Origin of the sequence: Lentzea pudingi, assembly GCF_014646255.1 — a bacterium.
Lineage (GTDB): Bacteria > Actinomycetota > Actinomycetes > Mycobacteriales > Pseudonocardiaceae > Lentzea > Lentzea pudingi.
Genome location: NZ_BMNC01000018.1, coordinates 1 through 113317 on the forward strand (window position 1 = coordinate 1; position 113317 = coordinate 113317).

Below are 113317 nucleotides of genomic sequence, written 5' to 3' on the forward strand. Positions count from 1 at the left end.
TCATATATTACTGGCTGTGTTTCGGCACGCTGTTGAGTTCTCAAAGAACACGCGCACACCGCAGCTAATCTCACGGAGAGATGTCGCTTCCGGGGCTGTGTCGTACTTAAGCTTTGTGATTGAAACTTCCGACGCCCTGGCCTCTGAGCTCAGACGAGCTACCGGCTGGGTCTTCGTCGTTTCTAGATCACCCACTCTACCACACTCAGTGGAAGCTTGGTTCGTGATCTGTGTCGCGCTCCGTTCCGGTGTTCCCGGCCCGTTCCTCGCTGACATGGAGAAAGTTACACGCACGCCAACGCAGGGTCAAATCGGGGGCACCGCACTCACCCACGGTTGAGAAACCGCAGGTCAGCGACCTCGTACAGGACCCTCCGACCACGCTATCCCACCCCAAACCCGTGCACACTGTGACCGCGATCACACCAAGAAAGACCGAAGGCCGCCGGTCCCAGGTGGGACCGGCGGCCTCCGACAACCAGAACGTGCAGGTCAGAGCTCTACCTGGACGCTCGCGTTGTTCCGCTTTCCGCGACGGAGCACCAGCCACTTGCCGTGGAGCAGGTCCGACGCCGCCGGCTTCCACTCCTCGTCGGTCACCTTCGCGTTGTTCACGTAGGCACCGCCCTCGTTGACCGTCCGCCGCGCGGCGCCCCGGCTCTCGGCCAGGCCCGACGCGATCAGCAGGTCGACGATCGTGGGCTCGTCCGCCAGCCGCACCTGCCCCTTGGGTGCCTCGGCGAGCGCCGCTTCCAGCACCGGCGCGTCGAGGTCGCGCAGCTCGCCCCGGCCGAACAGGGCCGACGACGCGAGGATGACCTGCTGCGTCGCGCGCTCCCCGTGCACCAGGTCAGTGAACTCCTGCGCGAGACGCTTCTGCGCGGCCCTCTGGTGCGGGGCCTCCGCGGTCTGCTTCTCCAGCTCGTCGAGCTCCTCACGGGTGAGGAACGTGAACAGCCGCAGGTAGTTGAGCACCGTGACGTCGTCGACGTTCACGAAGTACTGGTACCAGGCGTACGGCGAGGTCATCTCCGGGTCGAGCCACACGCTGCCGCCACCGGTGGACTTGCCGAACTTGCGGCCCTCGGCGTCGGTGACCAGCGGCGCGGTCAGGGCGTGCACGTGCTTGCCCTCGACCCGGCGGATCAGGTCGACGCCGCCGACGATGTTGCCCCACTGGTCCGAGCCGCCGACCTGCAGCGCGGTGCCGTACTTGCGGTGGAGCTCGAGGTAGTCGTTCGACTGCAGCAGCAGGTAGCTGAACTCGGTGTACGACATGCCGTCGCCCTCGAGGCGGCGCTTCACCGTCTCCCGGGACAGCATGACGTTGATCGAGAAGTGCTTGCCGACGTCGCGCAGGAACTCGAGCGCGCTGACCTGGCCGGTCCAGTCGAGGTTGTTCTCGACGACCGCACCCGTGGGCGAGTCGTCGAAGTCGACGAACCGCTCCAGCTGGCCGCGGATCCGGTCGGCCCACTCGGCGACGGTGTCCAGCGAGTTCATCGTGCGCTCACCGGTGTCGCGCGGGTCGCCGATCATGCCCGTCGCCCCGCCCGCCAGCACGATGGGCCGGTGACCGGCCTTCTGGAAGCGCCTGAGCATGAGCAACGGGACCATGTTGCCCGCGTGCAGCGACTTCGCCGTCGGGTCGAAACCGCAATAGAGGGTGAGCGGGCCGGCGTCCAGGTCCTTCCGGAGTGCGTCGAGGTCGGTGGACGTCGCGATCAGGCCGCGCCAGGCAAGTTCGTCAAGGATGTGCTCGCTCACGGCACTCATCATCCCCTACCTGGTCCAACGGGTTTCGACCCGGTATGCGGACGGGTACGTCCGAGGGCATGACGGATCCTCGCGATGCGGAGTTACGGCGGCCCACTGAACGCATGCCGCGCGTGACCGAGACACACATGCCGCGTGTGAACGAGCCGGTGGTCGAGGAGGTGGTCGAGCGCGACGCCGACTACCGCAGGTTGCGGACGGTGCGGACCGTCTGCGCGATCATCGACATCGTGTGCTGGACGTTCGCCATCGTCCTGCTGGTGCACATCTTCCTGGTGATCGCCGGCGCGAACGCCACCAACGGGTTCTTCCAGTTCGTCGCGGGCTGGGCGGACGGGATCACCCTCGGCCTCGACGGCCTCTTCACCCCGGACAACGCCTCCGTGGCGACGCTCCTCAACGAGGGCTTGGCAGCTCTCTTGTGGTTGGTCATCGGAGCGTTGCTCACCAACCTGATCACCCGTGTGGCTCTGCCTTCTGGCCACCGACGGGCCTGGTACCGCAGGACCGTCAGGCCGTAAGAATGGCGGGGTGGCCGAGTACGAGTTCGACGTCGCCCTGTCCTATGCCGGGGAGGACCAGGATCTGGTCCTCCCCGTCGTCGCGCTGCTGAAGGACCTCGGGGTCGAGCTCTTCCACAGCTTGGACCGCGAGGCCGAGATGTGGGGCCTGCCCCTGGTGGAGTACTTCTCCGACGCCTTCACCAAGCGCGCGCGGTACGTGCTGCTGTTCAGTTCGCGGCACTACGTCGACAAGTGGTCGAGGTTGCAGCACCGGGCCGCGCTCGGGCGTGCGCTGGAGCAGCACTCGGAGTACGTGCTGCCGATCCGGATCGACGACACCGAGGTGCCCGGTCTCTCCCCGCACGTCGGGTACCTCGACCTGCGCGTCCACGACGCGGCGACGATCGCGGACGCCGTCGTGCAGAAGCTCGCCCAGCACCGCGCCGAGTTCAGCCCGACGACCCCGATCACGCCGCGGTCGGTGGCCGCGCTGGCACGGGAGAAGCCACGCGGCTGGGAGTACCTGCTCTACGCGACCGTTGTCGCACAAGGACTTTCCGACCTGCAGCAGAAGTACCGCGAACACTTCCTGCGCTACTCGCCGCGCAACGGCACCGTCGAGCACGGCAACGGCATCGGCCTGATCCGCGACCGCAACGTGCTGCTGGGCGAGATCATCAAGGTCGCCGTCGACTCGGTCTTCACCTCGGCCACCCAGGAGGCCGCGTTCGGCAGGCCCGGCGAGGCGGGCGACGCGGACCGGATCGTGCACCTCGGCGAGCTGTTCGTGCGGACGTTCGACGAGATCCTCGACTGGGCGCGCACCATCCACGGGACCAGCTACGCCGACGAACACGCCCGCGCCGCCGCTCGGGTGCAGGCGCGCTTCGCCGATCGGCAGCTGGAGGCGATGCACGACGTCGCCCAGGACCTGAGCCACGTGGCGGGCACGCTGGTCGAGCGGCTGGCGGCCGGGGAGCACATCGACATGACGGTGCCGCTGGTGTTCGAGGTGGAGCCGGCGCTGGAGCTGGAGTTCACGACCGCGCTGGAGAAGCTCTCACGGTGACGCGGGCGGAAGGCAGAATGGCGCGGTGCCGGAGTACGAGTTCGACATCGCGCCGTCATTCGCTGGAGAAGACAGGGCCAAGGTGCTGCCTGTCGTGCGGCGGCTGGAGGAGCTCGGCGTCAGCGTGTTCTACGACGAGGACCGCGTCGCCGAGTTGTGGGGCGTCAACCTGGTCGACCACCTGCCTGAGGTGTACGGCAAGCGAGTCCGGTTCGTGCTGCTCTTCGCGTCGAAGCACTACGTCGAGAAGAAGTGGACCAGGATCGAGCGCCAAGCCGCGCAAGCACGCGCGCTCGACGAGGCGGAGGCCTACCTGCTCCCGATCCGGGTCGATGACACCGAAGTGCCCGGTCTGCCGCCGACCATCGCATACCTCGACCTGCGCAAGCACAGCGTGGACGACGTGGCCGCCGCGGTGCTGCGGAAACTGGGCCGGTCGCTCCCGGCGCGGGCGGCGTTCATCACCAAGGCTCCGCGCACTCCGAGCGACGTCGACGCGCTGCTGGTGGAACGACCTCCGGCATGGCCATACCTGCTGTTCGCGGGCGTTCTCTTCCAGGGTGTCGACGCGCTGGAAGCGAAGTTCCGGGATCACCTCGCTGGATACGCGCCCCGCAACGGCTCCGTCGTCGACGTGCTCGACCTGTCGGCGTTCCGGCACAGGCACGCCATGCTGGCAGCGATCACCGATTCGGTGGAGAGGATCCTCTCGCCTGAAAGGCGACTCGTGACGTTCGGTCTGCCCGGTGACACCCAGAACCTGAACCCGGACGAAGTCGTCCACACCGCCCGACGGCTGGTGCAGTTGTACGAGGAACTGCTCGACTGGGCACGAGAGGTCCGGGGCACCACGTACGTCTACGAGCAGGTGAGCAAGGTCGCCGGTCTGCAGGCACGCGTCGCGGACGGCCCGATCACCGCGACGCGCAAGCTCGCCGCCGATTTCCTGATGCTCGCCGACACACTGGTGGAGCGCCTCACCGCAGGCGAGGACGTGGACTACGAGTTCAGCCTGACGTTCACGATCGATCCGCAGCTCAGCAAGGCGTTGGACGACGCGATCGAGCAGGTCATGCGCTCTTGGTAGGGCGCCGTTTCCCGCCGCGTTTGTAGGTCGACACCGCCGGCGAGTCGATCCAGAACCGCCACGGCACGTCCATCGCCACCGCGACACCAACGCGTGGCCCCGCGTGCACCTTCGTGACCGGTTCACCCGCGTAGAGACGCACGGGCGAGGAAGCAGAGGTCAGGTCAAGACCGTTCGACGAGCGATCGAGCCCGAGGACCTTGCACAGCCGTGCGGGCCCCTTGCCCAGTTCGGCGGCAGAACGTGATGCAGGGCGGCGAGAGAAGGCGACGTCCTCACCGGAGACGACTTCGCCCGCGCGCAACAGCACCGCACCGGGCACGCCGTCGGTCAGCGTCACGACGTTGGCGCAGAAGTGCATGCCGTAGACGAAGTAGACGTACAGGAACCCGGCCGGGCCGAACATGACCTCGTTGCGCGGGGTCATGCCTCGGTAGCAGTGCGACGCCGGGTCGTCGCCGCCCCGGTACGCCTCAACCTCGACGATGCGCACGCGCACACCGCCTGCCTCCAGGTAGGACCCGAGGAGGAGCCGGGACGCGTCGACCGGGTCGACGGCCAGCTCCTCCTGGGTCAGCAGCCTAGAACTCACGCGCGGAAGCAGCCTTCGCGACGAGTGCGTCCAGCTGTTCGCGGACACGGACCGGGGCGGTGCCGCCGTGGGCGTCGCGCGAGGCGATCGAGCCCTCCACGGTCAGCACCGAACGGACCTCGGCGGTCAGGGAGGGCGAGATCGCGAGGAACTCCTCGTCGGTCAGGTCCTCCAGGCCGACGCCGCGGGACTCGGCCGCGCGGACGCACGCTCCGGCGGCCTCGTGCGCCACGCGGAACGGGACGCCTTGGCGCACAAGCCATTCCGCGATGTCCGTGGCGAGGGTGAAGCCGGCCGGAGCCAGTGACGCCATGCGGTCGACGTCGAAGCGAAGCGTCGCCACCATGCCCGCGAACGCCGGGAGCAGGAGCTCCAGCTGCTCGACGCCGTCGAACAGAGGTTCCTTGTCCTCCTGCAGGTCGCGGTTGTACGCCAGCGGCTGCGCCTTCAGCGTCGCGAGCAGACCCGCGAGGTTGCCGATGAGGCGGCCCGACTTGCCGCGCGCCAGTTCGGCGACGTCCGGGTTCTTCTTCTGCGGCATGATCGAGCTGCCGGTGGACCACGCGTCGTCGAGCACCGCGAAGCGGAACTCGGCCGTCGTCCAGATGATGATCTCCTCGGCCACGCGGGAGAGGTTCACGCTGATCATGGCCAGCACGAACGCGATCTCGGCGGCGAAGTCGCGCGAGGCGGTGCCGTCGATCGAGTTCTCGACCGGGGCGTAGAAGCCCAGGTCCGCGGCCACCTTCGCCGGGTCCAGGCCGAGCGACGAACCGGCGAGCGCGCCCGAGCCGTACGGGGAGAAGCCCGCGCGCTTGTCCCAGTCGTGCAGGCGGTCGACGTCGCGCAGCAACGCGTGGGCGTGCGCGAGCAGGTGGTGCGAGAGCAGCACGGGCTGTGCGGACTGCAGGTGCGTGCGGCCCGGCATGACGGCGCCGAAGTGCGTCTCGGACTGCGCGGCCAGGGCGTCGACGACGTCCAACACACCGGCGGCCACGCGACGGGCCGCGTCGCGCAGCCACATCCGGAACAGCGTCGCGACCTGGTCGTTGCGGGAACGGCCGGCGCGCAGCTTGCCGCCCAGCTCGGTGCCGGCGCGGTCGATCAGGCCCCGCTCCAGCGCCGTGTGGACGTCCTCGTCCTCCAGCACCGGGGTGAACGCGCCGGACTCGACGTCGGCGAGCAGCTCGTCGAGCGCCTTCTGCATGCCGGCGAGCTCCTCGTCCGACAACAGCCCCGCGGCGTGCAGCACACGGGCGTGCGCGCGCGAGCCCGCGATGTCGTACGGCGCGAGCCGCCAATCGAAGTGCGTCGACAACGACAGCCGCGCCATCGCCTCGGCCGGTCCCGACTCGAACCGGCCACCCCACAAAGAACTCATTGCACGCAACTCTCAGCTAGCGAAGTCGTAGAGCGATTCTTCCGAACGGGCGACCAGCCCGACGACGCGCCCCTCGTACAGCGCGACGTCGACCTCGCCGGAACCCGACGGCAATGCCATCCGCGCGACGCGCAGCGCGACCGTGCCCAGGCTGGACCTGACCACGCCGGCGCGGAAGTTGAGCTCGCGGACAGCCTCGGCGACGGAGACGGTCTCGCCGTCCACCGCCACGGCCACGCCCGCGTCGAACGTCAGAACGGCGTGCACGGGCTCATTCATCGACGTCGCCCGAGGCGAGCGCGGTGATCCGGTCGGCGAGCTCGGCACCGGTCATCGGTTCGCGGGCCACGACGAGGATCGTGTCGTCCCCCGCGATCGTGCCGACCACCTCGTGCAACGCGGCGCGGTCCAACGCCGAGGCCAGGAACTGCGCGGCGCCGGGCGGAGTCCGCAGCACCGCGAGGTTTCCGGAGAAGTCCGTCGACACCAGCAGTTCGCCCAGCACGCGGACCAGGCGCGTGGTGCCGCCCTGGACGCCGCGCACGGGGCTGCCGTCTTCCGGGATCACGTAGATCGGCGCACCGCCGTCGGGGCCGCGCAGCTTGACCGCGCCCAGCTCGTCGAGGTCGCGCGACAACGTGGCCTGCGTGACGTCGATGCCTTCAGCCGCAAGCAGTTTCGCGAGCTCGGACTGGCTGCGCACGGCCTGATGCGACACCATCTCGACTATGCGGCCCTGACGGGCGGTGCGGGTCATGACGACTGCTCCAGCAACCAGACGAGCAACGCCTTCTGCGCGTGCAACCGGTTCTCCGCTTCCTGCCACACGAGCGACTGCGGGCCGTCGAGCACCTCGTCGGTGATCTCCCAGCCGCGGTGCGCGGGCAGGCAGTGCAGCACCGTCGAGTCGGGCTTTCCGGTCGCGGCCAGCAAAGCGGCGTTCACCTGGTACGGGCGGAACGGGCCGACGCGGTCCTTGCCGTCGTTCTCCTGCCCCATCGACGTCCAGGTGTCGGTGACCAGCACGTCCGAGCCGTCGACCGACGCCTGCGGGTCGCTGGTCAACGTCACCGAACCACCGGTCTCGGCGGCGCGCTTCTTCGCGTCCTCCAGGAGCTGGGTGTTCGGCACGAAACCGGCGGGCGCGCCGATGCGGACGTGCATACCGGCCGTGGCACCACCGAGCATCAGCGAGTGCGACATGTTGTTGGCGCCGTCGCCCAGGTACGTCAGCGTCAGACCCGCCAGCTTGCCGTAACGGCGGCGGATCGTCTGCAGGTCCGCGAGCACCTGGCACGGGTGGAACTCGTCGGTCAGCGCGTTGACGACCGGAATGCGCGACACGGAGGCCATCGCCTCCATGCGGGCCTGCGCGAACGTCCGCCACACCACGGCGTCGACGTAGCCGGACAGGATCCGCGAGGTGTCCTCGATCGTCTCCTCGCGGCCCAGCTGCATCGACCGGCCGTCGATGATCACCGGGTTGCCGCCGAGCTGCGCGATGCCGACCTCGAACGAGAGCCGGGTGCGCGTGGAGTTCTTCTCGAAGATCACGGCGACGGACTTGGGGCCCGCCAGCGGCTTCGCGGTGAACCGGTCCGCCTTGTACGCGTCCGCGAGGTCGAGGACGGCCGCCTGCTCCTCGGTGGACAGGTCGTCGTCGCGCAGGAAGTGCCTCGGGCTCACGGCGTCTCCTCGAAGAAGGTGGGGAGCGCGGCGACGAAGGCCTGCGCGTCGGACTCCTCCAGCACCAGCGGCGGGGCGAGCCGCAGCACGTCGGGCTGGATCGGGTTGATCAGGTAACCGGCCTTCTGCGCGGCCGCCGCGGCCTTCGCGGAGACGTTCTCGCGCAGCGTGATGCCGAGCAGCAGGCCGGCTCCCCTGACACCGGAGATCATGGGGTGGTGCAACGCCTCCACACCCGTGGCGATCTCCTTGCCCACGGACGAGACGTGCTCCAGCAGGCCTTCCGAGGCGATCGTGTCGAGCACGGCGAGACCGGCGGCGCAGCACACCGGGTTGCCGCCGTACGTCGTGCCGTGGTGGCCGGGCTTGAACAGCTCAGCCGCCGCGCCGAAACCGATGGTGGCGCCCAGCGGCAGACCGCCGCCGATGCCCTTGGCGAGCGTCATCACATCCGGCACGATCCCGGCCTGCTGGAACGCGAACCACGTGCCGAGACGGCCGATGCCGGTCTGCACCTCGTCGAGGATGAACAGCGCGCCGTGCTCGGAGGTGATCCGGCGGACCTCCTGCAGGTAGCCCGCGGGCGGCACCATGATGCCCTGCTCGCCCTGGATCGGCTCGACGATGAACGCCGCCGTGTCGTCGTCGATCGCGGCCTCGAGCGCCGCCACGTCACCGAACGGGACGTGCGAGACGCCGGGGACCAAGGGCTCGAACGGCGCGCGCTTCGGTTCCTGGCCGGTGAGCGTCAGCGCGCCCATCGTGCGGCCGTGGAACCCGCCGAGCGTGGAGATGATCTTGGTGCGGCCGGTGAGGCGCGCCATCTTGAGCGCCGCCTCGTTGGCCTCGGCGCCGGAGTTGCAGAAGAAGACCTTGCCGGGCTCCCCCGCGATGTCCAGCAGGCGTTCGGCGAGCTTCAGCGCGGGCTCGTTGACGTACAGGTTGCCGGTGTGGCCGAGCTTCGCGATCTGCGTCGACACCGCCTCGACGATCGCCGGGTGGGCGTGGCCGAGCGCGTTGACGGCGAGGCCGGTCAGCAGGTCGACGTAACGGTTCCCGTCCGCGTCCCACACATGCGCGCCCTCACCTCGTTCCAGCTGCAACGAAGGTGAGCCGTAGTTGTCCATCATGGACTGTTGCCACCGCGTGGTCACTTGTCCCCCAAGACCATCGTTCCGACGCCTTCAGTGGTGAAGACTTCGAGCAGAACACTGTGGGCCAGCCGGCCGTCAATCACGTGCGCCTGCGGGACCCCGCCGCGCACCGCGCGCAGGCAGGCCTCCATCTTCGGCACCATGCCGCTTTCCAGGTCCGGCAGGATCTTCTCCAGCTCGGAGGCGCGGATCTGGTTCAGCAGCGACGAGCGGTCCGGCCAGTTCGCGTAGAGACCCTCGACGTCCGTGAGCACGACGAGCTTCTCCGCGCCGAGAGCGACCGCGAGAGCGCCGGCCGCCGTGTCCGCGTTCACGTTGTGCGGCACGCCGTGGATGTCCGGCGCGACCGACGACACGACCGGGATGCGGCCCGCGCGCACGATGTCGAGCACCGCGTCCGGGTTCACCTCGGTGATGTCGCCGACGAGACCGATGTCGACCTCCTCGCCGTCGACCAGGGCACCGCGGCGCGTCGCCGTGAACAGGTGCGCGTCCTCGCCGGAGATGCCGACGGCGTAGGGACCGTGCTGGTTGATCAGGCCGACGAGCTCACGCCCGACCTGCCCGACCAGGACCATCCGCACGACGTCCATGGCCTCGGGCGTCGTGACGCGCAGGCCGCCGCGGAACTCGCTGTGGATGCCGAGCTTGTCGAGCATCGACTTGATCTGCGGGCCGCCGCCGTGCACGACGACCGGGCGCAGGCCGCACAGCCGCAGGAACACCATGTCCTCGGCGAACGCCTTCTTCAGCTCGTCGTCGACCATGGCGTTGCCGCCGTACTTGACGACCACGAGCGCGCCGCGGAAACGCTCCAGCCACGGCAGCGCTTCGACGAGGACCGCTGCTTTCTCTTGTGCGTTCATGAGGAGTACGCGCTGTTCTCTTCGACGTAGCCGTGGGACAGGTCCGTGGTGAGCACGGTGGCTTCGGCCTCGCCGACGTTGAGGTCGATGACGATCTCGATGTCACGGCCGGAGAGGTCGGCCTCGCTCCGGTCGCGGTCACGAGTTCCGTTGCGGTACAACGAGACGCCGTTGATGATGATCTGCAGGACGTCCGGGTCGATCTCGGCGTCCGCGCGGCCCAGCGCCATCGCGACGCGGCCCCAGTTCGGGTCGCTGCCGAAGAGCGCCGTCTTCACCAGGTTGTCCTCGGCGACGGTCCGTCCGATGTGGACGGCCTCGGCCTCGGTGGCGGCCTGCCTGACGGTGATGCTGACTTCCTTCGTCACGCCCTCGGCGTCACCCTGGAGCTGCTTGACCAGGTCTCCCGCGACCTCGGTGAGCAACGCGGCGAAGTCGTCGAACGAGGGCTCGACGCCCGAGGCGCCGGACGCCAGCACGAGCACGGTGTCGTTGGTGGACGTGCCGCCGTCGACGTCGAGGCGGTCGAACGTGCGCGACACCGCCTGCCGCAGCGCGGAGTCGAGCCGGTCGCCGGAGATCTTGGCGTCGGTCGTGATGACCGACAGCATCGTGGCCATGTTCGGGGCGAGCATGCCCGCGCCCTTCACGAACCCGCCGACCGAGAAGCCCTGGTCGGAGGCCTTCCACGACTGCTTGGGACGGCTGTCCGTGGTCATCACGCCGGTGGCGGCGTTCAGGCCCGCCTCCACCGTGGAGTCCAGCTCCTTCGCGGCGTTCTCGACGCCCGCCAGCACCCTGTCCATCGGGAGGCGCTCGCCGATCAGGCCGGTGGAGCAGACCGCGACGTCGACCGCGCCGGTGCCGAGCACCTCGGCGACCTTCTCCGCCGTGGCGTGGGTGTCCTGGAAGCCCTCGGGGCCGGTGCACGCGTTGGCGCCGCCGGAGTTGAGCACGACCGCGGTGAGGCGCCGGGACTGGATCACCTGCTGCGACCACAACACCGGCGCGGCCTTCACCTTGTTCGTGGTGAAGACGCCCGCCGCGGCGTCGGACGGGCCGTCGTTCACGACGAGCGTGAAGTCCAGCGCGCCGGATTCCTTGATCCCGGCGGCGATCCCGGCGGCCCGGAAGCCCTGGGGTCCGGTGACGCCCTTGTTGCGGTTCACGGAGCGACTCCAACGGTCGAGAGGCCGGTCGTTTCCGGCAGTCCGAGAGCGAGGTTCATGCACTGGACAGCGGCACCGGCGGTGCCCTTGGCCAGGTTGTCGACGGCGGCCACGACCACGAGCCTGCCCAGGTCGGAGTCGACGGTCACTTGCAGCTGGACGGCGTTCGACCCCAGCACGGCGTTCGTCGTCGGCCAGAGGCCTTCGGGCAGCAGGTGCACGAACGGCTCGTCCGCGTACGCCTTCTCGTAGGCCTCGCGAACGTGTGCGGCAGTGTCCTTCAACGCCGCCGTGCAGGTCGCGAGGATGCCCCGGGACATCGGCGCGAGCACCGGCGTGAAGCTGACCTTGATCGGACGACCGGCCGCCGCGGTGAGGTTCTGGGTGATCTCGGGCGTGTGCCGGTGCGCGCCGCCGACGCCGTACGCGCTGGCGGAGCCCATGACCTCGGAGCCGAGCAGGTTCGTCTTGAGCGACTTGCCGGCGCCGGACGTGCCCGACACGGCGACGATGACGACCTCGTCCTCGATCAGGTCCACGGCCGGTGCGAGTGCCAGCGAGGACACCGTCGGGTAGCAGCCGGGCACGGCGACGCGGCGGGCGCCGACGAGCGCGTCCCGCCCGTTGGGAAGCTCGGGGAGTCCGTACGGCCAGGTGCCGGCGTGCTCGCCGCCGTACCACCGCTTCCAGTCGTCGGCGCTGGTCAGCCGGTGGTCGGCGCCGCAGTCGATCACGACGGTGTCGTCGCCGAGTTGCTCGGCGAGCGCGGCTGAGTGACCGTGGGGAAGTGCGAGGAACACCACGTCGTGGCCCTTGAGGGTCTCGACTGTGGTGTCTTGTAGGTCTCGGTCCGCGAGCGGCAGGAGGTGCGGCTGGTGCTTGAGCAACTTGTCGCCGGCGCTGCTGTTGGCCGTCAGCGCGCCGATCTCGATGTCCGGATGGCCCAGTAGCAGGCGGAGCAGCTCGCCACCCGCGTACCCGCTGGCGCCCGCGACCGCGATCCTCACTGTCATGCGCATGATTATGCACGGTCATGCAAACTCACTCAACCGAGTATGGCCACCTGGCCACCCGATCGGGCCACCTGGCGCTGGGGCGCCGGGGCGGGATCGACCATGATGATCAGCGTGAACGTGAAGGTGCGCGACGGGCTCTGGGCGGCGTGCGTCCTCCTGCTCGCGCTGGTGACGCTGGCGGCGCCGCTGGGCAGGCCCGCGCAACCGTGGCTGATCGTGCTCTCGGCCCTGTGGGCGGCGGCGCTCGTGCCGATCAGCGCGCGCTGGCCGAAGTGGGCGATCGTGCTCACCGCTCCCCTCAACGGGGTCAGCAACCTGCTCGCGCTCGCCCCGACGTCACTCGTGGTCTTCCGCTCGGCCCGGTCGATCCGGTCGCAGGGCCGGCTGTGGGCACTGGTGGGAATCACGACGGTGCTGCAGGCGGTGTTCGGCGGGCTGCACTCGTGGCGGGCCGGGGACAGCCCGCTCGAGTACGTCCTCGGTACCGCGTTCTCGGTCGTGTTCCTGCTGGTCTTCCCCGCCGTGTCCGGGGCGCTGATCGGGCGGCGCAAGCCGTTGACGCAGGTGCTGATGGAGCGCAACGACTACCTGGAGCACGCGCGTGCGTTGACCGCGAGCACTGCCCGGTCGGCTACGCGCGCACACATCGCCAGCGAGATGCACGACATGCTCAGCCATCGGCTCCGGCAGCTGACCGCGCATGCGGGCGCGCTGGAGCGGTCGGCGGCCGAACAAGCCCCTGAGCTGCGCGAACAGGTCGAGCTGATCCGCAAGACGTCCGCAGTCGCGATGGAGGAGTTGCGCGAGATCCTCGGCGTGCTCGGTGCTTCCTCCGAACACGAGGAGGACGCCGGTACGCGCGCAGATGTCGAACGGCTCGTGGCGGCGTCGTCTGCTGCGGGCCTTTCCGTGTACCTCGACTGGTCCGGCGCCGATCTGGCCGATGCCGACGCACGCCTTCGCAGGGCGGTGCACCGGGTCGTGCGCGAAGCACTCACGAACGTGCACAAGCATGCGCCGTCGGCTCGCACGCGCGTGTCCGTGGCCGTCGCCGATCGGGTTCGGGTCGAGGTGGTCAACGGTCCCAGCGCCGCTCCCCGGGGTGCCGGTACCCGTCGCGGGCTCATCGGCCTGGAGGAACGCGTCGAGCTGATCGGCGGGTCGTTCCTCGCCGAGGTGCCGACCGGCGAGGGGTTCCGGGTGACGGCCAGCCTGCCGTTGCACCCGGTCGTGCAGGAGGAGACCGGTGCGGCCGGTGCCGTGATGGAGGCACCACCGCCGATCACCGCCGAGGTCCTGACCGTGCCGCGCGTGGTCGGCGGCGGCTGCCTGGCCACGCTCTCGCTCGTCCCCGCGCTCGGCACGGCGTTCGTCCTGCTCGTCGTCGCGGTGTTCGGCCGCCAGGAGGTGAGCCGGGAGGAGTTCGACGGGTTCCAGCCGTCGGTCGCGCACGAGGAGGAGGTCACCGAGATGTTCGGGTTCGGCGTGCCGTCCGACAACGCCGGATGCTATCGCTACCACGTGCGCGACTCGAACGACCGCGACTTCGAGTTCTGCTTCGACCGGGACTCCGGCCTGATGACCACGAAGAAGGAGCTCGCCCGATGAGGTTCGTCTGGCCCGCTCTCGCGTTCCTCGTGGGCCTCGTGCCGCTGATCGCCCCGCTGGCACCCACGCCGCACCCGTTGCTGATCACCGCCAGCGCGCTGTGGATCGCCGCGCTGGTGTGGTTCGCCCCGCGCAAGCCGGAGTGGGTGCTGCTGCTGACGGCACCGCTCTTCGCGGTCAACAACCTCTGGGCGATGGCCACCACGATGTTCGTGGTGTTCGCGGCGTCCCGGAGCATTCCCCGGCTCGGGCGGCTGTGGGCGCTGCTGGGCGTGACCACGCTCCTGCAGACCGCGTTCGGCCTCTTCCAGGTCCACGACGCGATGCCGCTGTGGCAGAGCCTGCTCGGCGGGATCCTCGGATCGGTCTTCTTCGTGGTGTTCCCCGCCGTCTCCGGCATGCTGCTCGGCCGCCGCAGGCCGATGGTCCGGTTGCTGCAGGAGCGCAACGAGTACCTCGAACGCGCCCGTGCCCTGACCGCCGCGTCGGCGCGGTCCGACGAACGCGCGCACATCGCCGGCGAGATGCACGACATGCTCGGGCACCGGCTCAGCCTGATCTCCATCCACGCCGGGGCGCTGGAGCTGACCACCGCGAAGAAGGCCCCGCAACTGCACGAGCAGGCCGAGCTGATCCGCACCACATCGTCGCTCGCGATGGCGGAACTGCGCGAGATCCTCGGCGTGCTGCGGACGAGTCCCGAACCCGAGTCGCTCGACGAGGACACCGGCACCCGGTCCGACATCACCGCCCTGGTCGAGGGTTCCGGGCTCGCCGCGACGCTCGACTGGTCCGGTGACGACCTGCACGGTGCCGACCCGCGCACCCGCCGCGCCGTGCACCGGGTGGTCCGCGAGGCCCTGACCAACGTCGGCAAGCATGCTCCGTCCGCACGCACTCGGGTGCAGGTGGCGGTCCAGGGCGGCCGGGCGCGCATCCAGGTGCTGAACGGGCCGACGTCCGCGGTCGAGGGCAAGGGCGCCCGGCGCGGCCTGATCGGCCTGGAGGAACGCGTCGGGCTGCTCGGCGGGTCGTTCAGCGCCGGCCGGCCGGTCGAGGGCGGGTTCCGGGTGGCGGCGGACGTGCCGCTGCACCCTCCCACCCAGGCCGACCAGGCCGCGGCCGAGGTCGGCGAGGTGCCTCCCCCGCTCGCCGCGGAGATCCTGACCGTCCCGCGGGTGCTCGGCGGCGGCTGCCTCGGCCTGCTGGCGTTGCTGCCGATCACCGGTGGCCTGGTCGTGCTGCTGCTGTTCACGCTGTTGAACCCGACGCAGATGAACGCGCCGTACTTCGACTCGCTGCAGGTGGGCGTCACGGCCGAGGACGAGGTCTTCGAGCAGTTCGGCGTCGGGCAGCTCGGCATCGACGGCTGCTCGCGGTTCCAGACCTCGCACAGCCCCGACCTCGTCTACAAGCTCTGCTTCCGCGAGGGCAAGCTGGACTCGAAGGAGCAGGAGAGGCCGTAGGGTGCGGGGGGTGATCCGAGTGCTCATCGCCGATGACGAAACGCTCATGCGCGCCGGCATCCGGCTGATCCTCGAGAACGACCCGGACATCACTGTCGTGGCCGAGGCCAGCGATGGCAGACAGGCCGTGGAGCTGACGCTCAAGCACTCCGTCGACGTCGCGTTGCTCGACATCCGGATGCCGGGCGGCGACGGGCTCAAGGCCGCCGAGCAGATCGCGTCGAGGGCCCACGTCGTCATGCTCACGACGTTCGGCGAGGACTCCTACGTGGCGCAGGCGATGAAGGCCGGCGCGACCGGGTTCCTGCTGAAGGACACCCCGCCGCAGGAGCTGATCAACGCGGTCCGCAAGGCCGCGCGGGGCGAGCCGATCCTCGCGCCGCAGATCACCAAGCGCCTCATCGAGAAGCACCTCGCCGCACCGGACGACGGCTCGGCGGCGCGTCGCAAGATCGACGCGCTCACCGAGACCGAACGGAACGTGCTCGAGCTCGTGGGCGAGGGTCTGTCCAACACCGAGATCGGCGAGCAGCTCTTCATGGCGACCGGCACGGTGAAGGCGCACATCAGCCGCATCCTGCCCAAGCTGGAGGTCGCCAACCGCGTGCAGGCCGCCATCGTGGCCCACGACGCCGGCCTCACCCGGTCGTGATCACCGGGTCGTGAAGCGGTCCAGCGCCCGGATCTTGTTCGTGGCGTCGAGCGCCGCGATCTTGTAGGCCTCGGACAGCGTCGGGTAGTTGAAGACCGTGTCGACCAGGTAGTCGACCGTGCCGCCGCAGCCCATCACGGCCTGCCCGATGTGCACGAGGTCCGTGGCGCCGGTGCCGAAGACGTGCACACCGAGGATCTTGCGATCCACAGTGGACACCAGTAGCTTCAGCATGCCGTACGCGTCGCCGATGATCTGGCCGCGCGCGAGTTCGCGGTACCGGGAGATGCCCACCTCGTACGGCACCGCGGACGACGTCAGCTCGGTCTCCGTCGCGCCGCAGTACGAGATCTCCGGGATCGTGTAGATGCCGATGGGCTGCAACGCCGTCAGGTCGTGCACCGGCTCGCCGAACGCGTGGTACGCCGCCAGGCGGCCCTGGTCCATCGACGTCGCGGCCAGCGCCGGGAAGCCGATCACGTCACCCACGGCGTAGATGTGCTCGACGGGCGTGCGGTAGTGCTCGTCGACGCTCAGCCTGCCGCGGTTGTCCGACTCGAGACCGGCGGCGGCGAGGTCCAGCTTCTCCGTGGTGCCCTGCCGGCCGGCCGAGTACATGACGGCGGCGGCCGGGATGCGCTTGCCGGACGCCAGCGTCGTGATGGTGCCGCCCTGGGAGACCTCGACGTTCACGACCTTCTCGCCGAAGCGGAACGTGACGGCCTGGTCGCGCAGGTGGAACTTGAGCGACTCGACGATCTCCGGGTCGCAGAAGTCCAGCATCCGTTCGCGCTGCTCCACGACCGTGACGCGGGTGCCGAGGGCGGCGAACATCGACGCGTACTCGATGCCGATCACGCCGGCGCCGACCACGACCAGCGAGGACGGGATCTCGGTGAGCGCGAAGACCTCGTCGGAGTCGAGGATGCGCTCCTCGTCGAAGTCCACGACGGACGGACGCGCCGGAGTCGTACCCGTCGCGATCACGATGAACTCGCCGGTGATCGTGGTGTGGTCGCCTCGGTGGGCCCCGTCGACCGTCACGGTGTGCTCATCGACGAACCGGCCGAAGCCGTTGAGCAGATCGATGCCGTTGCGGTGCAATTGCGCGCGCACGACCTGCACCTCGCGGCCGATCACGTGCTGCGTGCGGGCCATCAGGTCGTTGATCGTGATGTCCTGCTTGACGCGGTAGCTGGCGCCGTACAGCTCGCGCTGGCTCATGCCCGTCAGGAACATGACGGCCTCGCGCAGCGTCTTCGACGGGATGGTCCCCGTGTTCGCGCAGACACCGCCGACCATCTCCTGCTTGTCGATGATCGCCACGCGCTTGCCCAGTTTCGCACCCGCGATCGCCGCTTTCTGGCCGCCAGGACCAGAGCCGATGACGATCAGGTCGTAGTCGTACGGCGTCATGGTCGACAGCCTACGGCGCGGAACGCGATTCCACGCTCGAACGAAAATGAACTCAGCGAACCCCGGCCCTGGCTTCGCCGCCGCGGAACGGCAGCAGGTCGAGCAGACGGCCCGTGGCCCGGTAGTCGGCGACCCGGTCGGCGAACGGCCGCTGCACGATCCGGTGCACGGTCTCCTTGCTCAGCCGCTCGTAGGCCGGAACCGTGTCGTTGCCCAGGAAGTCCCAGCGCGCCACCCGGTCCGCGTAGTTGAACGCGGGCAGCGGGCCGCCGAACAACGGCCGGTACTGCGCGGGCGTCTTCCCACCCGGCACGGGCATCGGCCCGGCGACGGTGATCGCGTACGTGACGATCTCACCGGGCGGCAGCAACCGGGACCGCATCCGGTCGAACTGGCCCGCGATCACCAGGTTCTGCTCGCGGGACGAGAACTCGAGGACGGCCTGCGCCGGATCCGCCCACGCCGCCGTGGTGTCCGGGTCGATGATCCCCGCGTCGCGCAGCTCCTGGACGGCCGCGATCCCGCCGTGCAGGTAGGCGGCGTGCATCGCGCCGAGGTCCATGAAGATGTGCTTCTGCATCGACATCAGCATCGACGAGAACCAGCGCAGTTCCGGGATCGTGCCGAGGTCGAGCATGCCGGCGGCGAACGCGGGCGCGCCGATGTTCGCGAAACCCATCCACCGCAACGTGTCCGGATGCGTGAGGTAGAGCTTCGCGTAGAAGTCGTAGACGGCGAAGATCACGGCCCGGTTCGACTCGGCGGAGCGCTGCGGGTCCCACTCGGACAGGTTGACGCCCGCGTCCTCGGCGGCGCGGACGATCCAGTACTGCCACAGCAACGCCTTGAACCTCGCCGGCGCGAGGCCCCTGGCCCGGTAGCCGGTGAGCGCGGCCTCGATCGTGGCACGGTCGGACGGCAGGTCGGGGTGCACTCCACCCCGCTGTTCGCCGTTTCCGTTCACCAGCGGCAGATCCAGGTAATCCACCGTGTCCGCTTTGGTAGCACCCATGCTGCCGAGCACGAGCGCCGCCACGACCATGAGCACGCGCATGAACGCGAACTGTATCCGGATCAAGCACCCTTTCCGTTCACAGGAGCACCCGGTCAAGTGATGTTTTGCGGGTTTGTTAGCACTTTCGGCACCAAAGGGGCCATCAATCTCAACAGGGCTACTCCTAATGCCTATACCGTTTGGGCGTGAGTCTTGAGGTTGACTTGATCGACGCGGTCCGAACGGGACTCGAGGAGCTCGCGGATCCGGTGAAGGCACTGGAGATGCAGGCGTACATGAAGTCCGACATGCCGTTCCTGGGTGTGCAGAAACCGGGACGCGTGACGTTGCTGAAGTCGCTCCCGCAGTTGCACGACCGGGACGAGTGGCTCGGCGCGATCCAGGTGTTGTGGCGCGAGGCGACCTATCGCGAGGAGCGCTACGTCGCGTTGTCACTGAGCGGTGATCGCCGATTCCAGTCCGTGGACCTGCTGCCGTGGTTCGACGAGATGATCGTGACCGGCGCCTGGTGGGACTACGTCGACGAGATCGCGTCGAAACGCGTCGGGCCACTGCTGCGTTCCTCACCGGACATGGTGCGGCCGTTGATGCTGAGGTGGTCCGTCGACGGCGACCGGTGGCGCCGGCGGACGTCGGTGATCTGCCAGCTCGGGTCCAAGGGCGCCACCGACGCGGACCTGCTCACCGCGTGCGTCGACGCCAACGTGGACGATCCCGACTTCTTCCTGCGCAAGGGGATCGGCTGGGCGCTGCGCGAGTTCGCGAAGACCGAACCGGGCTGGGTGCGCTCGTTCGTCGAGGCGCGGCCGGGGTTGTCGCCGTTGTCACGGCGCGAAGCGTTGAAACACCTTTAGCGCCAGTACACATCAGGGGGAAACACGTAAATCTCGACCATTGATGTCGACGACGTGCGCGCGTGGATCTCCGCGGCTTCACGTGCGCGTTCGAAAAGATGGCCGGCCGCGCGCGAACGCCTGGCTAGCCGTGTTTCGCGCGACCTGAATACGTGAGCGGGAAGACGAGCTCGGCACACGCCGCCGGAACGTCCTGGGCGACCTCGACCCTCATGGCGACCTCGACCGCGCCCCCGGCGGGGATGTCCACGATGTCGGTGAGCGGCACGACCGTCAGCACACCGGACGGACACCCCTCGACGCGCTGCTGGGTGGCGTCGAGCGGCTGCCCCGGCACCGCGGACAGGCTCTCGACGATGATGCCGACGGGGTTGGGGTTGGACAGCCGCACCTTGCGCTCGCCCACGGCACCCGGCGTGAGCTCCACGGGGGCGCCGGAGATGTCGTTGATCTCGAACGGCTTGAGCTGCTGCATGCCCGACTCACCGCTGCTCACGGAGTAGGCCATCGCCGGCGTCACCGGTTCCGGCCACGTCAGGTGCATGGCTGCGACGACCGCCGCGCCGACCATGAGGATCGTCAACGACACGGCGATCTCAAGGCGCGGACCCAGACTACGCATGGCGCAACTCTCCAGAGTCGTTGCTCCCAGGCGGTGGGTTCGCCTCTAGCTCCCCACCGGACCGGCGACCATACTCGCCCGGTGGTTCATCGCTTCGCCCCTCGGCCCTAGCGGGCCGCGCCGCCAATCTTGGAGAAGCTTCACGTACTGCGCAAGCGTCCGACGGGCGCCGATTTCCCCGTGTAATGAGGGACCTTTGGCACCTTGACAGCTACGCAGGGCTACCACCTGCTGATTTGATCCCAAATCCCGGATGAGGGGATTCAGCCGATCGAGCGAACTTTCATGGGCAATTCATCTATGACATGCCGGGTGGACTCTGCTCAGGTCCGCTTCCGCATTGCCACAATACTGTGTACATAAGGACGTCCGGCACCGGCACCCCTACGCGAAAGGCCCGGGATCCTCTCGGGATCCCGGGCCTCGCGGCGTGATCGATCAGGCGCGCAGAGCCGCACCCACACGTTCGCCGGCGGCGGCGACGGCGGCATCGCGGGCCGTGGTCGCCTCCTCCACCGTCAGCGTGCGGTCCGGCGCACGGAAGCGCAGGGAGTACGCGAGCGACTTCTTGCCCTCGCCCACCTGCTCGCCCGTGTAGACGTCGAACAGGCGGATGTCCTCGAGCAGGTCGCCCGCGGACGCGCGCAGCACCTCGGACACCGACTGCACCGCCACCGAGTCGTCGACGACCAGGGCCACGTCCAGCAGCACCGGCGGGTACGCCGACACGATCGGGGCCGGGCGGTGGTCGTCGAGCGGCAGCGCGTCGAGGTCGAGCTCGAACGCCACGGTCCGCTTGGGCAGGCCCAGCTTCTCGACGACCTTCGGGTGCAGCTCGCCGGCGTGGCCCACGGGCCAGTCGCCGACGCGCAGCTCGGCGCACCGGCCGGGGTGCCACGGCAGCAGGTCCGAGGCGACGACGCGCAGCGTCACGCCGTACGCGGCACCGACGCGGCGGGCTGCCTCGACGGCGTCCGACCAGTCGGCGATGCGGCCCTTGCCCCACCAGCCGGCCAGTTCGCGGTGGCCCGTGAGCACACCGGCGACGTGCAGCGGCTGGTGCGGCAGCGAGGCCAGCAGCGAGGCCAGCTCGGCCTCGGTCGGGCGGCGGTCGACGCCCAGCGCCGGCACCGGGACCTGCTGCGCGCGCGGCAGCGTCACCTGGGCGACGTTGTAGAGCGACACGTCCTTCGCACCGCGGGCCAGGTTGCGCTGCAGTGTCTCCAGCAGCCCGGGCAGCAGGGTCGTCGCGAGGACGTTCTTGTCCGCCTCGAGCGGGTTCAGCACGCCGACGGTGTTGCGGCGGACGTCGCCCTCCGCGAGACCGAACGCGTCGAACACCGACGGGTCGATGAACGGGAACGGCTTGACCTCGACGAAACCGTCCTCGGCGAGCGTGCGCCACACCGTGCGGCGACGGCGCTGCTGCTCGGTCAGGCCGCGGCCTGCGGGAGCGGGCGGCAGCACCGACGGAATCGTGTCGTAGCCCTCCAGGCGCAGCACCTCCTCCACCAGGTCGGCGGGCTGCACGAGGTCGGCGCGCCACGTCGGCGGCACGGCCGTGACGATCGTCTGGCCCTCCTCCGACGTCGTGACCGAGACCTGGCAGCCGATCTGGCCGAGACGCCGCGCCGTGACGCCGCGCGCGTAGCGGACGCCGGCGACGCGGTCGGGCAGGTCGATCGGCATCGACACCGCCACGGGCAGCGCCGGCACGCCCACGTCGGTGCGGCCGGGCTTGATCTGGCCCTCGGCGTAGTGGTTGAGCAGCTTCGCGGCGCGTTCCAGCGCCACGGGTGCCAGCGCCGGGTCGACCGTGCGCTCGAAGCGCTTGGCGGCCTCGGACGGCAGCTTGTGGCGGCGGACCGTGCGCGCGATGGACGCCGGGTCCCAGTTCGCCGCTTCCAGCAGGATGTCCGAGGAGGCGTCGCCGACCTCGGTCGACGCGCCGCCCATGACACCGGCCAGCGAGATCACGCCGGAGTCGTCGGCGATCACGATGTCGTCGACGTCGAGGGCGCGGACCTGGTCGTCGAGCGTCGTGAGCTTCTCGCCCACGAGCGCGCGGCGGACCGTCAGCGCGCCGGACAACGCCGAGGCGTCGAACGCGTGCAGCGGCTGGCCCAGTTCGAGCATCACGTAGTTCGTGACGTCGACCGGCAGCGAGATCGAGCGCATGCCCGCGAGCATCAGGCGGCGGCGCATCCACCACGGCGTGGGCGCGGTCGGGTCGACACCGGTGACCCGGCGGGCGACGAACCGCGAGCAGCCGGGACGGTCCTCGATGTGGACCGGCCACGCCTCGCCCTCGGGCTCGGGGATCTCGACGCCGCCGGGGTCGCCGAACGGCACGTCGAGCGCGCAGGCGATCTCCCTGGCGAGGCCGCGCACCGAGAACGCGTAGCCGCGGTCCGGGGTCGGCGCGAGCTCGAGGACGCTGTCGTTCAGGCCGAGCAGCTCCATGGCGTCGTCGCCGGGCTGCGCGGTGCCGGTGGGCAGCACGAGGATGCCGGAGTGGTCGTCGCCGATGCCGAGCTCGTCGGCGGCGCAGATCATGCCCTGCGACACGCGGCCGTACGTCTTGCGCTCGGCGATCACGAAGTCGCCCGGCAGGACGGCGCCGGGCAGCGCGACGACGACCGAGTCGCCCTCGACGAAGTTCGTGGCGCCGCAGATGATCTGGTTGACCTGCTCGGGGCCGACCTCGACCTTGCAGTAGCGGATCGGCTTCTTGAACTCGGTGAGCTCCTCGATCTCGACGACGCGACCGGCGACGATCGGGCCGGTCACCGGTCCGAGCGGGGTCACCTCCTCGACCTCGATGCCGATGCGGGTGAACGCCTCGGCGAGCTCTTCGGGCGTGGGGACTTCGTCGAAACCGAGGTGTTCGACCAGCCAGCTGACCGGGACGCGCATCCGGATCAGGCCTCCGTTCCGAAAGGCTGGGTGAAGCGGACGTCGCCCTCGACCATGTCGCGCATGTCGGGAAGGCCGTTGCGGAACTGCAGGGTGCGTTCCAGGCCCATGCCGAACGCGAAGCCGGAGTAGACCTCGGGGTCGACGCCGGTGGCGCGCAGCACGTTGGGGTTGACCATGCCGCAGCCGCCCCACTCGACCCAGCCGGCGCCGCCCTTCTTCTCCGGGAACCACACGTCGACCTCGGCCGACGGTTCGGTGAAGGGGAAGAAGCTGGGGCGCAGGCGGGTCTTCGAGTCCTCGCCGAACATCGAGCGCGCGAACGCGTCGAGCGTGCCCTTGAGGTGGCCCATGGTCAGGCCCTTGTCGATCGCGAGGCCCTCGACCTGGTGGAACACCGGGGTGTGCGTCGCGTCGAGCTCGTCGGTGCGGAACGTGCGGCCGGGGCACACGACGTACACCGGCAGCTCGCGCTCCAGCAGCGTGCGGGCCTGCACGGGCGAGGTGTGCGTGCGCAGGACGAGCTGCGAGTCACCCGGCGCGATGTAGAACGTGTCCTGCATCGAGCGGGCCGGGTGGTCCTTGCCGAAGTTCAGCGCGTCGAAGTTGAACCACTCGGTCTCGAGCTCGGGGCCTTCGGCGATCTCGTAGCCCATGGCCACGAAGACGTCGCCGATGCGCTCGGCGAGCGTGGTGATCGGGTGGCGCGCGCCGCGCGGGAAGCGGTCCCAGGGCAGCGTGACGTCGACGGACTCCTCGCGCAGCACCCGCTCGTCGCGTTCGACCTGGAGCACGGCGAAGCGCTCGTCGAACGCGGTCCTGATCGCGGACTGCGCCACGTTCACCCGCTTGCCGGCCTCGGCCTTGGCCTTGGGGGGCAGGGCGCCGATCTCGCGGCGGGCCAGCAGGACGGGAGACCGGTCACCGAGGTGGCCGGGCTTGACCGCGGCGAGCGCCTCGAGGTCGGCGGCCCCGGCGAACGCCTCGCGCGCCTTCTGCACGGCCGCGTCGAGGTTCTCGGCCGACAGCGCCGCGACCTGCTTCGGGTCGTACGGGTCGTTGGCTCCGGACATGGTTTGTGGACTGCTCCCAGTTTGACCGACACAGCGGACATCAGTAATGAACAGGCCGATCCTAGTCGGTGCGCCGGTGGCCGCTCCGGAGCGTTCGGTTAAAGGGCGGCACCGGCTCCCGTGTCGTCTCTAGGATGGGCGGCATCATGGGGCACACCTTCCGCGTCGACCTGCGCGGCATCATCGACCTGCTCAGCCACCACCTCTACAGCAGCCCTCGCGTCTACGTACGTGAACTGCTGCAGAACGCCGTCGACGCGATCACGGCCCGGCGGGAGCTCGACCCGTCCTGTCCCGCCGGCATCACGATCACCTGCGGTCCGGAGCTGACGATCACCGACACGGGCGTGGGGCTCACCGAGGCCGAGGTCCACGAGCTGCTGTCCACGCTCGGCCGCACGTCGAAGCGGGACGACCTGGGGTTCGCCCGCGAGAGATTCCTCGGCCAGTTCGGCGTCGGCATGCTGTCGTGCTTCCTCGTCGCCTCGTCCGTGACGGTCATCACGCGATCCGCTCGTGGCGGCCCGGCGGTGCGCTGGGAGGCGGACTCCTCCGGCAACTACACGGTGTCCGTTGTGGACGGTGACGTACCGGTCGGTACGTCGGTGCGGCTGAGTGCCTCGCGCGGCAACGACCACTGGCTGGAGGCCGACGTCGTGCGGCCGCTGGTGAGCGACTACGGCGATCTGCTGCCGGCCGTCGTGACGCTGGACGGCGCCCAGGTCACCCGTGGCGTGCGCCCGTGGGACGGCGTCGAGGACGGGGAGGACGCGGACCTCTCCGCGTACTGCGAGCAGATCTTCGGGTTCACGCCGTTCGAGTCGATCCCGATCGAGGTCGAGGCGGCGGGACTGACCGGTGTCGCGTTCGTGCTGCCGTCCGGGGTGCATCCGGGCACGCGCCAGACGCACCGGGTGTACCTGAAGCGGATGCTGGTCGGCGACAACGTCGAGGGCCTGCTGCCGGACTGGGCCTACTTCGTGCGGTGCGTGGTCGACGCGTCCGCGATCAGGCCGACGGCGTCGCGCGAGTCGCTCTACCAGGACGAGATGCTGCTGGCGGTGCGCGAGGAGCTGGGCGAGCAGATCCGCGACTGGTTGATCCGGCTGGACGCGATCGAACCGCGCCGGGCCGGTGAGCTGCTGGCCGCGCACCACCTGGGCATCAAGTCGCTGGCCCGCTCGGACGACGAGATGCTGCGCCTGGTCGAGCGCTGGCTGCCGTTCGAGACGACCGAGGGCGCGATCCCGTTGCGGCAGTTCAAGCGCAAGCACGGCGCGATCCTCTACATCCCGGACGTCGACGAGTTCCACCAGCTCGCGCCGGTCGCGGCCGCGCAGGGCCTCGGGCTCGTGAACGCGGGCTACGCATACGACATGGAATTGCTGAACCGGCTCAGCGCGCTGGACGGCCCGGCCGTCGCGCGCCGCGTCGCGCCGTCCGAACTGCTGGCGGCGCTGGCCGATCCGGAGCCGGACGTCGAGACGGCGCTGCGGCTGCGGCTCTCCGAGGGCGCGGCGGCGCTGGACCGGCACGACTGCGACGCGGTGATCCGCGACTTCGACCCGATCTCGTTGCCCGCGTTGCTGATCAGCAACGCCGAGCAGCAGCGCAAGCTCGACACCGAGCAGACGGCCGGGGAGGTGACGGACCCGTTGTGGGCGGAGCTGCTCGGGCAGCTGACCGCCGGGTCCGACTCGTCGCGCGCCGAGCAGCTGGTCCTCAACTGCCGCAACCCGCTCGTGCAACGGCTGGCGCGGCTCAACGACCCGTCGCTGGTGGAGCTGACGCTCGAATCTCTGTACGTGCACGCCGTTCTGCAGGCTCGGCGGGCGATGCGACCGAAGGACACGGCGGCGCTGAACCGTTCGTTCCTGGAACTTCTCGACCGCGCCGTTGGGGGCAAGTGAACATGGCCGACTTCACCGCCGAAGACGCCGAACGGGCTTTCCTGGAGGCGTACAACATGCCCACGGGCATGCCGAAGCACGAGGCGCTGGAACGGGCCGCACGCATGTCCGACGCGCTCGGGCACCTGCCGCTCGGCGTCTCGTGCCGGACCGCGCTGATCGACTCGGCCTACTACCTGTCGCGCTACGACCTGATGCTCGCGCCGTTCGCGTGGGTGCGGGCCGCGGAGGAGAAGGACCCCGAGGCGTTCAACGAATACGAGGTCCACTCGCTGAACTGGGCGCACAAGTGGATCGCGACCGGGCTGCGCCGCGACCCGAAGTTCTCGCTGGAGCAGCTGCAGGCGGTGATCGGGCAGCTCGCCGATCGCTACGGCAAGCTCGGTTTCTCGGTGCAGCCGGTGCACGGCGCCCGTGCCGAGTACGCCTACCACGTCGGTGACATGACGGGCCTGGCCGAACAGCTCGGGCGTTACCTCGCCACCGAACGCGGGCCGATGGCGGACTGCGAGGCCTGCGTGATCGAGGAACAGGTCTGGATGCTGGCGCGGCTCGGCCGCCACCAGGAGGCTGTCGCGCACGGCTGGGAGTCCCTGTCGGGCAACACCGGATGTGCGACGCAGCCGCAGGGCATCCTGTCCGCGCTGCTGTGGCCGTTGCTGGAGACCGGCGAGCTCGAGAAGGCCGCGCACGCGCACACCACGGCGTACCGGTTGATCAAGGACGACGAGATCACCTCGTACGTGCACGAGCACATCCGGTTCTGCGCGCTGACGGGCAACCTGTCGCGCGGTGAGGACATCCTGCGCCGCACGCTGCACAAGGTGACGGGCGTGCAGCTGCCGGCCGACGAGATGTCGTTCGCGGAGTGCGCTTCCGTGCTGCTGCAACGACTTCCGGCGGACACGGTGTTCGAGGTCCCCGCGGTCGGCACCCGGACGGCCGCCGAGCTGCTCGACCGGCTCTCGAAGCGGGCCCTGCAGCTCGCGCGGCAGTTCGATGAGCGCAACGGCACGCCCGCGTGGGTCGAGCGGGTCACGAAGTCGCTGGAGCAGAAGGACTACCCGCTGGTCGAGCTCGCCGTGCCGGCCGCGCCGGTGGTCGCGGTGCCCGAGCAGTCGGTCCTGTTCGGCGACCCGGTGGAGATCGCCGAGTCGATGGTGGCGCTGTACGACCAGGGCGACTTCGTGAAGGCGCGGCGGATGCTCGACTCGCTGCCCGCGGACATGGACTCGTTGCTGCCGCCCGATCTCGCCGCGCACGCGGGCATCCGGCGGATGACGACCGGCCTGGTGCCGTTCGACCCGGAGGTGTTCGACGGGCTGCTCGCGGCACTGCCGACCGACCTCGCGCTGCGCTACCAGGCACGGCTCGCGATGGGACTCCCGGCCGGGCGGGAGCTCGCCGAACGGTGCCTGGCCGAGGCGACGACGGACTACACGCGGACGGTCGCGGCGCTGACGCTGGCCGAGCTGTACGACGACGCGCACGAGCACGAGCGCGGCAACGAGATGATCGCGCTGGCGTCCTCTTTGGACGTTCCGGAGCTGCGCGGCCGGGTCGCGGTCGAGACGGCGGAGCACAAGGCGCGCCAGCAGGACCTCGACGGCGCGTACGCGGACGTTCTGACGGTCCTCGCGGGCGACCTGCCGTTGAACGCCCGGTTCGAGGGCTACCGGTTGCGGCTGCGGCTGGAGACGTTGCTGCGCAAGGTTCCCGAGGCGGTGGCGACGGCGCGCGAGTTCGTGTCGGCGTTCCCGCTGCCGGAAGCCGCGGAGGCCCGCTGGTACCAGGTCGCGACGATCCAGGAACTGGACCAGGAGGGCGCCTGCCTGGGTGATCTGCGGGAGGCCGTGGCGATCTCGCGCGTGCACCTCTCCCCCGGCCACACCGCGCACTTCTGCTTCGCGCTGAGCGGCGGCTACGTGCAGACCGACCGGTTCGTCGAGGCCGCCGAGGTGCTCGAGGAGTCGTTGCGGCTGCTGCAGGACGGCCAGGAGGACCTGCGGCTGCAGGTCGTGTTCCGGCTCGGGCAGGTGTGCCGCAAGCTGGGCGAGCTCCCGGCGGCTGAGCGCTACCTGCGGGAGGCGGCGGACCTGCTGCCGCCCGAGGAGGCGGGGCGCCGGGCGTTCCTGCTCGACGCGCTGGCCTCGGTGCAGGGCCGCCTCGACAAGCACGACGAGGCGATCGCGTCCTGGCGCGCCGGTGCCGCGCTGTGGCAGCAGGAGGGCGACCTCTCGGAGGCGATCGGCTCGCTGGTCGAGCTGGCGTCGAGCCTGCCCGACGACGAGATCACCGAGACCCGCGCGGCGGTGAACGACGCCGAGGCGTTGCTGCCGCTGCTGGACGAGCCGGCGGAGGTCACCCGGCGGCAGGCGGAGATCGCCGCGATCCGCGCGTGGGTGCACGGCCAGACCGGCGAGTTCGCGCAGGCGATGAAGCAGTACCGCGACGCCGAGGCGTTGGTGGTGTCGCTGGGCGACGAGGGCTGGCGGGTGTTCGTCGTGCTGAAGGCGGCGCACGTGCTGCTGCTGGCGGACGACCCCGCGGGCGCGGAGGCCGAGGCGCGCCGGGCGGCATCACTGCTGCCCGACGACAACCAGGTCTCCAACGTGCTCTCGATGCTGTCGGAAGCGTTGCGGCGCCAGAACAAGCCGTCCGGAACCGATCCGCTGGTGCGCGAGCTGACCGCTCGTCTGGACTAGTTGCTCTTCGAGGTCGCCTTCTCGTAGGCGACCTCGAAGGCCTCGGCCTCGGGCACCTCGATGTGCGGGACCACTCCGACGCCCTCCCAGTTGGTGCCGGAGACCGGGTTGATCGCGCGGCCGTTGGGGACGGCGGACTTGAGGTGCGGCCCGACCCGGTAGCGGTCGCCGGGATGCGCCCCGCCCTTCGTGGTCTCGCCGATGAGGGTGGCGCGCTCGTTCTGCCGCAGGTTGTAGCTCAGTTCCTCGGCGCCGGAGAACGTGCGGCTGCTCGTGAGGACGTAGACGGGTTTCTTGCCGCCGAACTTCGGGCCGGGCACGTGCGCGAGCGTCCAGAACTGCTGGGTGGTGTCTTCCGGGCGGTTGTAGATGTCGTTGAGGTGCACGGGTTCGTCGAAGAGGTAGCTGCAGATCAACGCGACCGTGTGCGGGTCACCGCCGCGGTTGTCGCGCAGGTCGATGATCAGCGCGTCGGTGTGGGCGACGAGGTTCATCGCGGCGACGTAGGCCGGCGTGGCGATCTCGGCGTCGTGCAGCAGGCGGAGGTCGAGCAGGCCGACGTTGCCTTCCAGCCGCTCGACCTTGTGGATGCCGAACGCGTCCTGCTCGGCTTCCTTCTTGTAGGCCACCGGGTCCCAGGCCGACTCCTGGCCGGTCTCGGGCACCTCCTCCGCGCTGAAGAGCAGGCGGAGGTGCTTGTCGCCGTTGACGGACTGGAGGTCCTCCGTCACCCTGGCCGCGAACTCCTCGTCATCGTCCACATCGGAGTAAGCGCCCTCTTCCAGGCGGGCTCTCAGAACCTTGGCGATTTCGGCTGCGGTGTCCGGGAAGACGTAGTAGGAGGCGAGCTGGGAGCACAGGAGTTCGATCTCGGGTTCGCGCACGGGCGCACGATAACCGCGCGCCCGGCACCCGTCAGCTCAATTCCTCTGGTCCCTGGCGGAGGCGTAGAGGCACACCGCCGCGGCCGTCGCGAGGTTCAGGCTCTCGGCGGCGCCGTACAGCGGCACCTTCAATGAGGTGTCCAGCTTCGCGACGACGTCGTCGGGCAGGCCGTGGGCCTCGCTGCCGAAGACCCACGCGGTCGGCTGGGCCAGTTCGCCGTTCGCCGACGCCTCGACCAGGTCCTGCTCCGCGTACCCGTCGGCGGCGACGAGCCTCAGCCCGGCCTGGCGGCACGCGGCGAAGACCTCGTCGGCGTCGCGGGAACGGGCGATCGGCAGGTGGAAGAGCGAGCCGGTGGAGGCGCGCACGCACTTGCCGTTGTGCGGGTCGACCGTGTCGCCCGCGAAGATCACCGCGTCCGCCCCGGCCGCGTCGGCCACGCGCGTGACGGTGCCCGCGTTGCCCGGGTCGGAGACGCCGTAGAGCACGGCGACGAGGCGCGGGGTGCCCCGCAGCGCCGTCTCAAGGGGCTGCGGCACGACGTCGCAGACCGCGACGAGCCCTTGGGGCGTCACGGTTTCCGACAGCGAGGCGGCGGCCTTGTCGTCGACCTCGCTGATCCTGATGCCTTGTGCGGAGGCGGCCTGGAGCAGTTCGGCGTTGCGTTGCGCGGCCGGCGCCGTGACGAAGAGCTCGTGCACCTCGCCGGTCTTCCAGGCGAGTGCCTCGCGCACGGCCTGGGCGCCCTCGACGAGGAAGCGACCGGCCTTGTCACGGCCCTGGCGGCGGGTCAGGTGGCGAGCAGCAACGACCCGAGGTGTCCGTTCGGTGAACGGAGCTGCCTCGGGTCGGTGGTGTCCGTGCGGGTGCTGGCTCAGGCCTTGTCCCCGAGCGGAGCGTTCACGTCGGCCGGGAGCGCCTTGCGGGCGATCTCGACGAGCGCCGTGAAGGCGGTGGCGTCGTGGACGGCGAGGTCCGCGAGGATCTTGCGGTCGACCTCGACACCGCCCAGGCGCAGGCCCTGGATGAGGCGGTTGTAGGTCATGCCGTTCGCACGGGACGCGGCGTTGATGCGCTGGATCCACAGCTTGCGGAAGTCGCCCTTGCGCGCACGGCGGTCGCGGTACGCGTAGTTGAGCGAGTGGAGCACCTGCTCCTTGGCCTTGCGGTACAGCCGCGAGCGCTGACCGCGGTAACCGCTGGCCAGCTCGAGAACGGTACGACGCTTCTTCTGGGCGTTTACAGCCCGCTTGACGCGTGCCACGGGTACATCCTGTCGATCTCATGGGGAAACCGGCGTCGGGGGCCGGTTTCCCGAATTAGCTAGGGGGTGTCGAAGCGGGTCAGAGACCGAGCAGCTTCTTGATGCGCGGGGCGTCGTTGTCCGACACGACCGCGGTGCCGCTCATGCGACGCGTCACCTTGCTGGACTTCTTCTCCAGGATGTGGCGCTTGCCGGCCTTCTCCCGGAGGATCTTGCCGCTGCCGGTGACCTTGAAGCGCTTCGAGGTCCCGCTGTGCGTCTTGTTCTTCGGCATTTCCGTCCTCGTCTCGTGCTACCCACCGGAGTCGGGGGCGGGCGTGCGTCCTACGCCTCTTCCGAAGCGGTGTCGTCCGCCTCGGGCGCGTCGTCGTCGCTCTTGACCACGCGCGGCTTGATGTTCTTGTGCGGCGCCAACACCATGATCATGTTGCGGCCGTCCTGCTTCGGGTTCGACTCGACGAAGCCCAGCTCCGCGACGTCCTCCGCCAGCTTCTGCAGAAGCCTGTAGCCGAGTTCGGGGCGCGACTGCTCGCGACCGCGGAACATGATGGTCACCTTGACCTTGTTCCCGTGCGAGAGGAAGCGGGCCACGTGGCCCTTCTTCGTCAGGTAGTCGTGCGGGTCGATCTTCGGGCGGAGCTTCTGCTCCTTGATGACCGTCAGCTGCTGGTTCCGACGAGATTCGCGAGCCTTCTGCGCCGTCTCGTACTTGAACTTGCCGTAGTCCATGAGCTTGCAGACCGGCGGGCGAGCCTGAGCGGCGACCTCGACGAGGTCGAGATCCGCTTCCTGCGCGAGTCGGAGCGCGTCCTCGATGCGAACGATCCCGACCTGCTCACCATTCGGCCCGACCAGACGAACTTCCGGCACCCGAATGCGGTCGTTGATGCGCGGCTCGGTGCTGACGGGTGCACCGCGGTTCGAGGGACTTGTCATTCACGTCCTTTGAGACTCGGTTGCGCCAAAGACAAGAGCCCCGTCGTCGAATGTCGACAACAGGGCCCGCTTCCGACCGATCTCACACCCGACCCGCTGACACCCGTGTGCCTGCGATCTGATGGACCGGACCCGGCCACCTCAAGAAGCGGTGAACGCGGGTGGGAGCGGGGCTCCACTTGCCGCTCTCGCACTCACGAGAGCTGGTCGCGTCGGAAATACTAGCAGACGCTCTTGTCAACCCCCGAATCGAGGCTCGGTGACATGCGCTTGCTTGAATGTCGGGGTGACTGATCCGCTGGAAGACAGCATCCGTGACCTGGGCGATGTCCCGAGCATCGAGGTCATCAGCCGGGCGGCCGTGATGCTGCTGTCCGCCGCGGCCGAACGTCTCGGCCTCGCGGACCCGGACCCCGACAACTCCCCGCGCCGCGACCTCGACGAGGCCCGCCGCCTGATCACCGGTCTGGCCGGCCTGGTCACGGCCACCTCCGAGTACCTCGGCCCGCACGCCGCGCCCCTGAAGGACGGCCTGCAGTCGGTGCAGCGCGCGTTCCGCGAGGCCTCGGCCGTGCCGGACGAGCCGGGGCAGGGCCCTGGCGAGAAGTTCACCGGTCCCGTCTACTGATCCGCGCGGTGCGGGCCGATCACTCGGCCCGCACCACCACCGGTTCCCACGGCTCGGCCCTGACTTGGAAGACCGCGCTGGCCCGTTGCCCGGTGGCCGCGCGGAAGCTGACGGTGGAACCGTTGTGCAGCGGCCCGACCTCCAGGTGCTCGACCGGCGGCTCGTCGTCGTACTGCTGGAGCCCGAGCACCCTCGAGCCCGGCACCACGGACACGGTGAGCTGCTCGATGACCGCGGGCCCGCCGAAGTAGCTGAGCCGGAACTCGTCGGGCGCGCCGGGCGTGATCGCGAACGTCGGCATGCCCCTGCGGCTGCGCTCGACCGCGATGAGCTCGGTGATCTCGTTGATCTGGGCCGTCGCCTGCTGCGCCGTGAACTGGGCCTCGTCCGCGAGCATGCGCGAAGCCGAGGCCTCCTCGGCCGCCTTCCCGACGGCCTCCTCGGCCTTCATCGCCGCCTTCTTGGCCTCCTCGGCGGAGTTCTTCGCCTGGAACGCGCTGGCCGTGGCCTGCTCGACGGCCCGGCGCGCGGCCTGCGCCTCCTCCTGCGCCTTGCCGGCGGCCTGTTCGGCGGTCCTGGCGGCCGCCTGCGCGTGCTTGGCCTCCCGCGCCTGCCACAGGGCGACGGCCAGGGCGCACATCGCCACCACGGCGGCGATCACCGCGATCGCGATCATGCCCGCACCCCCAGCGCCGCGAGCTGCCTCCTGGCGAGCTCGTCGATGACGTCCGTGTCTCCCGTCCGCCAGGCCACGGCGGGATCGCCGTCGAACTTGCCGAGCTCCCGCGGGCTGAGACTGGTGAGCGCTCTCAGCGCCAGCAGGTCGGGCTTGTCCCTGAGCCGCGCCGTGTTCGCGGCCTTGCGCGCGTACCGCAGCCGGACCGGCAACCACGTGACGAGCAGGAAGAGGACGGGGATGACAACGATGGCGAAGGCGAGCCAGAACGCGGACTCCTCCACCACGCCGATCTGCGCGTTGCCCGCGCTGGTCAGGGTTTCACCGGCCTTGCTGCCGTTGCCCAGCGCACCGGCCAGGTCCTCGCCCACGAACGGCACGCCCTTGGCCTTGGCGGCGGCGTTGGTGAAGACGTCGCGGATGTTCCCACCCGCGTTGACCAGTCCGTCTCCTGGCGCCCGCAGTTCGAGCACCCAGTCGTGGACGGTGGTCGCCACCCAGGTCCAGAGCGCGATCCAGCCCACGGCGAGGAGGTCGGCGACCAGCTGACGCGTGAACCTGACAGGTCTGTCCGCGTACCACTTCATGCGCGGATCGTGTCACAACGTCAACAACGGCCCGGTGTGCCGCTGGGCACCCCGGACCGCCGTTGCGACGAACGGATCAGTCGACGACGGCGAGCGCGTCGATCTCCACCAGCAGACCGGCGGGCAGTCCGACGTAGACGGTCGTGCGGGCGGGCGCCGGGTCGGTGACGAACTCGCCGTAGACCTCGTTCAACTCCGCGAAGTGCGCGGTGTCGGTGAGGTAGACGCGGATCATCACGACGTCGTCGATGGACGCGCCACCGGCGGCGAGGACGGCGTGCAGGTTCGCGAACGTCTGGCGCGTCTGCTCGGCGACGGTGGTGCCGACGATGTCGCCGGACTTCGGGTCGAACGCGACCTGGCCCGCGACCTGCAGGATGTTGCCCTTGCGCACACCCTGCGAGAAACGGGCCACCGGCTGCGGCGCGTCAGCGGTCTTGATCTCAACCTTGGACAACGGAACTCCCTCTATCTCGGAACATAACCGCATTCGACTGATGCAGCTTCGGCGGTGGCCAGCAGGTCGGGCAGGTGCGACAGCAGGCCCTCGTAGTCGAGCAGCACCTTCGGCACGGACATCGACACGGCCGCGAGCACTTCGCCGCGCGCGCCCTTGATCGGGGCCGCGATGCAGTGGATGAAGTCCTCGTGCTCGGAGTTGTCGACGGCGTACCCGTTGGCGCGCACGCGGTCCAGCTCGGCCAGGTACGCGGCCGGGCCGAGGATGGTGTTCTCGGTCAGGCGCGGGAACTCCATGCCCGCCAGCACCTTCTGCAACGCGGGCGCGGACAGGTCGGCCAGCAGGATCTTCGCCACGGCCGTGCAGTGCAGCGGCGCGCGGCGGCCGATGCGCGAGTACATGCGCATCTGGTGCCTGGACTCGTACTTGTCGATGTAGATCACCTCACCGTCCTCGTAGGACGCGAGGTGGACGGTGTGGCCCAGGCGGGAGTTGAGGTCGCGCAACGCCGGTTCGGCGGCGCGGCGGACGTCGCGTTCCTCCAGGGCGAGGTTCGCGAGGTCGAACAACGCCGTGCCCAGGCGGTAGTGGTGCACGCCGTCGCGTTGCACGAAGCGGTGCGACTCCAGCGTGCGCAGCAACCGCAGCGTCGTCGACTTGTGGACGCCGATCACGCCGGACAGCTCGTCCAGCGTCTTCGGGCCCGTCGCGAGCTGGTTCACCAGCGTGAGCGCTCTGTCGAGGCTCTGGCTCATCTACTCCTCCAGGCGGGCGGACGCCCAGGTCTGCGGGTCGGCGTGCAGCAGCGGAACCGTCACGTCGTCCGGCAAAGGATCTCCGACGTCCTCGGCGGTGAGCAACGCGGACGCCGCCTGCAGGTGCCCGGCGCGCAGCCGCACCGACGGGGACTCCCCCGCCAGGGTGGCCGCGAGGAAGCCCGCCGCGAACGCGTCGCCCGCGCCCACCGGTTCCACGACCTCGACCTTCAGCGCCGGCTCGAAGTACGACGCACCGCCTTCGAGCAGCGTCGCGCCGTCCGCGCCCTGCTTGACCACCAGGGACGCCGGACCGGGCAGCAACCGCCTCAGCCGCTGCGGATCCCCCGTGCCCCAGACGAGTTCCGCCTCGTCGGAGCCCGCCAGCACGACGTCGGCCATGTCCGCGAGCTCCCGCAGCACGCGCGGGTCGCGGTCGGTCCACAGCGCCGGGCGCCAGTTCAGGTCGAACGAGATGCGGAACCCGTGCCGCGGCCGGCGCAGCAGCTCGCGCATCATCGCGAGGCACGAGTCGGACAGCGCGGGCGTGATGCCGCTGAGGTGCACGAGCTTCACCTCGCCGAGCCCGAGCCGGTCGATCATCTCGAGGCCCATGCCGGAGGCCGCCGAACCGCGCCGGTAGTAGCGCACCGGGCTGCCGTGCGGCGAGGCCTCCTTGACGTACAGGCCGGTCGGACGGACCGGGTCCACCCGGACGCCGGACACGTCGACGCCGAAGCCGCCCACGGTGTCGAGCACCGCCATCCCGAACGAGTCGTCGCCGACGGCGCTGACCCAGGACGACCGCACGCCGAGGCGGGTCAGGTGCACGGCGACGTTGGACTCGGCGCCCCCGACGGCCCTGTGCCAGGTTCGCACCAGGTGCACGGGACCGGGTTCAGCCGGAACCATCATCACCATGGTCTCGCCGAGACACACGACACCGCCGACGTGATCGAACCGCATGCGCGCTCCAGAGGTGTTCGTTGACGGCGGCGAGACCGAATGCTACACAACTCAGCATCACATCGCGCAATGGGAGTTGCAAAATATGCAACATCTGATGGAGATGGACCTCACGGCCGTCGCGGACATCAGGTCGGAACGGGTCAGCTGGCGCTTCAAGGGCCTGCCGTCGAGCACGTTCGGCTCGACGATCGGCGAGGTCGCCGGTCAGCGTCTCGACCTGTTCGCCGACGAGTTCGTCGGGCCGCTCGTCGTGCTGGACGCGGACGCGTTGACGCACAACCTGACGACGATGTCGAAGTGGTGCGACAACCACGGCGTCAAGCTGGCACCGCACGGCAAGACGACGATGGCACCGCAGCTCTTCCAGCGGCAGGTCGAGCACGGCGTCTGGGGTCTCACCGCCGCCAACGCGTCGCAGCTGCGGGTCTACCGGGCGTTCGGCGTCTCGCGGATCCTGCTGGCGAACCAGCTGCTCGATCCCGCCGCGCTGCGCTGGCTCGTCCGCGAGCTCGACGGCGACCCGGGTTTCGAGTTCAGCTGCTGGGCCGACTCCGAGGCCGGGGTCGCGCTGATGACCGAGACGCTGCGGGAGCTCCAGCCGTCACGGCCGGTCGACGTGATCGTCGAGCTCGGCGCTCCCGGCGGCCGGACCGGTGCCCGCGACCTGGAGACGGCGCTGGCCGTCGCCCAGGCCGTGGACCAGAGCCCGGTGCTGCGACTGGTGGGCGCGGGCGGCTACGAGGGCGCACTGGCGCACGACGCCTCCGAGTCGTCCAAGTCCGTTGTGGACGGTTACCTGACCGACCTGCGCACGCTCGTGCTGCGGCTGGGCGACACCGGGCTGCTCGACGAGCTGGACTCGGTGATCGTCACGGCGGGCGGCAGCGCCTACTTCGACCAGGTGGCGGCGACGCTGTCGCAGCCGTGGCCGATGCCGGTGACGCCGGTGCTGCGCAGCGGTGCGTACATCACGCACGACGACGGGTTCTACCGCGGGATCTCGCCGTTCTCCCGGATCGACGGGGTGGAGCCGTTCCGCAGCGCCCTGCGAGCGTGGGCCCAGGTCACGTCACGGCCGCAGCGCGACCTGGCGTTGCTGACGATCGGCAAGCGCGACGCGTCGTTCGACGAGGGCCTGCCGGAACCGCAGCTCGTGCGCCGCCCCGACGGCGCGATCGCCCCGCTGGCCGGAGCGACGATCACCGCGCTCAACGACCAGCACGCGTTCCTCCAGCTCGGCGCCGAGGCCACGGTCAGGGTCGGCGACTGGATCGGGCTCGGTCTCTCGCACCCCTGCACGGTGTTCGACAAGTGGCAGCTGATCCCGGTCGTGCAGGGCACGACCGTGGTCGACCTGATCCGCACCTACTTCTAGAAGGAGTGCACCGATGGACGACGTCGTCCTGCGCGGACCGCTGATCGCCGACGGCACGGGCGCGCCCGCCTACCAGGCGGACGTGGGGATCAAGGACGGCAAGGTCTCCTCGATCGGTGCCGGGATCTCGGCCACCCGCTCGATCGACGCGGACGGGCTGGTGCTCGCGCCGGGGTTCATCGACATGCACTCGCACTCGGACCTGCGCGTCCTCGCCGAACCGGACCACCTGGCGAAGGTCTCGCAGGGCGTCACGACCGAGGTGCTCGGCCAGGACGGCCTGTCCTACGCGCCGGTGGACGACGAGGTGCTCGCGACGTTGCGCGGCCAGCTCGCCGGGTGGAACGACGACCCGCCCGGCTTCGACTGGAACTGGCGCTCGGTCGGCGAGTACCTCGACCGGCTCGACCGGGGCATCGCGGTGAACGCCGCGTACCTGGTGCCGCAGGGGACGCTGCGGATGCTCGTCGTCGGCTGGGACGACCGCAAGCCCACCGAGTCCGAAATGGACACGATGAGGTCCGTTCTCGCGCAATCGCTTGCGGAGGGCGCGATGGGCATGTCGTCGGGCCTGACCTACACGCCGGGCATGTACGCGGACACGTCGGAGCTCGTGCAGCTCTGCGAGGTCGTCGGGCGGCACAACGGCTTCTACAGCCCGCACCACCGCAGCTACGGCGCCGGCGCGCTGGAGGCGTACGCCGAGATGGTGGACGTCTCGAAGCGCTCCGGCTGCGCGCTGCACCTCGCCCACGCGACCATGAACTTCCCGGTGAACAAGGGTCGCGCGCCCGAGCTGTTGACGTTGCTCGACGACGCGATGGCGAACGGTGCCGACATCTCGCTGGACACCTACCCGTACCTGCCGGGCGCGACCTACCTCTCCGCGCTGCTGCCCTCGTGGGCCACGGAGGGCGGGCCGGAGAGGGCGCTGGCAAGGTTGTCCGATGTGGACACCCGCGAACGCATCCGGGCCGAGATCGAGGAGACGGGTTCGGACGGCTGCCACGGCGTGCCGGTCGACTGGGACTCCATCGAGATCAACGGCGTCCGCAACGAGCACAACGCCCACCTCGTCGGCTCCAGCGTCCTGCGGTCCGCGTCCCGGCTGGGACGTGCACCGGGCGACCTGTACTTCGACGTGTTGGTCGACGAGCGGATGGGTACCTCGTGCCTCATGCACGTGGGCCACGAGGAGAACGTGCAGGCGATCATGAAACACCCGGCGCACACCGGTGGCTCCGACGGGCTGCTGGTCGGCGACCGGCCACATCCGCGCGCGTGGGGGACGTTCCCCCGGTACTTCGCGCGCTACGTCCGTGAACTGGGCGTGCTGAGCCTGGAGGAGTGCGTCGAGCACCTCACCGGCCGCGCCGCCAAGCGTTTGCGGCTCACCGACCGAGGTCTGGTCCGCGAGGGCTACGCGGCAGACCTGGTGCTGTTCGACCCCGCGACGATCGCCGACACGGCGACGTTCGACGAGCCGCGACAGCAGGCCGCCGGCATCCCGTACGTGTTCTGCAACGGGGTGACGGTGATCGACGACGGAACCGCCACCGGCTCATTGCCAGGCCATTCACTCAGGAGCCGCCCGTGATCGACTGGTTGCAACACTCAACAGGGGGCTTGCTCACCCTCGCGGTAGTCAGCATCGCGGTGCTGCTGCTACTGATCATCAAGTTCAAGGTCGAGCCGTTCATCGCGCTGATCGTCGTCGCACTGCTGGTCGCGCTCCTCGCGGGCGTGCCGGTGGAGACGCTGGTCGGGTCGGCACAGAAGGCCTCGGACTCGTTGCTGGAGAAGGGCTTCGGCTCCATCCTCGGGCACATCGCCGCGATCATCGGCCTCGGCACGCTGCTGGGCGCGATCCTCGAGGCGTCCGGCGGCGCGCAGGTCCTGATGGACAAGCTGATGAACGCGTTCGGCGAGAAGAAGGCGCCGGTCGCGATCGGCCTCGCGGGCCTGATCTTCGGTGTGCCGGTCTTCTTCGACATCGGCATCTTCGTGCTGGCGCCGCTGGTCTACGTGGCGGCGAAGCGGTCCGGCAAGTCGATCGTGCTGTTCGCGATGCCGTTGCTGGCAGGTCTTTCGGTCATGCACGCGTTCATGCCACCGCACCCCGGACCGGTGGCGGCGGCCGGTCTGCTGGGGGTGTCGCTCGGCTGGATCATCATCATGGGTCTCGCGGTGGCGCTCCCGTCGTGGTTCGTCGGCGGTGTCCTGTACTCGTACTGGATCGGCAAGCGCCTCAACGTGCCGGTCCCGGAGGAGATGCTGGCGGCGGCCGAGGTGGCGCGGGCGGAGAACGGCGGCGACGACCGCGACCCGCCGTCGCTCGGCCTGGTGCTCTCGATCATCGGCCTGCCGCTGGTGCTGATCCTCGCGGGCACGTTCGGCTCGATCCTGCTCACCAAGGGCACGCGCCTGTACTCGGTGGCGACGTTCTTCGGCACGCCCGCGGTCGCGCTGACGATCTCGGTGCTGCTCGCGTTCTGGCTGCTGGGTTTCCGGCGCGGCATGACGCGGGAGAAGGTCGCGGAGCTGTCCGCCGCGTCGCTCAAGCCGGTCGCGATGATCCTGCTCGTGGTCGGTGCCGGTGGCTTCTTCGGCGCCGTGCTGGCCGCGACGGGCATCGGCAAGACGCTCGCGAACGAGCTGTCGGGCATCGGCCTGCCGGTGATCGCGCTGGCGTACGTGATCAGCTGCGTCATCCGCATCGCGCAGGGTTCGGCGACGGTCGCGATCGTGACGACCGCGGGCATCGTGGCACCGGTGCTGGCGGACCTGGACTACTCGCAGCCTCAGCTCGCGCTCGTCGTCATGGCCATCGCGTCCGGGTCGATCATCGCCTCGCACGTGAACGACGGCGGGTTCTGGATCGTGTCGCGGTACTTCGGCCTCTCCGTGAAGGAGACGCTGCAGTCGTGGACGGTCCTCGAGACCATCCTCTCGGTGGTCGGTTTCGTGGTCGCGGCAGTGCTCAGCCTGATCGTCTAACCAGACAGAACTCAACAATCTCCAACGCTTGACAACGTGAGTCCCGCACCTGAGGATCGGCGCAATGTTCATTTGTGTTTGATGTGGACGGGGCCCGCATGAGCAACACGGAGGTCGTGCACCTGCACGACGACACCTCCAGCGTCGTCATCACCCTCGCGGGCGCGAGCCTGCCGGTCGTGACGCACTGGGGGCGCACGCTCGGAGACGTGGACCAGGCCGCGCTGCGCGGCCTGGTCGACGTCGTTTCGTGGACCAACCCGAACAACGCGCCGGACGCGCCCGTGCCGCTCGCCCTGCTGCCCGACGCCGGTGCCGGGTACGTCGGCCGGCCAGGACTGCGCGGCCACCGCGGCGGCGCGGACTTCGCGCCCACGCTGACGGTGACGTCGTTCGGCGTCGAGGACGACTCGATCTTCCGGTACGTGGCGTCGGACGAGGCCGCCGGACTGACCGTGACCGGCACCCTGGAGCTGCTGCCGTCCGGCATGCTGCGCCTGCGGCACGTCGTCCGCAACGACGGTGGGACGCCGTACTCGTTGGAGGGCTTGGAAACCGCGCTCCCCATCCCCGCGCACGCCACCGAACTGCTCGACTTCACCGGCCGTTGGGCTCGTGAGCGCGCACCGCAGCGTCAGGCGTTGCAGTACGGGTCCTGGGTGCGCGAGAGCCGCCGCGGCCGCACCGGGCACGACGCGACGATCGGGTTGCTGGCCGGGACGCCGGGGTTCTCGTTCCGCGACGGCGAGGTGTGGGCGCTGCACGTGGCGTGGAGCGGCAACCACGTGACGTACGCGGAGAACCTGGTCGACGGCTCCCCCGTCCTGGGCGGCGGCGAACTGCTGCTGCCGGGCGAGATCACCCTTGCGGCGGGCCAGGAGTACGAGTCGCCGTGGCTGTACGCGGCGTACTCGAACTCCGGCATCGACGGCATCAGCGCCGCGTTCCACCAGCAACTGCGGGAGCGTTCGTTGCGACCCCGCCCGGTCGTGCTCAACACGTGGGAGGCGGTCTACTTCGACCACGACCTCGCGCGCCTGACGTCCTTGGCCGACACCGCCGCCGCCATCGGCGTGGAGCGGTTCGTGCTGGACGACGGCTGGTTCCGGCACCGCCGCGACGACTCCGCGGGCCTCGGTGACTGGTTCGTCGACGAGACGGTGTGGCCGGACGGGCTGACGCCGTTGATCAAGCACGTCCGCGCGCTGGGCATGGAGTTCGGGCTGTGGTTCGAGCCCGAGATGGTCAACACGGACTCCGACCTCTACCGCGCCCACCCGGACTGGGTGCTCGGGCCGCGTCCCGGCGTGCTGCCGCCGCCGTCGCGCAACCAGCAGGTGCTGAACATCGCACACCCCGAGGCGTACGCGTACATCCTCGACCGCGTGTCGTCCGTGCTGGCGGACAACGACATCGCATTCGTGAAGTGGGACCACAACCGCGACCTGATCGGCTCGCGCGTGCACGAGCAGACGGCCGCGTTCTACCGGTTGCTCGACGAACTTCGGCTGCGGCACCCGCACGTGGAGATCGAGAGCTGCTCGTCCGGTGGCGCGCGGATCGACCTCGGCGTGCTCTCGCGCACCGACCGCGTGTGGACGTCGGACTGCAACGACGCCCTGGAGCGCCAGCTGATCCAGCGGTGGACCGGCGTGTTCCTGCCGCCGGAGCTGATGGGCGCGCACGTCGGCCCGACGAAGTCGCACACGACCGGACGCGTGCACGACCTGTCGTTCCGGGTGGCCACGGCGATGTTCGGGCACTTCGGGATCGAGTGGGACATCAACTCGGCCACCGACGAGGAACGTGCCGGGCTGCAGGCGTCGATCGAGTACTACAAGGACGTGCGGTCGTTGGTGCACACCGGTGTCACGGTGCACTCCGACCACCCGGACCCCGCGGCCTGGGTGCACGGGATCGTCGCGCCCGACCGGTCCGAGGCGCTGTTCGGGTACGTGCAGCTCACGACGTCGACGCAGAACAAGCCGCGCCGGGTGCGGCTGCCGGGGCTCGACCCCGCGCGGACGTACCGGGTGTCGTTCGACGCCCCGGCCGGCCGTCCGGCGTTGATCCAGCGGCAGCCCGAGGAGTGGAAGCCGGTGGAGCTGCCCGGCTCCGTGCTCTCGGAGGTCGGCATCCAGCTGCCGGTGCTCGAACCGGAGCAGGCGGTTCTGGTACGCCTCAAGTGAAAGAAGGGCCCCGGCGGACGATTCCGCCGGGGCCCTTCCTCTCCCCTCTTACCGGCCGGCGCGACTTCCGTCGGCCTTGGTGGCCCACCACTTTCCGCCAACACCCTGCCCGTTGGCATCACCGCAGACCTTGTCCCCTGCGAACAGGTACTGCGGCCACCCCGCGATGGTGAGCTGTTTCTTCCCGTCCCGCTCGATCGTCCCCACGAGCGAGGCGTCCACGCCCTGCACCTGGAAGCCCTCGCTGACGAAGGCGGGCGGCCACTGCACCGCGCAGTCGCCGGAGCAGGTGCTCGCCGGCGGTTCCGCGGTGTCGTCGTCGAACCGGTAGAGCGTCATGCCGTCCTTGTCGGTGGCGACGACGCCGAGATCCGCGACGGTCGCGCTGGTCAACGCGATCGCCTTGTTCTGCTGGGCCTTCTTGCCGTCGGTGGCCGTGGCGAACCACTTCGGCACCGTGACGCCCTTGGCCTCACCGGGCTTGCTGTCGTTCTTGAAGACGTACTGCGGCCAGCCCGCGACCGTGAGCTGCTTCTTGCCGTCCTTGCGGTCGACCGTGCCGAGCAGCTTCGGGTCGACGCCCTTCACCCGCGGCGTGTCGCCCTCGACGACCACCGGCGGCCACGTCTCGGCACAACCACCGTCGCAAGTGGACGTCGGAGGCTGGGCCGTGTCGCCGTCGAACCGGTAGAGCGTGAGACCCGCGTTGTTGGTCAGCACCGCACCGAGCCCCGCGACGACACCCGTTCGTGCCGCGAGCTGGGTGCGGGCGCCGTTCGTGCCGGTGGCGAACCACTTGCCCTGCAGGCCCTGGCCCTTGGTCTCCCCGGGCTTGGCGTCCTTGGCGAACCGGTACTGCGGCATGCCGTCGACGGTGAGCTGACGGCTGCCGTCCCCGCGGACGATCGAGCCGACCAGGCCCTGGTCGACGCCGTTCACCGAGAATTTCTCGCCGGGGACCGTGGCGGGCGGCCAGGTCGCGGCGCACTCACCGTCGCAAGTGGACTCTCCCGGCTTGTCCCCGTCGAAGCGGTAGAGGGTGAAGCCCTGGTCGTCCGTGACGACGGGACCGAGGTCCGCGATCTCCGCGACCTTCAGCGCCACAACGCCTTCCTGCTGCTGCGCCACCGGCTTGCTCTCCGGCGTCCCCGCGCAGGCGGTCAGCGAGATCAACCCCAACGCGACGACCGCAACGCTCTTGCGGATCATCTTGAACCTCCTGGCTCGTGCCCTCCAACGCCCATCACACGCAGGGGAAGCCAGAACGGTTCAAACTTTTTTCTAGAACATCGCGCGCTTCAACCCGGGCACCGCCGCGGCCGTCCTGAGCACCGTGCGGAACAGCGTGCGCGAGACCGGGCCACCGTCCGCGAACTGCCTAGCCGCCCGCAACGAGTCCCGCACCGCCGCGAACCCGTACTCGTACATCTCCGCCTCGTACCGGGCGATCGCGTCACCACCCTCGGCGATGCACCGCGCGAGCAGCTGCGCGTCCCTGAGCGCGACGTTGGCCCCGACGCCTCTCATCGGTGTCATCGCGTGGATCGCGTCGCCGAGCAACGTGACGTTCGTGCTCTCCCAACGCCCGATCGGCTTCGACGACCTGATGCGCCACTCGCTGACCGTGTCCGGGTGCGAGGAGCCCACGATCCGGCGCAGGTCGGGACTCCACCCCGCGATCCTGCGCAGCACGTCGGACTGCAGACCGTTGGTGATGTCAAGGTCCTTGGCGGCGTACGCCCACATCAGGTACGGACGCACGTTGTCGAACAGCACGCCGTCGTCGTCGGAGTAGCCCAGCCCGTCGTGCGCCACCAGGAACATGCCGCACGCGCTGGTCGGGATGATCGAGTTGGCCCTGACGAGCAGCCTCTCGGGAATCCAGTCGTGCTCGTCGAGGAAGAGCTTCCCCGCGACCGCGGTGATCCCGACCGGCTCGGTGCCCGCGTGCGGCAGGTACTGGCCGCGCACGCGGGACCGGATGCCGTCCGCGCCCACCAGCACGTCGCACTCGGCGGTCGTGCCGTCCTCGAAGTGCAGGGTGATGGCGCCGCCGTCGTGCTCGTAGCGCTCGAACCTCTTGCCGAACCGGACGTCCAGCCCGTCGAGCAGCACCTGCCGGAGCGTGATCCGGCTGGCGGAGTAGTGCTTCTCCTCGTCCGGGTCGAGCACGAGCAACGGCGTGAGCTGTTCGGTCAGGAAGCCGAACCCGTTCTCACTGGTCCCCGCGCTCCGCTCGAACCGTTCCCAGTTCTTCGCCGGTAAGCACTCTCTCAACGCAGCGGCACCGTGCGGGTTGATGTGCACCCGGTACCCCTGCAGGCGGTCCGTGCGCGAGAGATCGCGCTCGTAGACCGCCACGTCCACACCGGCCTTGCGCAACCCGTGCGCCAGGCACAGCCCGCCGATTCCCCCACCGATCACTGCGATCCTCATGTCGCCGAGTTTCAACCGTCTGGTTGATTAAGTCAACCTGCTGGTTGAAAGTGGGCCGTCGGCTACCGTGTCGCCGTGGATCAACGCCGCTCCCCCAGCGCCTCGGAACGCAAGCGCGACCCGGAACGCACGCGGGCCCTGCTGCTGGAGGCGGCCGCGGCGGAGTTCGGCGCGAAGGGCTACGCGGCCACGCGCACCACGGACATCGCGGCGCGGGCGGGCGTCAACAAGCAGCTGATCTCGTACTACTTCGGCGGCAAGGAAGGCATCTACAAGGAGCTCGCCACGAGCTGGCACTCCTCCGCCGCCGAGATGGCGAGCCGGAGTCAGGCGCTGGACGAGGTGGTGGCGGGGTTCGTGATGACCACGCTCACCGACCACGGCCGCATGTGGGCGTGGGCGAACCTGGCCGGCGACAGCCCGCCCACCGACGAGGAGTTCTTCCAGGCCCAGGTGGAGCAGATGCGTGCCCGCCAGGCCGCCGGCGAACTGCCCGACGGGATCGACCCCGCGTTCCTGCTGCTGGCCCTGATGGCGGCGGCCTCGGCACCGTTGACGCTGCGGCAGAGCGCGGGTCAGATCACCGGCGAGGATCCCGCGACGCCCGAGTTCGCGGCCAAGTACGCGGAACAGCTGGGTTTGCTGGTGCGGCACCTTTCCGGCCGAACCTGAGAACCCGCTGCAGTGTGAGCGCCAAGCCGACCGAGCGATCGCGTGCGTGGGCACCACCTGGTGACTAGGACTCCCGGCTGGCGGCCTTCTCCTCGAGCGCTGCCTTCAGGCCCTTGAAGCCGCCGCGCATCATCATGTCGTGGTTGCCGCGGAAGAACGGCTTGGCGATCAGCACCAGGCGCCGCAGCAGCGCCTTGTTGACCACGACCTCCTGGTCGAAGTGGAGGTCGGTGCCACCGTCGCGGCCGGTGATCTCCCAGCTCGCGTAGCCCTCGAGGTCGCCGGACAGCGTGGCCCGGAGCAGGCCGGCCTGCTGGTTGCGGATGCTGTGCTTGACCTGCACGACGAGGTCGAACGGCAAGAACGACCGGCATCTGAGCTCGCCGGTCTCGTCGTCGATCTTCGTCGCTTTGCGGACCTCGTGCCACCACAGCGGGTAGTTCGCGATGTCGGACAGCACCTCGTACACATCGGCCGGAGGCGCGTCGACGTGCCACACGCTGTGGAAGCGATAGCGGTTGAGTGACACGGCCGCCATCATCCCGGATACCTCGCCCGAGTGACAGGTCCTCGACCAATCTCACAGACGACCGGGAAATTCTCCACCGGGTGTACTACGGCTCTAGCGGGACTCCAGGGCCCCACTAGGCCGCAGGTGTTCACTTGTCGACTAGATGAGGAAGCCGTTCCAGGGTCCGCAACCAGCTGACAGCCGCGACGCGGCGGAGTGCCTGCTCCGACGAGTCGAGCGCCTCCACGAGGCTGAAGGGGTACGCCACGGGCTCCCCGCGCGACGCCTGAAGGGCGCGCTCGCGGTGGGCCAGCGCATCGAGTGGAATCATCACCCTGCTGCCGACACCTCCTCGTTTTCGAGCACCTGCAGCAAGAACTGCCCCGTGTAGCTCTTCTCGACCTGCGAGACCTGCTCGGGCGTGCCCTCTGCTACGACCATACCGCCGCCGGAGCCCCCTTCGGGACCCATGTCGACGATCCAGTCGGACGTCTTGATGACGTCGAGGTTGTGCTCGATGACGATGACGCTGTTCCCCTTGTCCACCAGGCCGTTGATCACGCCTAGCAGCTTGCGGATGTCCTCGAAGTGCAGGCCCGTCGTGGGCTCGTCGAGGATGTACACCGTCTTGCCCGTCGAGCGCTTCTGCAGCTCCGACGCGAGCTTCACGCGCTGCGCCTCACCACCGGACAGCGTCGGCGCCGGCTGGCCCAGCCGCACGTAGCCGAGACCGACCTCGACCAGCGTCTTCAAATGGCGGTGGATCGCGTTGATCGGCTCGAAGAACGTGGCCGCCTCCTCGATCGGCATGTCGAGGATCTCGGAGATCGTCTTGCCCTTGTAGTGCACTTCCAGCGTCTCGCGGTTGTACCGCGCGCCCTTGCAGACCTCGCAGGGGACGTAGACGTCCGGAAGGAAGTTCATCTCGATCTTGATCGTGCCGTCGCCCGCGCACGCCTCGCAGCGGCCGCCCTTGACGTTGAACGAGAAGCGGCCCGGCTGGTAGCCGCGGACCTTCGCCTCCGTGGTCGCCGCGAACAGCTTGCGGACGTGGTCGAACACGCCGGTGTAGGTGGCCGGGTTCGACCGCGGGGTGCGGCCGATCGGCGACTGGTCGACCCGCACCAGCTTGTCGACCTCGTTGAGGCCGTTGATGCGGGTGTGCCGGCCCGGCACCTGGCGGGCGCCGTTGAGCTTGTTCGCGAGCACCGTCGCGAGGATGTCGTTGACCAGCGTCGACTTGCCGGAGCCGGACACGCCCGTCACCGAGACGAGGGTGCCGAGGGGGAACGACACGTCGATGCCGCGCAGGTTGTGCTCGCGTGCGCCGACGACCGTGAGCTGGCGCTTCTTGTCGATCTTGCGGCGCTTCGCGGGCATCGGGATCGACTTGCGGCCCGACAGGTAGGCGCCGGTCATCGACTCCTTGTTCGTGAGCAGCTTCTTGTACGGGCCGCTGTGCACGACCTTGCCGCCGTGCTCACCGGCGCCGGGGCCGATGTCGACCACCCAGTCCGACGCGCGGATCGTGTCCTCGTCGTGCTCGACGACGATCAGCGTGTTGCCCAGGTCGCGCAGCCTCGTCAACGTTTCGATCAGGCGGTGGTTGTCGCGCTGGTGCAGGCCGATCGACGGCTCGTCCAGCACGTACAGCACACCGACCAGACCGGAACCGATCTGCGTGGCGAGCCGGATGCGCTGCGCCTCACCGCCGGACAGGGTGCCGGACGCGCGGTCGAGCGAGAGGTAGTCGAGGCCGACGTCGAGCAGGAAGTGCAGGCGGGCCTGGATCTCCTTGAGCACCGCGCCCGCGATCATCGACTCGCGCTTGCCGAGCTTGAGGCCGTCGAGGAACTCGGAGCACTCCGAGACGCTCATCGCGCAGACCTCGGCGATGGAGCGGTCGCCCTTCTTGCCGTGGTGCAGCGTGACGGCGAGGATCTCGGGCTTGAGGCGGGTACCGGCGCACGCGGGGCACGGGACCTCGCGCATGTAGCCCTCGTACTTCTCCCGCATGTAGTCGGACTCGGTCTGCTCCTGCCGCCGTTCGAGGAATGGGATGACGCCCTCGTAGTTGGCGTAGTAGGAGCGCTCACGGCCGTAGCGGTTCTTGTAGCGGACGTGCACCTGCTCGTCGATGCCGTGCAGGATCGCCTTCTGCGCCTTGGCCGGCAGGTGCCGCCACTGCGTGTCCATCCGGTAGCCGATGGTCTCGCCGAGCGACTGCAGCAGGCGCTGGAAGTACTCCGCGGTCTGCCCGCCCGCCCACGGCGCGATGGCACCGTCGGCCAGGCTCAGCTCGTCGTCGGTGACCACGAGCTCCGGGTCGACCTCCTTGCGCACGCCGATGCCCGTGCAGACCACGCACGCGCCGTACGGCGAGTTGAAGGAGAACGACCGCGGCTCCAGGTCCTCGATCGCGAGCGGGTGGCCGTTCGGGCACGCCAGGTTCTCCGAGAAGCCCCTGATCCGCTTCGGGTCGGTCTCCGGCAGGTCGACGAACTCGAGCTCGACCAGGCCGTCCGCGAGCCGCAGCGCCGTCTCCACCGAGTCGGTGAGGCGCTGCTTGGACGAGGCCTTGACGCTCAGGCGGTCGATGACGACCGCGATGTGGTGCTTCTCCTGCTTCTTGAGCTTGGGCACGTCGGCGAGCGCGTAGACGACACCGTCGACCTTCGCGCGCGAGTAGCCCTGGCCCTGCAGGTTCTGGAACAGGTCGACGTACTCGCCCTTGCGGCCGCGGATGACCGGCGCGAGCACCTGGAACTTGACGCCCTGCTCCATCGCGAGCACCTGGTCGACGATCTCCTGCGGCGTCTGCTTGCCGATCGCCTCGCCGCACTGCGGGCAGTGCGGCTTGCCGGCGCGGGCGTAGAGCAGGCGCAGGTAGTCGTAGACCTCGGTGATCGTGCCCACGGTCGAGCGCGGGTTGCGGCTCGTGGACTTCTGGTCGATCGAGACGGCGGGCGAGAGGCCCTCGATGAAGTCGACGTCGGGTTTGTCCATCTGCCCGAGGAACTGGCGCGCGTACGCCGAGAGCGACTCGACGTACCGGCGCTGGCCCTCGGCGAAGATCGTGTCGAAAGCCAGGCTCGACTTGCCGGAGCCGGACAGCCCCGTGAAGACGATCAGGCTGTCCCGCGGCAGGTCGATGTCAACGCCGCGCAGGTTGTGCTCGCGGGCGCCGCGAACAACAAGACGGTCTGCCACTGGGGTCCCTTCGGCTGCGATTGGCGGGTCACTCACGCCACACTCTTCCGAACAAGCGTTCGAAGAGTACTAGCATCGGATTGGAGGCTGCGACCGACCCGCCGACCATGCTAGGTCGCACCCCTGACAAAAACGGTTCCGGTGGCTATCGCATTCCCCTGAGCTGCGATTACCCATAGGCTGGACGCTTCGATCACGAGCCTCAACGTCGGGGAGAGGCAGCACATGACCTACACGCCGTCCACGGAGCACACGCCCGTACCTGCGCCGCGAGGGGTGCCGGACCGGCACATCACCGCGGTGCGCGAGGCGACGGACGTGCTGTACGAGGTCGTCGAGGAGCTGGACGAGGCCGCCGTGCGCGGCGCGTCGCTGCTCCCCGGCTGGACCCGCGGACACGTCATCACCCACCTCGCGCGCAATGCCGACGCGTTGGTGAACCTGCTCACCTGGGCCAGGACCGGGGTGGAGCACCAGGCCTACGCCTCGCGCGCGGACCGGGACGCCGACATCGAGGAGGGTTCCCACCGGCTGCTCCAGGTAATCAAGGCCGACCTGGACTCCGCCTGCCAGCGGTTCGACGTCGCGTGCCGCGAGTTCCCGGCGCACGCGTGGCGTTCGGAGGTCACCGCGCCCAAGGGGCAGACGATCCCGGCGTCCGCGGTGCCGTTGTTCCGCCTGCGCGAGATCTGGATCCACCTCATCGACCTGAACGCCGGCGTCGGCTTCGGCGACCTGCCCGCGGACTTCGTCGAGGAGTTCCTCGACGACGCGGTGGAGCAGTTCGAGGGCAGGGTCGACCCGTTCGGCATCGAGGTGACCCTGCCCGACGGCGGTCAGCGCACCTGGGCGCTCAACGGCCCGGCCGGTCGCAGCTCCGTCAGCGGGTCGGCGAGCGCCGTCCTGGGGTGGCTGACCGGCAGGACCGACGGGTCGGACCTGCGCGGGGAGCTGCCGGACCTGCCCGACTGGATCTGAGTGAGCAGCTTGTAGGCGGGGCGTTCGACGAACTTCGTCATCGCCCAGCCGAGCACCAGCGCCGAGGTGACGAAGCCGGCGAGGAGCCACCAGGACCGCAGCCCAACGGCGTGCATGCGGTCCATCACCACGGTGCCGATCTGCTGGTGCACGAGGTAGACCCCGTACGAGATGCCCGCGAGCCAGGTGATCGGCCTGGCGATCGGGCTGAAGAACACCCAATCGGGTCCAGCGGCGGCCGCGCACACCATGAGTAGCAGTACGGCGAAGCCGAGCGTCGATCCATACTCGGTCGTGTGAATCGCCTGCGCGATCAGGGTGGCCACGAGGAGCGCGGCCAGGTGCGGCGTCCTCACCCTGTCCTTGTGCCACAGCCAGATCGCGATGCCGGCGGCGAACAACTGCGCCCTGTGCAGCGCGAACCCGTTGTAGACGACGAACAACGCGTGTGAGTGGTCCAGCAACGGCCGCAGCAGCAGCGGCGTGACGATGAGCGCCCACAGGAAGACGCGCAGCCGTGTGCCTCTCAACACCTTCACGAGCACGGCCCCGGCGATGAACGCGGCGATCTGCACCGGCACGGTCCAGTAGGCGAAGTCGACGATGTCGACGTCCGGCATCCACTGGTTGATCAGCAACAGGTTGTAGACGACGTCCCTCGCGTCGAGCTGGCTCCACCCCTCGGGCGCGATCCACCTCTGCACCGCGTAGGTGAGCAGCACCGCCGCCATGTACGCGGGCAGCAGTCTGGCGAGTCTCTTCCACAGGAACTGTCCCGGCCTGCCGCTGTTCAGCGAGGCGCAGGCGAAGAACGCGGAGACGACCATCAACGTGCTGGCGCCCATCGACATCGGGAAGGTGAACGGCAACGGCCCGAGATCGGGGTGGCTGCTGACGCTCGTGAGCGTGGCGTGGTGGAGCAGCACGCACCCGATGGCGACGACGCGGAGGACGTCCCAGCTCACCCTGCGGGCCGTGCGGGACTGCTGTCGTTGCGCTGGAATCACGAGAGGCGGGGACCTGTTCGTTTGGTGCTTTCGGAGTACTCGGGCTCGGACGCTTGATCCTTACCTACCCTATGAGTGAGACCTGTATGCAACCTGAAGGTGTGCGTCCCGCCGCATCGAGCGACTACCGTCTGCCACCGTGGACGTACACGAGAACTACACCGGTCACGTCGATCCGGAGGGCCCGGCCGCCCGTCGCACCCTGGACGCGCTGACCATCACGAAGATCTCCGTCGGTCCGATGGACAACAACGCCTACCTGCTGGTTTGCCGGTCCACGAACGAGGCGTTGCTCATCGACGCGGCCAACGACCACGAGCGCCTGACGGACCTCCTGGGCTCCAGCCCGGACCGCCCGAGACTGCGCACGATCGTGACGACGCACCAGCACGCCGATCACTGGCAGGCACTCGAAGCGCTGGCAGGAGCCCACAGCACCAACACCGCGGCGCACGAACTGGACGCCGCCGTCCTCCCCGTCCCACCGGACGTCCTCGTGGACCACGGCGACACCATCAACGTGGGAGAAGTCCCGCTCTCGATCATCCACCTGCGGGGCCACACACCGGGCTCGATCGCCGTCGTCTACGACGACCCGACGGGCCACCCGCACCTCTTCACCGGAGATTCACTCTTTCCGGGGGGTGTGGGGAAGACCACGTCCGCCGACAACTTCGCGTCGCTGATCAACGACGTCGAGGACCGGCTGTTCGCGGTGCTGCCCGACGACACGTGGTTCTACCCCGGTCACGGCGACGACTCGACGCTCGGCAAGGAGCGTCCCTCGCTCGCGGAGTGGCGCGCCCGAGGCTGGTAGACGCCTCGCCCGAGGTGGTCGGTTCGTCAGCCGACCACGTCGAGCAGGTCCAGGTACCCGGTGGTCGTGCGCCACAACGCGTCCGAGTAGGGGGTCAGCTTGCCGGGGCTCCAGCGGTGATCGGTGTAGGCCTGGTTCTCCCGCCGCAACGCCCGCAGGCTCACCTCGAACTCGTCCTCGACGCGCCTGCGCAGCTCGTCAGGCGACGGCGCTGGGGTCCTGACCAGCTCCCCCGTGCCGTCGCTGACGGCGACGAGCGCTTCCTCGTCGAGGCCGTCCGCCGCGCTCCAGACCAGTGCGGGCCGGTCGATGCGGTGGTTCCACACCGGGGCGTCCTTCGAGCGCCAGCGGGCCTCGAACGGGTTGCGCGACAGCCGCGTCGAGTTCGCCCAGTGCTCGGCGCCGACCGGTTCGCTCATCCACGGCACCTCGTCGACCGGCAGGTCGGTGACCAGCGCCACCTCGATGGCGTCGACGTCGCGCGGCACGTCCAGCAGCGCGCCGAAGACCCACAGCTCGACCACCTGGAACCGGAAGAACGAGGCCGGCAGCTCGCCGCACTTCTCGGCGAGTTCGGTCAGGTGGTGCACAGCACGAGTCCATTTCACGAGGTGGATCATGCCTGACCTGGTCGCTGAGGCCTTGGCGCGGCTGGATGCGGTGGAGCCCGTGCTGTGCGCGTTCCACGAGGTGTTCCGCACGCCCTCTCTCGACGTGGACCCCTCGCTGCCGTTCGCGGGTATGCCCATCGCGGTGAAACGAGGCGAACGTTCCAGCCACCGGGAAGCGTTGGTGGCCATGGGTTGCGTACCGATCGGACTGACCACGACACCCGACGGCAGCACCCCGTGGCAGACGTGGGGCCGCAACTCTCGCGGCCTCACACGCAACCCATGGAACCTCGACCGCACGCCGGGCGGTTCGTCGGCGGGCTCGGCCGTCGCGGTGGCGTCCGGCGTCGTGCCGCTGGCCACGGGCGTCGACGGCGCGGGCTCGATCCGCGTCCCGGCCGCGTGGTGCGGCGTGTTCGGCCTGAAGACGACCTCTTCCGAACGGGCCGCGGTCGGCGTCTTCGTCCGCGACCCCTCGCTGCTCGCCACCTACCTGGGCATCACCGAGGTCAGCACGCCCTCCGCGGTCTGGTCCACCGACCTGGGCTTCGCCGGCGTCGACGACGAGCAGGCGTCGATCGCCTGGCAGGCCGCCGCTCCCCTGCGCCCGAGGCCCGTCCCGCTGTCGCTGGAGGACCCGGCGGACGACTGGTTCGCCGGCCGCTGCGGACCGAACCCCGGCCTGGACGCGGTGTTCGAGACCGCGGACCTGCTGCTCACCCCCACCACGCCCGGCCCACCCCACGGCCACGACGGGCCGGGCGCGCGGATCAACACGGCGCTGACGTGGGCATTCAACCTCAGTGGCCATCCGGCGATCAGCATCCCGGCCGGGTTCGACTCGGGTGGCCTGCCAGTCGGGTTGCAGGCCGTGGCGCGGCACGGTCGTGAGGCAGATCTGGTGGCCGCCGCGCTCTTGATCTCCGGCGCGGTGAAGGTTGCACCTTGGCCGCCACGAACTCCTTTTAAGCGCGCCTGAACTGACCCGCAACCCACGCACAGAATCACCCGATCGAGTGCTTTGGGTCCAATTCACCTCGCTGATCACGGTTCGTGCGGTGTCCTCGTCACCCGAAGGAGGCCACGGATGGCACGCAGAATCGGTGGGGCCGGAGGCGGATCGGATCCAGGTGCCGGCAAGGCGGGCGCGGTGGTCGCGGCAGGGGTGCTGGCGGTGTCGCTCACCGCCGGCGGCGGGCTGTCGCTCGGCGGAGGCGCGTCCACGACCGCCGCCGAGTCGGCCGGCGTGAACCTGAGCAGAGCCAAGTCCGAGGGCAGGAAGTCCGCCCGCGACGGTGACGCCGACGGCGCGTGGCGCCGGGTGAACATGCGGACGCTCAAGCGCTCGGCCAAATCCGTTTCGGAGTGCGTCTCGCATTCGTTCGGTCAGGTGCGGGACCACTTCGTCCGCAGCCCGTGCAGGTCGCTCGACCGCACGCTGTTCGCCGTCGGTGACGACCAGGGCAACGTCGCGGTGGTGTCCGTGGCGTGGGTCGGTTTCCGAAGCCGGCGTGACGCCGGGGAGTTCAGGAGGCTCATCGACGTGCACGGCACCGGCGACATCAGCCCGCTCGCCACCCCACTGCTAGGCCTCGCGGACGTCCGCTTCACCGGGCTGCACTACCAGTCGCGGACCGAGGGCACCACGATCGTCATCGCCGAGACCGAGTCCGCGTCCGGCCAGGTCAGCGGTGAGACGCTGGACGCCATCGCGGACATGGCGAGCTGGCTGCCGCACTGAGCCGCACGCACGATGTCGAGAAACGGCGAGAGGCTGCGACACAGGGCTATGGACACACGCGTGGACGACTACATCGCCGGACTGCCGGACTGGCAGCAGGACATCTGCCGCGAGGTGCGCAGGCTCGTGCACGAGGCCGACCCGGACGTCGAGGAGACGATCAAGTTCACGAACCGGCCCTACTTCGTGCTGGACGGCAACGTCTGCGCGTTGCTCGGCACCAAGGACCACGTGAACGTGATGCTCTACGACAAGGCGATCGTGCCCGACCCGCACAACATCATCACGAGCGGTCACGGCAACAAGACCGCGCGCATGATCTCCGTGTACCGGGACCAGCCGATCAACGCGTCGGCGCTCGTCGAGATGTTCCGCCACATCATCGCGAACAACCGCCGCCGCAAGGGTGTCGGACCTCGTCGGTAGCCTCATGCCGCATGGAGGTCGAGATCTACACCGACGGTGCGTGCAGCCCCAATCCCGGGCCGGGCGGCTGGGGCGCCGTGCTGCGTTACGGCGCGCACGAGAAGGACATGTACGGCGGTGACATCGGCCCTACGACGAACAACCGCATGGAACTGATGGCGCCCATCATGGCGTTGGAGAGCCTCACGCGCGCGTCCACCGTGAACCTCTACACGGACAGCACGTACGTCCGGAACGGCATCACCTCGTGGGTGCACGGGTGGAAGGCGAACGGCTGGCTCACCAAGGCCCGCGAGCCGGTCAAGAACTCCGACCTGTGGCGTCGCCTGGAGGAGGCCGCGAACCGCCACGAGGTCGAGTGGCACTGGGTCAAGGGCCACGCGGGCCACCCGGAGAACGAGCGCGCCGACCGTCTCGCCGTGCGCGGCGTCGAAGAAGTAACGGGCCGCAAGACCGAACAGCCCGGCGCGAAGCCGAAGAAGGCCGCGAAACCCAAAGCACAGCCCCGTGAACTGAGCGGCGAACCGTGCGGAGCGCCCACGAAGAAGGGCACGCCCTGCCCGATCACAGCGGGGTCGAACGGCCTGTGCCACATCCACGACCCGGCGTTGCAGTGCGGTGCCACCACGAAGAAGGGCACACCCTGCAGCATCGCGACCGGCGGCGGCCGCTGCGAACACCACGAGAACGCGCTGGAACTCTTCGCGTAGCAACCGGAGAACCGGCCTAGCGTCGCCGCCATGCTTCCCGAATCCGCCCGGCAGGTGCTGGAGTCCAGGGCGGAGTCGGCCCCTGGGCCTCATAGCAGGCTCACAGCAGCACCTTCGCCAGCCGCGCCATGCCCTCCCTGATCTCCTCCACCGCGTTGCTGGTGAACGACATCCGCAACGTGGCGTGGTCCGGCGCGGTCGCGAAGAAGGCCGCACCGGGCACGAACGCGACGTCGTGCGACAAGGCGTCCTTGAGCAGCACGACGCTGTCCACGTCCCCGGGAAGCCGCAGCCACACGAACATCCCGCCGTCCGGGTCGCTCCACGTCGTCCCGGCGGGCATGGTGGCGGACAGCGCGGCGATCATCGCGTCGCGGCGGGCGCCGTACTCGACGCACAGGCGGGCGATGTGGGCGTCGAGGTCGTTGTGCGCCAGGTAGGCCGCCGCGGCTGCCTGGTCCACTGTGGACGTGTGGAGGTCGGCGGCCTGCTTCACGATCGTCAGCGTGCGCAGCAGGTCGGCCGGGGCCCGAAGCCAGCCCAGGCGCATGCCGGGGGCGCCGACCTTCGAGAAGCTGCCCAGGTAGATGGTCCTGTCGCTGACAGAGGCGACCGGCGGGACGGCGGAGCCGCGGTAGCGCAGTTCGCCGTACGGGTCGTCTTCGACGATCCACAGGTCATGAGCCGCGGCGATCTCCGCGATCTCCACGCGGCGTGACGCCGAGAGGGTGCGGCCGGTCGGGTTCGCGAACGTCGGCACCAGGTAGAGCAGGCCGGGCTTCTCCCGTGCCACGACGGACCTCAGCGACTCGGGGACCAGGCCGTCGGCGTCGCTCGCGACGGACACGATCCGGGCGCCGGTCATCCGGAAGCACTGCAGTGCGGCCAGGTACGTCGGTTCCTCGACTGCCACGACGGCTCCCGGGCCGAGCATCGCGGTGGCCACGAGGGCGAGCGCCTGCTGGGAGCCGGTGGTGATCAGGACGTCCGAAGTGGGCAGTCCGCGGCCGGTCAGGCGGGCCGAGACGAGGGCGCGCAGGTCCGCGTTCCCTTCCGTGGGCGCGTACTGCAGGACGGCGCGGTCTCGCAGGGCGAGGTCGTAGGCGGCGCGCACACCGTCCAGGTCGAACAGTTCGGGGGCGGGAAGGCCACCGGCGAACGAGATGACCTCGGGGCGGGAGGTGAGCGCGAGCAGGTCGCGCACCGGGGAACTGGCCACGGAGAGGGTGCGGTGCATGAACTTCACGTTAATCGGCGGCCATGGCCACGGAGGACGATTTTCCGTCGGCGGGGGTGGCGGTCATATGCCGATCTAGCTATATTGCTGGTATGGCATCTACGTTCGCCGTGCTGGCGGATCCGAGTCGCCGGGAGATCCTCGACCTGCTGCGTGAACGCGAGCGGCCGGTCGGCGACCTCGTCGACCGGCTGACACTCACCCAGCCGACCGTCTCGAAGCACCTCAGGGTGTTGCGCGAGGCCGGCCTGGTCGAGGTGCGCACCGACGCGCAGAAGCGCTGGTACCGGGTGTCGCCCGAGCCGCTGGCGGAGATCGACGCCTGGCTCGCGCCGTACCGGCGGATGTGGGAGAAGAGCCTCGACGCACTGGAACGCCGGCTCGACGAGATCGAAGGGGACTGACCGTGGACGCCGAACTGCGGATGATCGAGGGCAAGCCCGTGCTGCGCTTCGAGCGCACACTGCGGCACTCGCCGGAGAAGGTCTGGCGGGTCGTCACCGATCCGGCCGAGATGAAGCACTGGTTCCCGGCCGAGGTCGACGTCGACGGCCGCAGGATGCGCTTCACGTTCCCGGACGAGGCACCGGTGGACGCCGACGGCGGCGAGGGCGAACTGCTCGAGTCCGACCCGCCGAGGGTCTTCGCCTTCCGCTGGCTGAACGACGTGCTGCGCTTCGAGATCCTGCCGCGCGACGAGGGCTGCGTGCTGGTCTTCACCGCGGTCGTCACGAACAGGCTGTCGATCGGCCGCGACGCACCCGGCTGGGCCACGTGCCTGGACGCGCTGGTGGCCCACGCCGACGGCACGGAGTTCGAGCCGCCCGCGGAGTGGCTGCCGCGCATCGAGCACTACATCAGGCACTTCGGCCTCGACGAGGGCACCGACGAACCGCAGGGCGTGCGCTTCGAACGCGACCTGGTGTGGACGCCGCTGGACGACGTCTGGAAGCTCCTCACCGAGGGCGACGAGAGCGGCGTCCCGCTCCGTGCCGCGCATCCCGGCATCACACCGGGCGAGGTCACCAGGTCCGAGGCACCACACATGCTGGAGTACGAGTGGCTCCAGGACGGCGAACCGAAGGGCAAGGTGCGCTGGGAGTTCGACCACGTGCCGCTGCAGGGCACCACGGTCACGCTCGTCCAGGAGAACGCCCACGGCCCCGAGGCACTCGCGGCGTGGCACGTGCACCTGGAGCTGTTCTTCGCGGCCACGCAGGGCGAGATCCGCTGCCCGTGGCCAGAGGACCGCGAGAAGGAGCTGGCCGGACGCTACGCCGGACGCTGACGGGCGTCGCGGACGCGGCCGAACCGAGGTCCGGCCGCGTCTGGGGCGTCAGTCGTGCTGCACACGATCGATGAGGCAGGCCCAGTCAGGCATGCTCCGCCGGACCAGCCGTCTCGGTGTCCTCAGCTCGTGTTCCAGCACCGCTCGCCGCCGATCTCCCGGGTTCGGCGCGAGTTCCTCGAGCCGGTCGAGGTCGGCGGCGGTGAGGCGGACATCGGTCACCTTCGAGGCGTCGGACCTCGCGATCGTCCACCAGCAGGTGTCCGCGGCGTGCTCACAGCCCAGGCGCCGGAACGACTCCTCCGCGGCGAGGAGGTCGCGCAGCGCCGCGGCCTTCTCCCTCGTGGCGAAGAGCAGGTCCGCTCGCACCTGGCACGACTTGGCCACCACCTCGGGGAACTCCGCGGCGGCGATGACGCCCGAGACCAATTCCTTGCCCTCGTTGTACTTCTTGTCGGCTAGGCACAACCGCGCCTGCAGCACCGCGAGCCAGTGGTAGGGCTCGGTTCCCGGTGTCAGCACGGTCTCGGCAACCTGCGCCTGCCGGACCGCCGCCGCGAGCTCGTCGGGGCAGCGCGTCGACTCGTACCGGAGCAGTCGCAGCTCCGCGTGCAGCGAGGCGCACACCCCGAGCTCCTCGCTGGTCGGGCCTCCGACCGGGCGGAACAGGTCCTTCGCGATCATCAGCAGGTGCTCGCACTTGCCGAGGAAGTAGATGCGGTCGTACCCGACCGCCTCGGCGGCCTGGTGCAGGAACACCCTGGCCTCGGCGCGCTTGCCCCTCGCGGCGGTCTTCAGGTCCCGGCACTTCTCCGCGATGTGGGTGCCATCCTGGGCCATCAGGATCGCCTCGCTGAAACGGTGCTCGCGCAGCAGGTGCCACGCCTGCCCCGCGACGAGCACCTTCGCCTTCAGCTCTTCGTCGCCTCTCACCCGGGGCCCGGACGCCAGTGTCCGCAGGCACACCTCCGACAGGCGCCGGACCAATCCGACGTCACCACGCGCCTTGGCCACGGCCGCCACCGACTCGAACCCCCTGACCAGTTCGAAGTCGCCGGTGCCGCCCTCCACCAGCTCACGGGCCAGCAGGTACGCCTTGTCCGAGAAGAGCGGCTCGGCCTGCAGGTCGCTCAGGACCGCCCGAGTGCGGTACACCTCGTCGCACTCCTGCACAGCGACCGGCGGGCGGCCGCCGCAGTCCTCCTCAAGCGCTTTGAGACTCCGCACCAGTGCCTCCTCCCCGTCGCACGTGCCTGGATCGAACCGATGGGCCACGAGCTGTTGCAGCACGGCCGGCAGCGAGTTCATCTCGATCCCCGGCGGCACGACCACGACCACCGGGCACCTGTCCGCTCCCACGTGGTGGTAGAGCTTCTGCCGGATCAGGCCCAACTCGTAGCGAACACCCAGGCGTTCCATGAAGTCGTTGGACCGCAACGCTTCCAGGTACGACTCCGACACGATGACCACCACGATCCGTTCCCGCACCGCGTTCTCCATCCAGGCCTGGATGGACATCGGGTGGGAGGAGCTGAGGTCGGCGTCCCAGAGCACGTCGAAACCGTGTCTGCGCAACACTTCGACCACCGGACCGGCGATCTGTCCTCCGTCGCTACAGCTGTAGCTAGCGAATATGCCCATCTCGGCGACCTCCCCCGTCTCGCGCGCAGGGGGTGAGGGGAAAGATGGGATTTCTGGTGCTGCCGTCCATGGTGTGCCTCCTGGGGACCGGGTCGACGAACAGATCCGTGCTGGATCAGTGCGGCGAGGACCAATCACCTGAAGGGGACCACGACGCGGTGGCCACGACCGCGCGTTCGGTCGGGTCGCCGTTGCCGCCCACCACCACGGGCCTGCCGCGCAACGACGGATCGCGCAGCACCTCGACCGCCGCGATGAACTGGTCGAGGTCCACGTGCAGGACCCAGTCCGCCATGCTGGACAGTATGAAACGGTCCGCCGGAATCCTCCTGTTCAGACGAACCACCGAGCTCGAGGTGCTGCTGGGGCACATGGGCGGCCCGTTCTGGGCCCGCAAGGACGCCGGGGCGTGGTCGGTGCCCAAGGGCGAGTACACCGACGACGAGACGCCCGAGGCGGCCGCGCGCAGGGAGTTCGAGGAGGAGCTCGGGCTGCCGGTGCCGGAGGGCGAGCTGATCGAGCTCGGCGAGGCCAAGGGCTCGGGCAAGGTCATCACGGTCTGGGCGCTCGAGGGCGACCTGGACCCGGAGACGGTCACGCCGGGCACGTTCGAGATGGAGTGGCCGCCGAAGTCGGGTCAGCGCAGGACGTTCCCCGAGGTCGACCGCGTGCGGTGGTTCAGCGTGGAGGAGGCGAGCGCGAAGATCGTCTCCGCGCAGCGCCCCTTCCTCGAACGGCTCACGGCCAGATAGCGGCGACCCACTCCGGGTGGTCGATGAACGGGTTGCGGTTGTGCTGGTAGTTGCTGAAGATCAGGTCGTTGCGGCGCTTCTCGAACGCGTCCGGCGGGTCTCCGGCGCTCCACTGCTTGAGGACCGAGAGCTTGCCGATGTAGGGCTGCGAGCCGTTGGACACCGAGTTGTTGATCTCCAGGTTGACGTAGCCGTCGTTGCCCTCGTAGCGCACGGCCATGTAGAAGATCATCCGCGCGACGTCGCCCTTCACCGCGGCGCGCGGCTCGAACGAGTCGCCGTCCGCGAGGCTGCCGCCTCCCTGGCTGACCGCCGAACCGCCGTTGTCGAAGTCCAGGTTGCCGCGGGCGGCGTTGACCGACACGTCCTCGGGCCGCAGGTGGTGGATGTCGGTGCCGGGACCGGTGGCCGTGCCGAAGTCACCGTGCGACTTGGCCCAGACGTGCTCGCGGTTCCACTGGTCGGCGCCGCCGCCGTTCGCCGACTTCGGCAGCGACAGGCCGCTGTAGAGGAGCTTGACGTTGCTCGCGTTGCCCGGGTCCTGGTCGGTGACCTTCAGCGCGTCCCAGACCTGGTCGTAGTTCAGCTTGGTCTGGGTGCGGACGATGCCGTTCAACGCCGACTTCAACGCCGCGCCGCTCTTGCCGCAGGCCGCCGTGTAGTAGCTCTCGCACGTCGACGACCCCGTAGTGGTCGTCGTGGGCGGGGCCGTCGTGGTCGAGGTCGGTGTCGTGCCGGCGAACGCGAACGCCGTGGACGAGGTCAGGCCGGGGTGCGAGAAGTACGCGCTCAGGGAGCCGGTCACGTCGATCTGCCTGCCCAGCAGCGACGGGTTCGACCTCAGGCCCCATGCCGCGCGGAACGACGACGGGATCTGCACGTAGACCATGCTCGACGTGCTGGTCGTCGATGCCGAGTCGGCGAGTGCCAACGCGTAGTCGTTCGGATAACCCGAACGGATGACAGTCGTCGTGGCAGTGGGTTGGCCGACGACATACCCGCGCACCGTCGCCGACGACCCGTTCTGGGTCGCGACCGCCTGCGCGACCGTGAGCGGAGCTGCTGCGACAGCGGCGGTCGACCCGTACAGGCCGACCGCCGCCAACAAAACGGCCACTAAAGCAAGTGGACTCCACCGCGCCATGAGCACTCCCCGATCGTGTGGATGTTTCGCACACGATCGGTGTACATGGTCAACGCTTGGTTAACGAGGGATCACGGCAGCAGGACGACCTCGCCCGTGGTGCGCCCAGACCCGACCAGCTCGTGGGCCTTCGCGGGCCCCCGCCAATGGCACCGCGTGGTCGATCCGCACCTCGAGCTGCGACAACGCGGCGAGATCAGCGCCGGGCGCGGTGACACCCAGGAACAACTCGAACCGGATGCCGAGGGCGGAAGCTCGGTCAACGTCAAAACCTGGGACGCCGGGGATGAAGCTGACACTTGAAAGTGCCTAGCCCTCCCTCAGGTACAGGTCGCGGAGCAGCGCGATCTCCGCGAGGTGGTGGATCACCTCACGGTTGATGTGCAGCACGAGAGTCGCCATCGGCTCTTCGGCGAACGGCCCCTCCGCCGGACCGACCGCAAGAGAGAGGTCCGCCTTGCGCGCGCCAGCCATCCACGCCTCGTACGCGTCGTCCAGCTGCTGCAGCGCCTCATCGGCGGTCATCGCGTACTGCCACGTGGCGTGATCGGCGGGCGGACCACCGAAGTGCGACGCCGTGCGCATGTTCAACACGCCCACGATGATGTGCGCCATCCGCCACGCGATCGTGGTGACCGGCGTGGGCTCCGGCGCCGGGTACTGCCAGTCGATCGAGTTGTCCTTGCGGATCGTCCACGCGTCCGGGACGGGCTCCCAGAAGTACTCGTCGTCCGTCAGGCCGTCGAGCCGCGGCCGTGCCTGCACGTTCCAGTGGAACTCGAGCTGGTCCGTCAACTGCTTGTTCCAGTCCATGCCGGTGACCGTAAATCCGTTTGCGGACAACCACCGCCCTGGAAACACTCCGGCTGTGGACATTCGCACCTCGCGCCCCGAGGACGTGGACCAGGTCGCGGGTCTGGTGGTCGCGCGCATGGACCCCAGCGACGGCGACGACGCCCGCCTGCTGATGACCGACCCGGACGCGGGCTGCGACTGGGTCGGGGTCGCCGCCGACGGAGACCGGATCGTCTCCACGGTCACGCTGATGGACGAGACCGTGACGCTCGCTGGCCTCGACATCCCGGCGGGCCAGCTCGAACAGGTCGCCACGGACACCGAGTACGAGGGCAGGGGCCTCGTGCGGCAGCTGATCGGCTGGGCGCACGACAGGTCCGCCGAACGCGGCCACCTGCTGCAGCTCGTGATGGGCGTCCCGTACTTCTACCGCCAGTTCGGCTACTCCTACTCGATCCCGGTGAAGCAGACCCGTGCGCTGACCGAGGTCCCGGCACCCGTCGCGGGGCACACGATCCGGCGGGCGACCGAGGCCGACGTCCCGGTGCTCCAGCGCCTGCAGGACGACGCCCAGCGCGGCGCGGACCTGCGGATGGGCCACACCACGCGGTGCTGGCGCTGGCTGATCCACCGCACCGGCTCGATCACGTGGATCGTCGACCGCGACGGCACACCGGTCGCCACGGGCCGCAGCACGCCCGAGGAGGCGGGCGACGTCGTGCTCGGCGAGATCGCGGGCGTCGATGACGACGCGGTGCGGGCGTTGGTGGCGCTGGTGAACCCGGCCCAGGTCGGCGAACGCCACCCGGTGCTGGAACCACTGCTGGCCGGCCGCGCCCCGGAACTGGACCAGTACATGCTGCGCATCCCGGACGTCCCGAGGCTGTTCGAGCACCTGCGTCCGGTCTTCACCCGGCGCCTGAGCGGCCACGAACCCGTCGACGTGGTGCTGGGCTTCTTCCGCACGCACGTCCGCTTCCACTGGGACGGCGAGCGGATCGGCCCGTACGAGTGGGGCGGCACCCTGCTCGGCCCCGGCTCGCTGGGCGGCGCGGGGATCGCCCCGGACCTGCTGGCACCGCTGCTGTTCGGCCCGCACGGCATGGACGGCCTGCGCCGCATCTACTCCGACATCTACCCCGGCCCGAGGACCGAGCTGATGACCAGGCTGTTTCCGCCGGTCAGCAGCGACCTAATCACCTTCTACCTGCCGTAACCCAGAATAAACCGAGCGCTCGGTCTAGTATTGGACCCCATGACGACTGTGCAGGAGGCCGCGGCGGTCCGGTACGGCATCTGGGTCGCGTGCCCGGCCGCTGGAGCCGCCATGGCGTGGGGGCTCAAGCTGGCGGCCGGGTGGATCACGACGCTGGGCTGGTTCCCGTTCCAGGGCGTGTTCGAGCTGGTCACGGAGATGCCGGAGCCGTGGGCGACGCTCGCCGCCATCACGGTCGGCGCCGTCGCGGGCTTCGTGTTCGCGCTGTTCTGGGCGAGCGAGATGATGTCGGTCGAGGTCTCCCACGCGCGGGTCACGCTGCGCAGGGACGACAAGACGTTCGGCTTCGGCCGCGACGAGGTCGAGTCGGTGTTCGCGGACGGCAAGCAGCTCGTGCTGCTCTCCCCGGCGGGCGCCGAGCTCGTCCGCGAGAAGTCCGACCTGAGCCGGGCGAGGCTCGAGCAGGCCTTCACCGGGCAGGGCTACCGGTGGCGCGCGGCGGACCCGTTCGCCGGTGAGTTCCGGATGTGGATCGAGCACGCGCCGGACCTGCCCGCGGACGTGAACGCGCTGTTCACGGCGCGCCGGAAGGCCATCTCGAGGTACGAGACGGAGGAGGCCGCAGAATTGGCGCGGGAGATCCGCAAACGCGGCGTCTCCGTGCGGGACGAGAAGAAGAGGCAGTACTACAGGTGCGCACGGTAGATCCGGTCAAGCACGCGGAGAAGAAGCGGCACATCACCGACACCGCGACGGGGTTGTTCGCCCGGAAGGGCTTCGAACGCACGACCGTCGCGGACATCTGCAAGGCCGCGGACATCAGCACCGGCAGCCTGTTCCACTACTTCCCCACCAAGCGCGCGATCTTCCGCGAGATCTTCGTGCAGGACGCCGACGACAACGCGGCCATGTTCGCCAGAGCGCGCGAGCTCAGCCCGTGGGACGGCGTCCTGCTCATGGTCGACCATCTGTGCGCGCCCGCACTGGACCGATCCGTGGCCGGGCTCGTGCTGGAGGTCGTGGCGCAGGCCAGCCGCGACGCGGAGCTGTGGGAACTGGTCGGCCGCAACGAGCAGGTCGTGCGCGACGAGCTGGCCGTCCTGCTCCAGCAGGCGCACGACCAGGGCCAGATCACCCTCCCGGTGAGTGCGGTGCACGCCGCGACCTGGGCGCAGGGACTGGTCGACGGCCTCTTCGGCAGGCTGATCGACCCGGACTTCGACGCGAACGAACAGGTGAGCACCCTCCGGTTGATCCTTTCCCGATTCGTGGGTGCTCCAGCACCATGAGGGCATGGCTTACGACGTCGCTGCGGTCCGCGCCCACTTCCCCGCGTTGCGCGAGGGTGCCGCGCACTTCGACGGACCGGGCGGCGCCCAGGTGCCCGACGTCGTCGCCGAGGCGGTCAGGAACACGCTGACCTCGGCGATCTCCAACCGCGGCAGCGTCACGGCCTCCGAACGCAGGGCCGAGGAGGTCGTGCGGACCGCCCGGCGCACGATGGCGGAGTTCCTCAACGCCGGCAGCATCGTGTTCGGCCGCAGCATGACCCAGCTGACCTACGACTTCGCCCGCACGCTGTCGAAGAACTGGCGGCCGGGCGACGAGATCATCGTGACCAGGATGGACCACGACGCGAACATCAGGCCGTGGGTGCAGGCCGCCGAGGCTGCCCGCGCCACGGTGCGATGGGCGCCGTTCGACCGCACGACCGGTGAGCTGCCCGTCGAGTCGGTGACGAAGCTGCTGTCCGACCGCACCCGCGTCGTCGCGATCACGGCCGCGTCGAACCTGCTCGGCACCCGTCCGAACGTCGCCGAGATCGCACGGGCGGCGCACGAGATGGCGGCGTTCGTGTACGTCGACGGCGTGCACTACACACCGCACGTACCGGTGGACGTCGAGGCGTTGGACGCCGATTTCTTCGTGTGCTCGCCGTACAAGTTCCTCGGCCCGCACCTCGGCGTCCTGGCGGCGGCTCCCGAGCTGCTGGAGACGTTGCGGCCGGACAAGCTGCTGCCGTCGAGCAACGCCGTGCCGGAGCGGTTCGAGCTGGGCACGTTGCCGTACGAGCTGCTGGCCGGGACGACCGCCGCGGTCGAGTTCATGCGCTCGCTGGAAGGCCTGGAGGAGTACGAACTGGGCCTGCGCGAGAAGATGGAGAGCGGCCTGCGGGAACTGGGTGCGCGCATCTACAGCAAGGCCTCGTCGCGCACGCCGACCGTGCTGTTCTCCGTCGACGGGCTGGACCCGGCCGAGGTCTACCGCCGGCTCGGGGCCGAGGGCGTGAACGCGCCCGCCGGCCACTTCTACGCGCTGGAGTGCTCGCGGTGGCTCGGTCTGGGCGACAGGGGCGCCGTGCGCGCGGGCATCGGGCCGTACACCGACGAGTCCGATGTGGACCGTCTGCTCAAGGCCGTGGCGAAGCTCAGATGAACAGGACCAGCGCGGCGTAGACCGCACCGGCGAGGACGCTGATGTTGAGCCTGCGCGTCACACGTTCGCCGGAGTGCTCGGCGATCAACGAACGGGCGCGGGCCCACATGAGCTTCTCGCCCGCCTCGTCGTCCGGCAGGTGCGGTGTCGTGAGGACGTCGCCGTGCGGGCCGAACGCGAGCATCAGCTGGGGTCCGGACCGGCGCACGCCGTGCAGCAGCGCCCACGGCACGCGGTAGGTGAAGATGCCGGTGTAGAGCACGACCGAGTTGTGGTCGAGACGCAGCATCGGCTGGAACCGCGTGACCGCCGACAGCACGCACTGCACGCCGATCAGGCCGAGCACGATCAGCTCCGGGTAGTACTTCAACGCGACCAGCGCTCCGGCGGCGCCGAGCAGCAGCGCCGCACCCTCGACCCGCCGCCGGTCGCCCGGCCAGATCGCGTGCGGCAGCTCGACCGGCGTGCCCGCGGTGACCGGCACTCCCGGCAGGTGTGCACTGTGGACGGTGTGGCGCGGGCGGACGCGGCTCAGCGTGCTCGTCGCCACGACCTCGCCCTCGACCAGCAACGCCACCTGCCCGCCGTGGTGCCACTCCCCCGCGACGAGGACCTCGACGGGGTCGTGCCGCAGCGGCGGGTCCTCCTCGCCGCGCCACACCCGGCCGAACTGCTCGGTGTCGTGGTAGAGCGGTTCCTCCAGCCCCAGATCGACGAGCGTGGTGACCGTCGCGACGTCCTTCTTGCCGTGCCGCAACAGGATCCGCCGCGGCCCGATCTGGTGGGCCTGCACCCGGATCGCCTTCACCGGGCCCGACCACAACGCGCGGCGGCGGCGTTCCCGTGCGGCCAGCATGATCGCGAAGAACACGGCGGAGCCACCGATGATCAGCAACCAGGTGACGTTCTCGGGCTCGTTCTCCATCCGCACCCACGTGCCGTCCGCGAGCACCGGCACGCCGTCGCCGACGTGGTAGGTCTCCGGCGCGAGCGGCTGGAACGCCGTGCGCTGCCGGTCCGGCAGCTCCACCCACACCTCGCCGGTGTTCTTGATCTCGACGACCTCGGCCTCGACGCGGCTGGCTTTCGCGACGTGCTGCTCGATCTCGTCGTTGATGAGGCTGTACTGCACGAACGTCAGGAACCCGAACACGACCAGCAGCACGGCGACCACGCGCAGGACCCCGCGCTGCGGCGGCAGGTCCGGCAGTGAGACGAGCGCCGAGCCCGCGGTCTCGTGCTGGTCCGCGCGCGACCTGACCGTCCACGCCGCCACCAGCGCACAGGCTGCGGCGTGCAGCCCGAACGCCGTGTTCGCCACCGCGCTGCTGTCGAGCGCTATGTCCATCGCACCGAACAGCACGCCCATCGCGCACCCCGTGAGCACGCGGTTGAACACCAGCAGCAACGGCGTCGCCAGCAACGGCACGACCGCGAGGGAGAACAACGGGTCCGGCAGGCACGGCTGCGCGGTCGTGCACGGCGCCTCGTTCGCGCTCAGGGCGAAGTAGAAGGCGGCGATCCACCCACCGACGAGGCCGACCTTCGTCACCCACCACGGAACGGCGGCTGCTTGCCAGCGCTGGACGTCCACGGGACCGATCATGGCACGTCCATTGCTCCGAACGGCGTGATTCCCCCGTGAACAAGTGGGTATCCGCCCGTCACCCAATACGGAGGTGGACACAAATGCTGGCCATCATCGCCGCAGTCTCGTTCGGCTTAGCGCTGATCCTGGACCTGGCCAAGGCAGCGCTCGGTGAGGTGATCACCGTGAACACGCTGGTCGTGCTCGGTCTGTTGCTGCTCGCGTTGCACCTCGCCGGTGTCGGTACCGGCACCCGGTCGTTCGGCTGGCGCCGTGCCCGCAGGTAAGGACGTCAAAGGCCCCACCAGGCTGTCGAAGGGCGCCTGGTGGGGCGTTCTCAAGCGGACAGTCAAAGAGTTCAACGACGACAACCTGACGGACTGGGCGGCCGCGCTCACCTACTACGCGGTGCTGTCGCTGTTCCCCGGGATCATCGTGCTGACGTCCGTGCTCGCGCTGCTCGGCGACACGACGACGCAGGAGCTCCTGAAGTACGTCGACCAGGTCGCCCCCGGCGAGGCCGGCAACCTGGTGAAGTCGTCCATCGAGGAGTTGCAGAAGAGCCAGGACGCCGCCAGTCTGCTGGGCATCGTCGGTCTGCTGACCGCGCTCTGGACGGCCTCGGGCTACCTCGGTGCGTTCATGCGGGCGTGCAACGCCGTGTACGACGTCGAGGAAGGCCGGCCGTTCTGGAAGACCGTGCCGTTGCGTCTCGTGCTGACGCTCGGCTCGGTGGTGCTGGTGTCGCTCACGCTCGGCGCGCTCGTGCTCACCGGCGGGATAGCGGACAAGGTCGGCGAGGCCATCGGGCTCGGCGACACCGTGGTCACCGTCTGGGACATCGCGAAGTGGCCGATCATCCTGCTGCTCGTGAGCCTGGCGTTCGCGATCCTGTACTGGGCGGCGCCGAACGTCCGGCAGCCCGGCTTCCGCTGGGTCTCCCCCGGCAGCCTGCTCGCGATCGTGCTGTGGGCGCTCGCCACCGTCGGTTTCGCGATCTACGTGGCGAACTTCGCGTCGTACAACAAGACCTACGGCTCGCTCGGTGGCGTGATCGTCTTCCTGGTGTGGCTGTGGATCTCGAACATCGCCGTGCTGCTCGGCGCCGAGTTCGACGCGGAACTGGAACGCGGCAGGCGGATGGCGGAGGGTGAGAAGGACCCGTCACCCGAGCCGCGTGATCTCCCCGGGTAGCTCGGCCTCGACCGCGGTCCACACGCCGTCCGGCCCGGCCTCGACGCGTTCGCTCGTGTCACCGGGGACGAGCACCCACAGCTGGTCCTTCTCGGACAACCAGACGACGCCGATGCCGTCCGCGCGGGAGCTCGTCGCGTACTCGTAGGACTTGCGGAACACGTCACCGCCGTTGCGGTCGGTCACCCGCACCTCGCTCGCGCTCTCGGCGTGCGCGACGAACTTCCCGCTGGGTGACTGCTTGGGCGCGCCGGGCCGGGCGAACCGGTCCTCGCGGTCGCCGCCGCAGCCGGTGACGACGAGGAGGAGGGCGACGAGTGCGGCCAGGACCCTCATGGCAGCTCGAAGGCGCTGGGACGGGAATTGCCGTGCGTCATACCGCCAAAGGTAGCTAGCGTGATCGTCCGTGTGGGACGTTCTCGAAAGCTTTTACGACTCTGTGCCCCGACCGGGATCTCGCGTTGAGGAACACGGCGAGCTGGTCCTGTTCGTGCAGGCGGGCGACGGCTATCCGCACTACGCCCGGCCGCGGTTCCCCGGCGGCCGGCCGACGGTCGCGGACGTGCTGGGGGTGCGCGAACGGCAGCGCGAACTCGGTGTGCCCGAAGCGTTCGAGTGGGTGCTCGAGACGACGCCCGGCCTGCTCGGCGCCGCCGTCGCGGCCGGCTTGGAGGTGCTCCAAGCTCCGTTGCTGATCCTCGATCCGGCGAAACTGCCCGAACCGCATCCGCACGTGCGCGTGCTGGGCACCCGGACCGCCGAGGTCACGGTCGTGGCGCAGCTGGCGTTCTCCTCGCCAGGCACGGCAAGGGGTGAAACCGGTGCCGCGGAACGCGACGCGGCACTCGCGGAAGCACTGCCGATGAGCGGCCGGCACCGGTACGCCGTCGCGGACGTGCCGGGCGAGGGCGTGCTGGCGTCCGGCACCGCGCAACGGGCCGGTGACGTGGTGGAGATCGCGGGCATCGGCACGTTGCCGGCCGCACGACGGCGCGGCCTCGGTGGCGCGGTCACCGCGGAACTGGCGCGGGACGCCCTGGCACGGGGCGCGGAGCTGGTGTTCCTGTCGGCCGGCAGTGACGAGATCGCGCGGGTCTACGAACGCGTCGGGTTCCGCCGAGCCGGCACGGCCTGCATCGCCGCACCTCCCGGTTAGGTCGCGAAATCGCTCCACCCGGCCTCGGCACCGGGCGAAACCGACTATCCTGCGGCCGTGATCAAGGACTTCGGTGCCGGTGTCGGTCTGCTGCTGCGTGGGTTCAGCCTGGTGTTCAGCTCGCCCAAGCGCGTGCTGATGGGAGCGCTGCCCGCGGTCATCACGGCGGTGCTGATGATCACCGGCTGGGTGGTGCTGTTCACCAACATCGACTCGGTCGCCGGGTGGCTCACCGGTTTCGCGGACTCGTGGAGCGACACCTGGAAGAGCGTCGTCGAGGTCGCCGTCGGCATCTCGGTGATCGCGGCCGGGCTCGGCCTGAGCGTGCTGCTGTTCACCGCGATCACGCTGATGATCGGCGGCCCGTTCTACGAGTACATCTCCGAGGAGGTCGAGGACGAGCTCGGCGGTGTGCCGGACGCGGAGCAGATCGGCTGGTGGCGCGGGTTCGTGGTCGGCCTGCGCAGCACGCTGCTGCTGGTCGGCACGTCGATCCTGTTCGCGATCCCCCTGTTCGTCTGCGGGTTCATCCCCGTCATCGGCCAGACCGTCGTGCCGGTGCTCGCGGTGTGCATCAACGGCTACCTGCTCGGCATCGAGCTGACCGGCATCCCGTTCACGCGCCGCGGCCGGTCCTTCAAGCAGCGCAGGCGGATCCTCGCGACCCGCCGCGGGCTCGTGCTCGGGCTCGCCGTGCCCACCTACCTGCTGTGCCTGGTCCCGCTGGCCGCGCTGATCGTGATCCCGGCGGCGATGGCAGGCGGCACGGTGTTGTCGCACCGCCTGCTCAACGGGGACCGCGCTACCGCGTGAACGGCAGCCAGGCCTGCTGGGCCAGGCCGTTGCGCGCGTTGACCTGCACGCCCGCGCTCGAGATCGACCACAGCTGGTCGCCGATCACGATCGTGCGCCGCTGCCCGCCGCCGTAGTCCTGACTGGACGGTTCGACGATCCTGCCGCCGTCGCGCAGTTGAGTGCCGTCGAGGCGCAGCACCAGAGACGAGACCTCGTAGTGCGACCGGTACGACGCCACGGGGATCACCAGGGTGCCGTCCTGCGGCCAGAAGAGGAACGCGTGCGGGTCGAACTGGGCCTCGGAGTTGGTCTCCGGCAGGTGGTACTGCGCGATCCGTTGGGGTGACGCGGGATCGGCCACGTCGAACAGCGACACCTGCGTGCCCGTCGTCCTGCCCTGGTCGGTCGCCTCCTGGCCGACGCCGATCAGCTTCCCGTCGCCCGCGGGGTGCAGGTAGGCGGAGAAACCGTTGATCTTCAGCTCCCCCATGACCTTGGGCTGCGAGGGGTTGCTCAGGTCGAGCGTGTAGAGCGGGTCGGTCTGGCGGAACGTGACGACGTAGCCCATCCTGCCGATGAACCGGACGCTGTAGATCCGCTCGCCCTTGCCGAGGCCGCCGACCTGGCCGGCCTTCGCGAGCTGGTTGCCGTCACGGCGCAGCGTGGTCACGAAGCTCTCCGACGGCGCGGGTCGCTGCGGTGGCGCCACGTCGGTGGGCATCCGCCAGCAGCACCGGGTCTCCGTGCCCGTGGTGGTGGCGACGCGCAGCACGCCCTCGTGCTCGGACAGCGAGTACTGGTTGAGCAGCGTGCCGTTCACGTCCCCGGACGCCACGTGCTTCGGCGGGCCCGGCTTGCTGATGTCGAACTGGTGGATCGCCGTGGAGACCGGGCGCCGCACCGGTGGCCTGGCGGGGAGTTCCGGTAGCAGGCGGTGGTCGTCGGCGATGTAGAGGTTGCGGTCGGTGCCGTAGACCGTGTCGCCGTCGGCCACGATCGAGACGGGCTGGCCGGTGCCGAGCTGACCGGAGAGCTCGAACGTCAGCACCGTCAGCATCGACGTGCCGGAGTGCACGGCGGGGTGGCTGACGTTCGCGCAGTCGACCAGGGTTCCACTCGACTCGGCGCCGCTCTCGTTCAGCTCGTAGCGCGGCAGCCACGACGTGATGGGCTCGTTCTGCAGGATCTCCTTGTTGCGGCGCAACGATCCCGCTTCGTTCGTCGTCTGGTCCGGGTACACCCACGAGATGCGCGGCTGCGAGCGGACGACGACGCGGGCGGTGCCGCCGATCTGGCGGGCGTCGAGGTAGAAGCCGTCGGTCTTGAGGCTGCTGATCTCCTTGAGCCCCTTGAGGTCCACGAGCACCAGCTCGGTGCCGGACTCGGGTGCGGACGACGGGCGGTCGGGCGGCATCGTCGGCTTCGTCATCGGCACGGGGCTGTCGGTGACCACCAGCGCGCGGTCGCCGGAGACCAGCAACTGGCTCGCACGGCGTTCGCCGAGGTCGACGGTGCCGGTGATGGCCCTGCTCGCCACGTCGATCACGCGCAGCTTGCCGTCGGCGATGGAGACGACGCGTTTTCCGTCCGTCTTCACGATGTCCGGCTCGTCGACGCCCTGCTCGTGGACGTTCGTCGTCGAGTGGCCCTGCTGCTGCGCGGGCGGAGTCGCGGCGGTGGGCGCGTCGGGCATGGACTTCTGCGCGACGCCCGCGCTGTTGTCCGTCGCCATGCCCTCGGCGAACATGATGTTCGCGCCCCCGAGTCCGTACGCGGTGACGTACGGGGTCATGGCGCGGCGCAGTTCGGCCACTGCGCCGTCGCACGAGTCGAACGCGACGAGACGCACCGGCCCGTAGTCCACGATCGGTGGTGGCGCGAGGGTTTCGTCCCGCACCGCGGAGCTCACGCACACTCCGGCGACGGCCAGCACGGCGGCACCGGCCAACAGCTTCTTGCCGTTCATGGTGTGAGGACGTAAGCGGGGCCGGGAAGGGTTGCCACCCTTCCCGGCTCACTTTCTTACAGCTGTGCCTGGATCTGCGCCGCATACGCGGAGACACGGGCGTAGACGCCGGGGTAACCGGCGGCCGCGCACCCCTCGCCCCACGACGTGATGCCGATCAGCTTGCCGCCGGCCACGAGCGGGCCGCCGGAGTCGCCCTGGCAGGTGTCGGTGCCGCCCTGGGTGTAGCCGGCGCACACCATGTGCGCGGACTTGAAGTCGCTGCCGTAGGAGCTGGTGCAGCTGGAGTTGCTGGTCAGCGGCACGGTGGCCCGCAACAGGTAGCGCGAGGCCGAGCCGCCGGAGGACGTGGTGCCCCAGCCGAGGATCGTCGAGCTGGTGCCCGCGGTGTAGAGCGCGCTGTCCGCCGAGGTGGCGAACGGGATCGGGGTCTGCGACAGGTTGCGGTCGAGCGTGAGCACCGAGACGTCGTAGCCGAGGGTCACGTCGCGGTAGCTCGGGTGGATCCAGATCTTCGTGACGCGCGCGACGGTGCCGGCGGTGGAGTTCTTGTCGTCGCGGCCCGCCACGACCCGAACCGCGGATGCCGCGTCGCCCACGGTGCAGTGCGCGGCCGTGACGACCTTGTTGGGCGCGACGAGAGTGCCGCCGCAGTACTGGAAACCGCTGCTCGTGGCCAGGTAGACGACCCAGGCGTAGGTGGACGTGCTCGCGCGCGTGCCACCGACGATCTGGGTGCCGAACTCGCCGTCGGCGGTCGGGGTCGGAGCTGCTTCGGCCACGCTGACGCAGGCCATGGACAGCGTTGCCGCCGCCAGTGCCGCGCCGAGCAGAGACCGGAGGCGGTGCAGGGTTGCCGCCATGATCGTCTCCTTCTTCTGTTGTGTCCCCGGCTGCAGGGCCGGTGGTCATCAAAGAAAGACATGACTCCGTGTGGACGGGGTAGGGCTGGTCTGCGTAGGCCATTCGGCCGCGCGCGCCCGCGCGTGATTGGATCGACCGCGAACAACCCCGTTCCGAGAGGAAGTTGTGATGGCCCCCACGAAGCCTGAGGTCGACCCGCACGACGGCCCGGCGCCCGCCGACCTGCTGATCGAGGACATCACCGTCGGCGACGGCCCGGAGGCCACGGCCGGACAGTTCGTGTCCGTGCACTACGTCGGTGTCGCGCACTCGTCCGGTGAGCAGTTCGACGCGTCCTGGGACCGCGGCGAGGCGTTCCAGTTCCCGCTCGGTGGCGGCCGCGTCATCCAGGGCTGGGACCAGGGTGTCCAGGGCATGAAGGTCGGTGGCCGCCGCAAGCTGGTCATCCCGCCGCACCTGGGCTACGGCGCTCGCGGTGCCGGTGGCGCCATCAAGCCCAACGAGACGCTGATCTTCGTCGTCGACCTGCTGGGCGTGAACTAGTCAGTCAGGCCGAGCGGCGTCCCACTGGTCTGTTCAGTGGGACGCCGTTGGTCTCTTCAGCCGATTTGACCTCCGCGTGGAACGAGATCGGATCCGGCTGCGTCATTCTTTGAGTCCGCCGCAGCTCCAGGAGGGAACCACCGGTGCCCGAGGACATCGCCGGGTCCGAGCAGATGCTCGCGAACTGGAACCAGAACATCCAGGAACGCGCCGCGCGCTACCAGGAGATGGCGGCGCGCGTGCAGGGGATGACGATCTCCGAGCGGTCCTCGGACGGTTCGATCGAGATCCTGGTCGGGTCCAACGGGATCCTGCAGAACCTCGTGATCACCGAGTCCGCCTCCGGCAAGCGCATGTCCGAGGTGAGCGGCGAGATCATGAAACTGCTGCAGCGCGCGCAGTCCCGGATTCCCGAGCTGCTGCAGGAAGCCATGGCCGAGACCATCGGCACGCAGGACGAGACGGCCACCGTGTTGTTCAACGAGGCCAAGAAGAACTTCCCCGCGCCGCCGGCCGAGGAGCCGACGCGCACGCCGTACGACAGCAACGAGATCAACTTCCGGCTCGACGACGACGCACCGCCGCCGCCGTCCCGGCCCACGCCACCGCCTCCGCCGCCGCGCCGTCGCCCGCCCAGGGATGACGACGACGACTTCGGCGGGGAGTCCGTGCTCACCTGATCTTCCTGTCCGCTGCCCGAACTTGAGGGGGTTCGATGACTTCCGGTGGTTTCAACGTCACCTCGGACGTGCTGGAAGCGCACGCCAAGGCCTTGGAGGGCCTGCACGGGCGTTTGCAGGGGGCAGTGGACGCGGCGAACACCGTGTCGATGCCGACCGACGCGTACGGGATCATCTGCCAGCCGTTCCGGATGCTGCTCGACCCCGTCGAGCAGTGGGGCACGGACGCGCTGAAGGGCGTTGCGGAAGCCATGGACGCCACCGCCAAGAAGGTCACCGCGACCGCCAAGCACTACCAGGAAGTCGAAGACCAGATCGTCCGTGCTCTCCAGGGCGGCGCCTGATGTCGACGCCGAACCCCTTGGTGGCACAGGCTCCCGCCGAACCGTCCGGATTCTTCAACGCCGGCACCGGTGACAACGGCTGGGCGACCGGCTTCTCCATCGCCGACTCGGCGATGGACGCGTACAAGGGCATCTCCGAGGGCAGCTGGATCGAGGGCGGCCTCGGCGTCGTCGGCCTGGTCGCCGACGCCGCCTCGATGGCGATCGACCCGTTCGGCACGCTGCTGTCGTCCGCGGCCTCGTTCCTGATGGAACACATGCAGCCCTTGAAGGAGGCGCTGGACTGGCTGGCGGGCGACCCGCCGGTGATCCAGTCGTACTCGACGACGTGGGGCAACGTCTCGCAGGAGCTCGGCAAGATCGCGGGCGACTACAAGTCCGCCGTCGACGGCACCGGCGAGTGGACCGGTGCCGCGGCCGACGCCTACCGCAAGGCCGCGGGCGAGCAACTGGACGCGTTGTCCGGCGCGGCCTCCACCGCGGGTTCGGTCGGCACCGTCGTCGGCGTGATGGGCATGGTCGTCGGGTTCGTGCGCGAGATGGTGCGCGACCTGATCGCCGACCTGGTCGCGAAGCTGATCACGTGGGTGCTGGAGGCCGTGTTCACCCTCGGCTTCGGCACGCCGGTGATCGTCGCGCAGGCCGTCACCGCGATCTCGAAGTGGGCCACGCGGATCGGCGAGCTGATCCAGAAGCTCATCAAGACCATCAAGAAGGTCTCGCCGCTGCTCGGTCGTCTCGTCGAGATCTTCACGAAGATCATGAAGGTCGTCGGCAAGCTGGTCGGCAAGGTGACCGGTCTCGACGTGATCTCCACGAAGTCCATCAAGCCCGGTGGCCTGTTCCACAGCACCAACGCCCCCGATCTCTCGCCTTCGGGCGGGCGGGGCACGCCTTCTTCCTCCTCGCCGGACAGCTCTCCGTCCACTCCGTCCACTCCGGACTCGTCGCCGTCCGCCCCTTCGTCGCCGTCCTCACCGTCCTCACCGGACAGTTCACCGTCGTCGCCTTCCTCTCCGTCGTCACCGTCGTCACCCTCCTCTCCGTCGTCGCCTTCCTCGACGCCGGACGCGCCCTCGCGGGCCCCGGACAGCTCGTCGCCGTCCTCCGCGTCCCCGCCCGCGGCCCCGTCGCGCACCCCCGACGCCCCGTCGACCCCGGACGCCCCGTCCCGCACCCCGGACGGCTCCACTCCCGACTCGCCGTCCCCGTCGCGCACGCCGGACAACGCCTCCGCCCCGTCGGCCCCGCGCACCCCGGACGGCTCCTCGTCCGCGCCGTCTGGCCCCAGCGCACCCCCGCACGCCTCCTCGGCCCCGTCGTCCACACCGGACGCCCCACCTCGCAACACGGGCCAGACCGTCCAGTCGTCCGTGGCACCGCCCGAGGCCCCGTCCCGCCCGGACGCCCCGCACACCCCGGCCCCGCGCACTCCCGACGGCTCCCCGTCGACTCCGTCCCAGGCGGGCCCGACGGGCGGCGGCGCAGCCCCGAACGCGGGCGGCAACGCCCCGTCGTCCCCCGCCGCAGGCCGCCCAGCAGCCGGCGGCCCCGGCTGGACCGGCACCCCGGGCAACCGAGGCGACCTGGGCTCCGGCGCCCCGGCCCCGCGCACCCCGGACACGTCGACCTCGGCAGCCAGGGCAGACGCCCCCGCCCGCCCGGCCTCGACCCCGTCGACGCCCTCCGCACCGTCATCGCCATCGATGCCGTCATCCCCATCGATGCCGTCCAGCGGCGCCCCGTCCGGAGGCATGCCACAGGCACCGTCGGCAGGCACCCCGCACAGCCCGTCGACCGGCGGCACCCCGAACACCTCGCGCCCCGACGCGACTCCCCCGAGCCGGGCCACCACCCCGTCGGCAGCGGCACCACACGCCCCGTCGGCCCCGTCCCACTCCCCGTCGGCCCCGTCGCACGCTCCTTCACCGCCGGCGCACGCGCCGTCGGCAGGAGGGCCGCACGCTCCTGCGGCAGGCGCCCCGAACGCTCCCCGAGCCGACGCCCCGACGCGCCCGCAGTCGTCCGCCCCGACGACGCCGAACGCACCGCACAGCCCGTCCGCCCCAACGACGCCGAACGCACCGCACAGCCCGTCCGCCCCACACGGCGGCCCCAACGCACCGCACAGCCCGTCCGCCCCACACGGCGGCCCCAACGCACCGCACAGTCCGTCCGCCCCACACGGCGGCCCCAACTCGCCGTCCCGCCCGGACGCTTCCCACCGCCCCGACGCCCCATCCCGCCCGGACGGCAGCGGCCCCGGCAACCGTCCGGACGGCTCACGCCCCGACACCCCGCGCCCGGACGGCTCGCGTCCCCACAGCCCGCAAAGCCCGGACGCCCCGCGCCCCCACAACCCGCAAAGCCCGGACGCCCCGCGTTCCCGGGGCACCGACACCGCGGCACCCCCACACCGCCCGGACGCCGACGCCCCGCACCAGGCAGACGCCCCCCACCACGGCCCAGACGCCGACAAACCGCACGACAACACCCCGAACAGCGACCCGGACAGGCCGCACGACGGCGACTCCCCCAACAGCGACCCGGACGCCCCACCCGCCGACCGGCCCACCCCGGAGCAGGCGCACGCCCGGCACGCCGAGCACACCCCGGCCGGCGTCTCCCACCACGGCGGCGACCGCGACATGGGCGACCTGCCCCACCGCGTCCCGAACGACCCCCGCTACTTCACCGCCGACGTCCACATCACCCCCGACGGCAGGGCCCGCATCGGCGGCCACGACTACACCCCCGCCGAGTACGCCGACATGCTCCGCCGCGCCGGGTACGACGGCAGCACGCCGGTCCGGCTGATCGGCTGCGACGCCGGCAGCAACGACTTCGCGCGGCAGTTGTCGAGGCACCTCGACGCACCCGTCCTCGCCCCGACCAAGCCGGCCTGGACCGACAGCCACGGCCGCGTCTTCACGAGCGACCCCGAGATCCACCCGGACGGCACCCGCCAGCCGAAGATCCCGCCGAACGGCGAGTGGGAGACCCACCACCCCGACGGCTCGCGGACCAGGACGGGCGACGACGGCTTCGCGCCCGGCACGCACGACAAGGACGTCGACCCGTCCGACGCGCGCGATCGCATGGCGCAGCGGAACATCCCGGACTCCCCGGTCGACATCGAGACGCGAAACCCTCCCGCGCTCGTCGAGGAGAAGCTCAAGGACAAGGACTACCGGGACAAGTACTTCGACGGCCCGGACAAGAACGGCGACTACAGCCGCAAGAACGCGAACCAGGTCGACGCCAACGGCGACGACGTGCCGAAGCTCGTGGAGAACCCGAAGGGCTCCGGCAACTTCGAGCCGTCCTCGGACGCCTACACGCCGGCGAAGTTCCGCGACGACATGCCCGAGGTCAAGCACGACGCCACCCCGGAGCAGAGGTCGGCCGCGCAGGACATCATCGACCGCCGGGAAGCCTCGCTCGACCGCACCAGGACCGCGGAGGACGCCTACCAGAAGGAGATCGCCGGCGGCCGCGACGCGAACCAGGACACGATCGACGAACGCCGCGCGGCACACCACGAGCGCACCGAGGTCGGCGAGGAACTCGGCGAGCACGCCGCGGCCGACGCCGTGCGCGACTCGTTCCCGCCGGAGAGGTTCGACGTCACGCCGTTGCACGACCCGGACGTCAAGGGTTCCGGCCGCTTCGACCAGGTCTACGAGGTCCACAACAAGGAGACCGGCGAGACCCGCCTGGTGATCGTCGAGGCCAAGGGCCCCAACGCCGACCTGGGCACCCGCCGCCACGAGGGCGTGAACTACCAGCAGGGCCACCCGGAGTACGTGACCAGCGTCATCGAGAACATGCGGGACAACGGCACCGCGGCGGAGAAGGCGCTCGCCAGGCGGCTGCAGGACGCCCAGTTGGACGAACTGCTGGACTTCCAGGTCGTCAAGGCGAAGGTCAACGGCAGCGGCCCGACCGCCGAGTACGGTGGCTACAGCCAGAAGCACTTCGACCTGTCACAGTAGGCGGAAGGGATCAGTCCGGTGGTGACCGTCGCACGACACGAGATCGACGTCGTCAAAGCCCAGCACGAGGCGGACGACCTCGCAGGCGACCGGGAGCGGTTGACCAGCCGGATCCACCGCAACGCCAAGGCTTTGCGCTACCTGCACTCGGGAGCGCTCACCGAGGCCGCGTGGCGCACCGCGCTCGACCCGGCGGCGTCGCAGGGCGCCACGTGGGAGGCCGTCGGCCTGGCCATGCAGTCGGCCGCGGCGATCTTCGCGGTCTCGAACCAGGAGTCGGGCGAGGTCACGTTCAGGGTTCTCGACGAGGACCACACGGTCACCGCCCAGGGCCCGACCCAGGACGCCATGATCAGCCTGTGGCTGAAGGCGATGTACCTGGCCATGATCTGCCGCGAGCGCCCTCGCATCGATCTGCTCACCCAGACCACCGAGGACGCGCTGCGCCGGCGGAGCGGCGAGACCGACGAGTTCCAGTACGACTGGATCAAGACGCTGCAGACCTACTGGCGGTCCGAGCCGGGTCTGATCGACACGCTGCTGCGTGCCATGCGGGGCGCGGACCCCGAGGCCGACACGGTCGCGGGCGGCGAGATGGTCGCCCAGGTCTTCTACCCGCCCATGGAGCTCTTCTACCTCCTCACCCAGCGCGAGGACGCGAAGTTCAACTCCTCACTCGCCAAGGCGCTCGAGCTCCACCGCCAGTACTGGACGGCGACGCCCGAACGCACGACCGACCCCGAGGGGTTCGTCGCCTGGCGCCTGCTCGCCCTGGCCTGCCTCGCCGAGGACGCCGGGGTCGAGATCACCGTGGAATCCGACTACCTCCCGAAACACCTCCTCGACGGCACCTGGGTCGGCGAGACGCAGCTCTGAAACACGTCGCCGAACGGGTACGTCGCCCTCGCGCCCCTGGGACTGACGAGCGTGGCACACGACGCGGGCATCCCGATCGACATCACCTCGGTGTACTTGCGCGACGGCTCCTGGACGCGGGGGAACCAGGGCCGCGGGAAAGGCCCGCTCATCGGGCGTGACCAGGGGACTGTGAGCGTGGCCACGCGCCCATCCAGTGGAACCGCAGGGCCGGACGCCCACTCAGAGTTGTGTGAACCGCGCGGGGAACGGTGACCGTCCCGCGCGCGTCGCGACGGCCCGATAAGATCAGCGGGCTTTCACGGGGAGAGGGGCGAGGACCACATGAGCCAGCCGGCGACACCGCTGAGCGAGCAGGACCAGCAGCAGTTGGTGCGGCAGATCGGCCGTGCCATGCTGCCGGCCGTACCTCAGGGCTGGCAGCGCATCCGGGCCGAGTACCGCGCGGCGGGCAGGCACATCGAGGTCGACCTGGCGTTCGCCGGACCCGATGGCCAGCTGCGCCCGGTGCGGCCGCCGATGGACGTCGTGCAGATGTTCGGGCACCTGCGCGGAGGGATGTACCACCCCGAGCGCGGCACCTGGCTGAGCGCGACGTACGAGATCGAGGCGCCCGCGGCGTTCACGGTGGACTTCAACGCCGAGGACGAACCGCGCTGGCGCAACGCGCCGCCGCCCATCGGGTTCCGCGACGAGCTGCAGACGTTCCCGCGGCCGGACCGGCATATCCCGGACTGGTGGCGCCAGCGCGTCGGCCTGCCGCCGCTGCCCGCGCCCGAGCCGGAACCCCAGCAGCCGCAACAGGAGTTCCAGGTGCCGGCGGCGCAGCCGGTCCCGCAGGCCGGCGGTGACGAGCTGCGCACCGCACGCGTGTACGACGGCAAGAACGACGACGGCCGCATCGTGGTGAACCGTCAGCCGGTCGACCCGCAGGTGCTCGACGGGCTGCTGAACTACCTCGAGTCGGCGCCGGTCGTGCTGGCCGCGCGCAGCTACGACCTCGACGAGTTCTCGCAGAGCGGCGAGCAGGACGTGCCGCTCAACTTCCGCACCGACGGCACGTGGATCTGGGCCGGTGCCGTGCCGCACTACCTGCGCAAGTACGGCCTGCCGCCGGAGCCCGAGCTGGTGGCGCACGCGGTGGCGCGCGGTTTCCAGGTCGCCGAGGTGAACGAGCAGACGCAGGACCGCGCCGTCTCGATCATCACGGGTCAGGGCTAGCCAGGGTTCGGAGGTACGCCTCTCCCCGCGGGGAGAGGCGGTACCCCACCTCGAGGGACTCGGTGAGTCCCACGGCCTTGAGCTTGCGGACGTCCGCCTTGAACGGCAGTTTCTCGCGGCCGACGGACGCCGCCAGGTCCGCGGCCCGCACGCCCGGGTTCGCCGCGATCAGCCGCAGCAACGCGAGCGCGTCCTCCTTCAACGTCAGTCCGTCCACATCGGACGAAGAACGCAGCTCGATGCGCGGATCCTCGCCCACGAAACGCAGGCGGATGCGGTAGAGCGAGCCCTCACGTCCGTCCACTGTGGACCTCAGTGCCGTCACGGTCGGGAATCCCGCCGCCACCGCCTCGGCACGGCTCACCCGTGTCACGACGTCCATCGCTTCGATCGCCAGGACGCCATGCGACGTCCGCAACGTCCCTCCGGCGCGCACAGCCGGCCGTTTCCAGCGCCGGAACTGCAGCGTGATCTCGCCGGACCGGATGCGTTCCCAGTCAGCCACTCGGATCAGCACAGGACGAGGGTCTCAGGTTGCCGGTCCCCGCGACAGCCGAGACGATCCTGACCATGCAACGGTGGTGGCTCTTCACGGTGCGCGGAGTGTTCGCTGTCCTGTTCGGTGTGGCCGCCCTGGTCTGGCCCGGTCTCACACTGCTGGCGCTGATCATCCTTTGGGGCGCCTACACGTTCTTCGACGGCGCGATGACGCTGTACCTGACGCTGACCCACAAGGAGTGGCCGCGCTGGGCCCTCGGCCTCATCGGCGCGCTGGGCCTGGTCACGGGCTTGATCGCGTTGTTCTGGCCGGGCATCACGGCGACCGCGCTGCTGCTGCTCATCGCGGTGTGGGCGATCGTCACCGGCGTGCTGCAGATCGTCGACGGCATCCGCCTGCGCAAGGTGATGACGAACGAGTGGTTCTACGTCGTCACGGGCGCGTTGACGGTGCTGCTCGGCGTCATCCTGGTCGTGAACCCTGCCGCGGGCGCGATGGCGTTCGTGATCACGATCGGTGTGTTCGCGATCCTGTGGGGCGTGGTGCTGGTGCTGTTCAGCCTGCGGTTGAAGCGGCTCGACGGCGGTCTCGTACGACCCGCACGGCGAGTGTGACCAGCACGGCGATCCCGACGAACACGTAGAGGTTGCCGATCACCTGCTGCCACCACGTCCAGTCGCGTTCGACGTCGTTGTCGCGCGGGAAGAGCCAGTGCGGCCCGATCGCGAACACCGCCACGACCGCCCACGACGCCCAGTGACGACGCAGCTCGGGCCGTGCGAGCAGCACGAGCGCGGGCGCGATCCACACCCAGTGGTGCCCCCACGACACGGGCGAGATCAGCAGGCCACCGATCGCCACGACGAAGAACGCCTCGAACTCCCCGACCTGCGACGCCAGCCACCACACCGTCGCCACGACCAGAAGCGCCAGCACGAGCCACACGCCCACCTGGGCACCGTTCTCGAGGCCGAAGCGCGCCACCGTGCCGCGGATGGACTGGTTCGACGCGTAGGTGAGACGTCCGACACGGCCCGGATCGAGCAGCGCGTGCGTCCAGTACTCCTTCGCGTCGCCGAACGAGACGAGGAACCCCACGAGCACGAAGAAGAAGAACGAGCCGATGGACACGAACACGGGCTTCCACTGCCGCCGCGCGACGAAGAACAACGCGAAGAACGCCGGCGTCAGCTTGATCGCGGCCGCGAGCCCGATCAGCGCGCCACGCGGCCACCAGCGGGTGCGTTCGAGCAGGCAGTCGGCCATCACCAGCAGCCCGAGCAGCAGGTTGACCTGCCCGAACCACAACGTCTCGCGCAGCGGGTCGAAGATCGTCGACACCGCCGCCGCGCCCAGCCCCCACTTCACGGCGTCCGGACCCCAGCCGAGCACGCGCTGCGCCGCGATCAGGCACAACCCGGTGAGCATGGCGAGGTTCGCCGCCGCCACCACGAAGATCGCGACGCCGAGCGGCACGAGCGCGAGCAGGCTGAACAGCACCGCGGCGATCGGCGGGTAGGTGAAGGGCAGGTCGGGCCCGCCGAGCGGTTTCGCGAAGCCCTCGATGTAGAGCGGGATGTCCTGGAGGAACGCCGCGCCGCCGTTGCGGTAGACGCGCAGGTCGAGCGACCACCCCTCGGGGCGGTACATGACGTAGGCGAGCGTGGCCACCATGACGGCGGCCCAAGCCACCACGACCCGCTTGGCGGTGCGGTCGAGCTGCATCCGGGAATGGTATCGATGTGCCAGATGAGGCCCACGTCACCGGTCTGGACCGGCGCATCTCACGTAGCGTCGTCGCGTGAGCGCACAACGTCGAACGTTCGTGGTTGAGCCGTTCGTAGGGCGCACAAATGCGCACGCACGGGTTATTCTGTGCGCATGAGTCCAGCCTTGGAGACGGTGCTGGCCAAGGCCGGCCTGCAGGTGAGTCCCGACGAGTTCCTGGCCCTCGTGACCGACGCGGCACGAAGGCTCGCCCCACCGCACCCGGAGCCGGCCACCTACTTCACGCCGGAACAGCGGACGGCCCTGGCCGACGTGGGCCTGGACCTCTCCCCGGCGCGCCCGTCCGACGCCAAGCCCCGCACCCGCACGGTCGTGGCCCACGCGGTCCTGCGCGACTCGGCGCTGACCGTGAACGAGGCCGCGCGCCAGCTCCAGGTCGACACCAGCCGCATCCGCCACCGCCTCGGCGTCGGCAGGCTCGTGGGCTGGAAGGACAGGGGCAGCTGGCGCCTGCCCGCCTGGCAGTTCGCGGGCACCGGCGTACTGCCCGGCCTGGAAACCGTCCTCGCGGACATCCCGCAGGACCAACCGGCGCTGGTGGTGGCCGCGTTCATGACCACCCTCCAGGAGGACCTGCCCGTGGACGGCAAGCCCGCGACCCCGCGTGACTGGCTCCTCGCCGGAGGAGACCCGCGCCGGGTGGCCACCCTGGCGTCCACGCTCGGCACACCTGCCTGAGCGTTCCCGAACACCGACAGGACCCGAATGTCACGGCTTCCGCAGCCGCCTGCCCCTGCCGTGCTCCAGGCGCACCTGCGCCGCACCGAGGACGTGGTGGCGGTGCACCGGGCGACCCGCCTGGTGCGCGTCTTCACCGCGAAGGGCTCCCACCCCCAGCGCTGGAACTCGTTCCGCTACACGGGCCCCCTCCCCCACGCCCGCTTCGACGCACAACTACCGGCGGACGACGGCTCACCGGTGCAGGACCACGAGAACGGCGTCCTGTACTTCGGCCTGTCCGTCCGCACGTCGATCGCCGAGGTCTTCCAGGCGACGTCGATCGTGGACCGCCGCACCCGCTCGCCGTTCCTGGTCGTCCTGCGCCCTCGCCGCACGTTGAGGCTGCTGGACCTCGGCGGGTTGTGGCCCACGCGCGTCGGGGCGTCGCAGGAGATCTCCACGGGGCCGAAGATCGTGACCCAGGCGTGGTCGCGGGCGATCCGGGCGGCCTACCCGGAGCTGGACGGGCTCTGGTACCGGTCGTCGATGGACTCCGGTGACCCGGCCATCTGCCTGTGGGACCCGCCTGGGGCTTCCGGGTTGCCGGCGGCTCCCGACGTGTTGCTGCCGCTGGACCACCCGGGGCTGGACCTGCCGTTGGCACGGGTGTGCGAGGAGCTCAACTACACGCTGCTGGGCTGACCTGGGCATTGCAGAAAGCTGCAAGCGTTCCGCACGATCCCCCTCCCATGATCCCCCCAGCCGCTGCCGACCACGGCGCGGAGAGGGAGGGGACCGACGATGTTCAAGGGGAAGCAAGAGGCGATGCGCGCGGTGGCCAGGCTGGCCGTCGCCGCCGCGTTCGTGACGGGAGCCCTGGTCACGGGCACAGCCGGAGCCCAGGCCGCACCGGCCGCTCAGGCACCGGCTGCCGCGGCGGCGTGCACCCAGGTCGGGAACGTGTCCGGCACGGTCAGCGCGTTCACGCTGTACGACAGCAACAACTACACCGGGGCGTGCGTCACGTTCTGGAAGTACGGCGCGTGTTCGGCGTCCACCACCGACATCGAGGGGATGTGGAACCTCTCCGGCTGGGGCTGGGACAACCGCGCCAACTCCGTGCGCACGTACAACAAGTGCGACCTGAAGCTGTTCGACGTGCGCGACTGCCCCGGCAGCGGCACCCGTTCCACCTGGATCGACCAGAGCGCAGACCTCAGGCTGGGATCGATCAACTGGCAGAACCGCGCGTCCTGCGTCGAGATCAGCTGACAGCAGAGCAGGCTGCTCCGGGCGCGACGGCCGGAGCAGCCTGGCTCGTCAGGCCTTGAGGTAGCGGTCCCACCACTCCAGCACGGCCTCGAAGCGCTGCTCGCGGTGCCGCGGCTGGCCGGAGCGGGTCAGCTCGTGGCCCTCGCCCGGGAAGATCAGCATCTCGGTCTCGACGCCGCGCCGCTTCAGGGCCACGAACATGCGCTGCGCCTGTTCGAGCGGGCAACGCCAGTCGTGCTCGGAGTGGACGACGGCGAACGGCAGGTTGATCTTCTCGGCGTAGGTCAGCGGCGACATCGCGCGCTGGGCGTCGGGATCGGTGCCGCAGTAGGCGTCGGCGAAGAAGTAGCCGATGTCGGACGAGCCGGAGAACGAGTCCCAGGCGTTCACGGCGCGCTCGGACCAGGCCGCGCGGAACCGTTCGCCGTGGTGCGCGGACAGCCACGACGTCATGAAGCCGCCGTACGAGCCGCCCATCACGCCGACGCGCTCGGAGTCGGTGTCCTCGCGGGCCAGCGCGACGTCCAGGAGGGACAGGACGTCGTCCACGTCGACGGTGCCGAACTTGCCGATCACCGCCTGGCCGTGGGACTCGCCGTAGCCCGCCGAGCCGCGCGGGTTCGGCAGCACGACGGCGTAGCCGGCGGTGGCGTAGACCTGGGCCTCGTCGAAGAAGCCCCAGCTGTGGTACATGAACGGGCCGCCGTGCACCGCCATGACGACGGGGTGCGGGCCGTCGCCGTCGGGCAGCACGAGCCAGCCGTGCACCGGGTAGCCGTCCGAGGCGGAGCCGTTGAGCTCGACGACGCGGCGGGCAGGCACCGACGGGAATGCCGTGCGCACACCGGTTCCGACGAACTCGACCTGTCCGACGCTGTCCGGAGTGGACACGACGGCGACCACAGTGGACCCGTGGGAGGCGAACGACCGGACCGCGGCCGAAGAACCTGCCAGCACCTCGCCGGGCCCGCCGTCGAACGGGATCCGCCGCAGTTCCAGGGCGCCGCGGTTGCGCACGACGAGCAGCACGCCGGACGCGTCGGCCACGGGCTGGCCCGAAAGCCGTTCCACGTCAACGGTCTCGGCGTCGGTGAGGCGGACAGGGGCGGAACCGTCCACAGGCGACTTCCACAGGCCGAGGTTGCGCGCCACGGCGTCGATGCCGGTGAACTCGGTGCCCAGCCAGTAGAGCGAGCCGCCGGCCACGAACGGCATCGTGACCTCGCCGGCCCCGCGCACCAGCAGCGACGCCGTGCCGCCGCCGGCGGGAACCGTGTACAGGTCGGACTTCAGGGTCTCGGAGACGCCCAGTTCGTGCGGCGCGACGAACACCAGCGTCGAGTCGTCGAGCCAGGCCGGGTCGGAGACGTCGTGCGTGCCGTCGGTGACCTCCGTGACGGCGCCGTCCAGCGTCACGACGTGCAGGCGCGGGCGGCGATCGCCGACGAAGCCGACGTCGTCGGCGCGGTAGTCGAGGCGCGTGATGCGGCGCGGCGCCTCGGACTCGGGGCCGTCGTCCGTCGTCCCGTAGCGACCGGCCTCGGGCACGCGGGCCACGAACACGAGCCGCGACGAGTCCGGCGACCACACCGGCGCACCGGCGCCGAGCGGCAGGTCGGTCAGCCTGCGGGGTTCGCCGCCGTCGACGGGAACGACGTAGACCTGCGGTTTCGACTTTCCGCTGACGCGCAGGAACGCGACCAGTTTGCCGTCCGGAGAAATGCGCTGCGCATTGTCACGATCACCGTGCGTCCACGGTGTTGTCGTGCCGTCCGGGAACACCCGGTGCAGACCGCCCCGGTAGGTGTTCTTCTCGAGATCGGGCGTGGTGATGCTGACCAGCACCAGGTCTCCGGACACGGCGACGGTGCCGGGCGTGGTGAGCAGCTGCAGGTCTTCAGGGCGCACGGCGTGGACGCTAACAGAGGTTGTTAGCAACGCTCAGAGTTATTTGTTGACCGATCACAAAAATTGACTCGCCGCATAGATTCCCGCGTATGACGCGCATCGTGTTCTCTGGGGGCAAGGTCTTCACCGGCCGGGCGAGCGAGCCCGGCGACGTGGTGGTCGAGGGCGACCGCATCGTCGACGTCGGCATCGGACTCGACGGTGACACCGAGGTCGACGCGACCGGCCACACGATCCTGCCGGGCTTGTTCGACTGCCACGTGCACTTCATGTTCAGCGGCGCCGATCTGGTGCGGTCGCTGAACACGCCGTTCTCGCTGCCGTTCTACGAGGCGATCGGGAACATGCGGGCGACGCTGCGGTGCGGCATCACGACGGTCCGCGACGCTCTCGGCGCCGACCTCGGTGTCGCGGAGGCCGTGCGGCGCGGCCTGGTCCAGGGCCCGCGCATGCAGATCGCGGTCAACATGGTCTCGCAGACCGGCGGCCACAACGACGACTGGATGCAGTGCGGCGCCCACGTCTCACCGCCGCTGCACCCCGGCCTGCCGGACACCGTCGCCGACGGTCCCGAGGAGCTGCGCAAGGTCATCCGCACGCTCGTCCGCCACGGCGCCGACATCATCAAGATCGCGTCGAGCGGTGGCGTGATGTCCCCGCGCAGCAACCCCCGCCACGCGCACTTCCGCGACGAGGAGATCGCGATGATCGTGCAGGAGGCCAACGCCGCCGGCATCGCGGTCATGTCGCACGCCATGAGCGGCGACGGCATCCTCACGGCCGTGCGCAACGGAGTCCGGTCCATCGAGCACGGCGTGTTCCTCACCGACGAGGGCGTCGAGAAGATGCTCGAGAACGGCACGTGGCTGGTGCCGACGCTCATGGCACCGCGCATGGTGCTCGACCAGGCCGCCGCCGGCATGGCCATCTCGGACGTCATCCTCGACAAGGCCAAGGCCGTTGTGTCGCAACACTTCCAGTCGTTCCAGAAGGCCCACCAGGCCGGCGTGAAGATCGCGATGGGCACCGACTCCGGCGTCGGCCCGCACGGCGACAACCTCACCGAGCTGACGTTGATGACCGAGTACGGCATGTCGCCGGCCGAGGCGCTGCACGCGACCACGAAGTCCGCCGCCGCGCTCATGCGCCTCGAAAACGAACTCGGCGAGCTCGCACCAGGCAAGCTCGCCGATCTCGTACTCGTGGAGGGTGACGCCGAACAGCACGTGAAGGCCGGAACGCTGAAGCAGGCCGTCCGCGCCGTCTACCAGAACGGCGTCTCCCTGTTGTAACTAGTGGTGTGACCCGGAACGTCGGCGAGGTAATCCACGCTCAGCAGGGCACCTCGCGGCGCCGCCCCCACGCCCCCGTACAACCAGTACGAAGGCGTGGGGGCGACACCACGATGCACCCGTCTGACCGCAAATCCCCCGGCAACGTTCCGGGCCGCACCACTAGTGGTTGGCGTCCGCCCCGACGTGCTTCGCGGCCTCGGGGTGGCGCTTGACCTTCCACAGGCTGGCGATCGTCGTGATCGCCAGCACGCCGATGATCACCGAGAGCGAGACCTCGATGCCGATGGTCGGCACGTGGAAGGGCTCGCCGCCGTTGAGGAACGGCAGGTTGTTGGTGTGCAGGGCTTCCAGGATCAGCTTGACGCCGATGAAGCCGAGGATCACCGAGAGGCCGATCGACAGGTAGATGAGCTTCGCGAGCAGTCCGCCGAGCAGGAAGTACAGCTGGCGCAGGCCCATCAGCGCGAACGCGTTGGCCGTGAAGACCAGGAACGGTTCCTTGGTGAGGCCGAAGATCGCGGGGATCGAGTCGAGCGCGAAGAGCAGGTCGGTGGAGCCGATCGCGACCATCACGATGAACATCGGGGTCACGTAGCGCTTGCCGTCGATCTTGATGAACGAGTTCGAGCCGTGGTAGTCGTCGGTGACCGGGAAGACCTTGCGCACCATGCGGAGCATCAGGTTTTCCTTGTACTCCTCGTCCTCGTCGTGGTTCTCCCGCGCCAGCTGCCAGCCGGTGTAGATGAGGAACGCGCCGAAGATGAAGAAGACCCAGCTGAACTGGCTGATGAGCGCCGCGCCGGCCGCGATGAAGATGCCGCGCATGACGAGCGCGAGCAGGATGCCGATCAGCAGCACCTTGTGCTGGTGGATCGCGGGCACCTTGAACGTCGTCATGATGATCAAGAAGATGAAGAGGTTGTCTACGCTCAGCGAGTACTCGGTGATGTACCCGGCGAAGAACTCCGTGGCGTACTGCCCACCGGAGAAGTACCAGATGCCGAGGCCGAAGACGGCGGCCATCGCGACGTAGAAGATCACCCAGCGGGCTGCTTCACCGATCGTCACCTCATGGGGTTTCCGATCGACGATCACGAGGTCCACGGCCAGGAGAACGAGCAGACCACCGATCGTCGCGAGCCACATCCATGCGGGGACGTTCACAACCCAACCTCCGGGATTCTCAGCGCATGCCAGATAAACCCGGAGGTCTCCTCCGCCGCCGAGATGATCTCTCGAACGACCGACGGCACCGGGAGCTCCATGCCGAGCTCCGTACTGACGACACCGCCGCTTAGGGAGTACTCCCCTCCATGCTGCGTCAATATTGTGCTCTACGAAGAGCGGTTAGCGCCACACAGGGTGAGCAGACCCACGCAACCAGGTGCGATGGGAATACGCAGCGTGTCGTTCGGGTTGGAACCGACCACTACCTGAAGGCGCGCTGAAGATCCACTGATGCTGAGACCGCGACCGGATCCCGACAGGCCGTTCTCAGCAAAACTCGCATATCGTCAACGTCGTGTCCCGCCTCTCCCGCCTTCGCGGCAGGTGGACGATCCCCGCATTGATCGTGGTACTCGCCCTCGTCGCAGGTGGCGTGTACTTCACTCGATCCGGAGACGACCCTGTTGCCGTTTCCTTCAAAGAAGCGAACATCGACGCACCCGAGAGCCCTGACAGCGCTCAGACGGTGACGATCGAGACCCGCCTCTACCTCCCCCAGCAGACGCCCGCACCCGCGATCATGCTCGCGCACGGTTTCGGCGGCAGCCTCCGCAGCGTGCACACGCAGGCCGAGGAGTTCGCACGGCGCGGTTTCGTCGTGCTGACGTGGTCCGCGCGCGGTTTCGGCCGCAGCACGGGCCAGATCGCGCTGAACTCCGTCGACCGCGAGGTCCGCGACGCGCAGAAGCTCCTCGACTTCCTCGGCACACGTGACGAGGTGGAGAAGGACAGCGGCGGCGACCCCCGCGTGGGCGTGACAGGCGCGTCGTACGGCGGTGCGCTGTCACTGCTGCTCGCGGGCGTCGACAAGCGCGTCGACACGATCGTCCCCGTCATCACGTACAACGACCTCGCCCAGTCGCTGCTGCCGAACTCGGCGCTGGCGACCCCGCGAGCGGACACCACCCCGTCCGCCACCGCGTTCGGCGAGGACGGCGTGTTCAAGCGTTCGTGGGCGGGCATCTTCTTCTCGGCGGGCATGACGTCGATCGACCTCTCGTCGCCCACGGGTGAAGCGCCCGAGCAGGGCGAGCGGGAGTCGAACCAGAACTCCGGCCAGGCGCCGCAGGCGCCGGGAGGCAACTCCGGGGCCCAGGGCCTGCAGCCGCCCACGCCGTCCTTGGGCGCGTGCGGCCGCTTCACCCCCGAGGTCTGCACCGCCTACACCGAGGTCGCCACGACGGGCCGCGCCTCGCAGCAGACGCTCGACCTGCTGCGCAAGTCGTCCCCCGTCGCCGTGGCGGACCAGATCAAGCAGCCGACGATGCTGGTGCAGGGCGAGCAGGACACCCTGTTCGGCCTCGACCAGTCCGACGCCACCGCGCGGCAGATCGCCGCGGCGGGCGGCCAGGTCAAGATGGTCTGGTACGCGGGCGGCCACGACGGCGGCAACCCCGGCACCGCGCTGCGCGGCGAGATCGCCGACTGGATGGACTTCCACCTGCGCGGCAGGGGGACCGACCCCGGCACCGGCTTCGAGTACACGGTGCAGGGCGCGTTCCGCTCGTCCGGTCAGCCGTCGCTGCGCACGGTCGTGGCGCCGTCGTACCCCGGCCTCGCGCAGGGCTCGCCGACCGAGCGCAAGACGCTGAAGCTCACCGGACGCGAGCAGGTCGTCGTGAACCCGGCGGGTGGGAACCCCGCGTCGGTCAGCAACCTGCCGGGCCTCGGTTCGGCGCTGGCGCGGTCGTCGGCGATCTCGTCGCGGCTGTCGCTCGACATGCCCGGCCAGGCCGCCGTGTTCACCTCGGAGGAGCTGACCTCGCAGGTCCTGCTGACCGGGTCGTCGACGGTGAAGCTGAAGGTCGCGCGCGGTGACCAGACCTCCGGCGAGGCGATCCTGTTCGCGAAGCTCTACGACGTCTCCAAGGACGGCACCCGCACGCTGCCGGGCTCGATCGTCGCGCCGTTCCGCGTGGCGCTGCCGCCGGACGGTTCCGCCGCCGAGGTGACCGTGACGCTGCCGGGCGCGGTGCGTCCGGTGGAGAGCGAGCACAAGCTGGCTCTCGTGGTGTCGACGACGGACCAGGCGTTCGCGAACGCCGAGCAGCCCGCCGCGTACCGCATCTCGCTGGCGTCCGACGAGATCTCGGTGCCCGTGGTGCCCGGTCGCAACGTCACCGAGGGCTTCCCGACGGAAGCCCTGTGGGGCATCGTGATCGCGCTGCTCGTGCTGATCGGCTCCGGCGTCATCGCGATGTTCCGCCGCCGCATGGCGCAGGACTCGGACCCGGACCTCGCGGACGTCCCGCTGGTCATCTCGAACCTCACGAAGGCCTACCCCGGCGGCGTGAAGGCGGTGACGGACCTGTCGTTCCGCGTGGAGCACGGCATGGTCCTCGGTCTGCTCGGCCCCAACGGCGCCGGCAAGACCACGACGCTGCGCATGGTGATGGGCCTGATTCACCCGTCCGAGGGTCACATCCGGGTCTTCGGCCACAAGGTCGTGCCGGGCGCTCCGGTGCTGTCGCGCATCGGTTCGTTCGTCGAGGGTTCCGGCTTCCTGCCGCACCTCTCCGGCGCCGCGAACCTGCGCCTGTACTGGGCGGCGACGGGCAGGCCGCTCGACGAGGCGCACGTCGAGGAGGCGCTGGAGATCGCGGGCCTCGGCAAGGCGGTGCACCGCCGCGTGCGCACGTACAGCCAGGGCATGCGCCAGCGGCTGGCGATCGCGCAGGCGATGCTCGGCCTCCCGGACCTGCTGATCCTGGACGAGCCGGCCAACGGCCTCGACCCGCCCCAGATCCACCAGATGCGCGAGGTCCTGCGCCGCTACGCCGCGGCGGGCCGCACGGTCGTCGTGTCGTCGCACCTGCTGGCCGAGGTGGAGCAGACCTGTTCGCACGTGGTCGTGATGCACAAGGGCCAGCTCGTCGCCGCCGGCGAGGTGTCCGACATCGCGGCGGGAGGCGGCGAGGCGACGTTCCGCGTCGACTCCCCCTCGAAGGCAGCCGATGTCCTGCGGGGCCTCGAAGGCGTGCACGACGTGCACGAGGACGACGGTGCCGTGCACGCGTCGATGAACGGCGTCCCGCGCGCCGCCGCACTGACTGCTCTCGTGGCGGCCGGCGTGGCGGTGGACCAGGCGGGTCCGCGACGCAGGCTGGAAGACGCGTTCTTGGAGCTGGTCGGTGAATGACTTCCTGACGGCAGCGGCGTCCGCGACGGACGCCCAGGCCGAGGCAGAGGTCCCCTCGTCGAGCGAGCGCACGTTGCTCGCCGGCGAAGGGGGACCCCTTGACTTGATTATCCCAGTCGGCACCGACAGTTCCGGCGCCGAACAGCCGCCCGCGGCCACAGGTTCGCCATCGGTGAAAACCGTGCTCACGGCGAACCCCAACCGCACGAAGGCACCGATCCGTCAGGAGGTGGACCGATGAACGAGAACGGCGTCCACACCGACCCCGGCGCGCTCAACGACCTCACCGACGCAGCCGCCGCGCAGCACACCAAGGTGGCACCGGACGGCTCGTCGGCCGGGTACAAGGCGCGCCGCACGCTCCGCATCCACGTGGAGCTGCAACGGCAGATCCGCCGCCGCAGGACCCAGCTCGTGCTGGGCTTCCTGGTGCTGCTGCCGTTCATCCTCGCGGCGAGCTTCGAGATCGGCCAGTCCGACCCGAACCGCCGCTCCGGCGGCTTCGTGGACCTCGCGACCGCCAGCGGCATCAACTTCGTGGTGCTCACGCTGTTCGTGAGCAGCAGCTTCCTGCTGCCGATGATCGTGGCGCTGTTCTTCGGCGACACGATCGCGTCCGAAGCGTCGTGGTCGAGCCTCAAGTACCTGCTCGCCGCACCGATCCCGAGGCACCGCCTGCTGCGTCAGAAGGCCATCAGCAGCGGCATCCTCAGCGTCTTCGCCCTGACCCTGCTCCCCGCAGTGGCCCTGGGCGTCGGCGTGGCCTGGTACGGCGCCGGTGAGGTCGTGAGCCCGACCGGTGAGGCGGCCCCGTTCGCCGACGGCGTGCTCGGCATGGCGCTCGCCGTCGTCTACATCTCGATCAACCTGTTCTGGGTCGCGGGCCTCGCGATGTTCCTGTCCGTGTCCACCGACGCGCCTCTCGGCGCGGTCGGCGGCACGGTGCTCGTCTCGATCGTGTCGCAGATCCTCGACCAGATCGAGCCGCTCGGGGACCTGCGCAACTACCTGCCGACGCACTACGCGATGGCGTGGGCCGACCTGCTCTCGACCGACATCGACTGGTCGGAGATGACCCGCGGCACGTTCTCCGCACTCGTCTACGGCGGCGTCTTCACGCTGCTCGCGGCGCGTGTGTTCAAGACGAAGGACATCACCAGCTAGTCACTGCACGCAGAACTCGTTGCCCTCGGGGTCGAGCATCACGACCCAGTGGCCCTTGTTGTCGTTGAACTCCTGGACCTTCGTGGCACCAAGGGAAACGAGCCGATCAACCGCCTCCAGCCCGGCGTTCACGTCGAGGTGGAGGCGGTTTTTCGCTGTCTTGCCCTCGGGCACGCGCTGGAAGAAGAACCGCGGGCCGGCGCCCTCGGGATCGATGATCGCCGAGTAGTCGTTGACCGACTCGAACGGGATGCCGTTCTTGACCGCGAAGTCCTCCCACGAGTCGAACCCGGGAGGGGGTGGCTGCACGACGTAACCGAGTGCCTCAGCCCAGAAAGCAGCCAGCTTGCCGGGGTCCGCCGCGTCCATCGTGACCTGGATTCCGATTGCCATGCCGCCACGGTAGAGACCAATGCGGACAACCACTGTCCGGAGTAGCGTGCCGTCTCATGTCACGTCCTGTGCACTTCGAGATCCACGCCGCAGATCCCGAGCGGGCGCGGAACTTCTACACCTCGGTCTTCGGCTGGAAGATCGAACAGTGGGGCGACATCCCCTACTGGACCATCGTCACCGGCGACGAAGACCAGCCCGGCGTCAACGGCGGCCTGCTGCCCCGCCGCGGCCCGGATCCGGAGCCGGACGCGCCGGTCCACGGTTACGTCATGACGATCAGCGTGGCCGACATCGACGTCACCATAGCCGCGATCGAGGTCAACGGCGGCACGGTCGCGCTGCCCAAGGACAAGATGCCCGGAGTGGGCCTGCTCGCCTACTACAAGGACACCGAGAACAACATCTTCGGCATCATCCAGCCGGAAGACCGCTAGACAGCGGGCCGTTTGCCCTTGGGCAGCCGTGCGACGACGGCGTCGTAGGAGCCGTCGACCAGTTCCAGCAGGTCGTCGTCGGGCACGGCTCCCTTGAGGGCGATGGTGTTCCACCCGTACCGGCCGATGTAGCCGCTCACCGTGACGTCAGAGGGAAAGCGCTCTCGCCACACCGCGGCGGCCTCGGCGTCGGTGCCGCACTTCAGACCGACGGTGTGCACGTCGAGGCCGATGAAGGCGAACGCCTTCCCGCCGACCTTGCACACCAGTTCGGCCTCGCCCCACGGATACGTCTCCTCCGCGCCGGGCTTGCCGGCGCAGTAGACGATCAACTCGTCAAGTGTCACAACAGAAACTAGCGCGCGCCGAACACCGCGACAAAACGAGTGAGCAGCCGGGCGAACTCCACCCGCTCCTCCTCGTTCCAGTCCGCCATCGCGACGGCACAGGCACTCTGCCGAGCCCGGTGCAGCTCAGCGGACGTGGCCCGGCCCCGAGGCGTCCGCACGAGCAACACCCGCCGCCCGTCGGCCTTGTCGGCGACCCGAGCAACCAAGCCGGCGTCGACGGCACTGGTGACGAGCTTGCTGGCCCGAGGCTGGTCGACGTGCAAAGCCAAGGCAACACTGGAAACCGTGGCCTGGGCCCCAGTCCGCTCAGCCGTCTCCACGACGTCGAGCACGTCGAAGGCCGGTACGGCCAACTCGGCCAGGGCCCTACGAGACTGACTGCGCCGCACAGCGATCAGCGCCTGCTCCACCGCGGCGAGGTGGGAGTCCACATCCACCCCGAGATCATGGCCGCCCGGGGCCCTGACGAAAGCAGTCCGCGCACATCTCACCCCAGAGGGCGATTTACGGCGGGCGCGCAAATCGTTATGTGGTCTCAAGGACTACGCACCGCACACGTCGATCTAACTCAATGCGACACGACCCACTCCACTATGGACAGGCGGATCCCGGCGACGGTGACGGAACGCCGAGACGGTCCAGCTCGGCCACGCACACCCGCACCGCTTCGGCGGCGTCGTAGTCGACGTCGACGCGATCCGGGTAACGGACCCCGGTCACCGAGAACCGTCCATCACCGAGCGCACGAACCCACGGCCCGTCCCACCGGTGGGCGTCCGGGGCGACCTTGAACGACATCCACCAGTGCGACGTGAACGGGTACAAGCGCCGCAACCTCGGCTCCCGCATCGCCGCCTCGATGAACTCACCCAGGCCGTGCTGCCCCAGGGCACGGTCCATCTGCCAGATGAACTCAAGCCGATCGCCGTTCTCGAACGCGTCGGCGACGGCGACGAAATCGGCGAACGACGGCCAGGCAGCGGCCAGCTCCCGTGCTGTGGCCCCGCCGAGCCACAGCGCCACCGAGCCGGTGAACTCGGCCAGGTCGGTCGTGGTGAGATAAGCCAGGCTGGCCTTCCGCAGGACGTATCGAATGCGGAACTGGCGCTGCTGGCGCCACAGACTCACGCGCACGGAGCGGTCGCCTTGGGTCACCGTGGCCGTCAGAGCTCCCGGGAAGGTCTCCAGCTCGATGTCGCCACCGGGACACGCCTCCCGGAGCACGATCTCCAGACCACCCGCGTCGACCACGTGCTGGCACAGCGATCTCCCCATGCTGCCCAAGCTACGTGCGTAATTCAGCCGTCATTTGACCCCCGCGGCGTCCATGCCCCTGAGCTCTTTCTTCAGGTCCTGGATCTCGTCGCGCAGCCGAGCCGCCAGCTCGAACTGCAGATCGCGGGCGGCGTTCATCATCTGGTCCGACAGCGACTGCACCAGGTCCGCCAGCTCCGACCGGGCCATCCCTGCCCGCTCGTGCGACGCGACCACGCCCGAGGACCGGCCGCCTTCTCCGGTGGCTCGCTTGCCCCGGGACTGGTTTCGCCCGGACCCGCCGACCGGGACCTCGTCCTCGATCTCGGAGTACACCGCCTCCAGGATGTCGGTGATCTTCTTCCGCAGCGGCTGCGGATCGATCCCGCGCTCGGTGTTGTACGCGACCTGCTTCTCGCGCCGCCGGTTGGTCTCCTCGATCGCGTGCCGCATCGAGTCGGTGATCCGGTCCGCGTACATGTGGACCTCACCGGACACGTTGCGAGCGGCGCGGCCGATCGTCTGCACCAGCGACGTGCCCGAGCGCAGGAAGCCTTCCTTGTCCGCGTCCAGGATCGCCACCAGCGACACCTCGGGGAGGTCGAGGCCCTCCCGCAGCAGGTTGATGCCGATCAGCACGTCGAACTCGCCGAGCCGGAGCTGCCGAAGCAGCTCGACGCGGCGCAGGGTGTCGACCTCGGAGTGCAGGTACCGGACCCGGATCCCCAGCTCCAGCAGGTAGTCCGTCAGGTCCTCCGCCATCTTCTTGGTCAGCGTGGTGACCAGCACCCGCTCGTCGCGCTCGGCCCGCTCGCGGATCGAGTGCACCAGGTCGTCGATCTGGCCCTCGGTCGGCTTCACGACGACCTCGGGGTCGACGAGGCCGGTCGGCCGGATGACCTGCTCGACGAACTCGCCGCCGGCCTGGCCCATCTCGTACGGGCCCGGGGTGGCCGACAGATAGACGACCTGGCCGATCCGGTCGGCGAACTCCTCCCACGTCAGCGGGCGGTTGTCGAGCGCGGAGGGCAGGCGGAAGCCGTGCTCCACGAGGTTGCGCTTGCGGGACGCGTCGCCCTCGTACATGCCGCCGATCTGCGGCACCGTCACGTGCGACTCGTCGATGACCATCAGGAAGTCGTCCGGGAAGTAGTCGATCAGCGTCGCCGGTGCCGTGCCCGCCCCGCGGCCGTCGATGTGGCGCGAGTAGTTCTCGATGCCGTTGCAGAACCCGACCTGCTTCATCATCTCCAGGTCGTACTGGGTGCGCATGCGCAGGCGCTGGGCCTCGAGCAGCTTGCCCTGGCGCTCCATCTGGGCGAGCGACGTCTCCAGCTCGGCCTCGATGTCGCGGATCGCGCGCTCCATGCGCTCCGGGCCCGCCACGTAGTGCGTCGCGGGGAAGATCCGCAGCTCGGAGACCTCCTTCACCACGTCGCCGGTGAGGGGATGCAGGTAGTAGAGCTTGTCGATCTCGTCGCCGAAGAACTCGACGCGGACCGCGAGCTCCTCGTAGGACGGGATGATCTCGACCGTGTCGCCGCGCACGCGGAACGAGCCGCGGGTGAACGACATGTCGTTGCGCGTGTACTGGACGTCGACCAGCAGGCGCAGGAACGCGTCGCGGTCGACCTCCACGCCCGTCTCCAGCTGGATCGAGCGGTCGAGGTAAGACTGGGGCGTGCCCAGGCCGTAGATGCACGACACCGACGCGACCACGATGACGTCGCGCCTGGTCAGCAGCGACATCGTGGCCGAGTGGCGCAGGCGCTCCACGTCCTCGTTGATCGAGGAGTCCTTCTCGATGTACGTGTCCGTCTGCGGGATGTACGCCTCGGGCTGGTAGTAGTCGTAGTAGCTGACGAAGTACTCCACCGCGTTGTGCGGGAAGAGCTCCTTCAGCTCGTTCGCCAGCTGGGCGGCCAGCGTCTTGTTCGGCGCCATCACCAGCGTGGGGCGCTGCAGCTTCTCGACCAGCCACGCCGTCGTCGCCGACTTGCCGGTACCGGTGGCGCCCAGCAGCACCACGTCGCGCTCACCGGAGCGCACGCGGCGTTCGAGGTCGGCGATCGCAGCCGGCTGGTCGCCTGCCGGCTGGTACTCGCTGACCACGCGGAACTGCCCGTCGGTGCGGACGATGTCGCCGACGGGACGGTGCTCGGAGTGCGCCTTGACGGTGCTTTCCTCTGGCGGGAGCTCGGTTGCGAAAGCCACGGGAAGCACGTTACGCCGAGGGTCTGACAATTTCCGATTACGCCTGGTCAGAGCCCCTAATCGCAGGGGCAGCAGCAACAGTCGCAGCAGTTGCCGTCGCAGTTCGGACCGCAGTCCCCGCCGTCGCACCCGTCCCGCCGCTTGTCGCTCCACGGGCCGGGGAACGGGTCGCGGCAGCAGAACTGGCACGTGCCGCACATGTAGAGGAACGCCCCGCACCCCTCGAAGCACCCGCGCGGCTGCCGCTGCCAGTTCAGCCTCGGGTACGCCCACAGCCCGCTGCCCGGATCCGACCAGCGGGGCTTGCCCGGCGGGTACTCGTGCCGCTTGCGCTTGCCGAAGACCCGGACGACCGACTCCTCCAGCTCGTGCACCATCAGCTTGTGCACGAGGCGCGAGTCGGTGAACTCCACCTCGGCGAGAGCCAGCCTGACCCCCGCCACGGCGTCCAGGCACAGCCGGTGCGCCTCGGCGACGGACGTCCCGGTGGACAGCAGCGGGTTCCACGCCCCCGAGGCCCTGTCCTCCTCCAGGTCCTCCGCGGCGTCGATGAGGTGCGCGACCCGCCCGAACAGCCGCCCTACCTCGCGCAACGGCTCGGTGTTCTGCGGCCTCCCGGCGATCACAGCGGTCTGCGCGAAGGCGAACCCCGTCGCGGTCTCGGTCGGCTCGGTGACCACGAGCACGGAACTGCCCAGCCCGGCTCCGGCCTCCACCTCGGGCTGCCGCCGGACCGCGTCCACCATCACCGACGCGTCGAACCCGAGGCCGGAGGCCGTCTCCAGGCCCTTGGCGGCCCAGCGCCGCGCCACCACCCGTCCCGCCCACGGCACCCGGCCCGCGAGCCCGTCGCCGTCGTCCATGTGGTCCTGGATCTTCAACGACGCCAGCACCAGCGACACCGACGCCGCGAGCCGCGCCCCGTCACCGATGGCCACGTCCGCGGACTTCATGCCGCGCAGCGCACACGGCCCGGCGGTCCGCCGCGAAACGCCGGACTGCGCCTCCACCACGGCCGAGATCATCAGCCCGTCGTAGTTGGTGACGAGGCGCGCGAGATGACCGTGCTCGTCGCGCAACGACAGGCACATTCCACAAAGGTGTGAGAGCCACGAGGACCGCAGCTCAGCGCCCAACCTGTTGCGACAGGGGCGGATGATCCCGAACATGCGCGGCATCCTAAGTGGCCGCGGCGCCCGGCGATGGCAGTATCGCGGACGTGGCACACATCCATCCGCCGAAGATCGAGTACTTCGACCTGGACGCCAAGAGCAACACCGACCCCAAGGGGCAGCTGAGGAGCGTCGACGAGTTCCGGCTCACGCCGACGGGCCTCTACATGTTCCGGCCGCTCGCCGGGCATCCGAAGATCAGCCACTTCGAGAGCTGGTTCCTGCCCAAGCTCAACCTCCGCGTGACCCGCCAGTCGTGGCACCCCGGTCATCGGCTCGACTTCGACTTCTACGTCGACGTCGTGGAGATCAACGCGATCGGCAGCGTCTGGAAGACGACCGATATGTACCTCGACCTGATAGTCCGAACGGGCCACAGCGTGACCGTTCTGGACACGGATGAGTTGATCTCCGCGGTTCAGCACGAGTTTCTCTCCCCGCAACGTGCGCAACGGGCGCTGGAAACCACCTACTCGGCGGTGTCCGGCATTTCAGCGCACGGTCACGATGTGGTCAGGTGGCTCACCTATTCGGGTTGTCCCACGACCTGGCGTTGATATACAGAGAGTGTTCGTCACCTGACCGTGACGTAACAAATCGACCCGGCGTGTAACTGGGAGCACATATTTGACTACGCTCGGCGGCGTGGGAGCGGTCACTACACCTCAGTTGGTCGATGTCGTCGACACCATTTCGGGCGTGCGCTCGTATTCGTCGGGTGGCTCGCGAACTCTCAGTTCGTGCTATGTCGAACGGTGGGGTCTGCGAATCGAGCATCCCACCCCGGAAGACCCGTTCTCGGATTCCGAGGTCACCTGGCTGATGCCCGAACTGGGCCTGCGCCTGACCACCTACCGCCCGCGTTCCCGGCACGCGCGCAGCAGCCCGAGCGTGCTGTCGGCGGTGCGGGTCGAACGCGACCACCGCCACTGGCAGACCACCGACCTGCTGCTGGGACTGGCCGTCCCCGGCGGCACCACGGCCCGCATCGTGCGCAGCGAGGACTTCGCCGCCGCCGTCGCGGGCCGCGTGCTGCGACCGGGCGACGCCGACCAGGCGCTGCGCACGGTCCACCGCACCCTCGAAGAGCTGAGCAACGTCAACCACAACCTGACGTCGTGGCTGACGTGGCAGGGCATCTACGACTCCTGGCCGCCCCTGTAGGCCTCGACGCGCCGCACGGCCGCCTCCATCCAGGGTTCCTTCGCCTCACCGTAGGCGAAGCCGCCGGCGTCGCCAGCGAACCGTTGTGACAGCTCGATCTTGAGATCCGCGTACTCCTCCCGCGCCCCGGCGTCGTTCCGCAGCCAGTCCCGGAAGTCGACGGCCCACCGCCAGTTCGCGGCACCCTCGACCCGCAGGTGCAGGTTCACCCGCCGCCCGGGATCGGCCCCGGCGTGCACCCGCTTGCTCCAGTCACCCTCACCCCGAGGCGTGTCCTCGTACGGCCCCACGTACGGAAACCCGGCCTGCCCCAACGCTTCCCGCAGGTCGTCAGCGGTCTCCATGTCCTCAACGGCAAGCTGGAAGTCGAGCACGTCCTTCGCCGCGAGCCCAGGCACAGAGGTCGACCCGATGTGCTCAACGTGCCGCCCACCTGCAGCCAAGCTGATCCGCCGGGCAATCCGCCGAGCCTGCGCGGGCCACCGCCCGTCGTAGGGCACCACAATCGGCGCCCCGGACGCGTACGCCCCTGACCGCAGGTTCTTCTCGAACCCCACCAACCGATCCCACAGCCCAGTGACGTCCGGAACCTCACCACTGTTGTCGAGCCACACGTCCGCAACGGCCGCCCGCTGCTCATCAGTCGCCTGAGCGGCAATGCGCTTCTCAGCGTCCTGCCGATCCATCCCCCGGCTCGTCACGAGCCGCTCCAGCCGCGTGGCTGAGTCCGCAAAGACGACGATCACCAGGTGGTACACGGCCGCCATGTCCCGCTCCACCAGCAGGGGGATGTCGTGCACGACGATGGCGTCCTCAGGAGCCTCGGCCATCCGCTGCCCGGTCAGCGCACCGATACGAGGATGCGTGATCCCGTTGAGCGTCTGCCGAGCCTCCTCGGAAGCAAACGCCTTGGCAGCCAACGCAGCCCGGTCAAGCGAGCCGTCAGCCTGAAGCACATCCTCACCGAACGCCTTGACGACCTCGGCAAGCCCGTCACTGCCAGGCTCGAGAACCTCACGCGCCAACTTGTCCGCGTCGATCACAACGGCGCCGTTCTCCACGAGCAACCGCGCGATCGTCGACTTCCCGGACCCGATTCCCCCGGTCAACCCCACCCTGAGCATGCCGGTCAGATTAGACCGGAGGCGTCATGGACTGCGCGGCCAGCACAGGAAGGATCGCGATGAGCTTCTCCTTGGGGATGAAGTTGTTCCTGTTGCGCACCACGAACGTCGACTTCCCCAGGGACCCGATGAGCAACTGCTCGTCCTTGCCCTCGACCAACGTCCCCTTCTGCTTGCCGACGTCGACCTCGGAGACCTTCGCCCCCGCAGCCCGCTCAGCCTCAACACTCTCCGAGACACGAGTACGAGCCGTCAGATCGTCCGTGTACGTAGACAACCCAATGACGATCTTGGCATCCAGGAGCCCCTTCTTCTCGGGAATCCCGTAGTAGCAGTCGATCTTCCCGGTCCGCCCGATCCCGGGCTCCTTGATCCCGATGATGATCCGAGGCTCCCCAGGCAACTCCTGCCCGATGGCCGAGTTCATGACATCAACGGACACCACGAGCTCACAGTCGTCCGGCAACGCCCGATCCACCATCACCGGCACCCGAGAGGGAACCGTGGAAGGGGTGATCCGAGGAATCTGCGGCGGCGGCGCCTGAGTCTGCGGCACGGCAGAAGAGCAGGCAGTGCAGACCACCAGCACACCCGCACCCAGTGCGACGAAGAACCTGTTCCCACGCATAGGTTTGCCAACCTACACAACGAGGTTCGGCCTCCACCACAGAGTGAACGGGTAGACCGACCACACGCAAGCGACGCCGCAGGCGAGCAGTCCGTCTTTCGTCTTTAGCAAGCGCACTGGGCGGTGGGGTCCCATCACGAGTCGCGCCATAGCACTTGCTGCATGCCTGAAGGGTGTCAACTCGACACGCTTTTCGTCGAGTTGACACCCCTCCAGGCATGTGGCCCGCTCTTGGCTCGGCTCGTGATGGGACCCCACCGCCAACGCAACCCAGCTACGCAACCGGCAGCCGCTCAAAGCAACAGGCGTGCCATCTACCCGCAGGCAGCGCGGGCCCCCTGATCAGATTGCCGGGGGTCTGGGGGCAGAGCCCCCAGGGGAACCGCGCAACCGCCACCCGCCAACCCAACAGGGGAACGCATCCCAACAGACGCGCCAACAACAAAGACCCCCACACCCAAACTCGGGTGCAGGGGCCTTCGAAGGGTCTAACCAGCGACTCACATACCGCCGGACAGCTTCTCCCGCAGAGCAGCAAGCTGCTCGTCAGAAGCCAGCGTGCCACCGGACTGAGCCGGCGCGCCAACGGAAGCGGAAGGAGCGTCGCCACCGGAGGTGTAGTTGCCCGCACCCTCGGCCGAAGCCTCTTCCTCGGCCTCGGCGGCCTTGCGGATCTGCTTCATGTGGGCCTCGTAACGAGTGTGCGCCTCGGCGTACTGGCGCTCCCACTCCTCACGCTGCTTGTCGAAGCCCTCGCCCCACTCCTGCGACTCCGGGTCGAAGCCCTCGGGGTAGATGTAGTTGCCCTGGTCGTCGTACTCGGCGGCCATGCCGTACTGGGTCGGGTCGAACTCGGAGTCGACCGTGAAGCCCTCGTTGGCCTGCTTGAGCGACAGCGAGATGCGGCGACGGTCGAGGTCGATGTCGATGACCTTGACCATGACGTCGTCGCCGACCTGCACGACCTGTTCCGGGATCTCGACGTGGCGCTCGGCCAGCTCGGAGATGTGGACCAGGCCCTCGATGCCCTCGTCCACGCGGACGAACGCACCGAACGGAACCAGCTTCGTGACCTTGCCCGGCACGATCTGACCGATCGCGTGGGTGCGGGCGAACTGGCGCCACGGGTCTTCCTGCGTGGCCTTCAGCGACAGGGAGACGCGCTCGCGCTCCATGTCGACGTCGAGGACCTCGACGGTGACTTCCTGGCCGACCTCGACAACCTCGGACGGGTGGTCGATGTGCTTCCAGGACAGCTCCGAGACGTGGACGAGACCGTCGACGCCACCCAGGTCCACGAAGGCACCGAAGTTGACGATCGAGGACACGACGCCCTTGCGGACCTGGCCCTTCTGCAGCTGGTTGAGGAACTCGCTGCGGACCTCGGACTGGGTCTGCTCGAGCCACGCGCGGCGGGACAGGACCACGTTGTTGCGGTTCTTGTCCAGCTCGATGATCTTCGCCTCGAGCTCACGGCCGACGTACGGCTGGAGGTCGCGGACGCGACGCATCTCGACGAGCGAGGCGGGGAGGAAGCCGCGGAGGCCGATGTCGAGGATGAGACCACCCTTGACGACCTCGATGACCGTGCCCTTGACGGGCTCGTCCTTCTCCTTGAGGGCCTCGATGGTGCCCCACGCGCGCTCGTACTGGGCGCGCTTCTTGGAGAGGATCAGACGGCCTTCCTTGTCCTCCTTCTGGAGAACAAGTGCCTCGACCTCGTCACCGACCTTGACGACCTCGTTGGGGTCGACGTCGTGCTTGATCGACAGTTCGCGCGAGGGGATGACGCCCTCGGTCTTGTAGCCGATGTCGAGCAGGACCTCGTCCCGGTCGACCTTGACGATCGTGCCCTCAACGATGTCGCCATCGTTGAAGTACTTGATCGTCTTGTCGATAGCTGCGAGGAAGTCCTCCTCCGTCCCGATGTCGTTGATCGCGACCTGCTTGGGAGCAGCGGCAACGGGGGCGGTGGTGGTGTCGGTGGACATTAGGTAGGTGGCTCCGGTACGGATTGGCATCGATGGCTTGGTAGTGGTGCGCGCGCAGCGTCGCAGCGACCTGGAATCCGGCGGGTCTGGATCATGGGCAGCACTAACCCACTACGCACGCGATATCGTACGCGGCCGCGAGACGCGCAAGCAAACCAGCCCCCATGTGAAGGAGCAGTGTGTCCAACCAGCACGCGAGCGCGGAACAAGCGCTCGGCACCGCCGGCATCGTCAAGCGGGGGGCGGACGCCGCCGAGTCGAGGGTGGCGAACCGGATCTGGTGGGACGCGGACGCCGACGACTACCACCGGACGCACGGCGACTTCCTCGGTGCGGCCGACTTCGTGTGGTGCCCGGAGGGGCTGCGCGAACAGGATGCCCGGTTCCTGGGCGAAATCGCTGGTCAGCGCATCTTGGAGGTCGGCTGCGGCAGCGCCATGTGCGCCCGTTGGCTCAAGGACCACAAGGCCGACGTCGCCGCCTTCGACATCTCCGAGGGCATGCTCCGCCACGCCCGCCACGCCAACGCCGAGACCGGCATCGACGTGCCGCTCGTGCAGGCCAGCGCGGACCAGCTGCCGTTCCGGGACGACTCGTTCGACGCCGCGTGCTCCGCGTTCGGCGCCGTCCCCTTCGCGGCGGACGTCCAGGAGGTCTTCGGCGAACTCGCCCGCGTGCTCCGGCCCGGCGCGCCCTGGGTGTTCGCGGTCAACCACCCGATGAGGTGGATCTTCCCCGACGACCCGGGCCCGCTCGGCCTCACCGTCACGCAGTCGTACTTCGACCGCACGCCCTACGTGGAGGTCGACGAGGAGGGCAAGGCCACCTACGTCGAGCACCACCGCACCCTCGGCGACTACGTCCGCGCCCTCACGAACACCGGTTTCGTGCTCGAGGACCTGGTCGAGCCCGAGTGGCCGAAGGGCCACACCCGCAACTGGGGCCAGTGGAGCCCCCTGCGCGGCAAGCTCTTCCCCGGCACCGCGATCTTCCGGACCCGCCTGACGTCGTAACCTCAACGGCCATGACCTCGGCACGCGGACTAGTGGCGGCCCAGTCAGCCCGTTTCGCCTCTCTGGACCCGTTGCTCCCGCCCGCCACCGAACCGCCCGCGGACGGCCACGTCATCACGGCGGCGCTGGCGGACGGCACGCGCGTGGCCGGGGTCGTCAGCCACCAGAGCTTCGAGCCGCACACGACCACGCGGCTGTGGTCGGCGGCGGAGGTGTGGGAGATGCTGCCGCTGGTCGGCGGCACACAGGGCATGGAAGCGCTGCTCACGCGCTTCCGCCGGCACCTCGACACGCAGGAGCTCCACGAGGACACGGCGTGCGTCGTGCACTGGCCGAGCCGCGACACGAAGGCCGCACGGGCGTTCCTCGACCACGGCCTGGTGCCGCTGTCCGTGCTCGCCGTGCGCCTGCGCACCCCGACGCAGCACATCTCCCGCACGCTCACGATCCGCCGTGCGACCCCGCACGACCTGGAGACCGTGCTGGAGCTGTCGCTCGCCGAACTGGAGTACTCCTCCTACGTCGGCTCCACGATCGTGCGCCCGAACGCGGCGCACGTGAAGCGACGCGCTCTCACCGAACGTCTCAAGAACGCCGGCCCGATCTGGCTCGCCGAACGCGACGGCATCGCGGTGGCGCTCGCCGAGTGCGCGGTCGTCTCGTCGGAACCCGGCACGATGGCGGCCGCACGGCTCCCTCAGGGCCGCTGGGGCTATGTGAACTGCGTCTCGGTGCTCCCCGGCGCCCGCGGCACGGGCATCGGCCAGCAGCTCCTCGCCCACGCCCACCAGGAGCTGCACCGCATGGGCACGGTCGGCACGTACCTCTACTACAACCCGCCGAACCCGCTGAGCAGCGTCTTCTGGCCGCGCCAGGGCTACCGGCCGCTGTGGACCGTCTGGGAAGTACGCCCCGCGTCCGCCCTTAGGTGACCTATGTCCGAGTTGCCAGTGGCAGCGGACTGCGGGAGAATTTGTACTGACCGGTCAGTTTAAACGGAAGGTAAAGCCGTGGAGATCCACGCCAGTCGCGCAGGCGTCAACGGGGGCCATGGTCCCCTGCTCCGGCCAACTTCGCTGACCGTGAAGCCCGGCGAGCTGACCCTGGTCGCGGGTGAGCCCGGCGCCGGTCACACGGCCCTCGCCCTCCTCCTCTCCGGTCGCATGAAGCCTTCGACGGGCACCGTGTCCCCGGACGCGAAGACGCTGCGCAAGCGCGTCGTGCTCGTCGACGCCCCTGAGGTGAACGAACCGGAAGAGGCGCTGACGCTGTCCGCCGTCGTAGGCGAGGAGCTCGCGATGAACGGCATGCCCTCCGGCAAGAAGGCAGTGCACGACTGGTTGGTGGAGCACGCCGCCGATGAACACGCGGACAAGCGCTTCGAGCACGTGCCGGCGCAGACGCGGTGCGCCGTGATGCTCGACCTGGCCGCCGCCCGCCCCGGCGTCACGGCGCTGATCCTCGACTGCCCCGACCGCTACCACCCCAACCCGCGCGAGTGGCTCGCACTGGCCCACGACCACGTGACCCCCGAACGGTCCGTCGTCGTCCTGTGCTCGAACTCCTCGGCTCACATCCTCGACATCCCGCACGCGCGCCTTGGTGAGGACAACGACACCAAGATGGAGATCACCGCATGAGCGCCCTTCGCATGGCCTTCAACGAGATCCGCCGGGTCACCTCCGGCAAGCTCCCCAAGCTCGCCGTCCTGGCCCTGGCACTCGTGCCGCTGCTGTACGCGTCGCTCTACCTGTACGCCAACAAGGACCCGTACGCGAACCTGAACCACGTCCCCGCCGCGCTGGTCGTGAAGGACAAGGGCGCCAAGGACCTCAACGCGGGCAAGGACGTCGCGGACGAGCTGCTGAAGGGCCAGAAGTTCAACTGGAAGGTCGTCGACGAGGCTGACGAGGGCGTGCGCAAGGGCGAGTACATCTTCGCCCTGACCCTGCCGGAGGACTTCTCCGAGGCGCTCACGTCCGCGGAGCAGAACAAGCCGCGCCAGGGCGTGCTGACCCTGACCACCAACGACGCCAACAACTACCTGGGTTCCACGATCGCGAACCAGGTCGTCTCCGAGGTGCGCCGCGCCGTCACGGCGAAGGTCTCCACCGAGGCCGCCGACAAGCTGCTGCTCGGCTTCTCCACGATCCGCCAGGAGACCACCAAGGCCGTCGACGGCGCGAAGCAGCTCGCGGACGGCAGCGCGACGCTGCGCGACAAGATCGGCGAGCTCGACACCGGCGTCCAGCAGCTCTCCACGGGCGCGGTGACGGCGGCCAACGGCGCCGCGCAGCTCCGTGACGGCACGCACGAACTCCGCTCCCAGACGGCGGCACTGCCCGACGGCGCCAAGAAGATCGCCGACGGCGCCCGCCAGGTCGCGACCGGCAACGAGACCGCGGCGACCCAGGCCGAGGAGTACGCGAAGAAGGCCCAGGCACTCGTCGGCGTGCTCGACCAGGCCAACGGCGACATCGCGACCCGCTTGCGCGCCTTGGGTTTCACCGAGGAGCAGGTGCAGAACGTGTTGACCACGCTCGGTCAGGTCCGCAAGCCCGTCGACGACGCCAACGGCAAGGTCCAGGGCGCCGCGGGTGATCTCCGCAAGCTCGCGACCGGCGCGGACCAGGTGGCCGCCGGCGCCGAGCAGCTCTCGTCCAAGATGCCCGGCCTGGTCGCGGGCGTCGGCAGGCTCGACGACGGCGCGACGAAGCTCGCCGACGGCAACGCCCAGCTCCGCGACGGCCTGCAGAAGGCCGCGACGGGCACCCCGCAGCTCAAAGATGGTGCCGCGAAACTCGCCGACGGTTCAAAGCAGCTGTACGACGGCCTGTCCGGTGGCGTCGACAAGATCCCGAACCAGGACGACCCGACGCGTGCCGCGATCGCGCAGGCGATCGGTGACCCGGTGGCGGTGCGCGGCCTGTCCCAGACGAAGGCCGCCACGTACGGCGCGGGCCTCGCCCCGTTCTTCCTCGGCCTCGCGACCTGGATCGGCGCGTTCGTGCTCTTCCTGCTGCTGCGCCCGCTCTCACGCCGTGCGCTCGCTGCCGGCCAGTCAGCTCTGCGCGTCGCGTTGGGAGGCTGGCTTCCCGGTGCGCTGCTGGGCATCGTGCAGGTGTTCGTGATGTTCACGGTCGTACGGTTCGTGGTCGACATCGAGCCGTCGAACCCCTTCGGCACGTTCGGGTTCCTCGCACTGATGTCACTGACGTTCGTGGCGATCCTGCACGCGCTGAACGCCGCGTTCGGTGCCGTCGGCAAGTTCCTCGGCCTGATCCTGCTGATCCTCCAGCTGGTCAGCGCGGGTGGCACCTTCCCGTGGCAGACGATCCCCGTGCCGCTGTACCCGCTGCACTACGGCCTGCCGATGGGCTATGCGGTCGACGGTCTGCGCCACCTCATGTACGGCGGTGACCTCGGCAGCGTCGGAAAGGACGCTCTGATCCTTCTCGCCTGGCTGGTCGGAGCCCTAGCCTTGTCGTCCGTGGCGGCCTACAAGCAGCGCGTGTGGACAGCGTCCAAGCTCAAGCCGGAGCTGGTGCTGTGAGCGCCCGGACGACGGCGACCAAGCAGAAGCTCTTCGACGCGGCGTTGAAGCTGGTCGGCGAACGGGGCGCGGCCTCGGTGACGGTCGACGAGATCGCCGCGGAGGCGGGTGTCGCGAAGGGCACGATCTACTACAACTTCGCCTCGAAGGACGCCCTGGTCGAAGCTCTGCTGCACCACGGCGTGGAGATCCTCGCGGGCCGGCTGCGGTCCGCGGAGGGCTCCGAGGACTCGCTGGAGGCGCTGGTCGACGAGATGCTCGGCTTCTGGGCCGAGTACCCGGCGTTCGGCCAGCTGCTCGTCTCGGAGCTGTGGCGCACGCCAGGCCAATGGCACGGCACTCTCTCGTTGCTGCGCGACGACATCGTGTCGATCGTGCGCGGTCAGATGAAGCGCCTGTCCGACGCGGGCCGCCTGCCCGACGGGGTCGAGGTCGGCACCGCGTCGGCGGCGTTGTTCGGCACGTTGCTCGTGATCGCCCTGGACTGGCAGGTGTTCCAGCCGGAACGGTCACGGGCGGAGGTGCGCGAGTCGGTCATGCTGCTGGTGCGAGGGATGCGTTCGGCCCGCTGACCGATCGAGCGATGCGTTTGGCCGAGCGGAGCCGAAAACCCCGCCGCGCAGACCGGCCGGGCCGAGGTCGTGAGACCGAGGCCGGGTAGAGCCGAGGCGTCAGCGGGCGTCCTCGTGGTGCAGCGAGGGTGCCCGTCCTTCCAACCCTCGTTCGACGGCCTCCAGCACCGCACGGTTCGTGCGCGGCATGGCGTCGTGGGCGAAGTGAGCGAGCAACACCTGCTGTGTCGGGTGCGGGAGCACAGGGTCTGGCACCGGCGCGCACGTGTGCACCTCCACCACCGGCGCGCCTTCTGCGAGAAGGTGCCGCACGGCGTTGAGCACGCCCACGCGGTAGTTGACGTGCACCCACGCGACCAGCAGGTTCACCAGGTGCCCATCGAGCTCGTACTCGACCTCGGACGCCAACGCGGCGGGATCGGCCCAGTCCGCCCTCACCCACGTCGGCCGGTGCCCGCGAGAGATCGACGCCCGCGCCGCCCGTCCGGGACCGTCGTCGGCCATCAGCGGCTGGGTGCGCGACGGCAGCAGCACCCGCCATCCGCGTGCCACGAGTTGTCCCGCGCAGCCTGCCAGCATGCCCGTTCCGCCGAGCACCAGTGCGGTTCTCACCGAGCACGCTCCTCCCCGACCGAGGCGAGCGGACCCGAGAGCCACCGCTCCACCTGCGCCTGCCCGCGCAACCGCACGACCACCACGTCGTCGACCAGGGCGAGCACCCTGGCCCGGTTGCGCCGGTAGCTCTTCCAGCCCCATCGCAGGATGTGCCCGGAGTCGGTGAACGCCGACCACAGCGACGGTTCCTGGTTACCGTTCCACAACTCCACCCCTGCCGCGCGACGTCTGATCGTGCGACTCACGAGCCGGCCCATCACGACCGGGAACCGGTGGTCGAGCCACACGACCGTGTCCGCCCTCGCGAGCAACGCGGGCCGCGCCACCTTGTACTGGTACTCGGTGACCCAGTGGTCCTCGCGCGCGAACGCGGCGACCTCGGTGTGGAACTCCGGCCGCGGGGTCCACCGCGGACCCCAGTAGAGGCTGTCCAGCTCGACTCGCCGCAGGTCGTGCTGCTCGGCGATGCGCCGGCAGAGCGTCGACTTGCCGGATCCGGCGTTGCCTGCGACGAGGACGCGCCGGGGCACGTGCGGCAGCGGATCGGCTGGTCCGAGCAACGGCATCCGGCCAGGCTAGGGGTCCCCGCAAGCCCCCGAGAAGGCCGAAGGGCCCCCGGAGGAACTCCAGGGGCCCGACGGATGGAACAACGTCAGAGAGCGGTGACGTTCGTCGCCTGCGGGCCCTTCTGGCCCTGCGTGATGTCGAACGAGACCTTCTGGTTCTCCTCGAGGCTGCGGTAGCCGCCGCCGTTGAGGGCCGAGTAGTGGACGAAGACGTCAGCGCCGCCGTCCTCGGGGGCGATGAAGCCGAAGCCCTTTTCAGCGTTGAACCACTTGACGGTGCCGTTTGCCATGTACTGCTTCTCCTTGATTACTGAAGAGCGAGCCGCACTGTGCGGCCACTCCGTGGTTGGTCATGAGCCTTGCCCCAACCGTGAAGAAGGAGAAGCACTCGCAACTGAAGTTTGGCGAGCGTGAAAGACACGAACACGAAACTGCAACCAACGAAAGAGTCTACCCCAGATCAGCCGCGTTTGCGCTGAGGTACGGCGAATCGCTGCTGCATGAGCGAGATCCGGAACACGAGGTAGCACGCAAGAGCGGCCGCGCCGATCGCGAGGAGCGTGGACAGTGTCGAGAACACGACGTAAAGAGGTGTGTCGAGAAGCATCGACTCGAACACGTCACACAGCACCATGGCGAGGAACGCGTACTGCCACGGCTTGATCAACGGACTGGCGACCCGCTTCTCGAACGGCGCCTCCCGCTGCGCCGGATCGCTCGCCTTCCACACCTGCGACACCGTCCGCACGCCGTGCAGCGCGATCGCCTCCGCGTTGTGGGTCACCCCGCGGAACCACAGGACGGACGCCACGGCCGCGGGCAGGATCAGCACGATCGCCAGGAAGCTCCACGACGACGAGCCGCCCTGCCAGTCGTTGACCGTGCCCCAGATCGACTCCACGGCGACCAGCGCGATCAGGCCCATCGTGACGTAACCGATGACCCGGACGTCCTTCAGGTCGATGTAGGTGTCCAACGCAACTCTCCCCGAACGCGGCGAACTGCGCGGCAGACTACTCGGCTGGTGCTGTCCGAGGCCTCTGGCATGCGCCCATCTGACGCTGAGCCGTGCCAGGGCCGTGATCGACGCACCGCAGGCTGTACCCATGCGAACGGGGCGGCTTCTGCGCTGGGTTGCACACCCGCTGACAATCGGAGCCACGGCGGTGCTGCTGCTCAACGACCACGTGTTCAAACAGGCGTGGCCGGGGCTCGTCACCGGCAAGCTCAGCGACGTGGCCGGACTGGTGGTGGCACCGCCGGTGCTCGGGCTGCTGTTGAGCCTGTTCCTCGCCGACCGGATCGCCGCCGGGACGTCGGTGCTGCTGACCGGTGCCGGATTCGCGGTGGTCAAGCTGACCCCCGCGGGCGCCGACGTCGCGTCGGCGGCGTGGTCGGTCGTGAACGGGCCTTCGGGCGTCCTGGCCGATCCGGCCGATCTGGTCGCGCTGCCCGCGCTGGGCCTCGCCTGGTGGGCCTGGCGCCGGGTCGCGGCAGCCCCGCCGTTGCCGGACGGCTTGGTGTCCCGGGTGCGGGTGCTGGTCGCGGTGCCGTTCGCGGTCCTGGCGATCGCCGCGACGTCGGCGCCCGGCGACACGGTCGAGTCGGTCAACTCCGTGACCGTCGCGGACGAGGGCGGCACGCGGGTGCTCATCATGACGGACAGGCGGAGCTACACCTCTCCCTCGGGCGTGGGCGACTGGACGCCTGTGCCGGAGACCCCGGAGAGTCCGCCGGCGTCGCGTCAGCGGAAGACCGAAGCCTGCGTGCCCGATGACCCCGCACACTGCTACCGCGTGCACGGCGACGACCTCTCCGATCATGCGATGTCGGCAGGCGAGGGCCGCCTGCTCGGCGTCGACGAGACGACCGACGGCGGTCAGACCTGGCGCACCGCGTGGGAGGTGCCCGCCGGCCGGTGGCCGTTCGTCCTGCGCCAGCACCGGTTTCCCCGCGGGTTCGAGCGCCCTGACGAGCTCGCCAGTGTGGAGGTCCTCGTCCGCGCCGTCCCAGGTGGACACGAGGTGTTCGTGGCCAACGGGGCGGAGGGTCTGGCGGTCCGCGGCGTCGACGGCACCTGGCGCCGTGTGCCGGTCGTGGTCGCCGAGACCGGGCTGGAAATCCGGCCGGTGCCGCTCACCGCGTTCGGCCGCGGGCTCGGGGAGGAGATCACCGTTGCCGGACTGATCGCCCAGCTCGCCCTGCTGATCGG

General features: G+C 69.4%; 111 protein-coding genes and 3 pseudogenes (1 of these 114 cut by a window edge). 56 read left to right on the forward strand and 58 right to left on the reverse strand.

Going from position 1 to position 113317, the window contains the following annotated elements:
- Window positions 1-492: 492 nt before the first annotated feature.
- Entirely contained in the window at window positions 493-1767 is a 1275-nt protein-coding gene (gene tyrS / locus IEY88_RS37240; protein WP_189159630.1) for a tyrosine--tRNA ligase, read from the reverse strand.
- 113 nt (window positions 1768-1880) lie between these two features.
- Here tyrS and IEY88_RS37245 point away from each other — a divergent pair, with 113 nt between their 5' ends.
- The 3 genes from IEY88_RS37245 to IEY88_RS37255 are packed head-to-tail and all read left to right on the forward strand — an operon-like array spanning window position 1881 to window position 4435.
- Window positions 1881-2297, forward strand: coding sequence for a hypothetical protein (locus IEY88_RS37245; RefSeq protein WP_229694118.1), 417 nt, complete (start codon window positions 1881-1883; stop codon window positions 2295-2297).
- A 10-nt stretch (window positions 2298-2307) separates the two neighbouring features.
- Window positions 2308-3348 (forward strand): toll/interleukin-1 receptor domain-containing protein, encoded by a 1041-nt coding sequence (locus IEY88_RS37250; protein WP_189159631.1) that lies wholly within the window; start codon window positions 2308-2310, stop codon window positions 3346-3348.
- Between the two features lie 25 nt (window positions 3349-3373).
- The gene (locus tag IEY88_RS37255; protein ID WP_189159632.1) at window positions 3374-4435 is read left to right on the forward strand and encodes a toll/interleukin-1 receptor domain-containing protein; all 1062 of its coding nucleotides are present in this window, start codon (window positions 3374-3376) and stop codon (window positions 4433-4435) included.
- On the opposite strand, the gene IEY88_RS37260 is transcribed toward IEY88_RS37255, so the two are convergent.
- The 9 genes from IEY88_RS37260 to argC are packed head-to-tail and all read right to left on the reverse strand — an operon-like array spanning window position 4419 to window position 12296.
- On the reverse strand, window positions 4419-5027 hold the full coding sequence (locus tag IEY88_RS37260; RefSeq protein ID WP_229694119.1) for a DNA-3-methyladenine glycosylase: 609 nt from the start codon (window positions 5025-5027) through the stop codon (window positions 4419-4421). The genes IEY88_RS37255 and IEY88_RS37260 overlap by 17 nt on opposite strands.
- Window positions 5017-6408: an argininosuccinate lyase gene (argH, locus tag IEY88_RS37265; RefSeq protein WP_189159633.1), complete on the reverse strand. Its 1392-nt coding sequence runs from the start codon at window positions 6406-6408 to the stop codon at window positions 5017-5019. The genes IEY88_RS37260 and argH overlap by 11 nt, the downstream gene beginning before the upstream one ends.
- Before the next feature lie 12 nt (window positions 6409-6420).
- Window positions 6421-6675 (reverse strand): argininosuccinate synthase, encoded by a 255-nt coding sequence (locus IEY88_RS45625; protein WP_373294262.1) that lies wholly within the window; start codon window positions 6673-6675, stop codon window positions 6421-6423.
- 4 nt (window positions 6676-6679) lie between these two features.
- On the reverse strand, window positions 6680-7165 hold the full coding sequence (locus tag IEY88_RS37275) for an arginine repressor (protein WP_189159635.1): 486 nt from the start codon (window positions 7163-7165) through the stop codon (window positions 6680-6682).
- Window positions 7162-8094: an ornithine carbamoyltransferase gene (gene argF / locus IEY88_RS37280; RefSeq protein ID WP_189159636.1), complete on the reverse strand. Its 933-nt coding sequence runs from the start codon at window positions 8092-8094 to the stop codon at window positions 7162-7164. The genes IEY88_RS37275 and argF overlap by 4 nt, the downstream gene beginning before the upstream one ends.
- A complete protein-coding gene (locus IEY88_RS37285) occupies window positions 8091-9224 on the reverse strand; it encodes an acetylornithine transaminase (protein WP_189159637.1) in 1134 nt (377 codons plus the stop codon). The genes argF and IEY88_RS37285 overlap by 4 nt, the downstream gene beginning before the upstream one ends.
- A gap of 20 nt (window positions 9225-9244) precedes the next feature.
- Window positions 9245-10114 (reverse strand): acetylglutamate kinase, encoded by an 870-nt coding sequence (gene argB / locus IEY88_RS37290; protein ID WP_189159638.1) that lies wholly within the window; start codon window positions 10112-10114, stop codon window positions 9245-9247.
- The gene (gene argJ / locus IEY88_RS37295; protein ID WP_189159639.1) at window positions 10111-11283 is read right to left on the reverse strand and encodes a bifunctional glutamate N-acetyltransferase/amino-acid acetyltransferase ArgJ; all 1173 of its coding nucleotides are present in this window, start codon (window positions 11281-11283) and stop codon (window positions 10111-10113) included. Before argJ ends, argB begins: the two co-directional genes overlap by 4 nt.
- Window positions 11280-12296, reverse strand: a complete 1017-nt coding sequence (gene argC, locus IEY88_RS37300; RefSeq protein ID WP_189159640.1) for an N-acetyl-gamma-glutamyl-phosphate reductase — start codon at window positions 12294-12296, stop codon at window positions 11280-11282. The genes argJ and argC overlap by 4 nt, the downstream gene beginning before the upstream one ends.
- Window positions 12297-12398: 102 nt before the next feature.
- On the opposite strand from argC, the gene IEY88_RS37305 reads away from it, so the two are divergent.
- Genes IEY88_RS37305 through IEY88_RS37315 form a run of 3 tightly spaced genes read left to right on the forward strand, consistent with a single transcriptional unit; the run spans window position 12399 to window position 16025 of the window.
- On the forward strand, window positions 12399-13907 hold the full coding sequence (locus tag IEY88_RS37305; RefSeq protein ID WP_189159641.1) for a sensor histidine kinase: 1509 nt from the start codon (window positions 12399-12401) through the stop codon (window positions 13905-13907).
- Complete coding sequence (locus IEY88_RS37310; protein WP_189159642.1) at window positions 13904-15373, forward strand: sensor histidine kinase; 1470 nt, start codon at window positions 13904-13906, stop codon at window positions 15371-15373. The genes IEY88_RS37305 and IEY88_RS37310 overlap by 4 nt, the downstream gene beginning before the upstream one ends.
- Before the next feature lie 10 nt (window positions 15374-15383).
- Complete coding sequence (locus IEY88_RS37315) at window positions 15384-16025, forward strand: response regulator (RefSeq protein WP_189159643.1); 642 nt, start codon at window positions 15384-15386, stop codon at window positions 16023-16025.
- Here the strand turns inward: IEY88_RS37315 and sthA are convergent, their stop codons facing one another.
- Both sthA and IEY88_RS37325 read right to left on the reverse strand, forming a co-directional pair.
- Window positions 16026-17441, reverse strand: coding sequence for a Si-specific NAD(P)(+) transhydrogenase (gene sthA / locus IEY88_RS37320; RefSeq protein WP_189159644.1), 1416 nt, complete (start codon window positions 17439-17441; stop codon window positions 16026-16028). It lies immediately after the preceding gene.
- A gap of 52 nt (window positions 17442-17493) precedes the next feature.
- Window positions 17494-18495, reverse strand: a complete 1002-nt coding sequence (locus IEY88_RS37325) for a hypothetical protein (RefSeq protein ID WP_189159645.1) — start codon at window positions 18493-18495, stop codon at window positions 17494-17496.
- 146 nt (window positions 18496-18641) lie between these two features.
- On the opposite strand from IEY88_RS37325, the gene IEY88_RS37330 reads away from it, so the two are divergent.
- Window positions 18642-19310: a DNA alkylation repair protein gene (locus IEY88_RS37330; protein WP_229694120.1), complete on the forward strand. Its 669-nt coding sequence runs from the start codon at window positions 18642-18644 to the stop codon at window positions 19308-19310.
- 124 nt (window positions 19311-19434) lie between these two features.
- Here the strand turns inward: IEY88_RS37330 and IEY88_RS37335 are convergent, their stop codons facing one another.
- The 3 genes from IEY88_RS37335 to pheS form a co-directional block, all read right to left on the reverse strand.
- Window positions 19435-19932, reverse strand: a complete 498-nt coding sequence (locus IEY88_RS37335; protein ID WP_189159646.1) for a hypothetical protein — start codon at window positions 19930-19932, stop codon at window positions 19435-19437.
- 438 nt (window positions 19933-20370) lie between these two features.
- Window positions 20371-22848 carry a phenylalanine--tRNA ligase subunit beta gene (pheT, locus tag IEY88_RS37340; RefSeq protein WP_189159647.1) on the reverse strand — a complete coding sequence of 826 codons (2478 nt, stop codon included), beginning with the start codon at window positions 22846-22848 and terminating at the stop codon, window positions 20371-20373.
- Window positions 22849-22853: 5 nt separating this feature from the next.
- Window positions 22854-23921 carry a phenylalanine--tRNA ligase subunit alpha gene (gene pheS, locus IEY88_RS37345; RefSeq protein WP_189159648.1) on the reverse strand — a complete coding sequence of 356 codons (1068 nt, stop codon included), beginning with the start codon at window positions 23919-23921 and terminating at the stop codon, window positions 22854-22856.
- 134 nt (window positions 23922-24055) lie between these two features.
- On the opposite strand from pheS, the gene IEY88_RS37350 reads away from it, so the two are divergent.
- Window positions 24056-25831 (forward strand): HSP90 family protein, encoded by a 1776-nt coding sequence (locus IEY88_RS37350; RefSeq protein ID WP_229694121.1) that lies wholly within the window; start codon window positions 24056-24058, stop codon window positions 25829-25831.
- A 2-nt stretch (window positions 25832-25833) separates the two neighbouring features.
- Window positions 25834-28536, forward strand: a complete 2703-nt coding sequence (locus tag IEY88_RS37355; RefSeq protein ID WP_189159649.1) for a hypothetical protein — start codon at window positions 25834-25836, stop codon at window positions 28534-28536.
- Here IEY88_RS37355 and IEY88_RS37360 read toward each other — a convergent pair.
- From IEY88_RS37360 to infC, 5 genes are all read right to left on the reverse strand, one after another.
- Window positions 28533-29420, reverse strand: a complete 888-nt coding sequence (locus IEY88_RS37360) for a S41 family peptidase (RefSeq protein ID WP_189159650.1) — start codon at window positions 29418-29420, stop codon at window positions 28533-28535. The two genes, IEY88_RS37355 and IEY88_RS37360, sit on opposite strands and share 4 nt — an antisense overlap.
- 36 nt (window positions 29421-29456) lie before the next feature.
- Window positions 29457-30299 carry a TrmH family RNA methyltransferase gene (locus IEY88_RS37365; RefSeq protein ID WP_189159743.1) on the reverse strand — a complete coding sequence of 281 codons (843 nt, stop codon included), beginning with the start codon at window positions 30297-30299 and terminating at the stop codon, window positions 29457-29459.
- Complete coding sequence (gene rplT, locus IEY88_RS37370) at window positions 30296-30685, reverse strand: 50S ribosomal protein L20 (RefSeq protein WP_189159651.1); 390 nt, start codon at window positions 30683-30685, stop codon at window positions 30296-30298. Before rplT ends, IEY88_RS37365 begins: the two co-directional genes overlap by 4 nt.
- Before the next feature lie 79 nt (window positions 30686-30764).
- Window positions 30765-30959 (reverse strand): 50S ribosomal protein L35, encoded by a 195-nt coding sequence (gene rpmI, locus IEY88_RS37375; RefSeq protein ID WP_089950337.1) that lies wholly within the window; start codon window positions 30957-30959, stop codon window positions 30765-30767.
- Between the two features lie 50 nt (window positions 30960-31009).
- Window positions 31010-31621 (reverse strand): translation initiation factor IF-3, encoded by a 612-nt coding sequence (gene infC / locus IEY88_RS37380; RefSeq protein WP_189159652.1) that lies wholly within the window; start codon window positions 31619-31621, stop codon window positions 31010-31012.
- A gap of 286 nt (window positions 31622-31907) precedes the next feature.
- Between infC and IEY88_RS37385 the strand changes: the two genes are divergently transcribed.
- A complete protein-coding gene (locus IEY88_RS37385) occupies window positions 31908-32249 on the forward strand; it encodes a DUF1844 domain-containing protein (protein WP_090067916.1) in 342 nt (113 codons plus the stop codon).
- Window positions 32250-32268: 19 nt separating this feature from the next.
- Here IEY88_RS37385 and IEY88_RS37390 read toward each other — a convergent pair whose 3' ends face one another.
- From IEY88_RS37390 to IEY88_RS37410, 5 genes are all read right to left on the reverse strand, one after another.
- Complete coding sequence (locus IEY88_RS37390; RefSeq protein ID WP_189159653.1) at window positions 32269-32925, reverse strand: hypothetical protein; 657 nt, start codon at window positions 32923-32925, stop codon at window positions 32269-32271.
- A complete protein-coding gene (locus IEY88_RS37395) occupies window positions 32922-33512 on the reverse strand; it encodes a hypothetical protein (protein WP_189159654.1) in 591 nt (196 codons plus the stop codon). The genes IEY88_RS37390 and IEY88_RS37395 overlap by 4 nt, the downstream gene beginning before the upstream one ends.
- A 76-nt stretch (window positions 33513-33588) precedes the next feature.
- Complete coding sequence (locus tag IEY88_RS37400) at window positions 33589-33969, reverse strand: RidA family protein (protein WP_189159655.1); 381 nt, start codon at window positions 33967-33969, stop codon at window positions 33589-33591.
- Window positions 33970-33980: 11 nt separating this feature from the next.
- The gene (locus IEY88_RS37405) at window positions 33981-34727 is read right to left on the reverse strand and encodes an IclR family transcriptional regulator (RefSeq protein WP_189159656.1); all 747 of its coding nucleotides are present in this window, start codon (window positions 34725-34727) and stop codon (window positions 33981-33983) included.
- Complete coding sequence (locus IEY88_RS37410; protein WP_189159657.1) at window positions 34728-35693, reverse strand: sugar kinase; 966 nt, start codon at window positions 35691-35693, stop codon at window positions 34728-34730.
- 97 nt (window positions 35694-35790) lie between these two features.
- Between IEY88_RS37410 and IEY88_RS37415 the strand changes: the two genes are divergently transcribed.
- The 4 genes from IEY88_RS37415 to IEY88_RS37430 all read left to right on the forward strand — a co-directional run bounded on the left by IEY88_RS37415 (window position 35791) and on the right by IEY88_RS37430 (window position 42257).
- Window positions 35791-37071 (forward strand): amino acid deaminase, encoded by a 1281-nt coding sequence (locus IEY88_RS37415; RefSeq protein WP_229694122.1) that lies wholly within the window; start codon window positions 35791-35793, stop codon window positions 37069-37071.
- 13 nt (window positions 37072-37084) lie between these two features.
- Window positions 37085-38668, forward strand: coding sequence for an N-acyl-D-amino-acid deacylase family protein (locus IEY88_RS37420; protein ID WP_189159659.1), 1584 nt, complete (start codon window positions 37085-37087; stop codon window positions 38666-38668).
- On the forward strand, window positions 38665-40068 hold the full coding sequence (locus IEY88_RS37425; protein WP_189159660.1) for a GntP family permease: 1404 nt from the start codon (window positions 38665-38667) through the stop codon (window positions 40066-40068). Before IEY88_RS37420 ends, IEY88_RS37425 begins: the two co-directional genes overlap by 4 nt.
- 98 nt (window positions 40069-40166) lie before the next feature.
- On the forward strand, window positions 40167-42257 hold the full coding sequence (locus IEY88_RS37430) for an alpha-galactosidase (RefSeq protein ID WP_189159661.1): 2091 nt from the start codon (window positions 40167-40169) through the stop codon (window positions 42255-42257).
- A gap of 48 nt (window positions 42258-42305) precedes the next feature.
- On the opposite strand, the gene IEY88_RS37435 is transcribed toward IEY88_RS37430, so the two are convergent.
- On the reverse strand, window positions 42306-43466 hold the full coding sequence (locus IEY88_RS37435; protein ID WP_189159662.1) for a hypothetical protein: 1161 nt from the start codon (window positions 43464-43466) through the stop codon (window positions 42306-42308).
- 72 nt (window positions 43467-43538) lie between these two features.
- Window positions 43539-44693, reverse strand: coding sequence for an FAD-dependent oxidoreductase (locus tag IEY88_RS37440; RefSeq protein WP_189159663.1), 1155 nt, complete (start codon window positions 44691-44693; stop codon window positions 43539-43541).
- Window positions 44694-44768: 75 nt separating this feature from the next.
- On the opposite strand from IEY88_RS37440, the gene IEY88_RS37445 reads away from it, so the two are divergent.
- Window positions 44769-45365 (forward strand): TetR/AcrR family transcriptional regulator, encoded by a 597-nt coding sequence (locus tag IEY88_RS37445; protein WP_189159664.1) that lies wholly within the window; start codon window positions 44769-44771, stop codon window positions 45363-45365.
- A 64-nt stretch (window positions 45366-45429) separates the two neighbouring features.
- Here the strand turns inward: IEY88_RS37445 and IEY88_RS37450 are convergent, their stop codons facing one another.
- The 3 genes from IEY88_RS37450 to uvrA all read right to left on the reverse strand — a co-directional run bounded on the left by IEY88_RS37450 (window position 45430) and on the right by uvrA (window position 49086).
- A complete protein-coding gene (locus tag IEY88_RS37450) occupies window positions 45430-45894 on the reverse strand; it encodes an SRPBCC family protein (RefSeq protein ID WP_189159665.1) in 465 nt (154 codons plus the stop codon).
- A gap of 130 nt (window positions 45895-46024) precedes the next feature.
- The gene (locus tag IEY88_RS37455) at window positions 46025-46207 is read right to left on the reverse strand and encodes a hypothetical protein (RefSeq protein WP_189159666.1); all 183 of its coding nucleotides are present in this window, start codon (window positions 46205-46207) and stop codon (window positions 46025-46027) included.
- On the reverse strand, window positions 46207-49086 hold the full coding sequence (uvrA, locus tag IEY88_RS37460) for an excinuclease ABC subunit UvrA (protein ID WP_189159667.1): 2880 nt from the start codon (window positions 49084-49086) through the stop codon (window positions 46207-46209). The genes IEY88_RS37455 and uvrA overlap by 1 nt, the downstream gene beginning before the upstream one ends.
- A 225-nt stretch (window positions 49087-49311) precedes the next feature.
- On the opposite strand from uvrA, the gene IEY88_RS37465 reads away from it, so the two are divergent.
- Window positions 49312-50064 (forward strand): maleylpyruvate isomerase family mycothiol-dependent enzyme, encoded by a 753-nt coding sequence (locus IEY88_RS37465; protein WP_189159668.1) that lies wholly within the window; start codon window positions 49312-49314, stop codon window positions 50062-50064.
- 47 nt (window positions 50065-50111) lie between these two features.
- Here the strand turns inward: IEY88_RS37465 and IEY88_RS37470 are convergent.
- Window positions 50112-51071, reverse strand: a pseudogene (locus tag IEY88_RS37470) (acyltransferase family protein); the annotation flags it as partial.
- Between the two features lie 139 nt (window positions 51072-51210).
- On the opposite strand from IEY88_RS37470, the gene IEY88_RS37475 reads away from it, so the two are divergent.
- A complete protein-coding gene (locus IEY88_RS37475; protein ID WP_189159669.1) occupies window positions 51211-51888 on the forward strand; it encodes an MBL fold metallo-hydrolase in 678 nt (225 codons plus the stop codon).
- Window positions 51889-51914: 26 nt separating this feature from the next.
- Here the strand turns inward: IEY88_RS37475 and IEY88_RS37480 are convergent, their stop codons facing one another.
- On the reverse strand, window positions 51915-52496 hold the full coding sequence (locus IEY88_RS37480) for a DUF7711 family protein (RefSeq protein WP_189159670.1): 582 nt from the start codon (window positions 52494-52496) through the stop codon (window positions 51915-51917).
- Between the two features lie 10 nt (window positions 52497-52506).
- Here IEY88_RS37480 and IEY88_RS45315 point away from each other — a divergent pair, with 10 nt between their 5' ends.
- From IEY88_RS45315 to rnhA, 4 genes and pseudogenes are all read left to right on the forward strand, one after another.
- On the forward strand, window positions 52507-53478 hold the full coding sequence (locus IEY88_RS45315) for an amidase (protein ID WP_189159671.1): 972 nt from the start codon (window positions 52507-52509) through the stop codon (window positions 53476-53478).
- Window positions 53479-53586: 108 nt separating this feature from the next.
- Window positions 53587-54240 (forward strand): hypothetical protein, encoded by a 654-nt coding sequence (locus IEY88_RS44630; protein ID WP_229694123.1) that lies wholly within the window; start codon window positions 53587-53589, stop codon window positions 54238-54240.
- Between the two features lie 60 nt (window positions 54241-54300).
- Window positions 54301-54666 (forward strand): DUF1801 domain-containing protein, encoded by a 366-nt coding sequence (locus tag IEY88_RS37495; RefSeq protein WP_229694124.1) that lies wholly within the window; start codon window positions 54301-54303, stop codon window positions 54664-54666.
- 11 nt (window positions 54667-54677) lie between these two features.
- A pseudogene (gene rnhA, locus IEY88_RS37500) lies at window positions 54678-55130 on the forward strand (ribonuclease HI); the annotation flags it as partial.
- A 346-nt stretch (window positions 55131-55476) separates the two neighbouring features.
- Here rnhA and IEY88_RS37505 read toward each other — a convergent pair.
- Window positions 55477-56613, reverse strand: a complete 1137-nt coding sequence (locus tag IEY88_RS37505) for an aminotransferase-like domain-containing protein (RefSeq protein ID WP_189159673.1) — start codon at window positions 56611-56613, stop codon at window positions 55477-55479.
- Window positions 56614-56705: 92 nt separating this feature from the next.
- Here IEY88_RS37505 and IEY88_RS37510 point away from each other — a divergent pair, with 92 nt between their 5' ends.
- Window positions 56706-57017, forward strand: a complete 312-nt coding sequence (locus IEY88_RS37510) for an ArsR/SmtB family transcription factor (protein WP_189159674.1) — start codon at window positions 56706-56708, stop codon at window positions 57015-57017.
- 2 nt (window positions 57018-57019) lie between these two features.
- Window positions 57020-57901 carry an SRPBCC family protein gene (locus IEY88_RS37515; protein WP_229694125.1) on the forward strand — a complete coding sequence of 294 codons (882 nt, stop codon included), beginning with the start codon at window positions 57020-57022 and terminating at the stop codon, window positions 57899-57901.
- Between the two features lie 48 nt (window positions 57902-57949).
- Here the strand turns inward: IEY88_RS37515 and IEY88_RS37520 are convergent, their stop codons facing one another.
- Window positions 57950-59542: a hypothetical protein gene (locus tag IEY88_RS37520; protein ID WP_189159675.1), complete on the reverse strand. Its 1593-nt coding sequence runs from the start codon at window positions 59540-59542 to the stop codon at window positions 57950-57952.
- Window positions 59543-59690: 148 nt separating this feature from the next.
- Window positions 59691-59837: pseudogene (locus IEY88_RS37525) on the reverse strand (Y-family DNA polymerase); the annotation flags it as partial.
- Between the two features lie 10 nt (window positions 59838-59847).
- Here IEY88_RS37525 and IEY88_RS37530 point away from each other — a divergent pair.
- Complete coding sequence (locus tag IEY88_RS37530; protein ID WP_189159676.1) at window positions 59848-60294, forward strand: NUDIX hydrolase; 447 nt, start codon at window positions 59848-59850, stop codon at window positions 60292-60294.
- Here IEY88_RS37530 and IEY88_RS37535 read toward each other — a convergent pair.
- Window positions 60281-61411, reverse strand: coding sequence for an endonuclease (locus IEY88_RS37535; protein WP_229694126.1), 1131 nt, complete (start codon window positions 61409-61411; stop codon window positions 60281-60283). The genes IEY88_RS37530 and IEY88_RS37535 overlap by 14 nt on opposite strands.
- Before the next feature lie 183 nt (window positions 61412-61594).
- On the opposite strand from IEY88_RS37535, the gene IEY88_RS37540 reads away from it, so the two are divergent.
- Complete coding sequence (locus IEY88_RS37540; protein ID WP_189159678.1) at window positions 61595-61741, forward strand: hypothetical protein; 147 nt, start codon at window positions 61595-61597, stop codon at window positions 61739-61741.
- A 6-nt stretch (window positions 61742-61747) separates the two neighbouring features.
- On the opposite strand, the gene IEY88_RS37545 is transcribed toward IEY88_RS37540, so the two are convergent.
- A complete protein-coding gene (locus IEY88_RS37545; protein WP_189159679.1) occupies window positions 61748-62251 on the reverse strand; it encodes a DinB family protein in 504 nt (167 codons plus the stop codon).
- Window positions 62252-62306: 55 nt separating this feature from the next.
- Between IEY88_RS37545 and IEY88_RS37550 the strand changes: the two genes are divergently transcribed.
- Genes IEY88_RS37550 through IEY88_RS37565 form a run of 4 tightly spaced genes read left to right on the forward strand, consistent with a single transcriptional unit; the run spans window position 62307 to window position 65885 of the window.
- Entirely contained in the window at window positions 62307-63449 is a 1143-nt protein-coding gene (locus IEY88_RS37550) for a GNAT family N-acetyltransferase (protein ID WP_229694127.1), read from the forward strand.
- Between the two features lie 39 nt (window positions 63450-63488).
- Window positions 63489-64154: a YqeB family protein gene (locus tag IEY88_RS37555; RefSeq protein WP_189159681.1), complete on the forward strand. Its 666-nt coding sequence runs from the start codon at window positions 63489-63491 to the stop codon at window positions 64152-64154.
- On the forward strand, window positions 64142-64738 hold the full coding sequence (locus tag IEY88_RS37560; RefSeq protein ID WP_189159682.1) for a TetR/AcrR family transcriptional regulator: 597 nt from the start codon (window positions 64142-64144) through the stop codon (window positions 64736-64738). Before IEY88_RS37555 ends, IEY88_RS37560 begins: the two co-directional genes overlap by 13 nt.
- Window positions 64739-64742: 4 nt before the next feature.
- Complete coding sequence (locus IEY88_RS37565) at window positions 64743-65885, forward strand: cysteine desulfurase-like protein (protein ID WP_189159683.1); 1143 nt, start codon at window positions 64743-64745, stop codon at window positions 65883-65885.
- Here the strand turns inward: IEY88_RS37565 and IEY88_RS37570 are convergent.
- The gene (locus IEY88_RS37570) at window positions 65878-67491 is read right to left on the reverse strand and encodes a hypothetical protein (RefSeq protein WP_189159684.1); all 1614 of its coding nucleotides are present in this window, start codon (window positions 67489-67491) and stop codon (window positions 65878-65880) included. The genes IEY88_RS37565 and IEY88_RS37570 overlap by 8 nt on opposite strands.
- An 83-nt stretch (window positions 67492-67574) precedes the next feature.
- Here IEY88_RS37570 and IEY88_RS37575 point away from each other — a divergent pair, with 83 nt between their 5' ends.
- Together IEY88_RS37575 and IEY88_RS37580 are read left to right on the forward strand one after the other, a co-directional pair.
- Window positions 67575-67760, forward strand: a complete 186-nt coding sequence (locus tag IEY88_RS37575; protein ID WP_030476799.1) for a hypothetical protein — start codon at window positions 67575-67577, stop codon at window positions 67758-67760.
- Complete coding sequence (locus tag IEY88_RS37580; protein WP_189159685.1) at window positions 67747-68667, forward strand: YihY/virulence factor BrkB family protein; 921 nt, start codon at window positions 67747-67749, stop codon at window positions 68665-68667. Before IEY88_RS37575 ends, IEY88_RS37580 begins: the two co-directional genes overlap by 14 nt.
- Here IEY88_RS37580 and IEY88_RS37585 read toward each other — a convergent pair.
- A complete protein-coding gene (locus IEY88_RS37585) occupies window positions 68638-69003 on the reverse strand; it encodes a hypothetical protein (RefSeq protein WP_189159686.1) in 366 nt (121 codons plus the stop codon). The two genes, IEY88_RS37580 and IEY88_RS37585, sit on opposite strands and share 30 nt — an antisense overlap.
- 70 nt (window positions 69004-69073) lie before the next feature.
- Here IEY88_RS37585 and IEY88_RS37590 point away from each other — a divergent pair, with 70 nt between their 5' ends.
- Window positions 69074-69823, forward strand: coding sequence for a GNAT family N-acetyltransferase (locus IEY88_RS37590; protein ID WP_229694128.1), 750 nt, complete (start codon window positions 69074-69076; stop codon window positions 69821-69823).
- Between the two features lie 57 nt (window positions 69824-69880).
- Window positions 69881-70636 carry an EI24 domain-containing protein gene (locus IEY88_RS37595; RefSeq protein WP_189159687.1) on the forward strand — a complete coding sequence of 252 codons (756 nt, stop codon included), beginning with the start codon at window positions 69881-69883 and terminating at the stop codon, window positions 70634-70636.
- On the opposite strand, the gene IEY88_RS37600 is transcribed toward IEY88_RS37595, so the two are convergent.
- Together IEY88_RS37600 and IEY88_RS37605 are read right to left on the reverse strand one after the other, a co-directional pair.
- Window positions 70626-72584 (reverse strand): beta-propeller domain-containing protein, encoded by a 1959-nt coding sequence (locus IEY88_RS37600; RefSeq protein ID WP_189159688.1) that lies wholly within the window; start codon window positions 72582-72584, stop codon window positions 70626-70628. The two genes, IEY88_RS37595 and IEY88_RS37600, sit on opposite strands and share 11 nt — an antisense overlap.
- A 56-nt stretch (window positions 72585-72640) precedes the next feature.
- On the reverse strand, window positions 72641-73447 hold the full coding sequence (locus IEY88_RS37605; protein ID WP_189159689.1) for a S1 family peptidase: 807 nt from the start codon (window positions 73445-73447) through the stop codon (window positions 72641-72643).
- A 169-nt stretch (window positions 73448-73616) separates the two neighbouring features.
- Between IEY88_RS37605 and IEY88_RS37610 the strand changes: the two genes are divergently transcribed.
- From IEY88_RS37610 to IEY88_RS37635, 6 genes are all read left to right on the forward strand, one after another.
- On the forward strand, window positions 73617-73991 hold the full coding sequence (locus tag IEY88_RS37610) for an FKBP-type peptidyl-prolyl cis-trans isomerase (RefSeq protein ID WP_189159690.1): 375 nt from the start codon (window positions 73617-73619) through the stop codon (window positions 73989-73991).
- A 143-nt stretch (window positions 73992-74134) separates the two neighbouring features.
- On the forward strand, window positions 74135-74671 hold the full coding sequence (locus tag IEY88_RS37615) for a YbaB/EbfC family nucleoid-associated protein (protein WP_189159691.1): 537 nt from the start codon (window positions 74135-74137) through the stop codon (window positions 74669-74671).
- A gap of 35 nt (window positions 74672-74706) precedes the next feature.
- Window positions 74707-75015: a type VII secretion target gene (locus tag IEY88_RS37620; protein WP_189159692.1), complete on the forward strand. Its 309-nt coding sequence runs from the start codon at window positions 74707-74709 to the stop codon at window positions 75013-75015.
- Window positions 75015-79010, forward strand: coding sequence for a DUF8616 domain-containing protein (locus IEY88_RS37625; protein WP_189159693.1), 3996 nt, complete (start codon window positions 75015-75017; stop codon window positions 79008-79010). The genes IEY88_RS37620 and IEY88_RS37625 overlap by 1 nt, the downstream gene beginning before the upstream one ends.
- Window positions 79011-79031: 21 nt before the next feature.
- A complete protein-coding gene (locus IEY88_RS37630) occupies window positions 79032-79886 on the forward strand; it encodes an immunity 49 family protein (RefSeq protein WP_189159694.1) in 855 nt (284 codons plus the stop codon).
- A 324-nt stretch (window positions 79887-80210) separates the two neighbouring features.
- Window positions 80211-81107, forward strand: coding sequence for a hypothetical protein (locus IEY88_RS37635; RefSeq protein WP_189159695.1), 897 nt, complete (start codon window positions 80211-80213; stop codon window positions 81105-81107).
- On the opposite strand, the gene IEY88_RS37640 is transcribed toward IEY88_RS37635, so the two are convergent.
- Complete coding sequence (locus IEY88_RS37640; protein ID WP_189159696.1) at window positions 81091-81624, reverse strand: hypothetical protein; 534 nt, start codon at window positions 81622-81624, stop codon at window positions 81091-81093. The two genes, IEY88_RS37635 and IEY88_RS37640, sit on opposite strands and share 17 nt — an antisense overlap.
- Before the next feature lie 53 nt (window positions 81625-81677).
- Here IEY88_RS37640 and IEY88_RS37645 point away from each other — a divergent pair, with 53 nt between their 5' ends.
- The gene (locus tag IEY88_RS37645) at window positions 81678-82220 is read left to right on the forward strand and encodes an HdeD family acid-resistance protein (protein WP_189159697.1); all 543 of its coding nucleotides are present in this window, start codon (window positions 81678-81680) and stop codon (window positions 82218-82220) included.
- Here IEY88_RS37645 and IEY88_RS37650 read toward each other — a convergent pair.
- Complete coding sequence (locus IEY88_RS37650) at window positions 82162-83331, reverse strand: glycosyltransferase 87 family protein (protein WP_189159698.1); 1170 nt, start codon at window positions 83329-83331, stop codon at window positions 82162-82164. The two genes, IEY88_RS37645 and IEY88_RS37650, sit on opposite strands and share 59 nt — an antisense overlap.
- Window positions 83332-83487: 156 nt before the next feature.
- Here IEY88_RS37650 and IEY88_RS37655 point away from each other — a divergent pair, with 156 nt between their 5' ends.
- From IEY88_RS37655 to IEY88_RS37665, 3 genes are all read left to right on the forward strand, one after another.
- A complete protein-coding gene (locus IEY88_RS37655) occupies window positions 83488-84072 on the forward strand; it encodes a DNA-binding protein (protein ID WP_189159699.1) in 585 nt (194 codons plus the stop codon).
- A 27-nt stretch (window positions 84073-84099) separates the two neighbouring features.
- Entirely contained in the window at window positions 84100-84756 is a 657-nt protein-coding gene (locus tag IEY88_RS37660; RefSeq protein WP_189159700.1) for an RES family NAD+ phosphorylase, read from the forward strand.
- Window positions 84757-84855: 99 nt separating this feature from the next.
- The gene (locus IEY88_RS37665; RefSeq protein ID WP_189159701.1) at window positions 84856-85326 is read left to right on the forward strand and encodes a hypothetical protein; all 471 of its coding nucleotides are present in this window, start codon (window positions 84856-84858) and stop codon (window positions 85324-85326) included.
- Window positions 85327-85374: 48 nt separating this feature from the next.
- On the opposite strand, the gene IEY88_RS37670 is transcribed toward IEY88_RS37665, so the two are convergent.
- Entirely contained in the window at window positions 85375-87234 is a 1860-nt protein-coding gene (locus IEY88_RS37670) for a S9 family peptidase (protein WP_189159702.1), read from the reverse strand.
- Window positions 87235-87323: 89 nt separating this feature from the next.
- Between IEY88_RS37670 and IEY88_RS37675 the strand changes: the two genes are divergently transcribed.
- On the forward strand, window positions 87324-88526 hold the full coding sequence (locus IEY88_RS37675) for a metal-dependent hydrolase family protein (RefSeq protein ID WP_189159703.1): 1203 nt from the start codon (window positions 87324-87326) through the stop codon (window positions 88524-88526).
- 162 nt (window positions 88527-88688) lie between these two features.
- On the opposite strand, the gene IEY88_RS37680 is transcribed toward IEY88_RS37675, so the two are convergent.
- A complete protein-coding gene (locus IEY88_RS37680) occupies window positions 88689-89693 on the reverse strand; it encodes a TerC family protein (protein WP_189159704.1) in 1005 nt (334 codons plus the stop codon).
- A gap of 358 nt (window positions 89694-90051) precedes the next feature.
- Here IEY88_RS37680 and IEY88_RS37685 point away from each other — a divergent pair, with 358 nt between their 5' ends.
- The 3 genes from IEY88_RS37685 to IEY88_RS37695 are packed head-to-tail and all read left to right on the forward strand — an operon-like array spanning window position 90052 to window position 94059.
- Window positions 90052-92895: an alpha/beta fold hydrolase gene (locus IEY88_RS37685; RefSeq protein WP_189159705.1), complete on the forward strand. Its 2844-nt coding sequence runs from the start codon at window positions 90052-90054 to the stop codon at window positions 92893-92895.
- Window positions 92888-93136: a hypothetical protein gene (locus IEY88_RS37690; protein WP_189159706.1), complete on the forward strand. Its 249-nt coding sequence runs from the start codon at window positions 92888-92890 to the stop codon at window positions 93134-93136. Before IEY88_RS37685 ends, IEY88_RS37690 begins: the two co-directional genes overlap by 8 nt.
- A complete protein-coding gene (locus tag IEY88_RS37695; RefSeq protein WP_189159707.1) occupies window positions 93133-94059 on the forward strand; it encodes an ABC transporter permease in 927 nt (308 codons plus the stop codon). Before IEY88_RS37690 ends, IEY88_RS37695 begins: the two co-directional genes overlap by 4 nt.
- Here IEY88_RS37695 and IEY88_RS37700 read toward each other — a convergent pair whose 3' ends face one another.
- Window positions 94060-94452 (reverse strand): VOC family protein, encoded by a 393-nt coding sequence (locus tag IEY88_RS37700; protein WP_189159708.1) that lies wholly within the window; start codon window positions 94450-94452, stop codon window positions 94060-94062.
- A gap of 56 nt (window positions 94453-94508) precedes the next feature.
- On the opposite strand from IEY88_RS37700, the gene IEY88_RS37705 reads away from it, so the two are divergent.
- Window positions 94509-94889, forward strand: coding sequence for a VOC family protein (locus IEY88_RS37705; RefSeq protein WP_189159709.1), 381 nt, complete (start codon window positions 94509-94511; stop codon window positions 94887-94889).
- Here IEY88_RS37705 and IEY88_RS37710 read toward each other — a convergent pair.
- The 5 genes from IEY88_RS37710 to IEY88_RS37730 form a co-directional block, all read right to left on the reverse strand.
- A complete protein-coding gene (locus IEY88_RS37710) occupies window positions 94886-95221 on the reverse strand; it encodes an MmcQ/YjbR family DNA-binding protein (protein WP_229694129.1) in 336 nt (111 codons plus the stop codon). The genes IEY88_RS37705 and IEY88_RS37710 overlap by 4 nt on opposite strands.
- A gap of 23 nt (window positions 95222-95244) precedes the next feature.
- Window positions 95245-95676 carry a MarR family winged helix-turn-helix transcriptional regulator gene (locus IEY88_RS37715; RefSeq protein WP_308426046.1) on the reverse strand — a complete coding sequence of 144 codons (432 nt, stop codon included), beginning with the start codon at window positions 95674-95676 and terminating at the stop codon, window positions 95245-95247.
- Between the two features lie 154 nt (window positions 95677-95830).
- Window positions 95831-96514, reverse strand: coding sequence for a DUF6193 family natural product biosynthesis protein (locus IEY88_RS37720; RefSeq protein WP_189159711.1), 684 nt, complete (start codon window positions 96512-96514; stop codon window positions 95831-95833).
- A 30-nt stretch (window positions 96515-96544) separates the two neighbouring features.
- Entirely contained in the window at window positions 96545-98707 is a 2163-nt protein-coding gene (uvrB, locus tag IEY88_RS37725) for an excinuclease ABC subunit UvrB (protein WP_189159712.1), read from the reverse strand.
- A gap of 56 nt (window positions 98708-98763) precedes the next feature.
- Window positions 98764-99876 (reverse strand): DUF5685 family protein, encoded by a 1113-nt coding sequence (locus IEY88_RS37730; protein WP_189159713.1) that lies wholly within the window; start codon window positions 99874-99876, stop codon window positions 98764-98766.
- Between the two features lie 50 nt (window positions 99877-99926).
- Here IEY88_RS37730 and IEY88_RS37735 point away from each other — a divergent pair, with 50 nt between their 5' ends.
- On the forward strand, window positions 99927-100436 hold the full coding sequence (locus IEY88_RS37735; protein ID WP_189159714.1) for a ribonuclease FAU-1 family protein: 510 nt from the start codon (window positions 99927-99929) through the stop codon (window positions 100434-100436).
- 88 nt (window positions 100437-100524) lie between these two features.
- Window positions 100525-101043, forward strand: a complete 519-nt coding sequence (locus IEY88_RS37740) for a ribonuclease FAU-1 family protein (protein ID WP_189159715.1) — start codon at window positions 100525-100527, stop codon at window positions 101041-101043.
- Here the strand turns inward: IEY88_RS37740 and coaE are convergent.
- The 3 genes from coaE to rpsA all read right to left on the reverse strand — a co-directional run bounded on the left by coaE (window position 101019) and on the right by rpsA (window position 104786).
- Window positions 101019-102167, reverse strand: a complete 1149-nt coding sequence (coaE, locus tag IEY88_RS37745) for a dephospho-CoA kinase (RefSeq protein WP_189159716.1) — start codon at window positions 102165-102167, stop codon at window positions 101019-101021. The genes IEY88_RS37740 and coaE overlap by 25 nt on opposite strands.
- A 10-nt stretch (window positions 102168-102177) precedes the next feature.
- Window positions 102178-102648 carry a hypothetical protein gene (locus tag IEY88_RS37750; protein ID WP_189159717.1) on the reverse strand — a complete coding sequence of 157 codons (471 nt, stop codon included), beginning with the start codon at window positions 102646-102648 and terminating at the stop codon, window positions 102178-102180.
- Window positions 102649-103295: 647 nt separating this feature from the next.
- Complete coding sequence (gene rpsA, locus IEY88_RS37755) at window positions 103296-104786, reverse strand: 30S ribosomal protein S1 (protein ID WP_189159748.1); 1491 nt, start codon at window positions 104784-104786, stop codon at window positions 103296-103298.
- 179 nt (window positions 104787-104965) lie between these two features.
- On the opposite strand from rpsA, the gene IEY88_RS37760 reads away from it, so the two are divergent.
- From IEY88_RS37760 to IEY88_RS37780, 5 genes are all read left to right on the forward strand, one after another.
- Window positions 104966-105799, forward strand: a complete 834-nt coding sequence (locus IEY88_RS37760; RefSeq protein WP_189159718.1) for a class I SAM-dependent methyltransferase — start codon at window positions 104966-104968, stop codon at window positions 105797-105799.
- An 11-nt stretch (window positions 105800-105810) separates the two neighbouring features.
- Window positions 105811-106731, forward strand: a complete 921-nt coding sequence (locus tag IEY88_RS37765; RefSeq protein WP_189159719.1) for a GNAT family N-acetyltransferase — start codon at window positions 105811-105813, stop codon at window positions 106729-106731.
- A gap of 78 nt (window positions 106732-106809) precedes the next feature.
- Window positions 106810-107439: an ATP-binding cassette domain-containing protein gene (locus tag IEY88_RS37770; protein ID WP_189159720.1), complete on the forward strand. Its 630-nt coding sequence runs from the start codon at window positions 106810-106812 to the stop codon at window positions 107437-107439.
- A complete protein-coding gene (locus IEY88_RS37775; protein ID WP_189159721.1) occupies window positions 107436-109352 on the forward strand; it encodes a YhgE/Pip domain-containing protein in 1917 nt (638 codons plus the stop codon). Before IEY88_RS37770 ends, IEY88_RS37775 begins: the two co-directional genes overlap by 4 nt.
- A complete protein-coding gene (locus IEY88_RS37780; protein ID WP_093596830.1) occupies window positions 109349-109924 on the forward strand; it encodes a TetR/AcrR family transcriptional regulator in 576 nt (191 codons plus the stop codon). The genes IEY88_RS37775 and IEY88_RS37780 overlap by 4 nt, the downstream gene beginning before the upstream one ends.
- A 99-nt stretch (window positions 109925-110023) precedes the next feature.
- On the opposite strand, the gene IEY88_RS37785 is transcribed toward IEY88_RS37780, so the two are convergent.
- From IEY88_RS37785 to IEY88_RS37800, 4 genes are all read right to left on the reverse strand, one after another.
- Window positions 110024-110536 (reverse strand): Rossmann-fold NAD(P)-binding domain-containing protein, encoded by a 513-nt coding sequence (locus IEY88_RS37785; protein WP_229694131.1) that lies wholly within the window; start codon window positions 110534-110536, stop codon window positions 110024-110026.
- A complete protein-coding gene (locus IEY88_RS37790) occupies window positions 110533-111105 on the reverse strand; it encodes a P-loop NTPase family protein (protein ID WP_189159722.1) in 573 nt (190 codons plus the stop codon). Before IEY88_RS37790 ends, IEY88_RS37785 begins: the two co-directional genes overlap by 4 nt.
- Window positions 111106-111191: 86 nt before the next feature.
- Entirely contained in the window at window positions 111192-111395 is a 204-nt protein-coding gene (locus IEY88_RS37795) for a cold-shock protein (protein ID WP_030476842.1), read from the reverse strand.
- A gap of 170 nt (window positions 111396-111565) precedes the next feature.
- The gene (locus tag IEY88_RS37800) at window positions 111566-112081 is read right to left on the reverse strand and encodes a hypothetical protein (RefSeq protein WP_189159723.1); all 516 of its coding nucleotides are present in this window, start codon (window positions 112079-112081) and stop codon (window positions 111566-111568) included.
- A gap of 130 nt (window positions 112082-112211) precedes the next feature.
- Here IEY88_RS37800 and IEY88_RS37805 point away from each other — a divergent pair, with 130 nt between their 5' ends.
- Window positions 112212-113317 carry the 5' portion of a hypothetical protein gene (locus IEY88_RS37805; RefSeq protein ID WP_189159724.1) on the forward strand. The gene runs 457 nt beyond the window's last position, so the window shows 1106 of its 1563 coding nt (coding positions 1-1106); it begins with the start codon at window positions 112212-112214; its stop codon lies off the right edge, out of view.

Excerpts from the sequence above, each read along its gene's own strand:
- IEY88_RS37245 (WP_229694118.1), top strand. The coding sequence starts at position 1,881 with ATGCCGCGCGTGACCGAGACACACATGCCGCGTGTGAACGAGCCGGTG.
- argH (WP_189159633.1), bottom strand. The coding sequence starts at position 6,408 with ATGAGTTCTTTGTGGGGTGGCCGGTTCGAGTCGGGACCGGCCGAGGCG.
- IEY88_RS37275 (WP_189159635.1), bottom strand. The coding sequence starts at position 7,165 with ATGACCCGCACCGCCCGTCAGGGCCGCATAGTCGAGATGGTGTCGCAT.
- IEY88_RS37285 (WP_189159637.1), bottom strand. The coding sequence starts at position 9,224 with ATGATGGACAACTACGGCTCACCTTCGTTGCAGCTGGAACGAGGTGAG.
- argB (WP_189159638.1), bottom strand. The coding sequence starts at position 10,114 with ATGAACGCACAAGAGAAAGCAGCGGTCCTCGTCGAAGCGCTGCCGTGG.
- argC (WP_189159640.1), bottom strand. The coding sequence starts at position 12,296 with ATGACAGTGAGGATCGCGGTCGCGGGCGCCAGCGGGTACGCGGGTGGC.
- IEY88_RS37305 (WP_189159641.1), top strand. The coding sequence starts at position 12,399 with ATGATGATCAGCGTGAACGTGAAGGTGCGCGACGGGCTCTGGGCGGCG.
- IEY88_RS37310 (WP_189159642.1), top strand. The coding sequence starts at position 13,904 with ATGAGGTTCGTCTGGCCCGCTCTCGCGTTCCTCGTGGGCCTCGTGCCG.
- sthA (WP_189159644.1), bottom strand. The coding sequence starts at position 17,441 with ATGACGCCGTACGACTACGACCTGATCGTCATCGGCTCTGGTCCTGGC.
- IEY88_RS37325 (WP_189159645.1), bottom strand. The coding sequence starts at position 18,495 with ATGCGCGTGCTCATGGTCGTGGCGGCGCTCGTGCTCGGCAGCATGGGT.
- IEY88_RS37335 (WP_189159646.1), bottom strand. The coding sequence starts at position 19,932 with ATGCGTAGTCTGGGTCCGCGCCTTGAGATCGCCGTGTCGTTGACGATC.
- pheT (WP_189159647.1), bottom strand. The coding sequence starts at position 22,848 with ATGCGCGTCCCGGTCAGCTGGCTGGTCGAACACCTCGGTTTCGACGAA.
- pheS (WP_189159648.1), bottom strand. The coding sequence starts at position 23,921 with ATGTCCGGAGCCAACGACCCGTACGACCCGAAGCAGGTCGCGGCGCTG.
- IEY88_RS37350 (WP_229694121.1), top strand. The coding sequence starts at position 24,056 with ATGGGCGGCATCATGGGGCACACCTTCCGCGTCGACCTGCGCGGCATC.
- IEY88_RS37355 (WP_189159649.1), top strand. The coding sequence starts at position 25,834 with ATGGCCGACTTCACCGCCGAAGACGCCGAACGGGCTTTCCTGGAGGCG.
- rpmI (WP_089950337.1), bottom strand. The coding sequence starts at position 30,959 with ATGCCGAAGAACAAGACGCACAGCGGGACCTCGAAGCGCTTCAAGGTC.
- infC (WP_189159652.1), bottom strand. The coding sequence starts at position 31,621 with ATGACAAGTCCCTCGAACCGCGGTGCACCCGTCAGCACCGAGCCGCGC.
- IEY88_RS37390 (WP_189159653.1), bottom strand. The coding sequence starts at position 32,925 with ATGATCGCGATCGCGGTGATCGCCGCCGTGGTGGCGATGTGCGCCCTG.
- IEY88_RS37395 (WP_189159654.1), bottom strand. The coding sequence starts at position 33,512 with ATGAAGTGGTACGCGGACAGACCTGTCAGGTTCACGCGTCAGCTGGTC.
- IEY88_RS37405 (WP_189159656.1), bottom strand. The coding sequence starts at position 34,727 with ATGAGCCAGAGCCTCGACAGAGCGCTCACGCTGGTGAACCAGCTCGCG.
- IEY88_RS37410 (WP_189159657.1), bottom strand. The coding sequence starts at position 35,693 with ATGCGGTTCGATCACGTCGGCGGTGTCGTGTGTCTCGGCGAGACCATG.
- IEY88_RS37415 (WP_229694122.1), top strand. The coding sequence starts at position 35,791 with ATGGAGATGGACCTCACGGCCGTCGCGGACATCAGGTCGGAACGGGTC.
- IEY88_RS37420 (WP_189159659.1), top strand. The coding sequence starts at position 37,085 with ATGGACGACGTCGTCCTGCGCGGACCGCTGATCGCCGACGGCACGGGC.
- IEY88_RS37430 (WP_189159661.1), top strand. The coding sequence starts at position 40,167 with ATGAGCAACACGGAGGTCGTGCACCTGCACGACGACACCTCCAGCGTC.
- IEY88_RS37435 (WP_189159662.1), bottom strand. The coding sequence starts at position 43,466 with ATGATCCGCAAGAGCGTTGCGGTCGTCGCGTTGGGGTTGATCTCGCTG.
- IEY88_RS37440 (WP_189159663.1), bottom strand. The coding sequence starts at position 44,693 with ATGAGGATCGCAGTGATCGGTGGGGGAATCGGCGGGCTGTGCCTGGCG.
- IEY88_RS37455 (WP_189159666.1), bottom strand. The coding sequence starts at position 46,207 with ATGATTCCACTCGATGCGCTGGCCCACCGCGAGCGCGCCCTTCAGGCG.
- IEY88_RS37465 (WP_189159668.1), top strand. The coding sequence starts at position 49,312 with ATGACCTACACGCCGTCCACGGAGCACACGCCCGTACCTGCGCCGCGA.
- IEY88_RS45315 (WP_189159671.1), top strand. The coding sequence starts at position 52,507 with ATGCCTGACCTGGTCGCTGAGGCCTTGGCGCGGCTGGATGCGGTGGAG.
- IEY88_RS44630 (WP_229694123.1), top strand. The coding sequence starts at position 53,587 with ATGGCACGCAGAATCGGTGGGGCCGGAGGCGGATCGGATCCAGGTGCC.
- IEY88_RS37505 (WP_189159673.1), bottom strand. The coding sequence starts at position 56,613 with ATGCACCGCACCCTCTCCGTGGCCAGTTCCCCGGTGCGCGACCTGCTC.
- IEY88_RS37510 (WP_189159674.1), top strand. The coding sequence starts at position 56,706 with ATGGCATCTACGTTCGCCGTGCTGGCGGATCCGAGTCGCCGGGAGATC.
- IEY88_RS37520 (WP_189159675.1), bottom strand. The coding sequence starts at position 59,542 with ATGGGCATATTCGCTAGCTACAGCTGTAGCGACGGAGGACAGATCGCC.
- IEY88_RS37530 (WP_189159676.1), top strand. The coding sequence starts at position 59,848 with ATGAAACGGTCCGCCGGAATCCTCCTGTTCAGACGAACCACCGAGCTC.
- IEY88_RS37545 (WP_189159679.1), bottom strand. The coding sequence starts at position 62,251 with ATGGACTGGAACAAGCAGTTGACGGACCAGCTCGAGTTCCACTGGAAC.
- IEY88_RS37555 (WP_189159681.1), top strand. The coding sequence starts at position 63,489 with ATGACGACTGTGCAGGAGGCCGCGGCGGTCCGGTACGGCATCTGGGTC.
- IEY88_RS37565 (WP_189159683.1), top strand. The coding sequence starts at position 64,743 with ATGGCTTACGACGTCGCTGCGGTCCGCGCCCACTTCCCCGCGTTGCGC.
- IEY88_RS37570 (WP_189159684.1), bottom strand. The coding sequence starts at position 67,491 with ATGATCGGTCCCGTGGACGTCCAGCGCTGGCAAGCAGCCGCCGTTCCG.
- IEY88_RS37575 (WP_030476799.1), top strand. The coding sequence starts at position 67,575 with ATGCTGGCCATCATCGCCGCAGTCTCGTTCGGCTTAGCGCTGATCCTG.
- IEY88_RS37585 (WP_189159686.1), bottom strand. The coding sequence starts at position 69,003 with ATGAGGGTCCTGGCCGCACTCGTCGCCCTCCTCCTCGTCGTCACCGGC.
- IEY88_RS37600 (WP_189159688.1), bottom strand. The coding sequence starts at position 72,584 with ATGAACGGCAAGAAGCTGTTGGCCGGTGCCGCCGTGCTGGCCGTCGCC.
- IEY88_RS37605 (WP_189159689.1), bottom strand. The coding sequence starts at position 73,447 with ATGGCGGCAACCCTGCACCGCCTCCGGTCTCTGCTCGGCGCGGCACTG.
- IEY88_RS37610 (WP_189159690.1), top strand. The coding sequence starts at position 73,617 with ATGGCCCCCACGAAGCCTGAGGTCGACCCGCACGACGGCCCGGCGCCC.
- IEY88_RS37620 (WP_189159692.1), top strand. The coding sequence starts at position 74,707 with ATGACTTCCGGTGGTTTCAACGTCACCTCGGACGTGCTGGAAGCGCAC.
- IEY88_RS37625 (WP_189159693.1), top strand. The coding sequence starts at position 75,015 with ATGTCGACGCCGAACCCCTTGGTGGCACAGGCTCCCGCCGAACCGTCC.
- IEY88_RS37635 (WP_189159695.1), top strand. The coding sequence starts at position 80,211 with ATGAGCCAGCCGGCGACACCGCTGAGCGAGCAGGACCAGCAGCAGTTG.
- IEY88_RS37645 (WP_189159697.1), top strand. The coding sequence starts at position 81,678 with ATGCAACGGTGGTGGCTCTTCACGGTGCGCGGAGTGTTCGCTGTCCTG.
- IEY88_RS37650 (WP_189159698.1), bottom strand. The coding sequence starts at position 83,331 with ATGCAGCTCGACCGCACCGCCAAGCGGGTCGTGGTGGCTTGGGCCGCC.
- IEY88_RS37655 (WP_189159699.1), top strand. The coding sequence starts at position 83,488 with ATGAGTCCAGCCTTGGAGACGGTGCTGGCCAAGGCCGGCCTGCAGGTG.
- IEY88_RS37660 (WP_189159700.1), top strand. The coding sequence starts at position 84,100 with ATGTCACGGCTTCCGCAGCCGCCTGCCCCTGCCGTGCTCCAGGCGCAC.
- IEY88_RS37665 (WP_189159701.1), top strand. The coding sequence starts at position 84,856 with ATGTTCAAGGGGAAGCAAGAGGCGATGCGCGCGGTGGCCAGGCTGGCC.
- IEY88_RS37675 (WP_189159703.1), top strand. The coding sequence starts at position 87,324 with ATGACGCGCATCGTGTTCTCTGGGGGCAAGGTCTTCACCGGCCGGGCG.
- IEY88_RS37695 (WP_189159707.1), top strand. The coding sequence starts at position 93,133 with ATGAACGAGAACGGCGTCCACACCGACCCCGGCGCGCTCAACGACCTC.
- IEY88_RS37700 (WP_189159708.1), bottom strand. The coding sequence starts at position 94,452 with ATGGCAATCGGAATCCAGGTCACGATGGACGCGGCGGACCCCGGCAAG.
- IEY88_RS37705 (WP_189159709.1), top strand. The coding sequence starts at position 94,509 with ATGTCACGTCCTGTGCACTTCGAGATCCACGCCGCAGATCCCGAGCGG.
- IEY88_RS37720 (WP_189159711.1), bottom strand. The coding sequence starts at position 96,514 with ATGGGGAGATCGCTGTGCCAGCACGTGGTCGACGCGGGTGGTCTGGAG.
- IEY88_RS37730 (WP_189159713.1), bottom strand. The coding sequence starts at position 99,876 with ATGTTCGGGATCATCCGCCCCTGTCGCAACAGGTTGGGCGCTGAGCTG.
- coaE (WP_189159716.1), bottom strand. The coding sequence starts at position 102,167 with ATGCTCAGGGTGGGGTTGACCGGGGGAATCGGGTCCGGGAAGTCGACG.
- IEY88_RS37750 (WP_189159717.1), bottom strand. The coding sequence starts at position 102,648 with ATGGTGGATCGGGCGTTGCCGGACGACTGTGAGCTCGTGGTGTCCGTT.
- rpsA (WP_189159748.1), bottom strand. The coding sequence starts at position 104,786 with ATGTCCACCGACACCACCACCGCCCCCGTTGCCGCTGCTCCCAAGCAG.
- IEY88_RS37765 (WP_189159719.1), top strand. The coding sequence starts at position 105,811 with ATGACCTCGGCACGCGGACTAGTGGCGGCCCAGTCAGCCCGTTTCGCC.
- IEY88_RS37775 (WP_189159721.1), top strand. The coding sequence starts at position 107,436 with ATGAGCGCCCTTCGCATGGCCTTCAACGAGATCCGCCGGGTCACCTCC.
- IEY88_RS37790 (WP_189159722.1), bottom strand. The coding sequence starts at position 111,105 with ATGCCGTTGCTCGGACCAGCCGATCCGCTGCCGCACGTGCCCCGGCGC.
- IEY88_RS37795 (WP_030476842.1), bottom strand. The coding sequence starts at position 111,395 with ATGGCAAACGGCACCGTCAAGTGGTTCAACGCTGAAAAGGGCTTCGGC.